90 protein-coding genes and 6 pseudogenes (2 of these 96 only partly in view) are annotated in these 113,493 nt (G+C 74.0%); 46 read left to right on the top strand and 50 right to left on the bottom strand.

Annotated elements, in window-relative coordinates:
- On the bottom strand, positions 1–489 hold the 5' portion of the coding sequence (locus tag AC6CKD_RS06325; RefSeq protein WP_498325731.1) for a hypothetical protein. Its footprint begins 399 nt before the window's first position; only the first 489 of its 888 coding nucleotides appear in the window; its start codon is at positions 487–489; its stop codon lies beyond the left edge, outside the window.
- Positions 490–645: 156 nt separating this feature from the next.
- On the opposite strand from AC6CKD_RS06325, the pseudogene AC6CKD_RS06330 reads away from it, so the two are divergent.
- Positions 646–900: pseudogene (locus AC6CKD_RS06330) on the top strand (cupin domain-containing protein); the annotation flags it as partial.
- Positions 901–982: 82 nt separating this feature from the next.
- Here the strand turns inward: AC6CKD_RS06330 and AC6CKD_RS06335 are convergent.
- Complete coding sequence (locus AC6CKD_RS06335) at positions 983–2,173, bottom strand: AI-2E family transporter (RefSeq protein ID WP_498325732.1); 1,191 nt, start codon at positions 2,171–2,173, stop codon at positions 983–985.
- A 271-nt stretch (positions 2,174–2,444) separates the two neighbouring features.
- On the opposite strand from AC6CKD_RS06335, the gene AC6CKD_RS06340 reads away from it, so the two are divergent.
- The 7 genes from AC6CKD_RS06340 (at position 2,445) to AC6CKD_RS06370 (ending at position 11,369) form a co-directional block, all read left to right on the top strand.
- Complete coding sequence (locus AC6CKD_RS06340; RefSeq protein WP_498325733.1) at positions 2,445–2,816, top strand: hypothetical protein; 372 nt, start codon at positions 2,445–2,447, stop codon at positions 2,814–2,816.
- Positions 2,817–2,990: 174 nt separating this feature from the next.
- Complete coding sequence (locus AC6CKD_RS06345) at positions 2,991–6,914, top strand: nSTAND1 domain-containing NTPase (protein WP_498325735.1); 3,924 nt, start codon at positions 2,991–2,993, stop codon at positions 6,912–6,914.
- Positions 6,915–7,102: 188 nt separating this feature from the next.
- Positions 7,103–7,951, top strand: coding sequence for a C40 family peptidase (locus tag AC6CKD_RS06350; protein ID WP_498325736.1), 849 nt, complete (start codon positions 7,103–7,105; stop codon positions 7,949–7,951).
- A 75-nt stretch (positions 7,952–8,026) separates the two neighbouring features.
- Positions 8,027–9,325 (top strand): serine hydrolase domain-containing protein, encoded by a 1,299-nt coding sequence (locus tag AC6CKD_RS06355; protein WP_498326270.1) that lies wholly within the window; start codon positions 8,027–8,029, stop codon positions 9,323–9,325.
- A gap of 176 nt (positions 9,326–9,501) precedes the next feature.
- A complete protein-coding gene (locus AC6CKD_RS06360) occupies positions 9,502–10,242 on the top strand; it encodes an NPP1 family protein (protein WP_498326272.1) in 741 nt (246 codons plus the stop codon).
- 261 nt (positions 10,243–10,503) lie between these two features.
- Positions 10,504–11,085 (top strand): HPP family protein, encoded by a 582-nt coding sequence (locus AC6CKD_RS06365; RefSeq protein ID WP_498325738.1) that lies wholly within the window; start codon positions 10,504–10,506, stop codon positions 11,083–11,085.
- A gap of 98 nt (positions 11,086–11,183) precedes the next feature.
- Positions 11,184–11,369, top strand: coding sequence for a DUF6381 family protein (locus AC6CKD_RS06370; RefSeq protein WP_284717145.1), 186 nt, complete (start codon positions 11,184–11,186; stop codon positions 11,367–11,369).
- A gap of 79 nt (positions 11,370–11,448) precedes the next feature.
- On the opposite strand, the gene AC6CKD_RS06375 is transcribed toward AC6CKD_RS06370, so the two are convergent.
- On the bottom strand, positions 11,449–11,799 hold the full coding sequence (locus AC6CKD_RS06375; protein ID WP_498325739.1) for a hypothetical protein: 351 nt from the start codon (positions 11,797–11,799) through the stop codon (positions 11,449–11,451).
- 119 nt (positions 11,800–11,918) lie between these two features.
- Here AC6CKD_RS06375 and AC6CKD_RS06380 point away from each other — a divergent pair, with 119 nt between their 5' ends.
- Entirely contained in the window at positions 11,919–12,494 is a 576-nt protein-coding gene (locus AC6CKD_RS06380; protein WP_498325741.1) for a YdeI/OmpD-associated family protein, read from the top strand.
- Between the two features lie 33 nt (positions 12,495–12,527).
- Here AC6CKD_RS06380 and AC6CKD_RS06385 read toward each other — a convergent pair whose 3' ends face one another.
- Complete coding sequence (locus AC6CKD_RS06385; RefSeq protein ID WP_498325742.1) at positions 12,528–13,718, bottom strand: cytochrome P450 family protein; 1,191 nt, start codon at positions 13,716–13,718, stop codon at positions 12,528–12,530.
- Between the two features lie 115 nt (positions 13,719–13,833).
- On the opposite strand from AC6CKD_RS06385, the gene AC6CKD_RS06390 reads away from it, so the two are divergent.
- Both AC6CKD_RS06390 and alc read left to right on the top strand, forming a co-directional pair.
- A complete protein-coding gene (locus AC6CKD_RS06390) occupies positions 13,834–14,598 on the top strand; it encodes a dienelactone hydrolase family protein (protein WP_498325743.1) in 765 nt (254 codons plus the stop codon).
- A gap of 246 nt (positions 14,599–14,844) precedes the next feature.
- Positions 14,845–15,966, top strand: coding sequence for an allantoicase (gene alc / locus AC6CKD_RS06395; protein ID WP_498325744.1), 1,122 nt, complete (start codon positions 14,845–14,847; stop codon positions 15,964–15,966).
- A gap of 52 nt (positions 15,967–16,018) precedes the next feature.
- Here alc and AC6CKD_RS06400 read toward each other — a convergent pair whose 3' ends face one another.
- A complete protein-coding gene (locus AC6CKD_RS06400; RefSeq protein ID WP_498325746.1) occupies positions 16,019–16,429 on the bottom strand; it encodes an organic hydroperoxide resistance protein in 411 nt (136 codons plus the stop codon).
- A 125-nt stretch (positions 16,430–16,554) separates the two neighbouring features.
- Between AC6CKD_RS06400 and AC6CKD_RS06405 the strand changes: the two genes are divergently transcribed.
- Positions 16,555–17,028, top strand: a complete 474-nt coding sequence (locus AC6CKD_RS06405; protein WP_498325747.1) for a MarR family winged helix-turn-helix transcriptional regulator — start codon at positions 16,555–16,557, stop codon at positions 17,026–17,028.
- A 76-nt stretch (positions 17,029–17,104) separates the two neighbouring features.
- Here AC6CKD_RS06405 and AC6CKD_RS06410 read toward each other — a convergent pair whose 3' ends face one another.
- Entirely contained in the window at positions 17,105–18,466 is a 1,362-nt protein-coding gene (locus AC6CKD_RS06410; RefSeq protein ID WP_498325748.1) for an FAD-dependent oxidoreductase, read from the bottom strand.
- A gap of 182 nt (positions 18,467–18,648) precedes the next feature.
- Between AC6CKD_RS06410 and AC6CKD_RS06415 the strand changes: the two genes are divergently transcribed.
- Together AC6CKD_RS06415 and AC6CKD_RS06420 are read left to right on the top strand one after the other, a co-directional pair.
- Positions 18,649–19,191 (top strand): HAD domain-containing protein, encoded by a 543-nt coding sequence (locus AC6CKD_RS06415; protein WP_498325749.1) that lies wholly within the window; start codon positions 18,649–18,651, stop codon positions 19,189–19,191.
- Positions 19,192–19,301: 110 nt separating this feature from the next.
- Positions 19,302–20,042 carry a GmrSD restriction endonuclease domain-containing protein gene (locus AC6CKD_RS06420; RefSeq protein WP_498325751.1) on the top strand — a complete coding sequence of 247 codons (741 nt, stop codon included), beginning with the start codon at positions 19,302–19,304 and terminating at the stop codon, positions 20,040–20,042.
- A gap of 6 nt (positions 20,043–20,048) precedes the next feature.
- On the opposite strand, the gene AC6CKD_RS06425 is transcribed toward AC6CKD_RS06420, so the two are convergent.
- The 4 genes and pseudogenes from AC6CKD_RS06425 to AC6CKD_RS06440 all read right to left on the bottom strand — a co-directional run bounded on the left by AC6CKD_RS06425 (position 20,049) and on the right by AC6CKD_RS06440 (position 24,155).
- On the bottom strand, positions 20,049–21,233 hold the full coding sequence (locus AC6CKD_RS06425) for a hypothetical protein (RefSeq protein ID WP_498325752.1): 1,185 nt from the start codon (positions 21,231–21,233) through the stop codon (positions 20,049–20,051).
- A 162-nt stretch (positions 21,234–21,395) separates the two neighbouring features.
- Positions 21,396–21,929, bottom strand: coding sequence for a GNAT family N-acetyltransferase (locus AC6CKD_RS06430; protein WP_243332038.1), 534 nt, complete (start codon positions 21,927–21,929; stop codon positions 21,396–21,398).
- Positions 21,930–22,034: 105 nt separating this feature from the next.
- A pseudogene (locus AC6CKD_RS06435) lies at positions 22,035–23,007 on the bottom strand (isopenicillin N synthase family dioxygenase).
- A gap of 65 nt (positions 23,008–23,072) precedes the next feature.
- A complete protein-coding gene (locus AC6CKD_RS06440) occupies positions 23,073–24,155 on the bottom strand; it encodes a GNAT family N-acetyltransferase (RefSeq protein WP_498325753.1) in 1,083 nt (360 codons plus the stop codon).
- A gap of 201 nt (positions 24,156–24,356) precedes the next feature.
- On the opposite strand from AC6CKD_RS06440, the gene AC6CKD_RS06445 reads away from it, so the two are divergent.
- Entirely contained in the window at positions 24,357–25,151 is a 795-nt protein-coding gene (locus tag AC6CKD_RS06445; RefSeq protein WP_498326274.1) for a VOC family protein, read from the top strand.
- Here the strand turns inward: AC6CKD_RS06445 and AC6CKD_RS06450 are convergent.
- Entirely contained in the window at positions 25,072–26,151 is a 1,080-nt protein-coding gene (locus AC6CKD_RS06450) for a PHP domain-containing protein (RefSeq protein WP_498325755.1), read from the bottom strand. The two genes, AC6CKD_RS06445 and AC6CKD_RS06450, sit on opposite strands and share 80 nt — an antisense overlap.
- Before the next feature lie 73 nt (positions 26,152–26,224).
- Complete coding sequence (locus AC6CKD_RS06455; protein ID WP_498325756.1) at positions 26,225–27,424, bottom strand: hypothetical protein; 1,200 nt, start codon at positions 27,422–27,424, stop codon at positions 26,225–26,227.
- A gap of 184 nt (positions 27,425–27,608) precedes the next feature.
- On the opposite strand from AC6CKD_RS06455, the gene AC6CKD_RS06460 reads away from it, so the two are divergent.
- The 3 genes from AC6CKD_RS06460 to AC6CKD_RS06470 are packed head-to-tail and all read left to right on the top strand — an operon-like array spanning position 27,609 to position 30,957.
- Positions 27,609–28,121 (top strand): mycothiol transferase, encoded by a 513-nt coding sequence (locus tag AC6CKD_RS06460; protein ID WP_498325757.1) that lies wholly within the window; start codon positions 27,609–27,611, stop codon positions 28,119–28,121.
- Entirely contained in the window at positions 28,121–29,815 is a 1,695-nt protein-coding gene (locus AC6CKD_RS06465) for a carboxylesterase/lipase family protein (protein WP_498325759.1), read from the top strand. The genes AC6CKD_RS06460 and AC6CKD_RS06465 overlap by 1 nt, the downstream gene beginning before the upstream one ends.
- Positions 29,812–30,957, top strand: coding sequence for a serine hydrolase domain-containing protein (locus AC6CKD_RS06470; RefSeq protein ID WP_498325760.1), 1,146 nt, complete (start codon positions 29,812–29,814; stop codon positions 30,955–30,957). Before AC6CKD_RS06465 ends, AC6CKD_RS06470 begins: the two co-directional genes overlap by 4 nt.
- 27 nt (positions 30,958–30,984) lie before the next feature.
- On the opposite strand, the gene AC6CKD_RS06475 is transcribed toward AC6CKD_RS06470, so the two are convergent.
- Together AC6CKD_RS06475 and AC6CKD_RS06480 are read right to left on the bottom strand one after the other, a co-directional pair.
- Positions 30,985–32,508: an MFS transporter gene (locus AC6CKD_RS06475; protein ID WP_498325761.1), complete on the bottom strand. Its 1,524-nt coding sequence runs from the start codon at positions 32,506–32,508 to the stop codon at positions 30,985–30,987.
- A 74-nt stretch (positions 32,509–32,582) separates the two neighbouring features.
- The gene (locus AC6CKD_RS06480; protein ID WP_498325762.1) at positions 32,583–33,143 is read right to left on the bottom strand and encodes a TetR/AcrR family transcriptional regulator; all 561 of its coding nucleotides are present in this window, start codon (positions 33,141–33,143) and stop codon (positions 32,583–32,585) included.
- Between the two features lie 105 nt (positions 33,144–33,248).
- Here AC6CKD_RS06480 and AC6CKD_RS06485 point away from each other — a divergent pair, with 105 nt between their 5' ends.
- Positions 33,249–33,428 carry a DUF6126 family protein gene (locus tag AC6CKD_RS06485; RefSeq protein ID WP_498326276.1) on the top strand — a complete coding sequence of 60 codons (180 nt, stop codon included), beginning with the start codon at positions 33,249–33,251 and terminating at the stop codon, positions 33,426–33,428.
- 3 nt (positions 33,429–33,431) lie between these two features.
- Here the strand turns inward: AC6CKD_RS06485 and AC6CKD_RS06490 are convergent, their stop codons facing one another.
- From AC6CKD_RS06490 to AC6CKD_RS06510, 5 genes are all read right to left on the bottom strand, one after another.
- Positions 33,432–33,692, bottom strand: coding sequence for a DUF6158 family protein (locus tag AC6CKD_RS06490; RefSeq protein ID WP_498325763.1), 261 nt, complete (start codon positions 33,690–33,692; stop codon positions 33,432–33,434).
- A gap of 131 nt (positions 33,693–33,823) precedes the next feature.
- Complete coding sequence (locus tag AC6CKD_RS06495) at positions 33,824–34,738, bottom strand: LysR family transcriptional regulator (RefSeq protein ID WP_498325765.1); 915 nt, start codon at positions 34,736–34,738, stop codon at positions 33,824–33,826.
- 150 nt (positions 34,739–34,888) lie between these two features.
- The gene (locus AC6CKD_RS06500) at positions 34,889–35,293 is read right to left on the bottom strand and encodes a YunG family protein (protein ID WP_498325766.1); all 405 of its coding nucleotides are present in this window, start codon (positions 35,291–35,293) and stop codon (positions 34,889–34,891) included.
- A gap of 107 nt (positions 35,294–35,400) precedes the next feature.
- Positions 35,401–36,306: an aminoglycoside phosphotransferase family protein gene (locus AC6CKD_RS06505; protein ID WP_498325767.1), complete on the bottom strand. Its 906-nt coding sequence runs from the start codon at positions 36,304–36,306 to the stop codon at positions 35,401–35,403.
- A 160-nt stretch (positions 36,307–36,466) separates the two neighbouring features.
- Positions 36,467–39,664: a TIM-barrel domain-containing protein gene (locus AC6CKD_RS06510; protein ID WP_498325768.1), complete on the bottom strand. Its 3,198-nt coding sequence runs from the start codon at positions 39,662–39,664 to the stop codon at positions 36,467–36,469.
- A 235-nt stretch (positions 39,665–39,899) separates the two neighbouring features.
- Between AC6CKD_RS06510 and AC6CKD_RS06515 the strand changes: the two genes are divergently transcribed.
- On the top strand, positions 39,900–41,234 hold the full coding sequence (locus AC6CKD_RS06515) for a chloride channel protein (protein WP_498325769.1): 1,335 nt from the start codon (positions 39,900–39,902) through the stop codon (positions 41,232–41,234).
- 125 nt (positions 41,235–41,359) lie between these two features.
- On the opposite strand, the gene AC6CKD_RS06520 is transcribed toward AC6CKD_RS06515, so the two are convergent.
- From AC6CKD_RS06520 to AC6CKD_RS06530, 3 genes are all read right to left on the bottom strand, one after another.
- Positions 41,360–41,644: a hypothetical protein gene (locus AC6CKD_RS06520; RefSeq protein ID WP_498325770.1), complete on the bottom strand. Its 285-nt coding sequence runs from the start codon at positions 41,642–41,644 to the stop codon at positions 41,360–41,362.
- A 152-nt stretch (positions 41,645–41,796) separates the two neighbouring features.
- A complete protein-coding gene (locus AC6CKD_RS06525; RefSeq protein ID WP_498325771.1) occupies positions 41,797–42,465 on the bottom strand; it encodes a response regulator in 669 nt (222 codons plus the stop codon).
- Complete coding sequence (locus AC6CKD_RS06530; RefSeq protein ID WP_498325772.1) at positions 42,462–43,775, bottom strand: sensor histidine kinase; 1,314 nt, start codon at positions 43,773–43,775, stop codon at positions 42,462–42,464. The genes AC6CKD_RS06525 and AC6CKD_RS06530 overlap by 4 nt, the downstream gene beginning before the upstream one ends.
- Before the next feature lie 213 nt (positions 43,776–43,988).
- Here AC6CKD_RS06530 and AC6CKD_RS06535 point away from each other — a divergent pair, with 213 nt between their 5' ends.
- Positions 43,989–46,202 carry an MMPL family transporter gene (locus tag AC6CKD_RS06535; RefSeq protein WP_498325773.1) on the top strand — a complete coding sequence of 738 codons (2,214 nt, stop codon included), beginning with the start codon at positions 43,989–43,991 and terminating at the stop codon, positions 46,200–46,202.
- 75 nt (positions 46,203–46,277) lie between these two features.
- Here the strand turns inward: AC6CKD_RS06535 and AC6CKD_RS06540 are convergent, their stop codons facing one another.
- From AC6CKD_RS06540 to AC6CKD_RS06555, 4 genes and pseudogenes are all read right to left on the bottom strand, one after another.
- A complete protein-coding gene (locus tag AC6CKD_RS06540) occupies positions 46,278–48,083 on the bottom strand; it encodes an ABC transporter permease/substrate binding protein (RefSeq protein ID WP_498325774.1) in 1,806 nt (601 codons plus the stop codon).
- Complete coding sequence (locus AC6CKD_RS06545) at positions 48,083–49,156, bottom strand: quaternary amine ABC transporter ATP-binding protein (RefSeq protein WP_498325775.1); 1,074 nt, start codon at positions 49,154–49,156, stop codon at positions 48,083–48,085. The genes AC6CKD_RS06540 and AC6CKD_RS06545 overlap by 1 nt, the downstream gene beginning before the upstream one ends.
- A gap of 172 nt (positions 49,157–49,328) precedes the next feature.
- On the bottom strand, positions 49,329–50,237 hold the full coding sequence (locus AC6CKD_RS06550) for a SigB/SigF/SigG family RNA polymerase sigma factor (RefSeq protein WP_498325776.1): 909 nt from the start codon (positions 50,235–50,237) through the stop codon (positions 49,329–49,331).
- A gap of 361 nt (positions 50,238–50,598) precedes the next feature.
- A pseudogene (locus tag AC6CKD_RS06555) lies at positions 50,599–50,964 on the bottom strand (aminotransferase class I/II-fold pyridoxal phosphate-dependent enzyme); the annotation flags it as partial.
- 285 nt (positions 50,965–51,249) lie between these two features.
- On the opposite strand from AC6CKD_RS06555, the gene AC6CKD_RS06560 reads away from it, so the two are divergent.
- Positions 51,250–52,812 (top strand): S8 family serine peptidase, encoded by a 1,563-nt coding sequence (locus tag AC6CKD_RS06560; protein WP_498325777.1) that lies wholly within the window; start codon positions 51,250–51,252, stop codon positions 52,810–52,812.
- 66 nt (positions 52,813–52,878) lie between these two features.
- Here the strand turns inward: AC6CKD_RS06560 and AC6CKD_RS06565 are convergent, their stop codons facing one another.
- Together AC6CKD_RS06565 and AC6CKD_RS06570 are read right to left on the bottom strand one after the other, a co-directional pair.
- Complete coding sequence (locus tag AC6CKD_RS06565; RefSeq protein WP_498325778.1) at positions 52,879–54,351, bottom strand: cellulose binding domain-containing protein; 1,473 nt, start codon at positions 54,349–54,351, stop codon at positions 52,879–52,881.
- Positions 54,291–55,970, bottom strand: coding sequence for a beta-N-acetylhexosaminidase (locus tag AC6CKD_RS06570; RefSeq protein WP_498325779.1), 1,680 nt, complete (start codon positions 55,968–55,970; stop codon positions 54,291–54,293). The genes AC6CKD_RS06565 and AC6CKD_RS06570 overlap by 61 nt, the downstream gene beginning before the upstream one ends.
- Before the next feature lie 231 nt (positions 55,971–56,201).
- Here AC6CKD_RS06570 and AC6CKD_RS06575 point away from each other — a divergent pair, with 231 nt between their 5' ends.
- Positions 56,202–57,047, top strand: coding sequence for a GntR family transcriptional regulator (locus AC6CKD_RS06575; protein WP_407835562.1), 846 nt, complete (start codon positions 56,202–56,204; stop codon positions 57,045–57,047).
- Positions 57,048–57,156: 109 nt separating this feature from the next.
- Here the strand turns inward: AC6CKD_RS06575 and AC6CKD_RS06580 are convergent, their stop codons facing one another.
- From AC6CKD_RS06580 to AC6CKD_RS06590, 3 genes are all read right to left on the bottom strand, one after another.
- On the bottom strand, positions 57,157–58,734 hold the full coding sequence (locus AC6CKD_RS06580; protein WP_498325780.1) for a M12 family metallo-peptidase: 1,578 nt from the start codon (positions 58,732–58,734) through the stop codon (positions 57,157–57,159).
- Positions 58,735–58,902: 168 nt separating this feature from the next.
- The gene (locus AC6CKD_RS06585; protein WP_498325781.1) at positions 58,903–59,787 is read right to left on the bottom strand and encodes a winged helix-turn-helix domain-containing protein; all 885 of its coding nucleotides are present in this window, start codon (positions 59,785–59,787) and stop codon (positions 58,903–58,905) included.
- A 125-nt stretch (positions 59,788–59,912) separates the two neighbouring features.
- Positions 59,913–61,553, bottom strand: coding sequence for an IucA/IucC family protein (locus tag AC6CKD_RS06590; RefSeq protein WP_498326278.1), 1,641 nt, complete (start codon positions 61,551–61,553; stop codon positions 59,913–59,915).
- Between the two features lie 118 nt (positions 61,554–61,671).
- Between AC6CKD_RS06590 and AC6CKD_RS06595 the strand changes: the two genes are divergently transcribed.
- The 4 genes from AC6CKD_RS06595 (at position 61,672) to AC6CKD_RS06610 (ending at position 66,694) form a co-directional block, all read left to right on the top strand.
- Complete coding sequence (locus AC6CKD_RS06595) at positions 61,672–63,339, top strand: IucA/IucC family protein (protein WP_498325782.1); 1,668 nt, start codon at positions 61,672–61,674, stop codon at positions 63,337–63,339.
- A gap of 32 nt (positions 63,340–63,371) precedes the next feature.
- The gene (locus AC6CKD_RS06600; RefSeq protein ID WP_498325783.1) at positions 63,372–64,028 is read left to right on the top strand and encodes a class I SAM-dependent DNA methyltransferase; all 657 of its coding nucleotides are present in this window, start codon (positions 63,372–63,374) and stop codon (positions 64,026–64,028) included.
- Between the two features lie 138 nt (positions 64,029–64,166).
- A complete protein-coding gene (locus tag AC6CKD_RS06605; protein ID WP_498325785.1) occupies positions 64,167–65,687 on the top strand; it encodes an FAD-binding oxidoreductase in 1,521 nt (506 codons plus the stop codon).
- A gap of 80 nt (positions 65,688–65,767) precedes the next feature.
- The gene (locus AC6CKD_RS06610; RefSeq protein WP_498325786.1) at positions 65,768–66,694 is read left to right on the top strand and encodes a S1 family serine peptidase; all 927 of its coding nucleotides are present in this window, start codon (positions 65,768–65,770) and stop codon (positions 66,692–66,694) included.
- Here the strand turns inward: AC6CKD_RS06610 and AC6CKD_RS06615 are convergent.
- Positions 66,648–67,040: a hypothetical protein gene (locus tag AC6CKD_RS06615; RefSeq protein ID WP_498325788.1), complete on the bottom strand. Its 393-nt coding sequence runs from the start codon at positions 67,038–67,040 to the stop codon at positions 66,648–66,650. The two genes, AC6CKD_RS06610 and AC6CKD_RS06615, sit on opposite strands and share 47 nt — an antisense overlap.
- Positions 67,041–67,088: 48 nt before the next feature.
- Positions 67,089–68,039, bottom strand: coding sequence for an AEC family transporter (locus AC6CKD_RS06620; protein WP_498325789.1), 951 nt, complete (start codon positions 68,037–68,039; stop codon positions 67,089–67,091).
- Positions 68,040–68,219: 180 nt separating this feature from the next.
- On the opposite strand from AC6CKD_RS06620, the gene AC6CKD_RS06625 reads away from it, so the two are divergent.
- The 4 genes from AC6CKD_RS06625 to AC6CKD_RS06640 all read left to right on the top strand — a co-directional run bounded on the left by AC6CKD_RS06625 (position 68,220) and on the right by AC6CKD_RS06640 (position 72,717).
- The gene (locus AC6CKD_RS06625; protein ID WP_498325790.1) at positions 68,220–69,584 is read left to right on the top strand and encodes a sensor histidine kinase; all 1,365 of its coding nucleotides are present in this window, start codon (positions 68,220–68,222) and stop codon (positions 69,582–69,584) included.
- On the top strand, positions 69,581–70,261 hold the full coding sequence (locus AC6CKD_RS06630; RefSeq protein WP_498325792.1) for a response regulator: 681 nt from the start codon (positions 69,581–69,583) through the stop codon (positions 70,259–70,261). Before AC6CKD_RS06625 ends, AC6CKD_RS06630 begins: the two co-directional genes overlap by 4 nt.
- A 156-nt stretch (positions 70,262–70,417) precedes the next feature.
- A complete protein-coding gene (locus AC6CKD_RS06635) occupies positions 70,418–71,461 on the top strand; it encodes an alpha/beta hydrolase (protein WP_498325793.1) in 1,044 nt (347 codons plus the stop codon).
- Positions 71,458–72,717, top strand: a complete 1,260-nt coding sequence (locus AC6CKD_RS06640) for an acyltransferase family protein (protein WP_498325794.1) — start codon at positions 71,458–71,460, stop codon at positions 72,715–72,717. Before AC6CKD_RS06635 ends, AC6CKD_RS06640 begins: the two co-directional genes overlap by 4 nt.
- 139 nt (positions 72,718–72,856) lie before the next feature.
- Here AC6CKD_RS06640 and AC6CKD_RS06645 read toward each other — a convergent pair whose 3' ends face one another.
- Positions 72,857–73,279, bottom strand: a complete 423-nt coding sequence (locus AC6CKD_RS06645; RefSeq protein ID WP_498325795.1) for a DUF350 domain-containing protein — start codon at positions 73,277–73,279, stop codon at positions 72,857–72,859.
- A 105-nt stretch (positions 73,280–73,384) separates the two neighbouring features.
- On the opposite strand from AC6CKD_RS06645, the gene AC6CKD_RS06650 reads away from it, so the two are divergent.
- Entirely contained in the window at positions 73,385–75,397 is a 2,013-nt protein-coding gene (locus AC6CKD_RS06650) for a GNAT family N-acetyltransferase (RefSeq protein WP_498325797.1), read from the top strand.
- On the opposite strand, the gene AC6CKD_RS06655 is transcribed toward AC6CKD_RS06650, so the two are convergent.
- Positions 75,286–77,409, bottom strand: a complete 2,124-nt coding sequence (locus AC6CKD_RS06655) for an AMP-binding protein (protein ID WP_498325798.1) — start codon at positions 77,407–77,409, stop codon at positions 75,286–75,288. The genes AC6CKD_RS06650 and AC6CKD_RS06655 overlap by 112 nt on opposite strands.
- Positions 77,410–77,546: 137 nt before the next feature.
- On the opposite strand from AC6CKD_RS06655, the gene AC6CKD_RS06660 reads away from it, so the two are divergent.
- The 5 genes from AC6CKD_RS06660 to AC6CKD_RS06680 all read left to right on the top strand — a co-directional run bounded on the left by AC6CKD_RS06660 (position 77,547) and on the right by AC6CKD_RS06680 (position 82,539).
- Positions 77,547–77,933 (top strand): VOC family protein, encoded by a 387-nt coding sequence (locus tag AC6CKD_RS06660; RefSeq protein WP_498325800.1) that lies wholly within the window; start codon positions 77,547–77,549, stop codon positions 77,931–77,933.
- Between the two features lie 80 nt (positions 77,934–78,013).
- Positions 78,014–79,942 (top strand): ABC transporter ATP-binding protein, encoded by a 1,929-nt coding sequence (locus AC6CKD_RS06665; RefSeq protein ID WP_498325801.1) that lies wholly within the window; start codon positions 78,014–78,016, stop codon positions 79,940–79,942.
- Positions 79,943–80,006: 64 nt separating this feature from the next.
- Positions 80,007–80,405, top strand: coding sequence for a VOC family protein (locus tag AC6CKD_RS06670; protein WP_498325803.1), 399 nt, complete (start codon positions 80,007–80,009; stop codon positions 80,403–80,405).
- A 127-nt stretch (positions 80,406–80,532) separates the two neighbouring features.
- Positions 80,533–81,393, top strand: coding sequence for an NAD(P)-dependent oxidoreductase (locus AC6CKD_RS06675; RefSeq protein WP_498325804.1), 861 nt, complete (start codon positions 80,533–80,535; stop codon positions 81,391–81,393).
- Between the two features lie 600 nt (positions 81,394–81,993).
- Positions 81,994–82,539 (top strand): gluconokinase, encoded by a 546-nt coding sequence (locus AC6CKD_RS06680; RefSeq protein ID WP_498325805.1) that lies wholly within the window; start codon positions 81,994–81,996, stop codon positions 82,537–82,539.
- Positions 82,540–82,689: 150 nt separating this feature from the next.
- Here the strand turns inward: AC6CKD_RS06680 and AC6CKD_RS06685 are convergent, their stop codons facing one another.
- The 7 genes and pseudogenes from AC6CKD_RS06685 to AC6CKD_RS06715 all read right to left on the bottom strand — a co-directional run bounded on the left by AC6CKD_RS06685 (position 82,690) and on the right by AC6CKD_RS06715 (position 89,656).
- Entirely contained in the window at positions 82,690–82,968 is a 279-nt protein-coding gene (locus tag AC6CKD_RS06685) for a hypothetical protein (RefSeq protein ID WP_498325806.1), read from the bottom strand.
- Positions 82,965–84,122: a hypothetical protein gene (locus tag AC6CKD_RS06690; protein ID WP_498325807.1), complete on the bottom strand. Its 1,158-nt coding sequence runs from the start codon at positions 84,120–84,122 to the stop codon at positions 82,965–82,967. Before AC6CKD_RS06690 ends, AC6CKD_RS06685 begins: the two co-directional genes overlap by 4 nt.
- 150 nt (positions 84,123–84,272) lie before the next feature.
- Positions 84,273–85,583 (bottom strand): cytochrome P450, encoded by a 1,311-nt coding sequence (locus AC6CKD_RS06695; RefSeq protein WP_498325809.1) that lies wholly within the window; start codon positions 85,581–85,583, stop codon positions 84,273–84,275.
- Positions 85,584–85,770: 187 nt separating this feature from the next.
- Positions 85,771–86,345, bottom strand: a pseudogene (locus AC6CKD_RS06700) (protein phosphatase).
- 290 nt (positions 86,346–86,635) lie between these two features.
- Positions 86,636–86,932: a hypothetical protein gene (locus tag AC6CKD_RS06705; protein ID WP_498325811.1), complete on the bottom strand. Its 297-nt coding sequence runs from the start codon at positions 86,930–86,932 to the stop codon at positions 86,636–86,638.
- 667 nt (positions 86,933–87,599) lie between these two features.
- Positions 87,600–88,496, bottom strand: coding sequence for a DUF4436 family protein (locus AC6CKD_RS06710; RefSeq protein WP_498325813.1), 897 nt, complete (start codon positions 88,494–88,496; stop codon positions 87,600–87,602).
- On the bottom strand, positions 88,493–89,656 hold the full coding sequence (locus AC6CKD_RS06715) for an agmatine deiminase family protein (RefSeq protein WP_498325815.1): 1,164 nt from the start codon (positions 89,654–89,656) through the stop codon (positions 88,493–88,495). Before AC6CKD_RS06715 ends, AC6CKD_RS06710 begins: the two co-directional genes overlap by 4 nt.
- Before the next feature lie 265 nt (positions 89,657–89,921).
- On the opposite strand from AC6CKD_RS06715, the gene AC6CKD_RS06720 reads away from it, so the two are divergent.
- Positions 89,922–91,568 (top strand): serine/threonine-protein kinase, encoded by a 1,647-nt coding sequence (locus AC6CKD_RS06720; RefSeq protein ID WP_498325816.1) that lies wholly within the window; start codon positions 89,922–89,924, stop codon positions 91,566–91,568.
- Between the two features lie 60 nt (positions 91,569–91,628).
- Positions 91,629–92,360, top strand: a complete 732-nt coding sequence (locus tag AC6CKD_RS06725; RefSeq protein WP_498325817.1) for an ATP-grasp domain-containing protein — start codon at positions 91,629–91,631, stop codon at positions 92,358–92,360.
- Positions 92,361–92,428: 68 nt separating this feature from the next.
- Here the strand turns inward: AC6CKD_RS06725 and AC6CKD_RS06730 are convergent, their stop codons facing one another.
- On the bottom strand, positions 92,429–96,013 hold the full coding sequence (locus AC6CKD_RS06730) for a S8 family serine peptidase (RefSeq protein ID WP_498325818.1): 3,585 nt from the start codon (positions 96,011–96,013) through the stop codon (positions 92,429–92,431).
- Between the two features lie 221 nt (positions 96,014–96,234).
- Here AC6CKD_RS06730 and AC6CKD_RS06735 point away from each other — a divergent pair, with 221 nt between their 5' ends.
- On the top strand, positions 96,235–97,719 hold the full coding sequence (locus tag AC6CKD_RS06735) for an MFS transporter (RefSeq protein ID WP_498325820.1): 1,485 nt from the start codon (positions 96,235–96,237) through the stop codon (positions 97,717–97,719).
- A 20-nt stretch (positions 97,720–97,739) separates the two neighbouring features.
- Here AC6CKD_RS06735 and AC6CKD_RS06740 read toward each other — a convergent pair.
- Positions 97,740–99,796: pseudogene (locus tag AC6CKD_RS06740) on the bottom strand (glycosyl hydrolase family 28-related protein).
- 136 nt (positions 99,797–99,932) lie between these two features.
- Here AC6CKD_RS06740 and AC6CKD_RS06745 point away from each other — a divergent pair.
- Positions 99,933–100,531: pseudogene (locus tag AC6CKD_RS06745) on the top strand (DUF6629 family protein).
- A gap of 449 nt (positions 100,532–100,980) precedes the next feature.
- Entirely contained in the window at positions 100,981–102,636 is a 1,656-nt protein-coding gene (locus AC6CKD_RS06750; protein ID WP_498325822.1) for a GMC oxidoreductase, read from the top strand.
- Between the two features lie 92 nt (positions 102,637–102,728).
- Here the strand turns inward: AC6CKD_RS06750 and AC6CKD_RS06755 are convergent, their stop codons facing one another.
- The 5 genes from AC6CKD_RS06755 to AC6CKD_RS06775 all read right to left on the bottom strand — a co-directional run bounded on the left by AC6CKD_RS06755 (position 102,729) and on the right by AC6CKD_RS06775 (position 106,840).
- A complete protein-coding gene (locus AC6CKD_RS06755; protein WP_498325823.1) occupies positions 102,729–103,208 on the bottom strand; it encodes a carboxymuconolactone decarboxylase family protein in 480 nt (159 codons plus the stop codon).
- Positions 103,205–104,287, bottom strand: a complete 1,083-nt coding sequence (locus AC6CKD_RS06760) for an NAD(P)H-dependent amine dehydrogenase family protein (RefSeq protein ID WP_498325825.1) — start codon at positions 104,285–104,287, stop codon at positions 103,205–103,207. Before AC6CKD_RS06760 ends, AC6CKD_RS06755 begins: the two co-directional genes overlap by 4 nt.
- A gap of 64 nt (positions 104,288–104,351) precedes the next feature.
- The gene (locus AC6CKD_RS06765) at positions 104,352–104,528 is read right to left on the bottom strand and encodes a DUF6126 family protein (protein WP_498325827.1); all 177 of its coding nucleotides are present in this window, start codon (positions 104,526–104,528) and stop codon (positions 104,352–104,354) included.
- A 17-nt stretch (positions 104,529–104,545) separates the two neighbouring features.
- Positions 104,546–105,226: a helix-turn-helix domain-containing protein gene (locus AC6CKD_RS06770; protein ID WP_498325828.1), complete on the bottom strand. Its 681-nt coding sequence runs from the start codon at positions 105,224–105,226 to the stop codon at positions 104,546–104,548.
- 63 nt (positions 105,227–105,289) lie between these two features.
- Positions 105,290–106,840, bottom strand: a complete 1,551-nt coding sequence (locus AC6CKD_RS06775) for an ATP-dependent DNA ligase (RefSeq protein WP_498325830.1) — start codon at positions 106,838–106,840, stop codon at positions 105,290–105,292.
- Positions 106,841–107,135: 295 nt separating this feature from the next.
- Here AC6CKD_RS06775 and AC6CKD_RS06780 point away from each other — a divergent pair, with 295 nt between their 5' ends.
- The 3 genes from AC6CKD_RS06780 to AC6CKD_RS06790 all read left to right on the top strand — a co-directional run bounded on the left by AC6CKD_RS06780 (position 107,136) and on the right by AC6CKD_RS06790 (position 111,619).
- On the top strand, positions 107,136–109,856 hold the full coding sequence (locus AC6CKD_RS06780) for an alpha/beta fold hydrolase (protein ID WP_498325832.1): 2,721 nt from the start codon (positions 107,136–107,138) through the stop codon (positions 109,854–109,856).
- Positions 109,853–110,776 (top strand): ABC transporter permease, encoded by a 924-nt coding sequence (locus AC6CKD_RS06785; RefSeq protein ID WP_498325833.1) that lies wholly within the window; start codon positions 109,853–109,855, stop codon positions 110,774–110,776. Before AC6CKD_RS06780 ends, AC6CKD_RS06785 begins: the two co-directional genes overlap by 4 nt.
- A 96-nt stretch (positions 110,777–110,872) precedes the next feature.
- Positions 110,873–111,619, top strand: a complete 747-nt coding sequence (locus AC6CKD_RS06790) for a carbonic anhydrase (RefSeq protein WP_498325834.1) — start codon at positions 110,873–110,875, stop codon at positions 111,617–111,619.
- 14 nt (positions 111,620–111,633) lie between these two features.
- Here the strand turns inward: AC6CKD_RS06790 and AC6CKD_RS06795 are convergent, their stop codons facing one another.
- Positions 111,634–112,581: an aldo/keto reductase gene (locus AC6CKD_RS06795; RefSeq protein ID WP_498325835.1), complete on the bottom strand. Its 948-nt coding sequence runs from the start codon at positions 112,579–112,581 to the stop codon at positions 111,634–111,636.
- A 430-nt stretch (positions 112,582–113,011) separates the two neighbouring features.
- Here AC6CKD_RS06795 and AC6CKD_RS06800 point away from each other — a divergent pair, with 430 nt between their 5' ends.
- Positions 113,012–113,493 carry the 5' end (the start) of a hydroxyacid dehydrogenase gene (locus tag AC6CKD_RS06800; protein ID WP_498326280.1) on the top strand. The gene runs 511 nt beyond the window's last position, so only the first 482 of its 993 coding nucleotides appear in the window; the start codon lies at positions 113,012–113,014; its stop codon lies beyond the right edge, outside the window.

Genomic DNA, 113,493 nt, shown 5'->3' on the forward strand with positions numbered 1-113,493 from the left:
GACCGCGCCCATCGCGCCGCCCGCGAAGCACACCAGGGCTCCCGCCAGGGCCAGTCGCGAGGCGCAGCCGACTTCCACTCCGAAGATGCCGGGGACCCACGCCCCCACCGCGAAGACCACGACCAGGATCACCGGGCTGACCACGATCCCGCACGTCAGGCCCGTGTTCAGGCCCCGGGCCGCCGCGGTGGCCGTATCGGCTTCGAGCCGTGTTCCGGCCTGAGCGACCGCCGTCTCCAGCCGGGCCACGTCCGCCCCCCGGGCCACGGCGCGCAGGGCGCGGAGCAGTTCCCCGGTGGCCGCCACCCTCGTACGCCGTTCGAAGGCCCGCTGCGCGGCCGTGTGCAGGTGGTCGAGGCGGAGCATGAGCTCCGGTTCGGCACACCACAGTTCCCGCAGCCGCTCCGGATCGATGTCGGGCACCTCTTCCAGTGCCCGTATCTCCTCGTCGGCCGCGCCGTCGAACCACTCGCGCACATCGCGCAGCATCGGGTCCCCCTCTTCGCACAGCAGTTGTACCCGCCTTCGACGCGCGAGGATAGCCACCGGCCGGCGGACCGCCGCCGTCAGTCCTCGGGGCCGGCCTTCCGCGTGGGCGTCCCGCCCGGCGGCTCGGCGCTGCCGAACGCGCGGAAGAGGGCGTGGATGCACGCGCTGGAGTTCACCGGGGACCACGGCGCCGACCGCGCGTTCCGGCACCGCAACGACGAGTTGATGTACGTCGCCGACGGCTCCGCCGAGGTCGAGGCCGACGGGCGGACCCACCGCCTGGGCCGCGGCGACACGCTGTACCTCACCGGCGGGGTGGAACACCGCTGGCGGGCGCTGGAAGCGGGCACGCGCGTGCTGCTCGTCGCCGTCGCCGACCACGTCGAGGCCGTCGTCGACCCCCGCGGCTGAGACGGGACCCGCAGGGGGCCCGCCCCGCGGGTGGCCTCCCGCAGGTGGCCTCCCCCGGGGGCGGCTCCGGGACGGCTCCGGGTCAGACCCTCGTCGGCTCCGCGTCAGTCGTACGGGCCTTGCGCAGGGACTGGTGGACGGACCAGGCCACCGAGACCAGGGGCACCGCCACCACGGCCCCCACGATTCCGGCGGCGATGGCTCCCGCGACCACCGACAGGGCCACCACCATCGGGTGCAGGCGCACCGCCCAGCTCATCACCAGGGGATGCAGCAGGTGCCCCTCGATCTGGCCGATGACCACGATGAGCGCGACCACCAGGGCCGCCACGAGCGGTCCCTTGGTGGCGAGGGCGACGACGGCGGCGACGCCGAGGGCCACCGGGGAGCCGATGAGGGGGACGAACGCGGCGACGAACTCCAGCAGGGCGAGCGGGACGGCCAGTGGAACGCCCAGGAGGTAGAGCGCGACGCCCACCAGGACGGCGTTGGTCGCGGCCACGAGCACGATGCCGTGGGTGTAGCCCGTGAAGGTCCGCCACGCGGCGCGGCCCGCCCCGGCCACCCGTTCCCGTACGCCTTCGGGCAGTTGTCCGCAGAACCAGTTCCACTGCCGGTCCCCCGAGTGGATGAAGAAGACCGAGCAGAACAGCGCCAGGGCCACCACGGTGAGTACCGCCACGACCTGTCCCGCCCCGCTCAGCGCCGTGCTCAGCAGGGTGGAGCGGTGACTGGAGAGGTAGCTGCCGATCTTCGACTGGACATCGCTCAGGGCGTGCGAGTCGAGCCGGAACGGCGGACCCTGGAGCCAGCTCTGGATCCTGCCCAGCCCGTCCCGGAACTCGCGCACCAGCGCGGGCCATTCCCCCGCGACGGCCTCGCCGACCAGCGCGAGTGCGCCGAGCACCAGGATCAGGCTGCCGATCAGCGCGCAGGCCACGGAGAGCCCGCGGGGCATCACCCGGCCCAGCAGCGCGGCCGGCGGGCGCAGCATGGCCGCCGCGACCAGGCCGAGGAAGAGGGCCAGGGCGATCTCGTGGAACCTTCCCAGGACGGCGAAGACCGCGTACGCCGCCGCGCCGACGACCAGCAGCCGCCAGGCGTACCCGGCGGCCGTCCGCAGGGCCGGAGCCACCGGCGCCGCGGCGGCGGCCGCCCGTGCGGCCGGGGAAACCGCCCGCCCAGGGGTACGGGCCCGGCCGGTCCGGCCTTCGGCGCGGGGGCCGCCGGGTGGGAGCCGCCGGGCGGACCGCGTCACGAGTCGCCTGGTCATGTGCGGCCGCACCTCCGGGGTGTGTTGGTCCCCTCGGGCTATCACCCCGGCGGCGGCCGCCCCGTGCGCCGCGCAGCACGTTCGCCCGAAGGCCTCATCCGCGCTGGGCCGAAGGAGCAGGCACGGGCGTTGCCCCTGCGTCGGCGAGTTCGCTGGTCACGGGTGGTTTCCCGGACCGGGCGGCCGACGGGCGACGGGAAACCCGTCGACCCCGGTGCCCGCCGGGGACAGGCTCGAGGTGTCAGTACGGAGCAAGACCCGAGGGGACACCATGCGCAAGATGATCCGCGGCGCCGCCGCGTTCGCCACCGCCGCGGCCGCCGTCGTCGCACTGAGCGGAGCCGCCGGAGCGTCCGGCGCGCAGCCGGCCGACACCTGGGCCGGCTGCCCGTACGGGGCGGTCTGCATCTACCCGCAGAACCAGAACCCGGCCGTCAGCCCGAGCCACGTCTTCCACAGCTACGGGGCCCACAACCTCACCAACCAGTTCGGCAACCACTGGGTCCTCAACAACCAGTACGGCGGCGCCACCGCACGCCTGTGCACCGGCTCCAACGGGGCCAACTGCGGCAACCCCATCGCCGAGGGCACCGGGGTCTACGCCGACCTCGGGCCGATCAACTCGATCACCCTCAACCGCTAGCGGTCCACGGGCCGGTACGCCCGTTCGCCACCCGCAAGGACGTTCCGGAGCCCGGCCCGCGGCCGGGCTCCGGAACGCCGCCGTTTCGCGCCACACCGCACGAATGGCCGGTCGGGCCTCCGACCCCCGCGCTAGCCTGGGCACCTGCCTCTCACAGCCTGGGCGCACATTGCCATGGGGGACGTCTTGGGGGATCCGGACCGCGCGAGCGGGACCGCGGCGGCCTTTCCCGCCCAATTGCGAAGGCTGCGCGTGCGGCGCGGCCTGTCGCTCAACGACCTGGCCCGCCGTACGCACTACAGCAAGGGCTACCTCAGCAAGATCGAGACCGGTGCGAAGCCGGTCACCCTCGATGTCGCCCGCAGCTGCGACCGGGCCCTCGGGGCCGAGGGCGAACTCCTGCGGCTGGTACCGGAGAGCGAGGTGTCCGGCCCCCCGGCCGGATCCCGCGCCGAGCAAGCCGGTCCTCTCCGTACCCCCGGTCCGCCCGGACCGCCCCACCAGCGCGGTCCGCAGTCGGACGGCGCCTGCCCCTACCTCGGCCTCTCCGCGTTCACCCCGCAGGACGCACAGTGGTTCTTCGGCCGGGAGCGGGCCACCGCCGCCCTCGTCGAGCGCGTCCACGACCGGCTCGGGCACGGCCCGCTGCTCCTCGTCGCCCGGTCGGGCGCGGGCAAGTCCTCCCTGCTCAGCGCGGGTCTGGTACCGGCCCTGCGGCGCGGCGGATTCCCGGTGGCGGGTGCCGACGGCTGGCCGGTCGTCAGGTTCACGCCCACCGCGCACCCCCTGAGGGAACTGCTCGAAGCCACCGTCAAGGCGGTGGGGGGTGATCTCGGCGTCACTCCGGGACAGTTGGGCGCCCACCCGGAACTGCTGCTCGAATCCGTCCACCGGCTGACGTGCGGCACCGGCCCCCTGCCGCTGCCCCAGGCGGACGGACGGCACCTCCCGACCGTGCGGCCGGTGTTGCTGGTCGACCAGTTCGAGGAGCTGTTCACCCTCTGCTCCGACGAGGAGGAGCGCCGCGCCTTCGTACGGGTGCTCATCGCCCTGGCCGCCTCCCCCGCCGCGCCGGCCGGTGCCGGATACGAACCGGCCGTCGTCGTGCTCGGCGTCCGGGCCGACTTCTCCGGCGAGTGCCTGGACCTGCCGGAGCTGGCCGCCGTTTTCAGCGACGGGCTGTTCGTCCTGCCGCCGATGTCCGTGGCGGAGCTGCGGGAATCGATCACGCGCCCGGCGGAGCTCGCCGGGCTCGTACTCGAGCCGGGACTGGTCCCGCTGCTGCTGCGCGACGCCGGTGTACGGGACCCCGCGGCACGCGCCGGCTCCGGTCCGGACGCCTGGCCGGGGGAGGCTCCTTCCAGCGCCCTGCCCTTGATGTCGCACGCCCTGATGGCCACCTGGCAGCGGCGCGAGGGGTCCACGCTGACCGTCGCGGGATACGAGTACGCCGGCGGCATCCAGGGCGCCGTCGCGCGCAGCGCCGAACGGGTGTTCGCCCGCCTCTACCCGGCGGAGCAGCGGATGGTCCGGCGGCTCCTCGTCCGGCTGGTGCACATCGCCGATGGCACCGGTCCGACCCGGCGCCGGATGAGCCGCACCGCCCTCCTGGAGGGGCAGGCCGACACCGCGCGGGCCGCGGCCGCCCTCGACGCCTTCGTCCGCGCCCGGCTGATCAGCGCGGACAGCGAGACCGTCGAGATCACCCACGAGGCCCTGCTGCACGCCTGGCCCCGGCTGCGCGGCTGGATCCACGCCGACCGGGCCGGGCTGCTCGTCCACCAGCAACTGGCCCAGGCCGCCGACGAATGGGTGCGCGAGGCCCGCGACCCGTCCGTGCTCTACCGCGGGAGCCGGCTCGCCACCGCCCGCGCCTGGGCCGACGAGCTGGACGGCCGCAGCCGGCTGGGCGCCCGGGAGGCGGCCTTCCTCGACGCGAGCCGGGCCGCGGAGGAGGCGCGCAGCCGACAGGACCGGCTCCGGGTCCGGCTGCACCAGCGGATGCTGGCCACGCTCGTCGTCCTGCTCCTGCTGGCCCTGACCGCCGGCGGGGTGGCGTACCAGCAGCGCGCGGGGGCGCTGGGCCAGGAGCGGACCGCCCGTTCCCAGGCGCTGGCCGCCCGGTCGCTGTCCCTGTCCGCCGGACAGCCCGAGGCCTCCATGCTGCTCGCCGAGGAGGCCTACCGGGCCGAAGCGACGCCCGAGGCGCGCGGCGCCCTGCTCAGCACCCAGTCGCAGCCCTTCCTGGCGCGGCTCGGCGGGCACGGCGGGCCGGTCAACGCGGTGGCCTTCGCCCCGGGCGGGCGGCTGCTGGCGACCGCCGGCTCCGACGGGCAGGTGCTGGTGCGGCGGGTGGCCGACCGCAGCACGCTCGCCGCCTTCACCGCGCCCGGCCGGGTGCGTACGGTCGCCTTCAGCCCCGACGGGCGGACCCTGGCGGCCGGTTCCACCGACGGCCCGGTCCGGCTCTGGTCCGTCGGCAGCGGCGGCGGCCCCGTGTCGGTGCTGCCCCCGAGCACGGCGGGCGCCCGGGCGGTGGCCTTCGCCCCCGACGGCGGCACCCTCGCCATCGCCTCCGCCGACGGGACCATCCAGTTGCGGGACCCGGCCGGGGATCACCGCGAGCACGCCGTCCTGACCGGGCACACCGCACGGGTCAACACCCTGGCGTACGCCCCGGACGGCCGGAGCCTCGTATCGGCCGGGGCCGACGGGACCGTACGGCTGTGGGACACCCGGCGGGCGGAGCCGGCCGCCGTTCTGGAGGGGCACACCGGCGAGGTGCTGGGCGCCGCCTTCGCCCCGGACGGCCGTACGCTCGCCACCGGCGGGGTCGACCGTACGGTGCGGCTGTGGGACGTCGGCGGGCGACGCGCGACCGCGACGCTGGCCGGGCACAGCGACGACGTCAACTCCGTGGCGTACACGCCGGACGGCACGACCGTCGTCAGCGGGGGCGGCGACGGCACCACCCGGCTGTGGGACGTCCGGGGCGGCCGGCTCACGGCCACCCTCGCCGGGCACACCGACTACGTGCTCGCCGTCTCCGTCGATCCGGCGGGATCGGTGCTCGCCACCGCCGCGTTCGACCAGTCCGTCGTGCTCTGGGACCTGCGGGGGCCGGTGCTGACGGCGCGCCCGTTCACCGAGGTGTGGCACGCCGCGTACAGCCCCGACGGGAAACTGCTGGCGACGGCCGACGCGGACCACACCGTGCTGGTGTGGGACGTCGCCCGACGGCGGGTTCTGGCCACTTTCGCGGGGCACGCCGAGACGGTGTTCTCGGTCGCCTTCGCACCCGACGGCCGCACCCTCGCCTCGGCCGGAGCCGACGGCACCGTACGCCTCTGGGACACCGCCGAGCGCGCGCCCCTCGCCACCCTCGCGGGACACACCGGGACCGTGTTCTCGGTCGCCTTCGCACCCGACGGCCGCACCCTCGCCTCCGCCGGAGCCGACGGCACCGTACGCCTCTGGGACCCCGGCACGCGCGGTCTGCTCGCCGCCCTCACCGGGCACACCGACTTCGCCAACGACGTGGTCTTCAGCCCCGACGGGAAGACCCTGGCCAGTGCCGGGGACGATCTGACGGTCCGGCTGTGGGACGTGGCCGGGCGCCGACCGCTCGCCGCGCTCAGCGGGCACGCCGGGGCGGTACGGGCCGTCGCGTTCGGCCCGGACGGGCGGACCCTGGCGAGCAGCGGCAACGACGGCACCGTACGGCTGTGGGACGCGGAGCAGCGGCGCGTCACCGCGGTGCTGACCGGGCACACCGGCTCGGCGCGGGGCATCGCCTTCTCCCCCGACGGGCGGACCCTCGCCAGCAGCGGCAACGACCGTACGGTGCGCCTGTGGGACGTGCCCGGACACCGGCTCCGGGCCGCGCTGTGGGGCCACACCAACGCGGTGTGGGGAGTCGTCTTCTCCCCCGACGGGCGGACCCTGGCGAGCAGCAGCAACGACGGCACCGTACGGCTGTGGAACCCGGATCCCGGCGCCCGGCTGGCCGCCATCTGCCGGACGGTGGGCCGCCTCGGACCGCGCGAGCGGCACGCGCTGGTGCCCGGTCTGCCCGCGCGGGCTCCGCGCGGCTGCTAGGCCGTCTAAGCCGTACGGGGTTTCCCCGGGGGTTTCCCGTTGCCCGTTCGGGTGGTGCCGCGTCCGGGTCTCGACGGGGCGCGGAGGCGGCCGACAGGCTGGTCCCCGAATCCGGCGCCGGCGGCCAAGTGTCGTTCCGGCGGCCGTGCTTCTCCCTTGCCGTGCCGCGTGAAACGAGGTCTCCCACCGTGCTGCGCCGAACAGGTCTCATCGGAACGCTCCTCGCGCTCCTGGCCGTACTCCTCTGCTCCTCCGCCACCCCGGCGGCCGCCGACAGCGGTTGCCGGGTCCTGGCCCCCGGGGCCTCGGCGGCGGCCGAGCGCGCCGTCGCCGCCGCCTGCGAGCAGGTGGGAAAGGGGGTCTGGTACACCTGGGGCGGTGGCCACGGCCCGGCGCCCGGTGCCACGTACGGGCAGGTGGACCCGACCGATCCGGCGAGCGAACACGATCCCGAACGGCTCGGCTTCGACTGCTCGGGGTTCGTCCGCCACGCCTACGCGCAGGCCACCGGATCGGACCCGCTCGACGGGGTGGCCAGTGCGCAGTACTACACGCACCGCGCGGCCGCCCGCTTCACGGCCGCCCAGGGGCTCGCTCCCCTGCTCCCGGGCGACTTGCTGGTGTGGGGCACCTCCCGGGACCTGCACCACATCGCCCTGTACCTCGGCGCGGGCAAGATGGCGGAGGCCCGGCAGTCGGGCACCAAGCTGATGGTCAGCGAGGTCAGCGACGCGCGGCTGTCGAACGGCTATTACGGGGCGGTCCGCGTGGACACCGGGCCGGTCACCGGACACGTGTTCCAGACGTGGGGCACCGGCGTCTGGACCAAGGAGCGGCCGGCCACGGCGGCCGCGCGCGTCTACGCCTTCCCGGGCCCGACGACGATCCGCGTCGAATGCCAGAAGCACGCGGAGTCGGTGACCTCGGACGGCTACACCAACGACGTCTGGTCGTATCTTCCGGACTACCGGGCGTGGATGACGAACATTTACATCCGCGGGTCGGCTTGGCTGGAAAACGTTCCCGCCTGTCGTTGATCATCCGTAAGGTCGGAAACGATCTGCAAACCCCCCACGCCGGCCCGGCCGGCCCATTCGAGGAGCAACGTGCGCCTGTCCGCTTTCCCGTCGTCCCCGTCGTCCCCGTCCACCCCGTCGCCGCTCTCCCGCTCACGGCGCGTGGCCGTCGGCGCCGCCCTGCTCGCCGTCGTGGCCGGCGGTACGCTGCCCGCCACCGCCGCCCACGCGGCGCCCGCGCCCGGCACCGCCTTCGGGACCACCGCCCAGTCGGCCGTGGCGCCCGATCTGGACGCGCTGACGCAGGCGTTGCGCAACACGACGGCGGCCGGGGCCCCCGGGGCGTTGGCCCGCTTCACCGGTCCGAACGGGGTCCGGACCCGGGTGGAGGGCGTACGGGACCGGACCACGGGCGCGGCGATGGACGCGCGGGCCCGCTTCCGCATCGGCAGCGTCACCAAGACGTTCTCCTCGGTCGTCCTCCTCCAGTTGGTCGACGAGGGACGGATCGAGCTGGACCGGCCGGTCAACGCCTACCTTCCGGGCCTGCTGCCCGACGACCGGATCACGGTGCGCCACCTGCTCACCCACCGGAGCGGCCTGGCGGACTACACGAACGCGATGTTCGAGCACACCGTGCCCGGCTTCGAGGCCGTCCGGAACAAGGTGTTCACCTACGAGGAACTCGTGGGCCTCTCGCTCGCCGAGCCGAGGACCACCGAGCCCGGGGTGGCGTACAAGTACTCCAACACCAACTTCGTCGTGGTGGGGATGCTGATCGAGAAGGCCACCGGAAAGCCGGTGGCCAAGGAGTACGAGCGGCGCATCATCAAGCCGCTCAAGCTGAAGAACACCTCCTACGTCCACCCCGGCACGGCCATCAAGGGCCTGCACGCCAACGGCTACCTGCACCCGGACGAGGCCGGCGCCCCGCTGGTCGACTCCACCGAACAGACCGTCTCCTGGGCACAGTCCGCGGGCGCGATGATCTCCAGCGCGGCCGACCTCAGCACCTTCGTGTCCTCCCTGCTCGGCGGGAAGCTGCTGCGTCCGGGAACGCTGGACGCCATGCTCACCGTGACCCCGACGGACGCCACGAACACCCGGTTCTACGGGCTGGGCCTGCGCCGCTACGACCTCTCGTGCGGTGTGCAGGTCTACGGGCACACGGGCACGGTGCAGGGCTTCTACACCTACGCGTTCACCACCCGGGACGGCAAGCGCTCGCTCTCCGCCATGGCGAACACCTCCAACCGGGGCCAGGCCAACACCGCTCTCGGCGGCACGCTGGAGGCCGCCTTCTGCGGTAAGGCACCGGCGGCCGGCCCGGCCACCGCGCGCGGCTTCGCCTTCGCCCCGGCCACGGCGGAGGCGGACCTTCCGGAGAACCGCTGACGGTGATTCCCGGACACCGGGAGGCTCCCGCCCCTTGGCCTGGGGGCGGGAGCCGGGAAAGCTGAACTCCGCATTCCCACACGGGCGTTGTCCGTGTGACCGATGAGGAGGACACGATGGCCGACGCACCGCCCGTGAAGCTTTCCCGCAGGGGGCCGGGCCGGCGGGCCCGCAGGATGCTCGCGGTCACGGCGGGGGCCGCCGCACTGGTTCTCGCCGCCCCGGGGATCGCGTACGCGGCTCCGCCCCCGGCCCTGCCCGCCAACGCCGACGGGCTGGAGCAGACCTTCCAGCCGGCCTACGACTACGACCGCGACGGCTGCTACTCCAGCCCCGCCATCGGCCCGGACGGCACCATCAACGGGGGCCTGAAGATGGGCGGCGACGTCAACGGCAACTGTCGCGACCTCTCCGACCTGAACAACACCAACGGCTACTCCCGCGCGAAGTGCAACAACGGCTGGTGCGCGGTCATGTACGCGCTCTACTTCGAGAAGGACCAGGTCTCGCTCGGGCCCGGCAGCGCCGGGCACCGGCACGACTGGGAGCACGTCGTGGTGTGGATCCAGAACGACCAGGTCGCCCACGTCTCAACTTCGGAGCACGGGAACTTCAAGGTGCACGCCGCTTCGCAGATCCGTTTCGACGGCACCCACCCGAAGATCGTCTATCACAAGGACGGCTGGAGCACGCACTGCTTCCGTGCCGCGAACTCCAACGACGAGCCGCCGGAGAACCACAAGGGGACCTGGCAGTACCCCCCGCTGGTCGGCTGGAACGGCTACCCCGCCGGGCTGCGCGACAAGCTGAGCCAGGCCGATTTCGGCAGCGCCCTGCTCGGGATCAAGGACGGCCAGTTCAACGGCCACCTGGCCAAGGCCAAGCCGGCCGGGATCCCCTTCGACCCCTACGCGTGACGGCGGCCGGAGCCGGGCGGGCACCGCCGGGCGGGCCCGCGGGCGGGTGCCGGTGGGGCTCCGGATAGGGTCATGTCGGGAATGCGCCGCCCCCGCCACCCGGGGGAGGCGCGAGGTCGGTCGGCCGTCGATCACGGCAGGCCCGCACCGCGCGGCCCAGCTCGGGCATGCCGCGCGCACCGGGCCACCGTGACGCAGCCTCGCCCACCCCCGTACCGCCCCTGCCCGGCCGACGGCCGCCCTGCCCGGAAACCTGCCTCCATGAGTACCGCGCTCCACCCCGCTCCGTCCCCCGACGTCTCCGGCTCCTCCGGCTCTTCCGGGGCCGAAGCCTCCGGGGCACGCCGCCGCCGGATGATCGGCGGCCGGGCCCCGGCCCGGCCGACGGCCGCCGCCGCGATCCACAGCATCAGCGCCGCCACGGCGGCCCTGCTGTGGCTCGTGGCGATCGGAGCCCTGATCCGCGAACCGATCCTGATACCTCCGCTGGCCGCCAGCGCCGCCCTGGTGCACAGCGCGCCCGCGCTGCCGCTGGCACAGCCGCGCGGTGTGGTCATCGGCCACCTGCTGGGGGCCGCCGTCGGCTACGGCGTGCTGGCCGCGGCCGGCAGCAGCGCCTGGGGGGCCGCCGTGGCCGCCGGTGTCACGCTGGCGGTGGTCATGGCCGCGCGCACCCCGCATTCACCCGCCTGCGCCACGGCCGTGGTGGTCGTGCTCCAGGCCCCGGTGCCGGCCCGCTTCGTCCCGCTGCTGTTCGGATCGACCGTCCTGATCGTCCTGACCGGGTACGCGGCCTCCCGCGTGCGCCGCAAGGCGCCGAAGTATCCCGCGTACTGGTGGTGACCGTGCGTCCCCGCGGTGGTGGTTCGAGATGCGCTCCGGGTGTACTGCTGGTTCGCTGAAGTCCGCCCGGCGTCCCCCCACAGCGCCCAGGAGTGATCATGAGTGCAGGCGAATCCCATGGCCGGTCCCGGCAGCTGCGCGACAAGGCGCAGGAACTCGACGAGGCCGCCACCCGCTCGACCGACCCCGACGAGAGCCGCCGGCTGCGGGACAAGGCGCGCCGCCTGCGCGAGCAGAGCGAGCAGGAGCGCGTCATCGACGACCCGGGCATGGACCTGCGGTAGGACCCGCCCGGCCGGGTCCCGGCTGCGGGTTCGCGATCGCGCGCCGGGCTCGCGGAACAGCGGGCCTACGGAAGCGGACCTACGGAGCCACGGCCTCCGCGGGGGCCTCGTCGAGCTCCCACGCGTGGCGCTTGAACTCGCGGACGAAGTCGGCGTGGTCCTCCCACTGGCGGGCGATGCCGCGCAGCACGTCCCAGTGGTGCTCCACCGCCTGGTCGATGACCCGGCGGACCGCCGGCTCGGCCGTCTCCCGCTGCTCGATGAGGCCCTTGGCCACCGAGGCCTCCAGCGCCGCGTTGCGCAGGGCGCGCAGGGCGCGGGAGGTGTCGTCCATCCCGAAGCCGTTCTCGCTGCCCGTCTCCTCGGCGAAGAGCGGCGTGAGCCGCGCCTCGATGAAGGCGGTGATCCGCTCGAAGTGGCGTACGTCCATCGGGGGCTCCATCTCGGGTCGCTGCGCTGACCGGCGCGGACCGGGCCCGCACCGGCGATCATTATCCCGCAGCCGGAGGGCCGCTCCGCTCCGGGGGCGCGGGCACTAATCTGACCCGTATGGACGAGTTGGACGGCGTGGAGGTCATCGCGTTCGCCGATGCCGGGGCCTTCGAGGACTGGCTGGCCGGGCACCACACCCGGCACGAGGGCGTGTGGGTCAAGCTGGCGAAGAAGGCGTCCGGGATCGCTTCGGTCTCCGCGGACGAGCTGGTCGACATCGGGCTGTGCTACGGGTGGATCTCCGGGCAGCGCCGGTCCCTGGACGAGCGGTACTACTTGCAGAAGTACGTGCCCCGCAGGCCCCGGAGCCTGTGGTCGCAGGTCAACGTCGACAAGGTGACCGAGCTGACGGCGCTGGGGCGCATGCGCGAACCGGGCCTCGCCGAGGTGCGCAAGGCGCAGGAGGACGGCCGCTGGGCGGGGGCCTACGCCTCCCAGCGGACGGCGGTCGTGCCGCCCGACGTCACGGCGGCCCTGGCGGAGAATCCGGCGGCCCGGGCGGCCTTCGAGACCCTGGACCGGACCGGGCGCTACCTCGTGGTCCTCCCCCTCCTCCAGGCCCTCACCCCGGAGGCCCGGCAGGCCCGCCTGGAGCAGGCCGTACGCCTCCTGGAGCGGGGCGCCGCCGGCTGACCCGGGCCGTCGGCCGACCCGGGGCCGCCCGCGCTACCAGCGGAGCGGGAGGCGGCTCACGCCGTGCATCAGGCTGCCCGGCAGCCAGGCCGGCGGGCCGGCCGCCGGGTCCTCGGCCAGGCCGGGGAAGCGTTCGAGCAGGGAGCGGATCGCGATGCGGCCCTCCATGCGTGCCAGCGGGGCGCCGATGCAGAAGTGGAGCCCGTGGCCGAAGGCCAGGTGGCCCTGCGGGGCGCGGCCGATGTCGAACGCCCCGGGGTCCGCGAAGCGGGCGGGGTCGCGGTCGGCGCCCGCCAGGGAGACGAGCACGGTCGCCCCGGCCGGGATGGTGGTGCCGCCCAGGTCCAGGGACTCGCGGGCGTAGCGGTACGTGGCGTGCTGCACGGGGCCGTCGTAGCGGAGCATCTCCTCGACCGCCCCGTCGAGCCCGTCGAAGTCGCCGTGCAGCGCGGTTAGTTGTCCGGGGTGGGCGAGCAGGGCCCGTACGCCGTTGGAGATGAGGCTGACGGTGGTCTCGTGGCCCGCGACCAGTAGCAGAAAGGCCATCCCGATGACCTCGTCGGAGGACAGGGAGTCGCCGTCCTCGTCGCTGGTCCGGATCAGCGCGCTGAGCAGGTCCTCGCCGGGCTCCTTGGCCTTGGCCTCGATGAGCTCCGCGAGGTAGATCCCCAGCTCCCGGTGCGCGTCGCCGTTCGAGGCGTTCGAGGTGGGGGCGACGATCTCGTTGGACCAGGACCGGAACCGGGCCCGGTCCAGGTCGGGGACGCCGAGCAGCTCGCAGATCACGGTCATCGGGAGCGGGAACGCCAGCGTCTCGATCAGGTCGCCGCCGCGCTCCGGCCCGGCGGCCATCGCGTCGAGCAGCTCGTCGGTGATCTGCTGGACGCGCACCCGCATGCTCTCCATGCGGCGTGCGGTGAACTCCCGTGCGACCAGGCGCCGCAGCCGGGTGTGGTGCGGCGGGTCGGATTCCAGCATGTTGGAGTTCACGGCGTTGGCCTGGGCGTCCGGGAACGCGCCCGAGGTGCGCCAGTCCTTGGACAGGGACGGGTGGTTGAGCGCGCGGCGCGCCTCCTCGTGCCCGACGACCATCCAGCTCGGCTCGATCTCGTCGGCGGCGAGGATGATCCGGTGCACGGGTCCCGCCGCACGCATCCTCTCGTAGAACGCGTACGGGTCGGCATCGAACTCTTCCGCACTGGCACTGATGTCCACTACTGGCATCGGACCACGGTACGCGCCCAGTTGGGAACCGGTAGGGGCGGTTTCCGGACACTCCGGGGCAAGAGCCCGATCACGGTAGTCTGCGGCCTTCGCCATACGAAAGAGGGGGACGGCCATGACGACCGCATGCGAGGTAGTCAGGACGACGATTGGCGTCGGCACTCGGGACGGCACCGCCGACGCCTATCTGGCCCGGCCCGACGGCGAAGGCCCGTACCCCGGGGTGCTGCTGTACGTGAACGCCTTCGGGATCCGTCCGCACATCAAGTCGGTGGCGGACCGGATCGCGGCGGCCGGCTACGTCGTCCTGATGCCCAACCTCTTCTACCGCCACGGGCGCGCACCGGTGTTCGAGCTTCCGGAGTTCGTGGACCTCGGCCGGCAGCCGGAGCTCTTCGACCGGGTCGGCCCGGCCCTCGACTCGCTGACCGCCGAGCTGGCGATGCGTGACGCCGAGGCCTATCTGGAGCGGCTCGCGGGCCTCCCGGACGTCGCCGCCGGGCCGGTGGCGATCACGGGGTACTGCCTGGGCGCCCGGCTGGCCCTGCTCACGGCGGGCACGTATCCGGAGCGGGTGGCGGCCGCGGCCGGCTTCCACGGCGGGTCCCTGGCCACGGACGCGGCGGACAGTCCGCACCTCGTGGCCCATCGGGTCACCGCCGAGCTGTACTTCGGCCACGCGGACCAGGATCCGTCGCTGCCGGCCGAGGAGATCGAGCGGCTCGGGAAGGCCCTCGCGGCTGCGGAGGTCCGCCACCGGGCCGAGGTGTACGAGGGCGCGGCGCACGGCTACACCCTGGCCGACACGAGCTCCTACGACGCGGCCTCGGACGAGCGGCACTGGACCGCGCTGTTCGCGCTGCTGGACCGGACGTTCTGACACGCGCGGGCCCGGCATCCTGCCGGGCGCGCGGCGCTACGGGGCCACGGAGCGGAGCGGTCGGGCCACGGAGCGGGGCGGTCGGGGTCTGGGTACCGCCGCCGGCGCGGATGGCCGCACGTTTCAGCTCTCCTGAAAGGAATGATCGAAAACATTCGATGGACCCGGGCAATCCCTGGGGGCGAGAGTCGAGGCATCAACCAAGCCCCAACTCCCTCGGCCTCAGCGGAAAGCAGGACTTCGCGCATGCCCTTCCCGACCGACGACTTCGCCGCCGCACCCTACGTCTCGGGCGACCCCTACGCCGACTACCGGGGCGCCACCTTCGACTTCTCCCACCTGACGGACCTCGCCGACCGCCGGCTCGGCGCGGGGGTCGTCGCGGCCAACGACGAGTTCTTCGCCGAGCGGGAGAACCTCCTGCTGCGCGCTGCGGCCGTCTTCGACGTGCACGACTACGGCAACAAGGGGAAGGTGATGGACGGTTGGGAGACCCGGCGGCGGCGCGGGGCGGGCTCGGACGAGTCGTTCCCGACGGAGTCCGATCACGACTGGGCGCTCATCCGCCTCGGCTCCCCCGGCGTCATCCGCGGGATCGTCGTCGACACCGCACACTTCCGCGGCAACCACCCGCAGCAGGTCAGCGTGTGGGCAGCCGCCTTCGAAGGGACGCCGTCGACGACCGAACTGCTCGAACGGGCGGACGCCTGGGAGGAGATCGTGCCGCGCACTCCCGTGCGCGGCCACGCCGCGAACGGCTTCGCGGTCGGGTCCGGGCGCCGCTGGACGCACCTGCGGATCAACCAGCACCCCGACGGCGGCATCGCGCGGCTGCGCGTCCACGGCGAGGTGCTGCCCGATCCCGAGTGGCTGGCCCTGCTCGGCACGGCGGACATGGCCTGCGTGGCCAACGGCGGGGTCGTGGAGGAGGCCTCGGACGGCTTCTACTCCTCCCCCGCGAACACGATCATGCCGGGGCTGTCGCAGAAGCAGGACGACGGCTGGGAGACGCGCCGGCGCCGCGACCGGGGGAACGACTGGATCGCCTACCGGCTGGCCGGTCAGTGCGAGATCCGTGTGGTGGAGGTGGACACCGCGAACCTGAAGGGGAACGCGGCCGGCTGGGTGTCGCTGTCCGTGAAGGACGGTGCGGACGGCGCCTGGACGCGGGTCCTCCCGCGCACCCGGCTGGAGCCCGACAGCCCGCACCGGCTGCCGCTCGCCGCACCGGTCCTGGCCACGCACGCCCGGATCGACGTGTACCCCGACGGCGGGTTCGCCCGCCTGCGCCTGCACGGCCGGCTCACCGACGCCGGAGCCGCCGCCCTCACCGCCCGCGCGCTGCGTGCGGCGGGCACGGCGCACTGACGGGAAGACGGCGGCTCGGGCGGCCCGCTCGTCCGGGCCGCGCCCGGGACTCCTACTCGACGACGAGCTCGACGGGGATGTTGCCGCGCGTGGCGCGGGAGTAGGGGCAGACCTCGTGCGCCTGCTTGACCAGCAGGGTGCCGGTCTCGCCCATCAGGGACTCCGGAAGCTCCACGCGCAGGACGACGGCCAGCCCGAAGCCCGCGCCGTCCTTGCCGATGGAGACCTCCGAGGTCACCGAGACCTCACTGGTGTCGACCTTGGCCTGGCGGCCGACCAGCCCGAGGGCGCTGGCGAAGCAGGCGGCGTACCCGGCCGCGAAGAGCTGCTCGGGGTTGGTGCCCAGACCGCTGCCACCGAGGGCCGGCGGCATGGCCAGCGCAAGGTCGATCTGGCCGTCGGAGCTGACGGCGCGGCCTTCGCGGCCGTTGGCGGTGGCGACAGCGGTGTAGATCGCGTCCATCTCGGGGGTTCCTCTCAAGGGGCGGAGGCGGGGCCGTCGACCGACGACCTCGCCCCATCAATATGGCACACAATTAAGTTGTGCACAATTCAGTTGCCGACACGACCCCCCGGTACACTTGCCCCATGACCGAGCAACCGACCGACGCCCTCCTCGACCAGGACTTCCTGCGCCTCGACGGCCAGATCTGCTTCGCCCTCGGCGCCGCGAACCGCGCCTTCGGTGGGCTCTACCGGGTCGTCCTGAAGGACCTCGGCCTGACCTACCCCCAGTACCTGGTGATGCTGGTGCTGTGGGAGCACGGAGAGATGCCGGTCAAACAGCTCGGGCAGCACCTGCGGCTCGACTCGGGCACGCTCTCGCCCCTCCTCAAGCGGCTGGAAGCGGCCGGTCTGCTCGTGCGCGAGCGCAGCGCCGCGGACGAGCGGTCCGTACACGTACGGCCCACCGAGGCCGGTACCGCCTTGCGCGCCCAGGCCGTCGAGGTGCCCCGGCGCATCGCGGCCGCGACCGGCTTCGAGCTCGGCGAGATCAAGGAGCTCCAGGACCGCCTGCGGCGGCTCACCGCCGCCCTGGACGCGGCGGTTCCGCCGGAGTAGCCCGGGCAGCGCGGAGCGGGCGTACGACGACGGGCCCGCCCGTACCGCGACGGGCCCGCACGCCGACCGGGTCCGACTACGCCCCGCTCGCCTTGAGCATGTCCTCGCGCTCGACGAGCTTCACGCGCTCGCGGCCCTGCGGCTCGCCCAGCGCCTTCTCGGCGGCGTCGAGCTTGTACCAGCCCTCCCACGTCGTGACGCGGACCTCCTTCTGCACGAGGAAGGCCTCGACCGCCTCCGGCTCGGGAGCGGCCGGCGTCAGCAGGCGGCCGTCCGCGTGGTCGGCGAGCAGGTTCGCGACCGTCTCGTTCGCGTCGCCCTTGGTGTGGCCGATCAGGCCGACGGGACCGCGGCGGATCCAGCCGGTGACGTACGTGGACGCCAGGTGCGCGCCGGCTTCGATGACGCGGCCGCCCTCGTCCGGAACCGTGCCGGAGTCGACGTCCCACGGCAGCTTGGGCAGCTCGTCGGAGAGGTAGCCGACGGCGCGGTAGACGGACTGGACGTCCCAGTCGGTGAAGGCGCCGGTGCCCTTGACGTTGCCCGTGCCGTCGAGCTCGGTGCGCTCGGTGCGCAGCCCGACGACCTTGCCGTCCTCGCCGAGGATCTCGGTGGGCGACTCGAAGAAGTGCAGGAAGAGCTTGTGCGGGCGCTCGCCTATGTCGCGGATCGCCCAGTTCTCCAGGGTCTTGGCGACCATGTCCGCCTGCTTGTTGGAGCGGCGGGTGGTGATCGAACCCTCGTCGTAGTCGATGTCCTCGGGGTTGACGATGACCTCGATGTTCGGCGAGTGGTCCAGCTCGCGCAGCTCCATCGGGCTGAACTTCGCCTGCGCGGGGCCGCGACGGCCGAAGACGTGGACTTCGAGGGCCTTGTTGGCCTTGAGGCCGTCGAAGACGTTCGCCGGGATCTCGGTCGGCAGCAGCTCGTCGGCGGTCTTGGCGAGGATCCGGGCCACGTCGAGGGCCACGTTGCCGACGCCCAGGACGGCGACCTTCTCGGCCTCCAGCGGCCAGGTGCGCGGCACGTCGGGGTGGCCGTCGTACCAGGAGACGAAGTCGGCGGCGCCGTAGGAGCCGTCGAGGTCGACGCCCGGGATGGTGAGCGCGCGGTCCGCGGTGGCGCCGGTGGAGAAGACCACGGCGTCGTAGAAGGAGTGCAGCTCGTCGAGGCTGATGTCGTTCGGGTAGTCGACGTTGCCGAAGAGGCGGACCTGCGGCTTGTCGAGCACCTGGTGCAGGGCGGTGATGATGCCCTTGATGCGGGGGTGGTCGGGAGCGACGCCGTAGCGGATCAGACCGAAGGGGGCCGGCATCCGCTCGAAGATGTCGATGGACACACCCGGCTCGGCGGCCGCCTCGGACTTCAGCAGGGCGTCGGCGGCGTAGATGCCGGCGGGGCCGGCACCGACGATTGCTACCCGCAGGGGGCGAGGCATGGCTGGGTTCCCTTCGAACGGCGAAAGACTCGATCAAGGGGAACCCTAAGCTAAGGGCAGCCTAACCCGGCACCCGCCCCTAGGTTATGACCCTATAGCCCGCACTTATGGCACCTCCAAGCAATACTTGGGGCTTCCGGCCCCCTCGGGGAGGCCGCCGCCCCCGTGATCCCATGGGCCGCATGGACACCGACCCCGGCCCCGACTACCCCGAGACCCCGCGCGCCCGCCGCCCGCTCCTCTTCCTCGATGTCGACGGCCCCCTCATCCCTTTCGGCTCCCCGCACGGGCACCCGGTCTACGAGGCTCCGGGCGCGGCCGATGCGTCCGGGGGCCACCCCCTGCTGCCCCGCGTCGATCCGGCACTCGGACCCCGGCTCGCCGCGCTGCCGTGCGAGCTGGTGTGGGCCACGACCTGGGGTGAGGACGCGAACCAGTGCCTCTCCCCGCGACTGGGACTGCCGGCCCTGCCGGTGGTGGAGTGGCCCGAGCCCTGCGACGCGGACGGCCCGGGCACGGTGCACTGGAAGACCGCCGGCCTCGTCGCCCGGGCGGCGGGCCGGGCGTTCGCCTGGGTCGACGACGAGATCGGCGACGCGGACCGCCGGTGGGTCCGCGGCCACCACCCCGGCCCGGCCCTGCTCCACCGCGTCGATGCCCGGGCCGGGCTCGGGAACGCCGACTTCACCGTCCTGGAGGCGTGGCTGCGCGCCCACGGAGCCTGAGTCCGGGGAGGGTTCGCCGCCCGCCGGGCCAACGGGCCCGGCTTCGGGTCCCGTCCGGCGTGGGTAGGCTTCCCTCGACACAGTGTGCGGGCGGGGTTCGGGGTGGGGTCATGGGGCGTCAGATACGTGTGCCCGGTGCGGTACTGGCGGCCGTGCTGCTGGCCGCCGCCGGCTGTTCCGGCGCGGGGAGCGGGACCGGGGCAGATCCCGGCGACGATGCGCAGCCGGGCGGAGCCGCCCGCTCCTCCCCCGCCGCCACCCCGGCTCCCGCCGACGGGAAGCCGCCTTCCGGCGACGTCCTCCCCGGCATGGTCGGCGCCGCCGTGGCCCGTACCCAGCTGGCCGCACTCAAGGTGGCGCCGCCGGGAACCATGTCCGGATACAGCCGGGACAAGTTCACGCACTGGGCGGAGCAGGGCGAGAAGTGCGACACCCGCGAGGTCATCCTCCAGCGGGACGGCGCGAACGTCACCCGCGACTCCCAGTGCAAGGCCGTGTCCGGGACGTGGAAGAGCCTGTACGACGAGGCGGTCGTCACCGAGGCTTCGAAGATCGACATCGACCACATGGTGCCCCTCGCCGAAGGCTGGCGCTCCGGCGCGGCCGGCTGGGACGCCGCGAAGCGCAAGGCCTTCGCGAACGATCTGACCCGCCCTCAACTGCTGGCGGTGACGGCCTCCTCGAACCGTTCGAAGGGCGACCAGAGTCCCGACCAGTGGCAGCCGCCGTCCAAGGCTTCCTGGTGCCAGTACGGGCGGGCCTGGACCACGGTCAAGTCCGTGTACGGCCTGACCGTCACCGAGCCCGAGAAGAAGACGCTCTCCACCATGCTCGACACCTGCCAAGCCTGACGCCGCTCACCCCAGGACCGCGATGCCCAGGGGGCGCGATCCCGCCGCGAGCCGCCGGGCGTCCCCGCTGTCGAGGTCCACGACCGTGATGCCGTTCCAGTAGCCGTCGCGGGTGTAGCCCCCGGTGACGTAGGCCGTCCGCCCGTCCCGGGACACGGCCACGCCCTCGTGGGGCCCGTCCAGCGGGTACACCCGCTCCGATCCGTCCGGGGAACGGACGGTGAGGGAGGGCCCCTTGCCCTTGCCCGGTTCCACCGCCCCCGTGCCGACGACCAGCAGCCGGCCGTCCGCCGTGACCGCGGCGCCGTGCTGGTGGGTGTCGGCGGTCAGTTCCTCCACCGTGGTGCGGCCCGTCCGCGGATCCACCACCGAGAGGCGCTCGCCCTCGAAGGGGAGCAGCAGCATCCCGTCCGAAGGGCGGACGACGGCGTAGTGCGGTTTCAGCCAGGAGGCGAGGCCGCCCTCGGTCCCGTACGGGGCGACCTCGATGCGGCGCGGACGCATCGAGCCTCCCGTTTCGCCCGTTTCCCCCGTGCCGCCGGCTCCGTCGATTCCGACGGGCACGACGGTGACGTCGAAGGAGTCGTGGCCGGTGACGTACACCTCCGAGCCGTCGCGCGCGACGTCCACGTCGAAGGGCCGCCGGCCCACCGGGACCACCGCGGTCGTCTCGCTCTTCGCCGTGTCGATGACCTCGAGGACGCCGGTGGTGCCGGGCACGTTGACCCCGACGTACGCGTGCGCGCCGTCGGGCGAGAGCGCGATGCCCATGCCGCCGCCCCGGTACTCGCCGCCCGTCACGGGCCCGGTGCCGGTGGTCCGGTACGGGATCCGGGCCAGCCGGGTCCGCGTCCGCGTGTCCACGACGGCGACACCCTCGGCGGTGGCCACCCAGGCCCGGCCGTCCGCGCCGACCACCAGGCCGTACGGTGCCCTGCCGACCGGCACCGAACCGACCGCGCCGCGCTCCGGGTCCACGAACGTGACGGTGTCGGCGCCGAAGTCGGCGACCAGGAGGGTGCCGCCCGGGGTGGTCGCCGCCGTGGGGAGCGGGGAGGCCGCGGGGGCGGCGGCCGGCGGCGCGTCGGGGGTGGAGCAGGCCCCCAGCAGCAGTGCTCCGGCGAGGGCCGCGACGGCGGTACGGGTTCCCCGGACGCGGCGGCGCGGGTGCGGGCGGTCGTGCTGCGGCATGGGCGTGGCCCCTCTCGGTTCCGGGGGCGGGGCCGGTGGTGCGCCCGCTCCCCCGCACCCATCCTCACCTCACCGGGCCGCCCGGCCGCTCGGCCCGGCGGCCGACAGCGGGGTCGGCCGATCGGTCGATGCGGGGACGCGCCGGGGCGGGCAGGGGGCGGCTCAGCCCTCGTACTCCGTGAGGTCGATGCCGTGGAGGTTGAGGAGCGCGCCGGTCTGCGGGTGGTTGATGTCCTTCTCGGCGGTCATGCCCAGCTTGCGGATCACGTTCTCGGACTCGTCGTTGCCCGCCCGGTTGATGGCGACGACCCGGTCGAGCCCGCGGTCCTGGAGGGCGAACTCCAGGGTGGCGTGCGCGGCCTCGGAGCCGTAGCCCTGGCCCCAGTAGGAGCGGCCGAGCCGCCAGGTGATCTCGGCCGCCGGCAGGACCTCGGGGAGCCACCACGGCATGGAGAGCCCCACGGCTCCGATCAGCTCGCCGGAGGCCAGCAGCTCCACGGCGAAGATCCCGAAGCCCTCCTCGTCCCACTCGTCCTCCCACCGCTCGATGGTCTCGGCGGTCTCCTCCAGGTCGAGGGTCTCGCCGTCGCCGATCCAGCGCATCACCTCGGGGTCGGCGTTGATCTCCGACAGGGGGACGAGGTCGTCCTCGGACCAGCGGCGGAGGAGGAGGCGGGGGGTACGGATCTCGGTCATGGCTCCCATCCTGCCGAACGTGCCGGACATCGGGTAATCGGGTCCGCCACGGGCCCGCCCGCGGCCTCTCCGCGCCGCTGCCCTCTCCTTTCCCCCGCACCTCCGCTACCCCTCCGGGACGGTGATCGCGTCGAGCTGCGCCCTCAGGTGGACGTGCGAGTCGACGGGCTCGTGCGCGATCCGGCCCAGCGGCGGGGGGAGCGGTTCCACGCGGGTGTGCGGGTCACACTCGTAGAAGTAGACGAGCGAGATCAGCTCCTCGGCGGGCACGTCGGCGGGCGGCGGCAGGACCCGGTGGCGGCCCGCCCGCCAGCGGTCGCCCGTCCAGCGCGCCATCAGGTCTCCGATGTTCACGGTGAGCGCCGCCGGATCGTACGGGGGCGTCCTGCCAGCCCTCGGCGTCGGTGTGGATCTGGAGTCCGCCCGCGCCCCGCTGCCGGTCGAGGACGGTGACGGTGCCGAAGTCGGTGTGCGCGCCGATGCGGAACTGGCCGGGCAGCGGCGGGCCGAGGAGTTCGGTGCCGGGGTACCAGTTGAGGTTGAACCCCCAGGTGGGGTGGCGGGTGTGCCGGGTGAAATGGTCCGTGTCCAGGCCGAGCGCGGCCGCCAGCAGCTCCAGCAGTTCGTCGGAGAGGGCCCGCATGGCGGCCAGGTACTCCGTCACCGGCCCGCGCAGCGCGGGCACTTCGGCCGGCCACGCGTTGGGCCTGAACCACTCGGCGTCCACCGGGGCGATCCCGGTCGGCTCCTCCGCCGCGAAGGACCAGGACTCCTTGAGGTCGGGCGGGGAGGCCGCGCCCTCCGCGTAGCTGTTGGCCTCGGCGCCCGGGCCGAGCCAGCCGCGGCCGCCGACCGGCACGGCGTACGGGGCCTTGGCGGCGGCCGGGAGCCGGAAGAAGGTCCGCGCCTCCTCCCGGATCCGCGCCGGCAGCTCCGGGTCGACTCCGTGCCCGGTCACCAGCAGGAACCCGGCCGCCCGGAGCGCCTCGTCGACGCGGGAGGCGACCTGTCGGCGCGCCTCGGGCCCGCCGGAGCGCCACGGGCCGAGATCGATCACGGGGACCTGCGAACTCACCACGGAGACCTGCTTTCCGGATCGGGAGGGCTGCCCGAGACGGCCGGGGCCGTCGCCTACGGTTCGGCCTAGGCGGGCCGACTCAGGGTGTACCGGACCGTGCCTTCCCCGGAGCCCGACTCCGTGAAACCGGCCCGTCGCAGTACCCCGTGCGAGGGCGCGTTGCCGTCGTCCGCCTCGGCCTCCAGCACGGTGCAGCCCGGCTGGCCGAGGGCCCAGCCGGAGAGGGCCTTCGCCGCCTCGGTGGCGTAGCCGCTGCCGCGCGCCGACGGGAGCAGGTCGTAGCCCATCTCGGCACGGCCCTCGGCGTCCGGGGTCGCGTGGAAGCCCATGCCGCCGATCGCCCGCCGGTCGCTCGCACGGATGATGGCGTACGGGCCCCAGCCCGGCCGGTACGTCCCTTCCTCGCGCGCCCGGGCCGTCCTGCCGGCCGCGTACCGCGTGCCCTCGGCGGGTCCGTCTCCGGCCCAGACGAAGCCTCCGGTGCCGCCCGCGTGCAGGTCGGCCGCCACGAGCGGGGTGATCTCGCAGAGCAGCACGCGCTCGGCCCGGACGGGGTCGGCGTACCAGCGCCAGGCCGTCTGCCGGGCCAGGCCGGGCAGCTCGCCCCGGCCGGTCGCCCACAGCAGCGTCCGCCAGGAGTCGTGGGCCTCCCCGTGCGGGACGTGCGGGAAGAGGCGGTCCAGGACCAGGGCGGGCAGCTCGGGGCCGGGCTCCCAGTCGTGCACGCCGAGGCCGCCGAGCACGTCGTGGGTGTGCAGCAGCGTCTCGATGACGCCCATCGCCGCGAAGCCGTCCGGGCCCGCCGTCCCTGCCGGATGCCACGCGCGGACGTCCGGCCCGGCGAGGGACACGGCGGCGGACAGGAAGCTGCCGGCGGCCGTGATCATGTCGAGCACCCCGGCCGGCGTGGCCGCCTCGTGCGCCCGGACCTCCAGGGGGACGTAGGCGTCGGTGGCGCGCACCGCGAGCTGTGCGGCGTAGGCGACCAGGTCATCGGCCATGTGCACGGCGGTGTCGTGGCAGCTCCAGGCCAGCCCGGCGGCCGGGGTGCTCCAGTCGCGGTGCGCCACCGCACGCAGTGCTTCGGTGGAGAGCGATACCGCCCGGTCGAGGTCGGTGGCCGTCGCGAGGGTACCCGTGTGCGTCATCCGGCGAACCTTAAGGGGGGTTCCCGCGGGCCGCCAAGGGGATATCCGTGCCCCGGTGGCGCGCCTGCGCGCCCGCGCCGTGGCCGGGGCGCTACTGCTTGTGCCGGGACGGCGCGCTGACCGCGCCCCGGTGAAGGGCGGAGCCAAACAGTGGAGATTTCGACGAGGGACGTCTTCGGGGCGCCGTGCTGGGTGAGCCTGATGGCCCGGGATCTCGGTGCGGCGCAGCGGTTCTACGGTGAGGTCGCGGGCTGGCGGTTCCGGCCCGCGCGGCTCGGGGAGGCCTTCTCGGTGGCCGAGCTGGACGGGATGCCGGTGGCCGGGATCGGCGCGCTGGCCGGGGATCTCGCCGTGGCCGTGGCCTGGACCCCGTACTTCGCGGTCGACGACGCCGATGTGGCGGTGGACCGGATCCGGGAACGCAGCGGCACGATCGCGGTCGGCCCGGTCTCCTTCGAGTCGGGCGGCCGCGGAGCGCTGGTGGCGGACCGGGACGGGGCGGTGTTCGGGATCTGGGAGGGCCAGGTCTCCTCGGGCTGGCGGGTCGGTTCGGGACAGGCTCCGGCCTGGCTGGAGCTGCGCACCCGGGACGCCTTCGAGTCGGCGATCTTCTACGGGGAGGTGCTGGAGTGGGCCACCGGCCGCCCCGGGTGCTGCGAGGTCGCGTACGAGGAGGAGCGCGTCGTACTGCGCCAGGAGGGGGAGCCGGTGGCACGCCTGGACAGCGGTCCCGTCGAGCCGGGTTCCTACAGTCCGTACACCCGGCCGCGCTGGCACGTGCACTTCCGGGTGCCCGCGCTCGAGCCGGCGGTGGAGGCAGCCGTCGCGCTGGGCGGCCGCACGGTCTCCGAGCCGGGGTCGAGCGGGACCGAACGGTGGGTGTCTCTGCGTGATCCGGACGGGGCGCTCTTCACCCTCACCTCGTCCCGGACGGACGACGGGGCTGACGGGGCCGACGGGTCCGCGGCGTCCGGCGGGTCCGGGTCCATTCGATGAGATCGGCCTCGGACCAGGTGTTGACGACCCGGTCGGCCGTCACCCCGCATTCCAGGGCGCGTTCGCAGCCGAGGGTCTGCCAGTCGAGCTGACCCGGCGCGTGCGCGTCGGTGTCGATCGCGAAGAGGGTCCCCGCCGCCACGGCGAGCCGCAGCAGCCGGCGCGGCGGGTCGAGCCGCTCGGGCCGGCTGTTGATCTCCACGGCGGCGCCCGACTCGGCGCAGGCCGCGAAGACGGCCTCGGCGTCGAACGCCGACTCCGGCCGGGTCTTGCCCGTCACCAGCCGCCCGGTGCAGTGCCCGAGGACGTCGAGGTGCGGGTTGCGCACGGCGGCCACCATCCGCCGGGTCATGGCGGCGGCGTCCATCCGGAGCTTGGAGTGGACGGAGCCGACCACCAGGTCCACCTCGGCCAGGAGATCCGGCTCCTGGTCCAGCGAGCCGTCGTCGAGGATGTCGCACTCGATGCCGGTGAGCAGCCGGAACGGGGCCCAGGTCGCGTTGAGTTCGGCCACGGTGCGCAATTGTTCCCGCAGCCGCTCCGGGGAGAGTCCGCGGGCCACGGTCAGGCGCGGCGAGTGGTCGGTGAGCACCGCCCAGTCGTGCCCGAGGGCGGCCGCGGCCCGGGCCATCGCCTCGATGGGGCTGCCGCCGTCCGACCAGTCGGAGTGCATGTGGCAGTCGCCGCGCAGGGCGGCGCGCAGGGCGAGGGCCTCGGGGCTGGGCGGCGGGCCTTCGGGGTGGGCCGCGGCCTTCTCCTCCAGCCCCTGCAAGTACGCGGGGATCGCTCCGCCGAGGGCTTCGCGGACGACCTGGGCGGTTTTCGGGCCGATGCCCTTGACCGCTTCGAGGGTGCCCGCGCCGACCCTTTCGGCCAGCTCGCCCTCGCCCATCGTGCCGATGACGGCGGCCGCCGTGCGGAAGGCCTGGACCCGGTAGGTCGGTTCCTGGGCCCGTTCCAGTAGGAAGGCGATCCTGTCCAGCGCGGCCACCGGGTCCATCGCGTGTCTCCCTCCGCGAAACCGCGGAGAGGGGGCCCGGGCCTCTCGGACCCGCGCCCCCTCTCCGCCCGGGTCAGGCTCCGTCGGCCGGGTCGGCCGCCGGACGGTACTGCAGGGCCAGGCCGGCGAGTACCGCGCCGGCCGCCGCGCTCAGCACGGCGGTGATGCCGGCCCACTCCAGGGAGCCGCCGACCGCGCCGCCGAGCGGGTCGAACCCGGCGACGCCGCCGACCACGTGGAGCCCGGCCACGCCGAGCGCGACCACCGCGCCGGCCCGCCACGCGCCGGCCGTGTCCCGTACCGCCAGCAGGGCGCCGGCGGTGAGGCAGAGCAGGGTGACGGCCAGGGCGAGCAGCCCGCCGCGGTCACCGGAGGCCAGGGCCGCCAGATCGCCGGGCACGTGCAGGGCACCGCAGAGGAGCAGTGCGAGCGCCACCGGCCAGCGCAGTATGTGGCGCAGTGCGCCCGTGCCCGGCCGGGCCGCTGTCCGGGACGGGGTCCGGGTCGGGGTCCGGGACGGGACGCCCCTGCCCGTGGCCTGGGCCTGAGCTTGGGCCTGGGCCTGGGGCGCGGGCGGGTGGACGGGGGTCCGTACCCGGTCCGCCGGCTCGGGGCGGTGCTGCGGGGGCTGTTCACCGGTGCCGAGGATGCTGACCAGCAGGGCCACGTCCTCGATGGGCCGGCCGAGGGCGGCGGCCCGCAGCGCGATGTCGGTTTCGACCAGCTCGTGCGGGGGCTCGCCCAGCAGGGTCACCATCTCGCGGACCTCGTGGACCGGCCGGGCCACGGCGGCCGCGCGCAGCGCGGCGTGTCCGGGGTTGGGGACCTGTCCGGAGTCCTTGAGGAGGTTCACCAGGTCCGTGACCTCCCGGACGGGGCGGCCGGTGGCGGCGGTCTCCAGGACGGTGCGGGCGGGCGCTCCGACGGGCCGGTCTGCGGGGCCCGGGCCGGGTGCCGGCTCTGTGCCGGGACCTGCGCCCGGACCTGCCTCGGGACCGGTGTGGGGACCGGTGTGGGGGCTGGCCGGGGGACCGGCCAGGGGACCAGCCTGGTGACCGCCCTGGGGACCAGCCTGGGGGCCGGTGTGGGGACCGGTGTGGGGACCGGCCTGGTGTCCGGGAGCGGTCCCGGATTCGGACTCGGACTCGGACTCCGGCTCGGGGCCGGAGTCGAGGTCGTCCGTGTCGGGGGCCGGCGGCCAGACGTCCGTGGTGTCGGGGAGCCGGCGCGGTTCTTCGTACTCCGTCGCGGCGAGCGTGATCGGGTCATTCATGGAAAGCTCCGTTCGCCGACGCGCGGGTCTACACATCGCGCGCCGGTCATCGTGCGTCACGGGAAGCGCACGCTTTGTTACATTCAGCGGCACCCGGCCGCGCTGCGCCATTCGGGGCGGGCAAACGGGGGTCCCCCGCGGTGCCGCGGGCCCGGTCGGCCCCGGTCGTGGGCATGGTGGGGGCATGAAGGGTACGGAGGTACTGGCCGACGCGTTCGGCCGGATCCAGGGCGTGGTGCACGAGGCCGTCGAGGGGCTGGAGCCCGGGCAGCTCCATGAGCGGATCGATCCCGGTGCGAACTCGATCACCTGGCTCGTCTGGCACCTCACCCGGATCCAGGACGACCACGTGGCGGACGCGGCCGGCTGGGAACAGGTCTGGCACGCGCAGGGCTGGGACGAGCGGTTCGGTCTGGCGCTGCCCCCCGGTTCGACCGGCTACGGGCACACCTCCCGCCAGGCCGGCGCCGTCCGGGTCGAGTCGGGGGAACTCCTGCTGGAGTACTTCGACGCCGTCCACGCGCAGACGGAGCGCTTCCTGCGGGGGCTGTCCGCCGCCGACCTGGACCGGGTGGTCGACGAACGGTGGGACCCGCCTGTGACCCTCGGGATCCGGCTGGTCAGTGTGATCGGCGACGACCTCCAGCACGCGGGACAGGCGGCCTTCGTCCGGGGCGTGCTGACGAGGAGCCGCTGATGGCGTCGCGCCGCGCACTCCTGACGGCCCTGCTCCTCCTCCTGACCGGCGGCCCGGCGGCGGCGACGGCTCCGGCGGCCACGGCAGCCACGGCGGCTCCGGCAGCCATCGCCGCCCCGCTCGCCGGGGCCGGGGCCTCGGCCGGAGCCGACCCGCGGCCCGTGGTGGAGACCGATCGCGGAGCGGTGCGCGGGCGGGAGGCAGCCGGGTACCGCACCTTCGAGGGCATCCCGTACGCCGCTCCGCCGACCGGTCCGCTGCGCTGGCGGCTTCCTGAGCCCGCCGCGCCCTGGCCGGGCGTACGGGACGCCGGTGCGCCCGGGGCCCGTTGCGTGCAGCTGCCCGCGGTGGGACCGGGTGGCCCGAGCGGCTCGGAGGACTGCCTGTTCCTCAACGTCACGGCTCCGGCGGCCGCGCACGCCTCCGGCCGGCCCGTCATGGTCTGGTTCCACGGCGGCGGGTTCATGAACGGTGCCGGGGACCTGTACCGGCCGGGCCGGCTGGCTTCGGCGGGCGGGGCCGTGGTCGTCACGGTCAACTACCGGCTCGGGATCTTCGGGCTCTTCGGTCATCCCGCGCTCCACGGCGCCCCCGACTTCGCGCTCGCCGACCAGCAGGCGGCCCTGCGCTGGGTGCGGGCGAACGCCGCTCGTTTCGGCGGGGATCCCGGCAACGTCACCGTGTTCGGCGAGTCCGCCGGCGCGCTGAGCGTCTGCCTGCACCTCACCTCCCCCGCCTCGGCCGGCCTGTTCCACCGTGCGATCGTGCAGAGCGGATCCTGTTCGCTCACCGTCCCCGCGCACTCGCTGCTCCCCGCACTGCCCGCCTACGAGCCGTTCGTGCCGGAGCGCCGCACGGTGGCCGAGGGGTCCGCCGCGGCGGCCCGGCTCGGCTGCGGCCGCTCCCCGGACGGCCCGGCGGCGGACGCGGAGGTCCTGCGGTGCCTGCGCGGCCTGCCGCCCCGCACCCTGGCGACACCCGAGCTCATGACGCTGTTCTCCCCGGTGTCCTACGGCACCCCGCTGCTCCCCACCGAGCCCCGACGGGCCCTGGAACGCGGGGAGTTCCACCGGGTCCCGGTGGTGCAGGGCTCGACCCGCGACGAGATGCGGATCTTCCTCGGGCAGACGCTGACCGCCCACCCGGTCGCCGACCCGCGGGCCTACCGCTCCCGGCTGCGTGCCGCGTTCGGGGCGCGGGCCGGACTCGTCGAGGCCGCCTACCCGGTGACGGCCCATCCGACGCCCGCGCTGGCCTTCGCCGCCGTGCTGACGGACGCCTCCTTCGTCTGCCCGCAGCTCCGGGACAGCCGCGCGCTGGCTCGGCACGTGCCCACGTACGACTACGGGTTCGACGACCGGCGCGCACCCGACTTCACCGGGCTGCCGCCGGTGCCGGGCTTTCCCTACGGGGCCTCGCACGGGTCCGAGCTGCCCTACCTCTTCGACACCGCGCTCCCGTTGAGCGCCGCGCAGCGGGTGCTCGCGGAGCGGATGACCGGCTACTGGACCCGGTTCGCGGCGACCGGCGATCCGAACTCCCCCGGCACGGGGCCGTGGTGGCCGCGCTCCCCCGCCGTACTGTCCCTGGCACCGGGTCCCTCGGGCGGCATCCGCCCGGTGGACGCGGCGGCCCGGCACCACTGCGGGCTGTGGGACTCCGTAGGACAGTCTCTCGAAAGGGCGGGCTCGTGACCGGTTTGGCCGACATCCTCCAGTCGTACGTGGACGACGGAACCCTGCCGGGGGCGGTGGCCCTGGTGGACCGGGGCGACGGCAGGGAGCCCGAAGTGGCCGCCGTGGGCGGCGCGGACGCCGCGGGCGGGGCCCCGATGGTCCGCGACTCGATCTTCCGGATCGCCTCGCTCACCAAGCCGGTCACGGCGGCGGCGGTCATGATGCTGGTGGAGGACGGCCGGTTCGCGCTCACCGACGCCGTCGCGCCCTGGCTGCCGGAGATCGCCGGACCGGTGGTCGTACGGACTCCCGGGAGCCCGGTGGACGACGTGGTCCCGGCGAAGCGGCCGGTGACGGTGGCCGACCTGATGACCTTCCGCGCGGGGTGGGGCTTCTCCTCCGACTTCTCCCTCCCGGCGGTCGCACCGCTCGTCGGCGAGCTGCGGCAGGGCCCGCCGCGGCCGCAGGAGGTCGCGGGGCCGGACGCGTGGATGGCAGCGCTGGGCCGGATCCCGATGCTGTACCAGCCGGGCGAGGCCTGGCTCTACAACACTTGCTCGGACGTGCTGGGGGTGCTGATCGCCCGGGTGGCGGGGTGCTCACTGCCGGAGTTCCTGGCCGAGCGGATCTTCGAGCCGCTGGACATGCCCGACACCGGTTTCGCCGTGCCGGCGGGGCAGTCGGGCCGGTTCACGCACTTCTACCGGGCCGGCGCGGACGGGGGCCTCGACCTCGTGGACGCCCCCGACGGGCAGTGGAGCGCCGCACCCGCCTTTCCGTCCGGCGCGGGCGGTCTGGTCTCCACGGCGGACGACTACCACCGTTTCGCCCGGATGCTGGTCGACGGGGGCGGCCCGCTGCTCTCGGCCGATTCCGTGCGCAGGATGACCACCGACTGGCTGACGCCGGCCCAGCGGGCCGGGGCCGAACTGTTCCTGGAGGGTCAGGGCTGGGGGTTCGGCGGGTCGGTCGACGTGACGCCGGCCGAGCCGTGGAACGTACCGGGCCGCTACGGCTGGATCGGCGGCACCGGCACCGCCGCCCACATCGTCCCCTCGACGGGGGCCGTCACCGTCCTGCTGACCCAGCGGGAGCTGACGGGCCCCTCGCCGCTGCCGGCGACGATGCGCGCGGTGTGGGCGTACGCGGCCGCCGGGTAGGCCGGTACGCCCCTGCGCCTACTCCGCTCAGTGGTTCTCGGTCGGCCGCAGGTCGCGCGGGATCAGCGTCCAGGTGGTCGCCGCGGCGGCGATCGCGAGGACTCCGGCCAACAGGAACGCCGGGGTGATGGCGAGGGTGTAGGCCTGCGAGGCGGCGTCGAGCAGGGTCCGGCCGACGCCGCCGCCGAGCTGTTCGGCGGTGTGGGCGGCTTCGCCCACGGAGTCCCGTACGGCGGCCAGCGTGGTGGAGTCCAGGTCCAGGGCCGGGAGGTTGCCCCGGTAGAGCGCGGCCGCGGTGGAGCCGAGGATGGCGACGCCCATGGCCGAGCCGAGTTCGTAGCAGGTCTCCTCGATGGCGGCGGCGCTGGAGACCTCGTCGGCCGGGGCCGTGGAGATGAGCGTCACCGAGGCGACGGTGGTGGCGATGCCCGCGCCGAGGCCCATGATGGTCAGCGCCACGGCGAAGGCGGGATAGCCGAGGCCGGTGAACTGCTGGAGCGTCCAGGGCAGCGCCATGCCCGCGGCGAGGACCACCAGGCCGCCGCCGAGCACGTGGCGGATCGCGAAGCGCTGCATGAGGGTCGGGGCGACCATCGAGGCGCAGATCAGCGCGAGCGGGGCGGGGAGCAGGCGCAGGCCCGCCTCCAGCGGGGTGTAGCCCTGGCCGTACTGGAACCACTGGGTGACCAGGAACAGGATCGCGCCCATGCCCACCATGGGAAGGAAGATCGCGGTGGCGGCCACGCTGAAGGCGGGCTTGGTGAACAGCCGGACCTGGAGCAGCGGGTTGTCCACGCGGAGCTGGCGGCGGACGAACAGGGTCAGCGCGACGGCGGCGAGGATCAGCAGGGCCCAGGGCAGCGGGTCGGCGACACCGCTCTTGCCGAGCTGCTTGATGCCGCCCGCGAGGGCGAGCATGCCGACGATCGACTGGCCGACGCCGGTCCAGTCCCACTTTCCGGTGGAGCGCGGGGAGCGGGATTCGGGGAGGTAGCGCAGGCCGGCCGCGACGATCACGGCGGTGACGGGCAGGTTGAGGAGGAAGGCGGAGTGCCAGCCGTAGTCCTGGACGAGCAGGCCGCCGACGACGGGGCCGAAGGCCATGCCGCCGCCGAACACGGCGGCCCATACGGCGAGGGCGAAGGCGCGTTCCTTGGCGTCGGTGAAGACGCTGCGCAGGATCGACAGGGTGGAGGGCATGATCGCGGCGCCGCCGACGCCGAGGAGGGCGCGGGCCGCGATGACGTGCCAGGCCTCGGTGGAGAACACGGCGATGAGCGAGGCCAGGGCGAAGATGCCGAAGCCCGCCATGAGCAGCCGCTTGCGGCCCCAGCGGTCGCCGAGGGCGCCCGCGGTGACCAGCAGCCCGGAGAGGGCGAGGGCGTAGATGTCGATGATCCACAGCTGCTGTACGGCGCCCGGCTGGAGGTCGCCGACGAGCGAGGGGAAGGCCACGTTGAGGATCGTGGTGTCCATCGAGATGAGCAGGAGACTGCCGGAGAGGATCGTGAGCACGATCCAGCGGCGCGGGTCCTGCGTGGGGGTGTGCATTTCGGTTCCGTTCACGGTTGTTTCACGGTTCTTTCCCGGCCGCGTCTCACGGTCGTACGCGGGAGGGTGCGGGGTCAGGCCGTCGGGGACGGCCGGGTTCCGCTGAGGAAGGAGGCGAGGACGAGCCGGCCGATGTCCCGGCGGGCGAGGTGGCCGTCGCGGACGCCCTCGGCGGCGGCGTCGAGCAGTCCCCACAGCGAGTACCAGATCCAGTACGCGGGCAGGTCGACGCGGAGCCGGCCGAGGCGCTGGCCGAGGGCGAGGAAGGCGAGGGCCCGCTCGTCCTGGCGCTGGATCCCGGCCCGGAACTCGGGGTCGGCGAGCACGGTGGCATCGCGCGAGGTGAACCCGTACAGGTGCGCGGCGGGCAGCAGCCCGGTGACGAGCCGCTCCAGCGCGGCGTCGAACTCCGCGCCGTCGGCGGTGCCGGGCAGATCGGCGGGGGCGAGGCACCCGTCGACCACGTCGATGGCCCGGACGGCCACGGCTTTGAGGAGTGCCTCGCGGGTGGCGTAGCGGCGGCTGAGCGTGGCGCGGCTGGTCCCGATGCCTGCGGCGATGTGCGCCATAGAGGCACTGTGATCGCCGGCGAGCACGCGTGCGGCGCCGTCCAGCAGCTCTTCTTCGTTCATCATGCGATCCTCCTTCGTATCAAACGATACAAATTTGTCTCACATGAAGCAAATCTGATGCGCGAGCACGCCGTGGGTGGACGCACGCGCCCGTACGCTGTCCGGGTGATGACGGACCGGGACGAGAACTCCGAGCGGGCGCGCTCCGCCGCGGCTGCCGCGGCGAAGTACGAGAAGTGGAAGGAGAACGGCGTACTGCTGCGCGCGTTCTTCTACATCGCCGGCACGCACCTCTTCGCCGGGTTCGTCTGGCTGCTGTTCATGCTGGGCGAGCACGCCGAGAAGTAGCGTTCAGCCCTGTTCTTCCGTCCCCGTGCGGGCGCGGGCGCCCGAGCGGGTGCGGCCCGAGGTCTGGGCGCGTTCCGGGTGCCGGCGTACGTACTCGCGCTCCAGCTCGTCCATCCGCCGGGTGTGCGTGACCAGCGCTTCGTCCGATCCGTGCAGCAGGGTCTCGTGACGCGTGCGGTGGATGGCTTCGAGCTCCTTCATCAGGCGGCCCTCTTCGAGCCCGTCCGCCGACGGCCCGGCCTCGTGTGCCTCGCGCTCCGCCATGGCAGGTCACCTCTCCCTCGGCCGGGCCGGGCACCTCGCCCGGCCGCGCTCATCCCATCATCGCCGAGTGAGCGGGATAGAGGCGGTCGAGCGGCTGATCGGCGTAGGCCGCCCTGGTGCCGCCGCTCTCGTCACACCTGCCCGGGGGCCGCCGCGCGGGCCACGCACCCGCGGGCCACCTCGTCGGCGAAGGCGCGGGCGAGCGGGGCCAGGGCGGACCAGCGCCGGACGGCCCAGCCGACGGCGAGCGGCGGCAGGGCGGGGACCGGCACCAGGCGCAGCGGCCCTTCCGATCCGGGGACCTGCCAGCCGGGCAGTGCGGGTACGACGGCGTGGCCGAGGCCCAGTTCGGCGAGGAGGAGGGCGGTGTCCCAGTCGGCGGCGCTGGTGTCGGAGCTGATCCGGATGCCCGCTTCGGCGAGGGCGGCGTCGAGGTGGCCGCGGGAGGTGGAATTCTCCGGCAGCCGGATGTGGCGGATGGCGCCGAGGTCGGTCGGCTCCAGGCGGGAGCGGGCGGCGAGGGGGTCGTCGGCGCCGACCGCCAGGACCCAGGGCAGCCGCATGACGGGGCGCTGCTCGATGCCCCGTACGGGGGCGCCGATGGTGACCCAGGCGAGGTCGAGGTCGTCGGCCGCGAGGGCTTCGAAGCAGCTCCGGCTGGAGTTCTCGGTCTGGAACTCCAGGCTGACCCGGGGGTGGCTGCGCCGGAAGGCGACGATCGCCTCGGCCATGAAGTGGCGCACGGTGGTGGCCCCGGTGGTGACGCGGACCGAGCCGCCGTCGCCCCGTACGAGGGCGTCGAGCCGGCGCAGGGCTCCGTCGAGCCCGGCGAGGCCGTCGGCGGCGGCGGCCTGGAGGATCAGGCCGGCCCCGGTGGGCGAGACTCCGCGCGGATGGCGCTCCAGGAGTGCGGCACCGGTCTCCTTCTCCAGGCGGCGGATGTGCTGGCTGATGGCGGACTGGGTGCGGCCGACGTCGCGGGCGACGGCGCTGAGGCTCCCGGCCCGGCAGACGGCGACGAACACGCGGAGGTCATCGAGGGTCACAACCCCAAGGTATCCCTGGGGGGTTATGAGAAATAGGGAGGATTGACTTGGATGTCGGGCTGCCCGACGATCAATTCACGGCCCAGGGCGGCAACCCGGTCCCGCCATCGCGAGGGTGGGACCGGGTGCCGACCCGCTGCCGCTAGGCCGTCACACGCCCGGGGCCGGTGCACCGGTGAGCTTGACCATCACCTCGTCGCGCAGGAGTTCGTACTCCGTGCGCAGGCGGCGCAGTTCGCTGTCCGGGGGGCGGGGGATGACGATCCCCTCGGTGATCTTCTCCTCCGGTGCGAACTGCTCGCGGGTGAGGTCGATCTCTATGCCGAGGCCCAGGCGGTTCCACCAGTGGTAGTCCACGCGCTCTCCGTCGACGAGTACCTCCCCGCGGATCAGCTCGCCGCCCAGCAGGTCGTTGAGGACCAGGGCGGTCACGCCGCACTGGTCACGGGCCGGGTTCTCCCTGGTCCATCGATCACGGTACTCGGGGGTACACGTCATCGCGCTCCAACTGCTGCGGACGGCACGGTCGATGTCGGTCAGAAGGAAAGGTGTCATGTCGACCATCCTCGCAACCGGCACTGACACCGATCCATACCCCGGCCGACCGTCCGGTCGATCATGCGCGTTCCTGTCATTGGCGCGCGGTCCCGTGCGCGTTCCGGTCATTCGCTCCGGGGGGCGGTGGCGAGGAGTTCGCCGATGACGTGCCGGGCGATGGCCGCCATGACGGGGTTCGTCTCCTTGTAGTAGTTCAGCTCCATGAGGGCGATCGACAGGGCCCAGCCGCGGGCGCGGGTCCACATCGCGTCGTCGGCGTCCAGGGCGGCCCGGAAGGCGGGGCGGGCGGCGGCCGGGAGGAGGTACCAGGCCGGGATCAGGTCGACGGCGGGTTCGCCGAGGCCGGCGCAGCCGAAGTCGATGACGGCGGCGAGCCTTCCGTCCGCGAGGAGCAGGTTGCCGGGCTGCAGGTCGGCGTGGATCCAGACCGGCGGCCCGGACCAGGGCTCGGCCCGCAGGGCCTCCTCCCACACGGCGGTCGCCGCCCCGGTCTCCGCGTCGGCGCTCGCGCCCAGCTCCGCGATCGCGGCACGGGTGGCGGCGTCCCGGTCCGCGAGGGACTCGCTGCGGTAGGAGGCGGGGGCGTCTGCCGGATCGGCCCGGTGGAGTGCGGAGACGAACTCCGCCAGGTCCTCGGCCAGCAGGTCCGGCTCCGCGATCCGGCCGGGCACGGGGTTCTCACCGGGGACCCAGCCGAAGACGGACCAGGACCAGGGGTAGCCCTCCGCGGGCCGCCCCATGCCGAGGGGGACGGGTATGGCGGTCGGCAGGCCCGGAGCGAGCCGCGGCAGCCAGACGTGCTCCATGCCCACGTCGCCGGCCGCGCCGGGCGTGCGCGGAAGGCGTACGACCAGGTCCGCGCCCAGCCGGTACATGGCGTTCGACGTCCCGGCGGAGTCGACCCGCTGGGCGGGAAGCTCCGCCCACTGCGGGAACTGCCCGGCGATCAGCCTGCGCACGAGGGCGGTGTCGATGTCGGGTTCGTCGGCGTGCATTTTCCCGGCGGGCATGAGCACCTTCCTGAAGCGTCCGAAGATCGTTGCCCCCACGGTAACCGCCGTGCCCCGGCACGCCGGAGCCCGGCCCGACTGGGTGCCGGGCCGGGCTCGGTGGGGGCGTCAGGCGGCTCTCATCAGGATGCCGGGAACCTGGCGGGGCGCCCGTGCGGGATCACGGAGTGAAGGTCCAGCGCTGGGCGGCGGTCGTGGCGCACGCGGCCCGGGTGAGCCTGGTGCCGTTGGCCGTGGCGGAGCCGGCCGGGGTCAGGCACTGGCCGGAGTTGCGCAGGCTGCCGTCCGGGCCGGTCTGCCAGCTCTGGCCCGGGCTGCCGTCGCAGGTCTGGATCGCGACGGCGTTGGCGGTGGCGGCGTCCAGGCAGACTCCGCCGAGGCCCGTCAGCCGGCCGTCGCCCTGCAGGGTCCAGCGCTGGTTGGGGCCGCCGTGGCAGCTGTAGAGGGTGGGTTGCGTTCCGGGGGTGGTGGCGCTGCCGGGGAGGTCGAGGCAACTGGCCGACGCCCCGTTGACCAGGGTGGCTGCAGCGGGCAGCGGGGTCGGGCGGCCGGTGAGGGTGATCTCGGCGGCGCTGGTCCAGGGGCCGCGGGCGCCCGCTTCGGTCAGTGCCTTCAGCCGGAGGTAGCGGCCCGCCTTCGCGGAGAGCGAGACCTGTTTGAGGGCCGCCGTGTCGGCGAAGGTGCCGGTGGCCACCGGGGATCCCCAGTCGGTGGTGGTGTCCGAGACGTACACCTCGTAGCCGCCGATCCGGCCGTTGACCCCGCCGTCCTGGCGGGGCAGGTAGCCGAGGCCGTCGGCCGTGTAGCGGGCGCCGAGGTCGATCTGGATCTCGTGCGGGAGGGGCGCGGCGGTGGAACCGGACCAGGCGGTGTGCCAGATGGTCCCGGTGTTCCCGTCGAAGGCGTTGCGTGCGGCGCCGTTCTCGCCGCTGGTCTCCTGGCTGTCGGCGGAGACCAGGGTCCAGGCCGCCTGCGGGACGGGGCTGGAGGTGACCGGGATGGGGTCGGCGGCCGGGACGGAGGTGCCGGTGGCCGAGACGCTGAACGCGCCCGACTTCGTACCCGTCTTGGTCCACAGGATGCCGCCGCGGTCGGCGGCGTCGAAGAACCAGCCCGTCGCCGCCGCGTCGTAGGCGGCCTTGCCGCTCAGCCGGGTGAGTGCCGCGCCGTCCACGGTGAGAGCGGTGGGGGCGGTGGCCACGTGGAGGCTGAACTCGTAGCCGCGCGAGGCCGGTTTGCCGGTGTAGCTGCCGGCCGGGGCGGAGACGGACACGTTGACCGTGCCCGATCCGGAGGCGGGGGCCGTGACGTCGACCTGCTGGCGGGCGAAGGCTCCCGTCTGGTGGGCGCGGGTGATCCCGTCGTCCTCGTAGAGGCTGAAGGAGGTGGCGCCGCGCGGGTGGATGTCGTAGGTGAGGGTGGAGACGGGCTTCTCGCCCGTGTAGTTCATCTGCGGCCACATCGGGACGATGGCGCCGCCCTTGACGAAGAGGGGCAGGGTGTCGAGCGGCGCCTGGTAGCCGTTGAGCCAGCCGGGCCCGGCATAGGTCTTGCCCGTCCAGTAGTCCGTCCACGTGCCGGCCGGCAGGTAGATGCCGTCCCGTACGGAGGTGTCGGAGACGACGGGCGCGACGAGGAAGGAGTCGCCGGCCATGAACTGGCCGCTGGTCAGGTTTCCGCGCGCCACCGGGTCCCCCGGGTACTCCAGGACCATCGCGCGGGTGCTCGGCACGCCGGTCTCGTGCGCGGTCCGGCTCATCGTGTACAGGTACGGCATCAGCCGCATCTTCAGCTGGAGGTACTTGCGGTTGATCGAGAGGTACGGCTCCGCGAACCGCCAGGGCTGCTTGTCCTGGTAGCCGGCGGTCGGACCGGTCGCGCCCCAGCCGGACATGGTCATGAAGGCCGGGGTGAAGGCCTTCCACTGGAGGTCCCGGGCGTACGTCTTGGGGCTGCCGGCGAAGATCCCGTCGACGTCGCCGGCGGCGTAGTTGAGGGCGGAGAGGCCGGCGCCGGTGATGGCGGGGACGTGCCAGCGCATGTCGTCCCAGGTGCCGTTGGTGTCACCGGTCCAGACGACGGCGTTGCGCTGGGTGCCGGCCCAGCCGTCGACGGTCCAGACGTAGCGTCGGGCGTCGGAGTTCTTCTCTATGCCGTCGACGGCCTGCTGGACTCCGGCGAAGGCGGTCTTGTAACCGCCCCCGATCCAGGCGACGTCGGTCTTCACGCCCCGCGAACCGGCCACCCCCACCTCTTCGTTGATGTTGCCTAGACCGGTCGAGGTCCACAGTCCGGTCTGGAAGCCCTTGGACTTCAGGGCGTCGACCGTGGACTTCAGGGGCGTGGTGTAGCCGCAGCCGTAGCCGTCGTTGGGCAGGAACCAGCCCGAGGGCATGTCGGCGGCGCGGGCGTCCGCGGCGTAGCCGACGACGTCCGGGGTGGTCTGGTGGCGGAGCCGGTTGTGATCGCCCTGGTAGGTCGGGTTGGAGGCGTTGAAACAGTCGGCGTTGCCGAGCTCGAAGCCCCACGCCGGAGCCATGAAGGGCTTTCCGCTGACGTCGGTGTAGGCATCCAGGACGGTCTTGAGGGAGTCACCCGTGAAGTACCAGGCGTCGAAGCGCTTCTCGTCGTGGGTGAGGGTGGTGGGGGCGTTGAAACCGTACGAGCCCGGGGCCCAGGTGTTGCGCATCACGCCGTAGTTGTTGGTCGAGACGTAGAAGGGCGCGGGGCTGGCGTTGTTGTTCTCGCGCCACTTGTTGTCGACCGCGATGGGGACGGTCTTGCCGCGCAGCGCCCATTCGCCCAGGCGCAGGCCCGTTCCGTAGAACTGCTCGTCCGTTCCGCGCGCGAGGTACTGGGTGGTCTGGCCGCCGGTCCAGGAGGTGGGCTGCGTCTCCTGCCAGACGAGGGTGGAGTTGTCGGCCCGGTAGACGGAGAACTGCAGCGGGGTCTTGTTGACCCGGATGGACAGCGAACCGGTGGTGATCTTGTAGTACGTGCCCGCGTCGGTCCAGGCGGCGCTCACGGGGCCGAAGTCGGTGGTGGGGGCGAGGTCGGTGCCGGCGGGGTCGTTGGTGAAGGCGCCGTCGGGTGAGAGCCAGAGCCGGAAGACGTCGGCGCGGGCGACGACCACCCGGGCCTTGGCACCGCCGGCGGTTGCGATGGTGAAGGTGTTTCCGGACTGTGTGATGCCCGTGGCGTTGCCCGCCGTGGCCGGGGCGGGCGCGGAGGCGGCCGCCGAGGCCGAGGAGATGGGGCCGGCGGTGGCCAGACCGGCCACGGCGAGGACCGCGGCGAGCAGCGCGGCCACCGGGGCGCGCCGCCGCCGTGGGCTTCTGCGGATGCTGATGAGTCTCATGGGCGGCTCCTCGTGCGGTCCGGATCGCGGGCACACCTTTTGGCATGCACCGGGCAACATAGCGGTCCGGGGGCCTCATTTGAAGGAAGATGCTCGGAATGGCTGGTCAACGAGCACCTTTGAGCATTTTCGAGCCCGTCGATCCCTCACCCGTATGGCCCACCCGCCCTGCGCGACCTGCCCGGCACCCCGACCCTGGGACGAACCACGGACTTTTCTGGAGGGCCCGGCACTCATGACACAGGCGCAAACGCCCGCATCACTCCGCCAGCTCCTCCTCGGCCCCGGGACCCTCAAACTGCTCGTCCTCTCGGCGCTCATCGGCATACCGGTCTCGCTGTTCGCCTTCGCCTTCGTCAGCCTCGAACACGCGCTCCAGCACTGGGTCTGGCACACCGCACCCGACCTGCTCGGCCATTCCCGCCCTCCGTGGTGGTGGGGCCTGCCCACGCTCACCCTCGCCGGACTGCTGGCCGCGCCGATCATCACGCGGATGGCCGGCGGCGGCGGACACGTCCCCGCCCAGGGCTTCGGCGGCCCGGCGACCATGCCCCGCGAGACCCTGAGCGTGGTCCTGGCCGCGCTGGCCTGCCTGCCCCTCGGCGTGATGCTCGGACCCGAGGCACCCCTGATGGCGATCGGCAGCGGACTCGCCCTGCTCAGCATCCGCGCCGCCCAGCGCACCGCCCAGCCCGAGCTGGCCACGGTCCTGGGCATGGCCGGATCCACCGCCGCCATCAGCACGATCTTCGGCAGTCCGCTGATCCCGGTGGTGCTGGTGCTGGAGGGAGCCGCCCTCGTGGCCGGGGGCGCCCGCCTGCTCGTACTGATCCTGCCCGCCCTGGTCGCCAGCGGAGTCGGGGCCCTGGTCTTCACCGGCTTCGGGCACTGGACCGGCCTCGGCATCGGCTCGCTGGCCCTCCCCCAGGAACCCGCCGCCGGCCTGCCCGACGCGGGCGACTTCCTGTGGGGCATCCCCATGGCCGCCCTGATCGGCGTCCTCGTCGCCCTGGGCAAGTCCGCGGGTCTGCGCGTGCACGGTTGGACGGGCACCTCCGCGAAGCGGATCGTCCTGTGCGCGGCGGCCGTCGGCGTCTGCGTCACCGGCTACGCGCTGATCACCGGTCGCTCTCCCGAGGAGGTGGCCCTGTCCGGACAGACCACCCTCGGCATGCTGGCCGCCGAGCCCTCGTCCTGGGGGGTGGGCGCGCTGGTGGCCCTCGCGGTCTTCAAGCTGATCGGCTGGAGCATCGCCCTGGGCAGCCTCCGGGGCGGACCCATCTTCCCGGCCATCATGATCGGGGCCGCGGTCGGCGTCGCCTTCGGCGGCCTCCCCGGCTTCGGCATGGGCCCCGCCCTGGCGGCCGGCGTCTGCGCGGCCGGCGTATCGGTCTCCCGGCTCCCGGTCACCGGCGTGGTCCTGGCCGCCGCCCTGCTGGGCAAGGAGGCATCCGTGCTGATGCCGCTGCTGGTGCTCTCGGCGGTGACCGCCCTGCTGGCCTCGGCCCTGATCGACCGCCAGCGTCCGGCCGACCCGGCGCACCTCCAGCCGGCCGCCGCCGACGCCTGAGCCCGCCGTCGACTCGGCCCCCGGGCGACCGGTCCTCCCGACCACCGGGCCTTCCGGCGGCCACGACGCCTACACCTACGCTCCGGGCATGTACGACGGCGGGCTCATCCAGTGGGTCAGCGAGCTCATGCGAGGGCCCGTCCCCAGACCGTGACGGGCGGCGGGCTCACGGCCAGGACCGGCGCCGCCGGCGAGCCGTGCCGGTGCCCGCAGGGATCGAAGACCAGGACCACCGGCTGTCCCGGACGCTGACGCCAGGAGATGCGTTCCGTGGCTTCGTCGCACACCGGACAGCACGGCAGCGGACCCGGCCGACCCGTCGGACCCGAGCTGCCCGCCAGGCTCGGCGGGTGCGGCTCCGGCCGGTACTCGGGGGCGGCCGCGAGCTGCGTGGAGTGCGGATCGCTCATGGAGTCTCCCTGGTCGTGCGGTTGGGCTGATCGCACTGTGCCATGGACGTGCCCCTTTGCGCACGGGTGAATCCTCCAGTGTTCCGGGGATGTTCCGGCAGGTCAGAGGTGTGCGCCCCGGCTCCCGGCGCCCCTCCCCGCGGACCCGGCGCTCAGCGCGAGCCCTCGGCGACCTCCACCACGCCCGATTCGTACGCGGCGATGACCGCCTGGGCCCGGTCGCGGACGCCCAGCTTGCCGAAGATGCCGGTGATGTGGTTCTTGACCGTGGAGACGCTGATGTCCAGGTCCGCGGCGATCTCCGCGTTGTCGAGTCCGGTGGCCAGCAGCCGCCAGATCTCCCGCTCCCGCGGTGTGAGTCCGGCCGGGACTCCGGCCGTCTGCCGGGCGGGCCTCACGGGGGCCCGTACGTACGTGGAGATCAGCCGGGTCAGCAGGCGCGGCGCCACCGCGGCCTCACCGGTGTGGACGGTGCGGATCGCCGCGGTCAGCTCCTCCGGGGAGACGTCCTTCGGCAGGAACCCGTACGCTCCGGCGCGCAGGGCCGCGACCACGTACTCGTCCATGTCGAAGGTGCTCAGCGCCAGGACCCGGCACTCCGGCAGCAGCCCGGACAGCTTCCCGGTGGCCTCGACCCCGTCCAGGACCGGCATCCGGATGTCCATGACGACCACGTCGGGCCGCAGCCGCTCCGCGAGGGCGACCGCCTCGGCGCCGTCCCCCGCCTCCCCGACGACCTCGAACTCCGGTTCGGGGGCCAGGATCAGGGCCAGGCCCCGCCGGACGAGCGGCTGGTCGTCGGCGATGAGCACACGGATCATCCGCGTTCTTCCTCTCCCTCTCCCCCGGGCGCGTCCGGACCGGGCGGCACCGGCAGGCGCGCCGCCACCCGGAATCCGCCGCCGTCGAGGGCGGCCGCCTCCAGGGTGCCGCCCTGCAGGGCGACCCGTTCGCGCATTCCGATCAGACCGTAGCCGGAAACCGGCGCCGGCCGCGAAGGCGCCGACCGGTTCCCCGCACCGTCGTCGCGGACCTCCACGGCCACCTCGGACGGACGGTACGTCAGGCGTACGCGGACCCGGGCCTGCCGCCCTGCGTGCTTGCGGGCGTTGGTCAGCGACTCCTGCACGATGCGGAACACCGTCAGGCCGAGGGCCGGCGGCAGCGGGCGGACCGGCCCGTCCACGGTGAACCCGGTCTCCAGGCCGCCGAGCCTGGCTTCGGCGACGATCCGGTCCAGGTCGCCGGGGCCGGGCTGCGGGGCCGGCGGGGTGTGTTCCGGTTCCTCCCCCGCCCGCAGGACGTCGAGCAGCTGGCGCATCTCGCGCAGCGCCATCCGCCCGGAGCCCTCCAGGGTGACCAGGGCCTCGCGGGCCGTCTCCGGGTCGTGCGCGAGGTTGGCCCGCGCCCCGCCGGCCATCAGCTGCATGGTGGTGATGTGGTGGGCCACGATGTCGTGCAGTTCGCGGGCGATGCGGCGGCGTTCGTCGGCCACCGCGCGTTCGGCCAGCAGGACGCGCTTGGCCTCGGTCTCGTGCTGCCAGCGGCGCGTCAGCAGCGCGGCGGCGACGACCAGGAGGACGGCGACCGTGTTGCCGAGCAGGCCCATGAGCCCGGTCGTCCCGCCGTAGCCGCTGCCGACCACGGTCAGCGGCACGGCCGCCAGGGCGGCCGCCGCCGTGACCGCCGGGCCGCGCATACGGGCCACGGAGTAGAGCGCGACGGTCGCTCCCGCGGAGAAGTGCGGGCCCTGTGACGTGATCAGGTTCAGCGCCACGCCGAGGGCGAGGACGGCGGCGAGCACGGCGACCGGTCTGACCCGCCGGGCCAGCAGGCAGGGCGCGGTCAGGACCACCAGGACGAGGGCGGAGACCGTGAGGGGCCGGCCGTCCCCGGCCGCGCCGAACGCATAGCCGAGCATGTCCACGACGACGGCGGCGATGGCCACGAGCGCGTCGTTGCGGGTCCAGTTCAGGGACCGGATCCCGTTCGAGATCCGGGTCCCGCTCGAGGCCCGGACACCCTTCGGGCCCGGGTCCCGGTTCGTGAACCGGACCCGGTTCACGGTCCGGGTCCCGTCCGCGCCGTGAACCGGCGCGCTCCCGCCCGCCCCGTCGTCCGTTCTGATCATCGGCATGCTCCATCTTCCCATCGGGCGGCCCGCGGGCCGCGGGCCCCGAGGAGGAGAGCGGACCAGGACCCGGGTCCTGGTCGGGGGCGCGCACCGGTCCCTGGTCCCGGAGGAGAGCTCCTCCCGGGACCTGACGTTTCGGAAGGCGGCCGGTGATGAGCTGGTGAGCAGCCCGGGGACCCCCGGCCTGCCGCCCACGTTACGGAGGACTCCTTGATCCGCGCCCTGACCGCCTTCGCCACCCGAAGTCCGTGGAAGGTCATAGCCCTCTGGGCGGTACTGGGCATCGCCCTGACGATCCTCGGCCAGGCCCTGGTCTTCCGCGCCACGCAGACGAGCACCGGCGCGTTCCTTCCGGCCTCCTACGATTCGGCGGCCGCGCTCGAGGTCGCCGAGGAACACTTCGGGGTCGAGCCCGACGCCAACCCCCTGACCATGCTGGCGGCCCGCGCCGACGGTGCGCCGCTGACCGCCGCCGACGAGCGGCGGATCGACGCCGAGGCGGCGAAGCTGACCCGGCAGCGGATCGTCATGCCGCGGCCCGAGGACACCCCGTCCTTCCTGGTGCAGGACCGTTCCCAGCTGCCCCGGATCAGCCCGGCGATGACGGCCCCGGACCGCAGCTTCCGGCTGCTGTCGGTCGAGTTGACCGGCAATCCCATGGATCCCGGCATGCAGGACCTGTACCGGGCGTTCCGGGACCACGCCCGGGCCGAGTTCGCGGAGACGGGCCTGCGGACCGGGTTCACCGCCGGGCTCGCGGACACCGTCGACACCGTCGACGCGGACGAGACCCGGTCGAAGATCGTCGGCGCCGTGATGCTCGCGGTGATCGTACTGCTGCACGTGCTGGTGTTCCGCAGCGTTCTGGCGGCGCTGCTGCCGCTGATCGCCGTCAGCATCATCGGCGGAGCGGCGGCCGGGGTCGTGGTCGGCACCGCGATGCTGACCGGCATCGAACTCGACGCGTCCACACCCCAGCTGATCAGCGTGGTGCTGGTGGGCATCGGCATCGACTACTTCCTCTTCCTGCTCTTCCGCTTCCGCGAGCACCTGCGCAAGCACCCGGAGCAGTCGGGCCGGACCGCGGCGGCCGAGGTCGCCGGCCGGGTCGGTACGGCGATCACCTGTGCGGCGCTGACCATCGTCGCCGCGTTCTCCACCCTCGCGGTGGCCACCTTCGGCCAGTTCCGGGTGCTGGGCCCGGCCATCGCCGTGTCCGTCCTGGTCATGCTGCTCGGCAGCCTGACGCTGATGCCGGCCATCCTCGCGGTCACCGGCCGCGGGATGTTCTGGCCCTCGCGGGCGCTGAAGCGGGAGCCCCGCGAGGGCGTGGCCGCGCGGACGGGCCGCCTGGCGGCACGGCGGCCGCTGACCCTGGTGCTCGCCTCGGTGGCCCTGCTGGGGGCGCTGGCCGCGGGGACGGCCGGGATGCGGATGGACTACGGGCAGAGCGGCGCGGGCGGGGAGCGTACGGCTTCGGCGGCCACGGCGGCCGAGATCGCCCGCGCGCTGCCCGCCGGGGTGTCCGATCCGGCCGGCGTGTTCGTGACCGCCTCCGACGGGGGCACGCTGACGGCCGAGCGCCTCGGCGGACTCTCCCGCGCGCTGGCTTCGGTCGACGGAGTGGGCCGGGTGGCACCGACGGTGCTGAGCGAGGACCGCCGGGCGGCCCGCATCGACCTGTTCCCGACCGCCGACCCGCACGGCCAGGAGGCCCGCGACCTGGTCTCCGGACCGGTCCGGGACGCGGTGGCGGCCCACCGCCCCGACGGTACCGAGGCCCATGTCGGCGGTACGGCGGCGATCTTCTCCGACATCGCGTCCGCCGTGGACAAGGACCTGAAGGTGGTCTTCCCGGTGGCGGCGGCGCTGATCGCGCTGATCCTGTTCCTGCTGCTGCGCAGCCTGCTCGCGCCGGTGGTCCTGATGCTCTCGGTGGGTCTGGGCTTCGTGGCCACGCTGGGTGCCTCGACGCTGGTGTTCCAGCACGCGGCGGGCCGGCCGGGCGTGGACTTCTCGCTGCCGCTGGTGCTGTTCCTGTTCGTGGTCGCGCTGGGCACCGACTACAACATCCTGATCACCGACCGGATCAGGGAGGAGATGGAGCGGCCCGGTCCGGCCCGTGCGGCCGTGGCCCGGGCGGTGCGCCACACGGCGCCCGCCATCGCGACCGCGGGCCTGGTGCTCGCGTTCTCCTTCGGGAGCCTGGCCGCGAGCCCGGGCTCCGCGACGCAGCAGATCGGCTTCGCCACGGGCCTCGGGATCCTGCTCTCCGCGTTCGTGCTGTCGATCGTGCTGGTGCCGGCCCTGGCCTCGCTGCTGGGCCGCTCCCTGTGGTGGCCGGTCGGGCCCGGCCGCGATGTGCGGGAGCCGGCGCCGGAGCCCGTGCCGGAGCCGGCGCCCGAACCGGCCACGGCCGGCTGAACCACCGCCCGCCCGTGGCGGGGCCGGTGCGCGCGGCCCCGCAGGGCCGTCTTCGCCGCACCGGCCCCGGCTCGGTCAGGCCAGTTTGTCGACCTCGGGGTGATCGGCCAGCCAGGCGCGGACGGCCTGCTGCTCCTTGCCCTTGCCGGATTCCTGGATCCCGGCCTCCAGACCGGTGAGCTGGGCCTCCGTCAGCTTGAAGGAGCTCAGCCACTGGGCGACCTTCGGCTCGTCGGCCGCGAAGTCCTTGCGGGCGACGTTGTGGATGCCGTCGCCCTTGCCCCAGGCGCCCTGGGGATCCGCGAGCTTCGTCAGCTCGTAGGAGGCGTACGCCCAGTGCGGGGACCAGAGCACGACCGCGACGGGCTCCTTCTTCTCGTAGGCCCGCTTGAGCTCGGCCAGCATGCCCGGGGTCGATCCGTCGACGACCTTGTACTCCCCGTCGAGCCCGTACTGGGGCAGCACCTTGTCCTTGAGGAGGCCCATCGCGCCGGCGCTGGGCTCGATGCCGATGATCCGGCCCTTGAAGTCCCCGGCCTTGCCCTTCAGGTCGGCGAGGGTCTTCACGTCCTTCATGTAGGAGGGGACGGCCAGCTCGATCGAGGTCGGCCCGTACCAGGAGCCGAGGTCGTCGAGCTTGTTGCCGTACTTCTTCCAGTACTCGGACTGCGTGGCCGGCAGCCAGGCATCGGTCTGGAAGTCGATCTGCCCCCCGGCGAGCCCGGTGAAGAGCGCGCCGAGTTCCAGCTGCTTGGCCTCGACCTGGTACCCGCGGCGCTCCAGGAGCTCCTTCCACAGGAAGGTGGAGGCGATGCCCTCGTCCCACGGGATGTAGCCGATGCTGAGCTTGCGGCCCTTGCCGATGTTCTCGACCCCGGCCCCGCCGACCGCGTTGACGTGCGATTTCCCGGAGTCGCCGAAGACTCCGAGGCCGCCCGCCACCAGGGACAGCACCACGGCCGAGGCCACGGCGAAGACCGGCTGCGGGCGGTGGCTCCACACCTTGGCGCTGCCGGTGGCGGCGGCGCGCGCCTTGGCGAGGGCGCGGCGGCCGAGCGGGGAGACCTGACGGCCCAGCGCCCCGGTCATCCGGTCCAGGTACATGGCGAGGATGACGATGGAGACGCCGGCCTCGAAGCCGAGGCCGATGTCCACGCTGCCGATGGCCCGGTAGACGGCGCCGCCGAGGCCGCCGCCGCCGACCATGCCGGCGATGACCACCATGGACAGGCCGAGCATGATGACCTGGTTGATGCCCGCCATGATCGTGGGGAGCGCCAGCGGGAGCTGGACCCGTACGAGGGTGTCGCGCGGGGTGGTGCCGAAGGCCTCGGCGGCTTCGACCAGCTCGGGGTCGACCTGGCGGATGCCGAGCTCGGTCATCCGGACGCCGGGCGCCAGCGAGAAGATGATGGTGGCGATGATGCCGGGCACCACGCCCACCCCGAAGAAGATGATGCCGGGGATGAGGTAGACCATGGCCGGCATGGTCTGCATGAAGTCCAGGACGGGCTTCAGGGTGGCGCTGACCTTGTCGGAGCGCGAGGCCCAGATGCCCAGCGGGATCGCGAAGACCAGCGTGACCAGGGTGGCCACCAGCACCAGCGCGAGCGTGGACATGGCCTCGGGCCACAGGCCGACGGAGTCGACGAGGGCGAAACCGGCGAAGGCGAGCAGGGCGGCGAGCAGGCCGCGCAGCCACCAGGCGGCGACGGCGAGGACGCCGGCCAGCAGCAGGGGGTTCGGCGCGGACAGGACGGCTTCGATGCCGTCGTAGAGGCCGGTGACGAGCGCGGCGATGGCGTCGAACAGCCAGGACAGGTGGCTCTGGAGGAAGTCGACACCGCTGTCGACCCAGGCGCCGAGGTTCAGGCGGGGCATCACGCGGCCACCTCCGCGCAGTCCAGCGGGGCACGCCGCTCGTCGCCGATGAAGGCGACGAGGCGGCCCTGCGGGACGGAGCCGACGACGGTGCCGTCCTCGGCGGTGACGGCGACGGGGTGCGGGACGCGGGCGCTGACGGCGCACACGTCGGCGAGCGGGGTTCCGGCGGAGACCGTGGGGCAGCCGCAGTCGGGCCGGCCGCCGGCGTCCCCGGTCATGACGGCGTCGGCCGTCAGCACCCGCGAGCGGTCCACGTCCTGGATGAACGAGGCCACGTAGTCGTCGGCGGGGCGGGTGAGGATGTCCTCGGCCGTGCCCTGCTGGACGATCCGGCCGTCGCGCATGACGGCGATGGAGTCGCCGAGCCGCATGGCCTCGTTGAGGTCGTGGGTGATGAACACGATGGTCTTGCCCAGGCTCCGCTGGAGTTCGAGCAGCTGGTCCTGCATGTCGCGGCGGATCAGCGGGTCGAGCGCGCTGAAGGACTCGTCCATCAGCAGCAGGTCGGCGTCGGTGGCCAGGGCGCGGGCGAGGCCGACGCGCTGCTGCATGCCGCCGGAGAGCTCGTCGGGCCAGGACTTCTCCCAGCCGCCGAGCCCGCAGAGGGCCAGCGCTTCGGCGGCCCGCCGTTCGCGCTCGGCCCGGGGGACGCCCTGGACCTCCAGGCCGTAGCCGGCGTTCTCCAGCACGTCGCGGTGCGGGAACAGGGCGAAGTGCTGGAAGACCATGCTGATCTTGGTGGAGCGCACGCGGCGCAGTTCGGCCGGCGAGAGGGCGGTGAGCTCCTCGCCGTCGACGAGGATCCGGCCCGCGGTGGGCTCCAGGAGGCCGTTGAGCATGCGCAGCAAGGTGGACTTGCCCGAGCCCGACAGACCCATGACGACGAAGATCTGGCCGGGCTCGACGCGGAACGAGGCGTCGATCACCGCCGCCGTCGTTCCCTCGGCGCGCAGCTCGTCGCGGTCGGTCGCACCGCTTTCGAGTGCGCGGACCGCTTTCGCGACGGCCGCGCCATTGTCGGGTCCTTTACCGAACACCTTGTACACATGCTCGGCTATGAGCGTGGACACATACACCTCAAGGGTCGTACCGGCACGGCCCACCGGCGTGCGTGCGGTCGGCGGGCCGTGGAGCGCGACGGGATCCGCCCGTCACCCGCGCCCCGGCCGCTGTCGGCCGGCGGACGGGTCCGCTCCAGCAGCGCTCTTGCCCGGGCTTAACCTCTGCAAACGGTGAAGTGAGTCATGTCACTTGCGCTGCGTCGCCGCCCGCGCTCGTGGCTGCGCCCGTGCAACCGGATTCCGCTTGCTGCGGGGTCCCGGCTCCGGAATGCTCCGGGTCGGCGAGCATCGAGGCACGCAGGTGCGCGAGGACCCGGGTCAGGAGGCGTGAGACCTGCATCTGCGAGATGCCGAGGGCGGCGCCGATCTGGGCCTGGGTGAGCTCCTCGCCGAAGCGCATCGACAGCATGCGGCGCTCGCGGTCGCTGAGGCGTTCCAGCAGCGGCGCCAGGGTCTGGATGTCCTCGACGCGCTCCAGCGCGGGCTCCTCGGCCCCCATGGTCTCGGCGAGGCTGTGGCCGTCGGTGCGGCCGTCGGTGTACTCGGAGCCCGGGGCGTCGAGGGAGCCGCTGGTGTGGCCGTTGGCGGCGACGAGCCCCTCGATGACCTCTTCCTCGGTGAGCGAGAGGTGTACCGCGAGGTCCGCGACCGTCGGCGGCCGGTCGAGGAGAGCGGTCAGCTGCTCCTTCGCCTTGGCCAGGTCGATGCGCAGTTCCTGGAGCCTCCGCGGGACGCGGACCGCCCAACTGGTGTCACGGAAGTGTCGTTTGATCTCTCCGGTGATGTACGGCATGGCGAGGGAGGCGAACTCCACCTCGCGGGCCGGGTCGAACCGGTCGATGGCCTTGATCAGGCCTATGGTGCCGACCTGGAGGAGGTCTTCGAGGTCGCCTCCGTCTCCGCGGCCGCGGAAGGGGCGCATGGCGAACCGGACGAGCGAGATGTTCATCTCGATGAGGGTCTCGCGGACGTACCGGTATTCGTGGGTGCCCTCGTCGAGCTCGTGGAGCCGGCGGAAGAAGAGCCGCGTCAGCTCGCGCGCGTCCGCGGGGGCCACCTCGCGGGGCTCCGCGATCCGGGGCGGGAGCACGGTGGCCGCCGGCTCTCTGCCGGCGCCGGGGCTCGGGGCTCTTTCGGCGCCGGGGCTCGGGACGGGGCCGGCCGGCCGGCCGGCGCAGGGGCCGGGGCGGGGACCGGGAAGGGGTCCGGACCGGGGGCCGGGAAGGGGGCCGGCGGTATGGGAGAACGGGGTGGGCATCGGCACGGGGTCGCTCCTTGGGCTGGTCGGCTTGCGGCGCATGACCTTGATGGGCGTACACCCTAGCGGGTTCCGGATCCGTTCCCCAGTTCCCTCCTCCTAGATCAACCAGCCGGAACCCGGCCGCATTTGCGGCAGGGTTCCGTTCCGGTCGCACATCGGCCGGACGGCCGCGGTTCCCTCGGCCGTCCGGTCAATTCCCTTCGGCGGCGGGCCCGGTGGCGGTGCCGGGAGCGGCTGCGCGGGCGGCTCCGGCCGGGGTGCCCGAGGTGGTGCGGAGCACCCGGATCAAGGCCTCGACGCCGGCCTCGGCCTTGGGGCGCGGGCAGCCCGCGTTGAGGCGTACGAAGCCCGCGCCTTCGGGCCCGTAGGCGGTTCCGGGCATGATCGCCACCTTCTCGGTATGAATCAGCTCACGTTGGAGCACCTCGTCGGGAACCGCGAGGGGCCGGAGATCGATCCAGGCGAGGCAGCCGGCCTCGGGCGGATGCCAGTCGAGCCCGGGGAAGGCTTCGGTCAGGCGGTCGCCGGCCATGCGCAGGATGTCCCGGACGTAGGCGTCTTGTCCCGGACGTAGGCGTTGAGCGGCGGGCCAACTCCCGCTCCAGGGCGTCCCCGTCGTGGAGCGGCACCCCGTGCTGCTCCCGGCCCCGGGCCGCGAGCAGGAAGATTCCGTTCTGTGCACGAGTGGCGCCAAGAGGAGAAGGGCCCCCAGTCGGCAAGGCCTGCTTCCTCCCGCGCGGGGCCCTCGTACGAGCGCGTCCACGGGGTTCCCCCGCGGCGCCCTTGTGCGGGACCTCCGGACGCAGCACTCTGAGCGGACGACTCAGGGGGGTCCTCTTTCATGATCATGCGATCGCACTTATTCCGGCGGTACGGAGCCGCGCTCGCGCTCGCCTCGGCCCTCGTGCTCGGGGTGGACACCGGGGCCTCGGCCACGGCCGCGCCGGAGGGGGTGGTCCTGTACGCCGGAGCGCCCGGAGCCGTCGGCGACAGCTACCTCGTCCTGCTGGACCCGGCGCGCGCGGGTTCCCGTACGGACCGGGGCCGGGCCGTGGTCGAACGGTTCGGCGGCACGGTCGACCAGACCTACGACTCGGCGGTCAACGGATTCGCCGTCCGGATGACGGAGCGCCAGGCCCGGCGGCTCGCGGCCGATCCGGCCGTGACCACGGTCGCGCAGAACCGGAAGCTGCGCCTCGACACCACCCAGCCGACCCCGCCGTCCTGGGGCCTGGACCGGCTGGACCAGCGCAGGCGGCCGCTGAACAGCGCCTACGCGTACGCCACGTCGGCCGGTGTGGGGGTGACCGCGTACGTCATCGACACCGGGATCAACATCAGCCACCAGGACTTCGGCGGGCGTGCCCGGTACGGCTACGACGCGATCGACAAGGATTCCGTGGCCGAGGACGTGCACGGGCACGGAACCCACGTGGCCGGAACCCTCGTGGGCACCACCTTCGGGGTGGCCAAGCGGGCGAAGGTGGTGGCCGTCCGGGTCCTCGACTGGAACGGGGAGGGCACGACCGCGCAGGTGGTCGCCGGCATCGACTGGGTGACCCGCAACGCGGTGAAGCCCGCCGTGGCGAACATGAGCCTGGGCGGTGACCCGGACAGCGTCCTGGACGCGGCCGTGCGGCGTTCCATCGCCTCCGGCATCACCTACGCGGTGTCCGCGGGCAATCAGGACAAGGACGCTTCCGGGCACTCGCCGGCCCGGGTCTCCGAGGCGCTGACGGTCGGGGCGCTGGGCGTCCGCGACGCCCGCTCCTCGTACTCCAACTTCGGTCCGCTGGTGGACCTGTTCGCCCCCGGCGACTCCATCACCTCGGCGGTCTACTGGGGTGACGACTGGAGCACCGTGATGTCGGGCACCTCGATGGCCGCCCCGCACGTCGCGGGCGCGGCGGCGGTCTACCTGTCCATCAACCGCACCGCCACCCCGGCCCAGGTGGCGGGCTACCTGAAGACCAAGGCCACCACCGGGGCGGTGCTCGACCGCGGTCCGGGCTCCCCGGACCGCTCCCTCTACATGGGCAGCGCACCGAACCGGGTGCTCGGCAAACGCTTCTCCAACCCCACGAACTACGCGGTCGGGGACCTGAAGACCATCACATCCCCGATCACGGTCAGCGGAGTCGCGGGCCCAGCCCCCGCCAAGCTGGACGTCGAGGTGTACGTCAAGCACCCGGACTCGGGAACCCTGCGGATCGACCTGATCGCACCCGACGGGTCGGTGTACCCGATCAAGGACGAGTACACGGACTGGGGCGAGAGCGACCTCGTCGGCCTGTACACGGTCAACGCCTCCGCGGAGACGGCGGCCGGCGTGTGGAGACTGCGCGTGTTCGACGCCTTCGCCGGGCACACCGGGTACCTGGACGGGTGGGCGCTGCGGTTCTGAACGGCCGAATCGGGGGTGTGCTCCGGGGCAGCGGGCCCCGGAGCACACCCCCGTCCGCCGGCCGGGTCAGCCGTTGGGGACGTTGTCCACGAAGGCCGTGCCCGCGGTGCGGAAGCCGCCGACCTTGGCCGCGACCTGGGCCGGGGTGAGGACCTGGTCCTTGACGTGCAGGACGTAGTCCACCTTCTGGTCGTAGGCGCGGGGGGTCGAGCCGGGCTGCCCGTTCAGGTCGATCAGCCACTGGTTGAAGTTGATCGACATGGGCCGCTCGGGCAGGTACCGGGCGTCGTGCGTGCCGAAGACCTGGCCGTCGACGTAGTAGGTGATGGCGTTGTTGTCGATGGTGAGCACCAGGTCGTGCCAGCCCGCGTAGCTCGTCCGGGACTCGGTGTGCTGGTTGACGGCCTCCCACGGGTCGGGCCGGTACGTCTCCCAGGACGTGGCGTAGAGGATGTTCGCGGGCTCGCCCCAGCCGCCGTTGGGGAGGTACTCGAAGTCGTACTCGGCGTAGTCGTCGGCCATCGGGGCCTTGAGGTCGTTGATGGGGAAGAAGGTCTGCACGAGGTGGTCCCCGTCCGGGCCGTACTTCGGGGCGTCGGAGAACTTCACCCGCGCCGCGTAGGTGCCGTTCTTGAACTTCATGGCCCGGGTGAGGATTTCGGTGTGCTTGGTGCTCTCGCCGGTCCCGGCCGTGGAGGTCTCCAGGTTCATGACGGTGTTGCCGCCCTCGGCCGCGAAGGTGACGTTCTCCGGCGCCCAGGTGGCGCCCGGGACGCCGGGCCCGCCCGCGTTGGAGCGCACGCTCCAGCCGTGGGCCGCTATCGCCGGGTCCGTGGAGGAGGTGTACGTGAAGTCGTCGAAGAGGGTGGCTCCGGCCGGTCCCGGGTCTGTCGGGGTGGGGGTCGGCTCCGTCGGGGTCGGGGTCGGCGTGGGGTCCGGGACGTTGCCTCCGGGCGCGGTGCCCCAGACGGTGCCGGTGCCCAGCCGGGCGGTCACCTTGTCCCAGTCCCCGTACCCGGTGCGGGACGCGTCGAAGGAGTAGTCGTCGGACTGGCGCAGCGTCTGCCAGTCGGCGCGGTGGAAGCGCAGCTGCATGTCTCCGGTGTCGGCGCCCGGGGCGAGGGTGCCCGCGCCGGCGGTGAAGGCGATCTCCAGGTAGCGGTCGCCGGTGGCCGTCGGGGTGGCCAGGGTGTGGAAGGTGCCGGTGATGTTGGCGCAGCCCTTGACCGCCCAGGAACAGGCGTACCGGTACTGCGTGTCCGCGGCGTCCGCCTTGAAGTAGTAGCGGAAGGTGACCTGGCTCAGGGAGACGGTGCCGGAGCCGTTGTTGACCACCTTGAACCAGGGCTCCGCCTGGTCGGCGGTGGCCCCGGTCGCGCTGGTGCGGTACTGGACCTTGACGGAGTCGGCCGCGGCGGTCGCGGGCAGGGCCGTCAGCGCGGCCGAGCCGAGACCGGCGGTCAGGGCGATGGCCAGGGCTACGGCCGTACGGCGCTTGCGGACCGGGGGGCGGCTCGGGGCGTGGGTCGGGGTGCGCATGCTGCGTTCCTCTCGGGGTGGGGGGAGGGAAGGGATCGGCCGCGCACGCCGAGGGCGGCGAGCCGGGTCTGGTGGTGGCCTTGGCGGCGGAGGAAGTCCGGCCAGTCGCGGTGCGCCGACCAGGCGGTGTCCGCCAGGGCGCACAGCCGGGGGAAGGCCAGGTATTCGAGCTCGGCCGGGCTCCGCGCGTACTCGGTCCACAGCTGCGCCTGGGTGCCGAGTACGCGGCGTGCGGCCTCGGGCTCCCAGTGCGCGGGAGCGGGCTCGTTGTCGTAGACGCCCCGCAGGTCGAGCACGGCGCCCTCCTGGCCGCGCGGTTCGCCGGGGTCGGCGGACTGCGGGTAGTCGAGGTAGGTGGACCGGTACGGGGTCATGATCACGTCGTGGCCGCGCAGTGCGGCGGCCCGCCCGTGGTCCGCGTCGAGCCAGGCCAGGGCCGTGAAGGAGGCGGGCAGTTCCGTGCCGGTCCCGGTCCAGCCGAGCGGGCGGCGGCCGAGCCGGGCCAGGTGCGCCGCGACCTCGCCGAGGAACCAGCCGTGGAGCGCGCCCGGGCCGGCCAGCCCCTCGGCGGCGATCCGGGCGCGGGCCGCCGGGGAGCGTTCCCATTCCACGCGCGGGCATTCGTCGCCGCCGAGGTGGACGTAGGGCCCGGGGAACACGTCCGCGACCTCGTCCAGCACGCCCCGGCAGAAGTCGAGCACGGCGTCGTGGACCCCGAACACGTTCTCGCAGACGCCCCAGCGGGTCCAGGTGTCCAGCCGGACGCCGGGCCGGTTGCCGAGTTCGGGGTAGGCGGCGAGGGCGGCGCGCGCGTGGCCGGGCATCTCGATCTCGGGTACGACGCGGACCCCGCGCCGGGCCGCGTACGCGACGAGCCCGGCCAGTTCGGCGCGGGTGTAGGCGCCCTCGTGCGGGATCCCGTCACCCGCGCTCTCGGCGCGCCGGCCGCCGATCTCCGTGAGCCGGGGAAAGGCCGCGACCGGCATCCGCCAGCCCTGGTCGTCGGTGAGGTGGAGGTGCAGGACGTTGAGCTTGTGCAGCGCGAGCAGGTCCACGAAGCGGCGTACGTAGGCCACGGGCTGGAAGTGGCGGGCCACGTCCAGCAGGGCGCCGCGCCAGGCGAACCGCGGCCGGTCGGTGATCCGTACGCAGGGCAGCGACCAGCCGGCCGCGGGCGTACGGGCCCGCGCGCCCCCGGCGGCCAGCGCCTCGGGCGGCAGGAGCTGGCGCAGGGTCTGCACCCCGTGGAGCAGCCCCTCGGGGCGGGCCGCACGCAGCAGGACGGAGTCGGGGCGGACGGTGAGGACGTACCCCTCGGCTCCGAGCGGCTCCTCCCCCCGGGCGGGGGCGGCGGTGTCCCCGGGGGTCAGGAGGAAGACGATCCGCCCGTCGGGGTCCGGGGCCAGCGGCAACCCGGTGGCGGGGGTGACCAGTTCGCGCAGCAGGCCGGCCGCCGCCTCGGCGCCGGGACCGGCGCGCAGTCCGGTGCGGTGGTCCAGGGTGAAGCGGCCGGGCAGGGCGGTGACCGAGTCGGGGCGCGGGACGAGCGCGAGGTCGGGGCGGAGGGAAACGGCGGCGGCATCGGCGACGGCATCGGTCACGGTGTCGGGCTCGGTCACGGTCTCGGAGATTCCTCACCTGGCTGTTCCGTCAACTCATCCGCGAAGGAATGGAGTTGACCAACTGACCAATTGGTTAGCTGAGTGGCTAGAAGGTGACACGGCCCGCGTGCGCCGTCAACCCTGTACGGGCTGAAAAATCTCGACGGACGTCTCCCGCCCCCGCCTCCCCGAGTGGTTAGATGCACATGACCAGTTGGACAGGTGAGCAGAGAGAAGTGGGGGCGGGCCATGACGAAGGACGCAACCGACCCGTCAGGATCCGTACTCAAGCGCGAACGGGTCCGCGAGCACCTGCTGGGGCTCATCGACATCAGGCGGCCCGGCGACGCGATCCCTTCCGAGCGCACCCTGTGCGCCACGCTGGAGGTCTCCCGTCCGACCCTGCGCGCGGCGGTGGACGAGCTCGTGGCCACGGGCCTGCTCGTACGCGAGCACGGGCGCGGGATGTTCGTTGCCCCCGCCAAGATCACCCAGGAACTGGCCGCCGACGAGGCGGCCTTCGCGATGCGGCAGGCGGCCGGCCACTGGTCCAGCCGGATCCTGGAGCACTCCACCGTCCAGGCGGGCGCCCGGATCGGCCGCCGGCTGCGCATCTCCCCCGGTGCGAGCCTGCTCTACATCGCCCGGCTGCGGCTGGTGGACGGCGCCCCGATGGCCATCGAGCACCTGCACATCCCGGCCGATCTGGTGCCGGCCCTGACCCCGGCGGAGCTGGAGGCCGGGGACCTCTACGAGCACCTGCGCGACCACCACGGCGTGTACGTGCACGAGGCGCAGCAGTCCATCGAGCCGACGGTGGTGAACGAGGGGGAGGCGGGCCTGCTGGACGTCCCGCTGCTCTCCCCCGCGCTGCTCATCGAGCGGCTCACCACCGACTCCACCGGCCGGCCGGTGGAGTACGTGCACTCCGTGTACCGGGGCGACCGCTACCGGATCGTCTCGCGGCTGGCCCTGGGGGTGTCCCCGGGAGCCGGGCGGCCCGGGGGCCACCACCCGGGGATCCCGCCGGGCGACCTCGGCCGCCGGGCGGTCATCACTTCCACGACGACCGGGGACGTCCACACGAGCACGTGAGCGTGCCCCGCGGTTCCGCCGGAGGCGGGCCCGTCATCCACCGGCCCCCATCCACCGGCCCGCATCCCCCGCCCCCGTCCGCCGTCCGCCGTCCGCCGTCCGCCGTCCGTCAGGTGCGGACGAAGACCGCCTTGAGGTCGTGGGCCCTGTCCATCGTGACGTTGACCTGGGAAGCGGTGATCGAGTAGCGCTGCCCGTCCAGCTCCCACGCGGCGATCCGGTACCCACGCGGCGGGGCGGCGGTCACCTTGATCGAGGTCCCCGCCCGGTACGGGCCCCAGGTGTCGGGGCGCAGCCCCTCGCCCAGGGTCAGGGCGTAGCGCTGGCGGGGCTGCGCGGGGGCGCGGTAGCCGGCCACGAGCGGGGTGGTGATCCGGGCGACGGCCGCGTTGTTGTTGTAGGCGTCGCCCAGCGGCTGGCCGTCCCAGGTGTTCTCGGTGTTCGAGTACTGGTTGACGGCCGTGCAGGGCCCGCCGCAGGCCGAGGAGTATGCCATCAGCGTGTGGTACCGGCGGTCGGGAGTCACGTAGCCGGTGCTGTAGGGGGTCGTCAGGTAAGGGCGGTAGTCGGCGCCGCCCCCCTGCACGTCCAGGGTGGTCCGGTCGTGCCACAGCCCGAGGTTGTGGCCCACCTCGTGGCCGAAGTTGTACCAGAGCGCCACGGTCCGGTAGTCGACGACCGAGTACGCCTGGTCGTCGGTCTTCTCGCTCGGCGGCTGCGGGAGGCTGCCCTGCCCGCTGCTCGTTCCGTTCGGGACCTCGATCATCAGGGAGACCAGGTCGGCGCCGTACTTCTCGCGCAGCGCGGCGGCCGGGGCGCCCAGCCGCGGCTCCCTCGGGTTGGAGACCAGGCCGTGGACGACCGGGGCGGTCTCCTGGTCCGCCGGGACGTAGTAGTTCGCCTTGTAGGTGGCCACGATGTCGACGCTCGCCTTGATGTTGCTGTCGGCGAAGGCGTGGTTGATGCTCGTCTCCGCGAAGGCGATCCGGGCGAGCATCGCCTCCTCCCCGCCCATGCCCCATTCGGCGCGCGGGGTGTAGCCGACCACCATGTCGATGACGACCGGCTCGGCGGACGCGGCGCGGGTCATCAACTGCCTGCGCGCCTCCGCGATGACCGCGGGGTCGGGGTTCTCGTACTGCGGGTCGGCGTCGTCCTGCGGGGGCTTGACGTGGAGGTCGGGGTCCTCCTCGGTGATCAGCAGCCGGCCCGGTTCGTTGCGCGGCTGTGCGATGCGGTACGCCCTCTCGCCCAGGTCGAAGAGGGCGTCCACGCCGACGGTGTCCGGCCTGGCCCCGGCGGCGCAGACTCCGGTGGTCGACAGGACCACCCGGCGGCGCATCCCCGGCTCGACCGGGTTCCCGTCGACCCTGACGACCTCACCGCTCCATTTGACGGCGCCCCCGGCCGGGTCCCGCTCCACGCCGGACTCCACCACCTCGATGGAGGTGTCGGAGAACGGCCTGAAGGTGTGCCGGCGCGGGGTGCCGAAGGGCTGGTCCGCGCACAGCCAGCGGTAGTCGGCCAGGTCGAGGTCGATGGTGCGGCTGCGCAGGACGTGGCCGGGCGGGGCGGGCTCGGCGGTCGGGTGCGCGGGGGCGGCGGCCAGGGCTGGAGGCAGCCCGAGGGCGGTGGCCGAGAGGGCGGCGAGCAGCCCGGTGGCCAGGCCGAGACGAGAGATGATCATGCGCGTACGAACGCACGTCCACACCGGCCCGGTCTACGCCGACACCCGCTCCCGCTCCCGCGTCACCCGGCCACGCCTCCCCGGCTCACCCTGACGGGCCCGGCGCGGCGGGCGTCCGACCAGGGGGCGTCCCATCGCTCCCCGATCCGCGCCGATCGACAAGAGCGCCTAGGTCACCCGGAAGCCGATGGCGGCCGGGGACCGGTCGAACGTCAGCCGGTCCCAGGTGGGGAAGGCGAGATCGGTGACCGCGAGCAGCCGGCCGGCGGCGTCGTGCAGGGTGCGGCGTACGGTGAGACCGCCGGCCGGGGTGGCGGCCCGGGGCGAGTTGGTCCGGGTCATGGTGATGGTCTCGGCGACCCGGCCGGCCCGCGCGGCCCCCTCCAGCCAGTGGTGCAGGGGCCCGAGGTCCTCGCCCCGGACGCCGGCCACCAGGCGGTCCCGGTAGCGGGCGAGTTCGGGGGTCCGCAGGACGGTGCGGGGGCAGAGGTACGTCACCGCGTGCCGCCGGGTCTGGCCCGTCGGGCCGCTTTCTCGGTGGTGGTGGACCAGGGTCTGCTCCCCGCCGCGCATGCCGAGCTGCTCGGCGAGCGCCGGAGCCAGGGTGACCAGGGTGAGCCACGCCTGGGCGGGTCCCCCGGCGGCCGTCGTCGTCGGCGTGGCCGCCGGGGCTGGGGCGGCCTCGACCCCCGGTGCCGGTGCGGAGGCCTGGCCGACGGCTGAGGCCTGGACGGGGGCGGAGGCCTGGCCGGGGGCAGCGGCCGGGGCCTGATGGCCGGCCGGGAACGGCGCCGGGGGCCGGTGCGCCGGCAGCGGGAACGCCGGCCGGGTGCCGCGCCGGCCGGTGACGACGAGGCCGTCCTCCCTCAGGTGCTGGAGGGCGGCCCGGATGGTCTGCCGGTTGACCTCGTAGCGGGCGGCGAGGCTGCGCTCGGAGGGCAGCCGGGCGCCGGGGATGAGTGCGGTGAGGTCGAGCTCGCGCCGCAACGCTGCGGCGATCCGCTGGTACTTGGGCATGGCGGCCGGGCCGCCGCCCCGCGAAGGGGAGGGCATGGCTTCTCCTCTGACGGGAGGTCAAGGACTGCGCGGTCTGCTCGACCAACGTAGCATTGGTCTATACCTGTCGGTGAGAGGGGATCCGGTATCCGGACCCTGTTTGGCCGGAACCGCACGCACGCTCAGGGCCGCAGCGGATTGGGAAGCGGCAGGTAGCGGGCGTCGGCGCCGTCGGCGCGGGTCCAGCGCAGCAGCAGGTTGGTCTTGGCCGGGAGGTTCGGTGCGGCCAGCAGAGCGGCGACCTCGGGCAGGTCGTGCTCGGCGCCGAAGCGCTGGAACTCCGCACGGGCGGCGGGCCACAGGTCCCCGGCCGCCTCCGGGTGGCTCTCCGCGAGCGCGCCCGCCACCTCGGTCAGGTGGTTGACCACCAGGCAGTAGACGAGGCGCTGCCAGGCGGCTTCCCGGTCCAGGTCCGGCAGGAGCTTCACGCCCTCCGCGTCCCGGAAGAGGGCCTGCGCGGGCGTGCCCTGGGCGTCGACGGCGACCAGGGTGTTCTGGAGGTGCGCTTCCAGCACCACCCCGTGCCGGGCGAAGAGGTGCAGGACGGGCGGCACCACCTGGCGCAGGTACGCCCGCCACCACCCGGCCGGGTCGTCCGTTGCCGCCAGCGGGCTGCCGGGATACCCCTCCGCCAGCGCGGCCGCCAGCAGCGGCGTGACCCCGGGCTCCGCGTGCGCCTCCAGCCCGTCACGGACCAGTACGGCGAGCTCCTCGAAGGCGAACTCGGCCGTCCGGTACCCCCGGTCGGGCAGCCAGGCCGCACCCGACCCGGACCGGCGCAGTTCCGCGAAGCCCGCCTCGACCGCCGCGTCCGTGCGCCGCAGTTTCAGCAGGTCGTGGCGCCACAGCCGGCGCACGTCGTTGGTGATCCGCACGTCGAGGCTGAACTTCACGAACAGATCGCCGGCCGCGCCTCCGCCACGGCTGCCGCCGGGAACGTACAGGGTCCGGATCGAGGCGGTCGGCCACACCGGCACCCGCCCGGTTCCCAGCGGCAGCAGCCTCCCGTCCGCGAAGGCCTCGCGAACGGCGGGCCTGCCCGCGACCAGGTCGAGCTGCCAGGGGTGGGCGGGCAGCAGCCGGTAGCCGGCCGGCGCGCGCGGCCCGCCCAGCGCCTCCGCGAGCGAGTCCACCGCGGCGGCCGCGGCCGGCCCGCCCTCCTCCGCCACCTGGTCCTCGCGCACGCCCAGGAAGGCCAGCGGGAAACGGGCGTGGGCCTCGGGGGCGTACGGCAGCCAGCCGTTGGCCGGCCCGCCGCCCCGGGCCTTGGGGGCCGGATGGTGGGGGTGCCCCATGACCAGGGACTGCTCGGACCGGACGTACGGGTCCGCCGGCGGTGGCGTGGCCGCGCGGGCGGCCAGCAGCGCGGCGATGGTCTCGCGGCTGTCGGCGATCTCGACCGGGAGCTCGTCGTTGGACACCCCGGTGTACTGGCGCAGTTCGTCGGAGACGAGTTTCACCAGCTCCGTATGGGTGAGCGGATGCCAGCCGTCCCCCGTCCCCAGCTCGGGCCGCTCGGGCCTGCGCCCGGCGCGCACGCGCAGCAACCGCGCGCTGCCCGACAGCCGGTACGCGCACCAGCCGTCCTCCTCGGGACCTTCGGACCCTTCGGACCCCCCTGAGCCTCCTGTGCCTCCTGACCCGGCCGCCCCGGCGAGCGGGACCGGTTCGGCGGCCTCCCGCAGGAGGCAGTTCAGGAGCGGGGCGGCCGCGTAGGTGTCGGCGGCGTCGTTGTCGGCGGCTTCGGGGTCCACGGATTCCATTCGTACGTCCAGAGCGCCGGAGGTGCGCGGGGGCGCATCACCGGCCGTGATCTTCAGTATCCGCGATGATGAAGTGATCACCACGTCATCCGAGAGGACCGGGGCCCTGGATCCCAGCATGCACCTCCCCGCCACCCCGGCCGAAGAGGCCGTCTCCGCCGAACTGGCCGGGCTGTCCGAAACCGGCCCCGCCGGACCGGCCGCCGCGCCGCCCGGCCCCGGGTCCGCGTACGCCACCGCTCGGCCCGGCCCCGAGTCCGCGTACGCCGCCGCGCTCCCCGGTGCGCGGGCCGCCGTACTCACCCGGCTGTGGCGGGCCTTCGCCTTCGAGCCGCTGCCGTGGATCACCCACCGGGAGCGGGGTTCCGGCTCGCTCGCGCTCCGGCTCGCCTCGGGCTCCCGGCTGGAGGGCCCCCTCCCCGACCCGTACGCGACGACCTTCTCGGCGGCCCGCGCGAGCGCGCCCCCCGTCACCGAGCTGCTGCTCGACGGCCGCCCGTACCGGCGCGCCGCCACGCTGGTGGCGGCGCTCGGGCTGCCGTACGGGGAGGAGTTCGCCGCCGAGCTCGACGGGAGCACGGCCTCCCTCGCCCTGTCCCGCGCCGGCCAGCCGGTCGGCCCGCCGGTCGGCCCGCCGGTCGGCCCGCCGGTCGGGCAGGTCCTTGCGGACCTCGCCGCCTGGGAGTGGGAGCAGCGGGTGGTGGACGGCCATCCGTACCACCCCAACTGCCGCTCCCGTCCCGGTTTCACGGTGGCCGAGCAGCTCGCGTACGGCCCCGAACACCGGCCGGTGGTCACCCTCGGGCTGGTGGCCGTACCGGACGGGGAGTGCCGGGTGACCGGGGAGTGGCCGGACCGGTGGCGGGAGGCCGGGCGGATCCTCGTGCCGGTCCACCCCTGGCAGGCCGAGCACGTGGTGAAGCAGGGCGAGCCGAACGAGAGCGGGCACGGGCACGAGCTGCGGCCCGGGCCCGCCGCGCACCCGTTGATGGCCCTGCGCACCCTCGCCCCCGCGGACGGCGGGCCGCACGTCAAGACCGCGCTCAGCGCCCGCCTCACCTCCTCCGTGCGGGACATCTCCGTGTACTCCATCGAGACGGCGGCCGCGGTCTCCGCCTTCGCGCAGAGCCTGTCCGAGCGGCTCGACGGCCGCCTGCACATCACCCGCACCCTGGGGGCCGTCACGGCCGGCGGCCCGGACCTGGCCGCCGTGCTCCGCGAGCCGCCCGAGGCGTACGCGGGCCGGGGCGCCGGCGAGCGCGTCCTGCCCGTGGCCGCCCTGGCACTGACCCCGTACGCGCGCTCCGACGCCTGGCGGGCCCGTTTCGCCCGCCTCGCGCTGGCGGTGTGCCTACGGGTCCTGGACCTCGGAGTGGCCCTGGAGGCCCACGGCCAGAACCTCCTGGTCGTCCTGTCCGCCGACGGCGACCCGCTGCGGCTCGTGTACCGCGACCTCGCCGACATCCGGATCAGCCCGGCCCGCCTCGCCCGCCACGGCCTGCCGGCGCCACCGCTGTCGGGCCGGCTGATCAGCGACGACGTGACCCTCCTGCGCCGCAAGCTCTTCGGGTCCCTGGTGGCGGGGGCGCTCGGCTCCACGGCCGGTTCGGCCGCCGCGCTCGCCGCGGATCTGGCGGCGGCCGCTCCCGGCCTGCCCGCCACCGAAGACACCCGGGCGCTGCTGACCGGGCCGCTGTCGACGAAGGCGCTGACGCTGATGCGGCTGAGCCCGGGGGTGCCGGGCGATCAGTGGGCCGAGCTGGACAATCCGCTGGCCGGGGGCTGAGTTCGGGGCGCGGGCGGGCTACTGTCCGGGGGATGGAATCGACTTCGCGCACGCACTCCGTCCGGTCGTCCTACGACTCCGTCGCCGCCGACTACGCCGTCCTGCTGACCGGAGAGCTGGAGCGCAAGCCGCTGGACCGGGCCATGCTGGCCGCCTTCGCGGAGTGCGTGCGCGGGGACGGTCCCGGCCCCGGCCGGGCGGTCGCGGACCTCGGATGCGGTCCCGGCCGGGTGACGGCGCACCTCGACGCACTGGGAGTACGGGCCTTCGGCGTCGACCTGTCCCCCGCCATGGTGGCGGTGGCCCGCCGGACGTATCCGGGGCTGCGGTTCGAGGTCGGCTCGATGGCCTCTCTGGACATCGCGGACGGGGTCCTGGGCGGGGTGCTGTCCTGGTACTCCATCGTCCACACGCCGCCCTCCGAGCTGCCCGCGCTGTTCGCCGAGTTCGCCCGGGTGCTGGCCCCGGGCGGGTACCTGCTGATCGCGTTCAAGGCGGGCGACCGCCGGCACCGGCTGGAACACGCGTACGGGCATCCGGTCGACCTCGACGTGTACTGGACCCCGCCCGAGCTGATCAGCGAGCTGCTGGCCGGGGCGGGCCTGGCCGAGACGGCCCGCCTGGTCCGGGAACCGGGCGCCGCGGAGAAGTCCCCGCAGGGCTTCCTGCTGGCCCGCCGGGCGGGCTGACCCCGGCCGGACCGCGACGGGGCGGCCGGCCGGAGCCGCCCCCGGGGGCCGCCCGGGCATCGGCCGTTCGGGGGGCACACCGGGCCCCCGTGGTCCCGCCTTCGCCCCGAACGGGCAAGGCGGTGGCAGGAAGGAGGGATGACCCTCCACCGCCGCCAGGTCCTCGCGGGAGCCGCCACGGGCGTCCTCGCCTCGATCGGCGCGACGGCCCGCCGCGCGGACCCGGACTACGGGGCCTTGGCCCGTACCCTCGACGGCCGGGTGGTGACGGCGGGCGACCGGGACTACGACGAGGCCCGGCAGCTCTTCCAGCCCCGCTACGACACGGTCCGGCCCGGCGCGGTGGCCTACCCCGCGCACCCGGGCGACGTCGCCGCCTGTCTGGACTTCGCCCGGCGCTCGGCCGTCCCCGTGGTGCCGCGCGGCGGCGGCCACGGCTACGCGGGCTGGTCCACCCGGGACGCCGGACTCGTCATCGACACGGGCGCCATGGCGGAGGTGGCCGCGGAGTCCGGGACCGGCGTCCGGATCGGCGCGGGTGCCCGGCTCGGGGAGGTGAACGCCGTCCTCGCCGCGCGCGGTCTGGCCGTCCCGACGGGTCTGTGCCCCTCCGTCGGCATCGCCGGTCTCACCCTCGGCGGCGGGCTGGGCCTCTCCTCCCGCTCCTGGGGCGCCACCTCCGACCGGCTCGCGGGAGCGACCGTCGTGACCCCCGACGGGATGGTCCGCGAGGTCGGCGCCGACCGCGATCCCGACCTGTTCTGGGCCCTGCGCGGCGGCGGGGGCGGCAACTTCGGGGTGGTCACCGGGTTCCGTTTCCGCACCCACCCGGTCTCCGACTGCGCCTTCGCGGAACTGCGGTGGTCCGCCGCCGCCTCCCCCGCCGTCCTGCGCGGCTGGCAGCGCTGGCTGCAGGCTCTGCCCGATCCGTTCTGGAGCCAGGTGGAGTTCACCGTCGACGGCGGCCCGGTGGGCGCCCCGGCCCTGCGGGTGCTCTGCCTGGACGGCGGGCGCGCGGAGCTGGAGCGGCAGCTGACCCGGCTGTCCGACCTGGTCGGGGGGCCGCCCCGGGACTCCTGGACCGTCGTACGCGGCTACGGGGACACCCTCCGTGCCATGGCCGGCTGCCTGGACCGGAGCCCCGCCGCGTGCCGGTTGCCGGGCACCCTGCCGGGACACGATCCCCTGGGCCGGCTCGGCCGCGACTCCTACGCCGCCCGGTCCGACTTCTGGGCCCCGGACGGGCTGACCGAACCGGCGGCCTCGGCGGTACTGGCCGCCCTGCGGCGCTACGCCGCGAGCGTGCCGCGCGGCGGGTTCGGCGTCGTGCAGTTCGACGGGGTCTGCGGCGGAGCCCTCAACCGGATCCCGGCGCGGGACACCGCCTTCGCGCACCGCTCGGCCGGGTTCCTCGCCCAGTACCTCGTCTACTGGCCCGGCCCGGCCCCGGCCGCCGACATCGGCCGGCACCAGGACTGGCTCGACGGGCTCTGGCAGGACCTGCGGCCCTGGGCGGGCGGAGCCGCGTACCAGAACTACGCCGATCCGAAGCTGACCCGCTGGCGCGCGGCCTACTACGGGCCCAACCTGGCCCGCCTCGAAGAGGTCCGGCGCCGCTACGACCCGGACCGGCTGTTCCGCTTCCCCCAAGCCGTCTAGTGCCGGTCACGGCACTAGACCGGGCGCGTCTTCCGGATCCGGCCCGGCCCTCCCTCCCACCCCCGAAGAAGGAGACGGACATGCGACGTACGTTGACGGTGGCCGCGGCCACGGCCGCCCTGCTGCTGCCCGGCGGGCCCCTGCCCGAAGCCGAGGCCGGCACCGCCCCGGCCCCGGTGCCGGCCACCGGCCGGTGGTCGGCCCGGGAGGCGCAGTCGTTCTGGACTCCCGACCGGATGGCGTCCGCGGTCCCGATCAGCCGCGGCGGCGCCCCGGCGGCGGTGGACGGGACCGGACGGGACTTCGACGGCATCCCCGTCGTCGGCCGGATGTTCGTGATGAAGGGCGGCGGCGCGTACTTCTGCACCGCGAGCGTGGTCGCCTCCCCGCGCCGCGATCTGGTGCTCAGCGCGGCGCACTGCCTGCTCGGAACGGACGCCCGCCAGGTGGCCTTCGTACCGCAGTACACGGCCCGCAACCCCCAGCCGTACGGGATGTTCCCGGTCCTGCGCGACGCGGGCGGCCGCTCCAAGGTCTGGATCGACCCGCGTTACCGGAAGCTCGGCCCGGACAAGGGCGCCGCCCTGGACGTGGCCTTCGCCCAGGTCGGCCCGGACGCCGACGGCTTCCCCGTGGAGGACGTGGTGGGCGGCAACCGCCTGGTCACCGGCGCCGCGTACGCGCACAAGAAGGTCTCGCTGATCGGCTATCCCGCCTCCGCCGCCCGGCCCCGGCTGTGCGTGAACCGGACGACCAAGTTCACCAGTACCGATCGGAAGATCCCCGGATCGTTCCTGAGGATCAACTGCACCGGCTATCCGGGCGGTACCAGCGGCGGCCCGTTCCTGACCCGCTTCGACGGGCGGACCGAGACCGGCGACGTGGTCGGGGTGATCGGCGGCTGGAAGACCGGCGGCGACACCGCCGACACCTCCTACAGCTCCTACTTCGGCGCCGACATCAGGAAGTTGTACGAGAAGGCTCTTGCCGGGGCACGGGTGGCGTGAGCACCCGCACCCAGCGGGTGCGCCGCGGGTTGCCCACCGTGCGCGGGGTCGCCGGCAGCCCCTCCGCGGTCAGCGGTTCGGCGGGCGCGAGGCCGAGCTGCCGGCGCAGGTCCGCGAGGGCGGTGTGCACGGGCCCGAGGATGACCTCGGCCCGCGGATGGGCGTGCGCGAGGGCGTGCGCGGCCGTCTCGATGGCCTCGGCGGTGTCCTCGGCGGCGCCCCGGCTCCACCCGCCGGGGGCCGCGTGCCCCCAGGGCGCGAGGGTGTCGTAGAGGTGGCAGGCGGCATCGGCCACGGCGTCGGCCTGTTCACCGACGCCGGGCGCCGCGATCGTCGGGAGCTCCATACCCGCTCAACGAGCGGAGCCCGCCCGGGGAACGAAGGCCGCCGGCGGTCACGCGGACACGGCCTGCAGCCAGAGCGGCAGCAGCAGGAGGGAGACCAGGGAACTCTTGATCACGACGGCGGCGGAGAGGTCCACACCCACGTCGTAGCGCTGGGCGAAGATGAACAGGTTCTGCGGCGTCGGCATCGCGGCGATCAGCACGAGGTACGTGAGCCACTCGCCCCGGACCCCGAACAGCGCCCCGCACACGGCCCACGCCAGCAGCGGGAAGGCCACGCACTTGAAGCCGATGAGCGCCAGCTCCTCCCGTGTGGTCCCCCGGACGTCGAGGCCGATGCCGCCGAGGTGCAGTCCGAGGGCGAAGAGGGCCACCGGGGAGGCACTGTCGCCGATGAAGGCCGCCCCGTCGAGGACCGCCTCCGGGACGTGCACGGAGAGCAGGTTGAGCAGGATCCCCGCGTTGCAGGCGAGGACCAGCGGGGTGACGAGGGAGGCGCTCACGGCGCGGGCCATGCGCCGGGCGGGGCCGCCGCCCGAGCCGGGGCCGGTACGGCCCAGTTCCATGATGGCGATGACGACGAGCGACAGGACGCAGACCTGGAAGAGCAGCACCGGGAAGATCGGGGCCGCCGTGCCGAAGAAGGTGATGAAGACGGGGACGGCGAAGTAGGCGGTGTTGACCTGGACTCCGGCCATCACGCGCAGCGCCACGGCCCGGGGGTCGCGCAGTCCGGCCACCGCCGAGGCGGCGGCGACGGCCGCGACCGCCAGGGCGGCGGCGGCCGCGTAGCCGCCGATGGCCCGCCGGTCGAAGAGGGCGGAGAGGTCCGCGGCGTAGATGTTGCCGAACAGGTAGCACGGGACCGCGAAGAGGAAGGCGTAGTCGGCGAAGGCCTTGGAGGCCTCGGCGGGGACCGCCTTGCGGCGCGCGAGGAACACGCCGGCGCCGAAGGCCAGCGCCACCGGTATCAGTTTCTCCAGCGCGGCCGCCCCGCCCATGCGTACCCGCTCCCGCCGTTCAGTGATCGTCCACGCCCGGCGCAGTCTATTGCCGAGCGACTGCGGCGGCCGGGGTGGGGCGGGGCGGGCCCGGGCGGGCCGGGGTGGGGCGGGACGGGTCCGGGCGGGCCGGGGCGGGACGGGTCCGGGCGGGCCGGGGACGCATACGCTGGACCGATCATGAGCGAGCGAGCCCGATTCCGATTCCTCTTGCGAGCCCGGCCCGGATCTCCGTCCCGATCCGCGCCGCTCGCTCCGGACGTCTCCCCCGCCCCGCGGACTCCGCGCGCACGGGGGCAGTTCGCGGTGGCGCTGCGTACGCCCGCGCGGGCCGCCGAGCCGCTGCTCGCGCAGGCGCCCGAGGCCTGGCAGCGGATGCTGCCGTACGCCGTGACCGCCGTGTGCGTGATGACGCTGCTGCCGGTGACCATCGCGGTGCTGACCAACGACTACCAGGCGGGCGGCGGCTGGGCCGGTGCGCTGGGCGTGGCCCAGACCCTGCCGCTGCTGCTCGCCGTGACCCGGCCGCTGCCCGCGTGGGGCATGGTGCTGCTCGCGGACACGATCGGGGCGATCGTGCTGACCCAGGCCGACCGGGTGGCCGGGCACGCCTGGCCCTGGACCCCGATGGTGATCATCGGCTACCTGGTGCTGATGGCCTGTCTGGGGCTGCGCGAGTCCATCCGGACCCTGGTCGGCGTGTGGCTCGTGACCGGGGTGACCGGCGCGGTGCTGAGCGCCTTCCCGCCGGACGGGGTGACCAACACGGTCGCCCTGCTGTTCGTACTGGCCGGGGTGGTGCTCGCACTGACGGGTGCGCTGCGCGGGCTCGGTGACGCGCGCCAGAAGATCGCCGAGCAGGAGGGCATCAGCGAGGCCGAACGGGCCCGGCGCACCTTGCTGGAGGAACGGGCCCGGATCGCGCGGGAGTTGCACGACGTGGTGGCCCACCACATGTCGGTCATCACCGTGCAGGCGGATTCGGCGCCGTACCGGCTGCCCGGCATGGCGGAGCCGGTGCGCGAGGAGTTCGCGGCGATCGCGTCGAGCGCGCGCGAATCGCTGGGCGAGATGCGGCGGCTGCTGACGGTGCTGCGCGGGGACGAGGCGAACGGCGCCGACCGGACCCCGCAGCCGGGGCTCGGCAGGTTGCAGCAGCTGGTGGAGGCGACCGTACGGGCCGGGCTGCCGGTGGAGTTGGCACTGGCCGCGGGCGCGGCCGGGGCGGCGCCGCCGGCCGTGGACCTGTCGGCGTACCGGATCGTCCAGGAGGCGCTGGCCAACGTCGTGCGGCACGCGCCGGGGGCTTCGACACGGGTCTCGGTGACCTTCGACGAGGAGGAGATCCTCGTGCTGGTGGTCAACGGCCCCGCGCGGGACGCGGTGGTGGAGGTGGAGACCTCGGGCACCGGGCACGGGCTGGTGGGGATGCGGGAGCGCGTACGGTTGACGGGCGGGACGCTGGACACCGGTCCACTGCCCGACGGCGGCTTCCGGGTCGCCGCCCGCATGCCCATCAACAGCGCTCCCGAGGAACCAAGTTGACCATCCGCGTGATCATCGTCGACGACCAGGCCATGGTGCGGGCGGGTTTCGCCGCGCTGTTGTCGGCGCAGGCCGACATCGACGTGGTGGGTGAGGCGCCCGACGGACGCCAGGGGATCCAGGTCTCCCGCACCGTCCATCCCGACGTGGTGCTGATGGACGTCCGGATGCCGGAGATGGACGGGCTCAGCGCCGCCCGCGAGCTCCTCGATCCCCCGCCGGGGGTGGTGCACCGGCCGAAGGTGCTGATGCTGACCACCTTCGACATCGACGACTACGTGTACGAGGCCCTGCGCGCCGGGGCCTCCGGCTTCCTGCTGAAGGACGCCCCGCCGGCGGACCTGATCGCGGCGGTACGGGTGGTCGCCTCGGGCGAGGCGCTGCTGGCCCCGTCGGTGACCCGGCGGCTGATCGCGGACTTCGTCGAGCGGCGGCCCGCGCCCCGCCGGAACCCGGCGCTTCGGCTGAACGGGCTGACCCCGCGGGAGACCGAGGTGCTGGAACTGATCGCGCGCGGGCTGTCGAACCAGGAGATCGCGGGCAACCTGGTGGTCGCCGAGCAGACGGTCAAGACCCACATCGGGCGGGTGCTGGGCAAGCTGGACCTGCGGGACCGGGCCCAGGCCGTGATCTTCGCGTACGAGGCGGGGCTGGTGCGGCCGGGCGACGGCGGCTGATCCCCGCCGCTGATCCCCGCCGCTGATCCACGTCCCACCCGTCGGTCTCCTCCACCCCCTACCCGGGTATGACATCCGACTTGGCTCCACGGTGCGACGCCCTCTTCGCCACCTCCTTCTTACCTTCCTCCTCGTCACGAGGAGAGGAGAAGGGGCATGCGCCGCTTCACAAGGACACTGGCCGCGGCCGCGCTGGCGGGGGCCGTCGTCGCGGGGACCGCGGGGTGGGCCGCCGCGGGAACGCAGTCCGCGGTCACCGGGCCGCCGCCGGGCACCGCCGCCTGGCGGGCCGACGCGGTGTCCGGGCGGCTGCTGCCGGACCCGGCCCGGGCGACGCCGTCCGAGGTCGCCCGGTTCTTCGCCGGGCTGGACGGGTCCCGGGCACGGGACCTCGTACGGGCCCACCCGCTGGTGGTGGGCAATCTGGACGGGGCTCCGCTCCCGCTCCGGTACGAGGCCAACCGGCTGGCCGTGCTGGCGACCGGCGAGCCCCGCTTCGCCTCGCTGGCCGCGCCCGGCCGGCAGCTCCTGGCCTTCGACCCGCGCGGGCGCGGCACCGTCGCCGAGGTGTTCGGGGACCTGGGGCGGGCCCCGCACGTGTCGGTGATCGTGCCGGGCTCCGACAACGACGCCAGCACCTACGACCGCCCGCGGGCCGCGCACACCGGCCCGGGGGGCATGGCCCGCGCCCTGCGGTCCGCGACCGGGGAGACGGCCGCCGTCATCGCGTGGACCGGCTACACCACGCCCGTCGGGGTGGGGCCGGACACGGCCCGCGGGCGGCTCGCGGAGGCGGGCGCGGTCCGGCTCGCCCGGTTCGCCGAGGGGCTCGACGCGGTCGGCGCACCCGCCCCGGTGCTGTTCTGCCACAGCTACGGCTCGGTGGTCTGCGGGCTGGCGGCCCGGCACACGGACGCCACCGACGTCGTCGCCTTCGGCTCCCCCGGGATGCGGGCCGACAGCGTCGAGGGCCTGCGCACCGGCGCCCGCGTATGGGCGGCGCGCGGACCCTCCGACTGGATCGCCGACGTGCCCAACGTGGAGTTCGCCGGGCTCGGCCACGGCGCCGATCCCACCTCGGCCGCCTTCGGCGCCCGCCGGATCGACGCCGTCGACGTGGTGGGCCACACCGGCTACTTCACCCCCGGCACCCGGTCCCTGAACGCCTTCGCCGCGATCGCGACAGGAGCGGCCCGATGAGTACGGACCCGACGAGCACGGTGGGGAGGAGGCCGGCGAGCGCGCCGTCCGTCCTCACCCGGGCACGGGCGGCCGCCGGCCGGATCGACGCGAAGACCCCCGCCCACCGGGACCGGGCGATCGACGGGCTGCGGGCGCTGGCCCTGCTGGCCGTTCCGACCGGGCACTGGCTGCTCGGCGGGTTCACCCTCGACTCCGACGGGGCCCTGCACAACGCCAGCCCGCTCTCCGCCTTCGGCGGCCTGGCCCCGGCCAGTTGGGTGCTGCAGATGCTCGGGGTCTTCTTCCTGGTGGGCGGCTACGCCTCGGCGCTCTCCTTCCGGCGGCACACCGGCTCGGCCGGCGCCTGGCTGAAGGGCCGGATCGTCCGGCTGGGCCGGCCGGTGCTCGGGGTCACGGCGGTGTGGGCGCTGGCCGCGCCCGTGCTGTACGCGGCCGGGGTTCCCGAGGCCACGCTGCGCACCGGGGCGAAGCTGGTGATCCAGCCGCTGTGGTTCGTCGGGGTGTACGTGGTGGTCACCGCGCTGACCCCGTACTGCGTGCGCGCCGCGCACCGGCTCGGCGGCTGGGCGGCGGCCCCGCTGCTCGCCTCGGTCGCGGTGGTGGACTTCCTGCGCTACGGGCCCTTCGCGGACGCGGTGCCGGGGTGGGTGGCGCTGGTGAACGTCCTGCCGGGCTGGCTGTTCGCGTACCAGCTCGGCGTGGACTGGCGCGAGGGCCGGATCGGTCGGCGCGGGGGGTGGCTGCTGCTGGCGGGCGGGGCCGCGCTGTTCGCGGCGCTGCTGGTGGCCTTCCACTACCCGGCGTCGATGGTGGGCGTGCCGGGCGAGGCCCGCACCAACTCGCATCCGCCGTCGCTGCTGGTACTGGCCCTGGCCGCGGCCCAGTCGGGGGCGGCGATCCTGCTTCGTGACCGGCTGGCGCGGCTGCTGGCCCGGCCGCTGCTGTGGGCGCCGGTGGTCGTGATCAACCTGTGCGCGATGACGATCCTGTGCTGGCACCAGACGGCGATGCTGGCGGCCGCGGTACCGGGTTCGTTCGCGGGCGCGCTGGCCGGGCTGACGACGGCTCCGGACAGTGTCGGATGGATCGTGGCGCGGATGGCGTGGATGCCGGTCTTCGCGGCGCTGCTGGTGGGAATCGCCCGGTACGCGCGCCGGTTCGAGCAGCCCTGGACGCGGGCCACGGCGGTGCGCCGGACCGCGGCGGGCCTGCTGGCGGCCGGGTTCGCGGTGTTCGCGCTGGGGCTGGCGTAGGGCGCCGGCCGGAGCACGCGTACGAAACGAGAGCGCCGCTCCCCTCGGGGAGCGGCGCTCTCGTGCGGTGTCGCGTGGGCGTGCACGGTCCCTCGGCAGACCTCAGCACACCTCGGTGGGCCTTCGGCGAGCCGAACCGTCAGGCGATGGAGGCGGCCACGATCGCGGCGACCGCGAGGTTGCAGGAGGCCGTCACCCACACGGCGGGGTGCGGCTGGGGGTCGACCACGATGGCGCCGAGCTTGCCCGGGGTCACCAGGTCCAGCACCAGGAAGGCCACGGCCATCAGGACCAGCCCGAGGATGCCGAACGCCGCCGTGGAGAGCAGGCCCTTGCCGAAGTCCTCGTACGTGGTCCAGATCGAGGTGAAGACGATGCCGCCGATGCCGAGCAGCGCCGAGGAGAGCATCACGGAGGCGTTCCGGTTGCGCTCTTCCCAGATCTGCTTCGGCAGCTTGCCGGGGGTCAGCACGTCCACCAGGACGATGCCGAGGATGAGCAGCACCAGGCCGACGCCGCCGAATGCGGTGGTGCGGCCAAGTCCGTTGATGATGTCGCTCATTGGGAAGCCGTCTCCGGGGTGGGGTAGGAAGTACGTCGCGTGCCTGTCGTCGCGGTGGCCGAATCTATCGCACGGCATCGCACCCGACCATGGGGAGGTCAGGAAATGGCGGAGCTCAGAGCGGCGCGGCCCGAGGAGGCCGGAGCGCTGACGGGGCTGGTGATGCGCTCCAAAGCGCACTGGGGGTACGGGGCGGAGTTCCTGGCCGCGTGCGCGCCGGCGTTGCGGATCGGGGCCGGGGACGCGGTCCGGCGGCGGATCGTGGTCGCCGAGGCCGGGGCTGCCGGGCCCGCGGCCGGGGCTACCGGGGCCCGGTCCGGCGAAGGCCCGGCCGCAGTGCTCGGGCTCGCTTCCCTGGACGGGGAGCCGCCGCTCGGGCGGCTGGGGCTGCTCTTCGTCGAACCGGCCGCCATCGGCGCGGGCGTGGGGCGCCTGCTGTACCGGGACGTGCTGCGGCGCGCCGCCGGGCTCGGCTTCCGCCGGCTGCTGATCGACGCCGATCCGCACGCCGCCGGGTTCTACCGGGCGCTGGGCGCGGTGGCCCCGGGTCCGGTCCCGGACGCTCCCGGCGCGCTGGTGCGGTTCGAGGTGGCGCCCGTGCCCCTGGCCGGCTGGGCCCGGGCCTGGACGGGCGGCCGGGCGGCCGTGCACGTGGGCAATGTCGCCGAGTACAACGCCCAGTTCGCGGACGCCTCCCTGGACCGGGAGCAGCGGGCCGCCCACCACTACGCCTGTCTGGCCGCCTTCTACAGCCCCCGCCCCGCCGCGCTGGTGCTGCCGCGCCCGGTGCCGCCGGGCTGGATCTCCCTGCTCGGGCGCCAACTGGACTGGCCCGCCGGGGTGGAGGTCTACGACGGCCTAGCGGAGCGCGATCCGGTCCTGTCGGACGCCGTACGGGCCCGGCCGGCGCTGGCCGCACGGCTGACCGGGACCGGGACCGGGGTCGGGATCGGGATCGGCGCCCAGGCCGGCACCGGCACCGGCACCGAGCCGGAGGCCGACGCCGACGCCGATCCCGGGGCGCCCCTCGTCCCGTGGGGTCTGACCGCCCCCTTCGCCCGGTTGGCGCGGCGCCCCTGGCGGCCGGACGAGCTCCGGTACGAGTCGAAGTCCGCGGCGCACGGGCTGTTCGGCCGGATCCTCGCGGAGGGCCGGCACCCCGCGATCGTGCTGCCCGCGCAGTGGCGGGCGCGGACCCGGCGGTCGGCGGCCCGGCTGCTGGCGTCCCGGACCAGGGCGGGCGAGAGCACCGTTCTCAAATCGGAGCACGGTGTCGGGGGCTCGGGCACCACGGTGCTGACCCCCGAGCGGGTCCGCGCGGCGGGCGGCGCCCGGGCGGTGGTGCGGGCGCTGCCGCGCGGCCCGCTGCTGGTGGAGGAGTACGTACGCGGTCCGGCGGATCCGGCCGAGCCGCAGGACCTCACGTACGACGGGTTCGTGGACCCGCGGGGCCGGGTGCACGAGGTCGGCGGTGCGGTGATGGACGTGGCGGACGGCGGGTACCGCGGGGCGACGGTGGGTCCGGGGGTGGTCCCCGGGTGGGCGGAGGAACCCCTGCTGGCCTTCGGCCGGGCGGTGGGCCGGGAGCTGTCGGCCGCGGGTTACCGGGGCTGGTTCGACGTGGACTTCGTCGCCGACGGTGCGGGACGGCTCGCCCCGACCGAGACGAACCTGCGACTGACCGGGCCGTCCGTCGCCTTCGTGGTGGCGGCCCGGCTCGACGAACTGCGGGGCGCGGGACACTTCGTACGGATCGCCGACCGGGTGGAGCTGGGTGCCCGGCTGCCGGAGGCGGCCTTCGACGAACTGTGCGAGCGGCTGGCCCGCCGGTGCGCCGGGATCGGCGCGGTGTTCCTCCCCTCCATCCCCACCGGCGCCTTCGAACCGGCGCCCTGGATGGGCGCCCTGGTGGCCGCGACCGGCAGGGAGCTGCTGGACGCGGCCGAGCGGCTGGTGCGGGCGGAGGCGCTGTCCGCCGGGGCGATGTTCGAGCAGCCGGGCGGGCCTCAGCCGGCCGCTTCCCGAGCCGGTGCGGAGGCGGATGCCGCTGCTGGGGCCGCTGCCCGGTCCGCGCCCGGGTCCTCGTCGAAGGCACTGAGCGGCGGGCGGGAGGCGTAGACCGCCACGATCCCGGCGGCGATCATCAAGGGGATGTTGAAGGCGTAGACGAGGGCCGCCTGTTGGGGCCAGTCCTGCTTGGCCGCGAGCCGGTAGAAGTTGTCCTGCGGCCACCAGGCCACCAGCAGGTAGACGATGGCCAGGTGGGCCGCCGCGGTGATGCCGGGGCTCCGGCGTCCGTGGCGGTGCATCCGGGAGCGGCCGACGAACAGGAACAGCACCCCGGCCGCGAACGCCCAGCACTCGAAGAGGTAGAGGAGGAAGAAGAGCGTCGCGTACGGGTTCGGGACGCCGGAGAGGTCCGTGGACCCGGGCCAGAAGACCGAGGTCAGGATCATGAGCACGCCGGCCACCATGGCCAGCCCGATCGCGCCGAAGAAGGCGAGCCCGGCCCAACCGGCGACATTGGGCTCCGAGGACCCCCTCGCGTACGCGGCCCCGTACTTGCTCCCGCCGCCGGTCCCGCCGCCGGTCCCGCCGCCCGCGGCCCGTCCCGGCGGCATCGGGAGCGCGGTCCGCTGCTCGCGGCCGGCCTTGTCCCGGGGGATCCTGGCCAGCCGGAACACCGCGCTCGGCATCATGGCCCCCGGGAGCCTGCCCGCCAGGTGGCGGCGGAGCTCCCCTCCGTCGGGGAGGTCGGAGCCCGGGGGCCAGGTGTCGTCCTCCGCGGCCGGGGCGAGGAAGGCGACGAGCCTGGGCCGCGCGTTCACCCCCCTGCCGGCGCCCTTGACCTCGGCCAGGAGTACGCCTCCCACCGCCTCGTGGCTGCGGATCGCCGACTCGACGGGATGCGGGTCGAAGACCTGGCCGTCCACGGTGAGCCGGTCGCGGATCCGGCCGCGGAACTCCAGGAGCCCGTCGGGGCGCAGCACCCCGAGGTCACCGGTCGGTACCGGTTCGCCGCCGCCGGGCACGGTGAGGTGGATCTCCCCGTCGCGCACGTCCAGTGCGCAGCCGGGGAAGGCGGTTCCGATCAGCGAGATCTGCTCGGCGCCGTCCAAGGGGCCCGCGAGCTGGGGGAGTTCGAACCGGGCGCCGATGCCCGCCGCTTCGGTGGGCCCGTAGACGTTGAGCAGCCGGGCACCGGGCCGCAGCCGGGCGAGCAGGGCGGCCTGCTCGTCGAGGTAGAGGCGGTCACCGGTGACCGTGACCATGCGCAGGGACCGCAGCCCCTCGTCGGGGCGGCGCAGGGTCCGCGACAGGGACGCCTCCCGGTCGCGCACGAGGAGCTGGGTGGCGGTGCCCGGGTCGGTGTGCAGGACGGTGACCCGCTCGGCGTCGACGGCGCGGCGCAGCGACTCGGGGGTCCAGCGGGCGCCGTCGGGCAGGACGAGGGCGCCGCCCTCGCACAGGGCGCGCGTCCATCCGGCGGCGAAGCCGGTGAGGTCGGGGGCGGCGGTGATCAGGTGCCGGTCCTCGGGCACCGGTCCCACCACCCGGGCCCACCCCTCGTGGGCCGCGAGGAGCCGGTCGTGGGAGAGGGGGACGGCCCGCCGGTCGGCACCCCCGGTGAACAGGACGGCGGCCGTGTCCCCGTACGGAGCGCGGTCCGGCGTATCGGTGGACAGCCCGCCCGTGGCGATCGCCTGTTGCCCGCCGAGGCTGATCACCCGCAGGTCGCCGCCGTCGTCGAGGCGGGCCCGCTCCGCGGCGGCGGCGAGCAGCGCGAAGGGCCGGGCGGCGGCGAGCTGGCGCTGCCCCGTGCGCGGGTTCTCGACGTCGAGGAGGGTGTAGGCGGCGCCGGCCTTGAGGATGCCGAGGAGGGCGACGACGAGCTCGGCCGGCGCGGCGGAGCCCACGGCGACGACGGCGCGCTCGGGAAGGCCGGAATCGAGCAGGTGATGGGCCAACTGGTTGGCGCGTGCGTCCAGTTGCCTGTAGGTGAGGCTGCCGGTGCCCGCGGCGAGGGCCTGGGCTCCCGGGGTGTCGCGGACCCAGCGTTCGAAGCGGGAGAGAATGGTGTCGTCGGCGCGCCGGCTGCAGTGCGTGAAGGACTCTGATCCCTGCGTCATGGACCGATTCTGACACCGGGCACCGACAGCCACGAGGGTCCGAAAGTACCTCGCACGAGCGGCCGTTCATTCACAATGGTCCTGCGCCGACAACCGGCCGACGCCGGTGGACGGGCGTTCGAGTAGCTGGAGGCGGCATGGCTCAGGAATTCCAGGTGACGTACGACTGCGCCGATCCGGGCGCGCAGGCGGTGTTCTGGGCGCAGGTACTGGGCTACCGCGTCCAGCTGCCGCAGGAGGGCTCCGCCGACTGGGCGGCCATCTCGGATCCGGACGGCAAGGGGCCGCGGCTCTACTTCCAGAAGGTCCCGGAGGCGAACACGGCGGCGAAGAACCGCCTGCACCTGGACGTGCGTTCGGCGCCCGGACTGCACGGAGACGAGCGGATGGCCGCGCTGGAGGTGGCGGCCGCCAAGCTGGAGGCGCTGGGTGCGAAGCGGCTGTACCGCCTGGAGTCCGATGAGGAGAACGAAGGGATCATCGTGATGGCCGATCCCGAGGAGAACATCTTCTGCCTCGACTGACCTGTCGAACAGGGTTCCTGGTCACCCCGGGCCATCTGCCCCTTGACCTCAAGTTTGGTCGAGGTCCTACCGTTCGACTCATGGATATGGAAGTCACCGCCTGGACCTCGCTCCACAGCGCGATCAACGCCCAGCAGGACCGGCGCCCGCTCTCGCGCGCCGGGCTGCGCCGGATCGCCGCCTTCGCCCGCCCGCACCGGCGCGGGCTCACGTTCTTCCTCCTCCTCAGTGTGGTGACCGCGCTGCTCGCGGTGGCCACCCCGGTCCTCGCGAGCCGCGTGGTCACGACGATCGTCGAGGACCGCGAAGGCGGTACGGTCACCCGCCTCGCCCTCCTGATCGCGGTGATCGCGGTCGCGGAGGCGGGGCTGGGACTGGTCCTGCGCCGGCTCTCGTCCACCCTCGGCGAGGGGCTGATCCTGGATCTGCGCACGGCGGTCTTCGACCACGTGCAGCGGATGCCGGTGGCGTTCTTCACCCGGACCCGTACCGGGGCCCTGGTCAGCCGGCTCAACAACGATGTGATCGGCGCGCAGCGGGCCTTCAGCAACACCCTGTCGGGGGTGGTGTCCAATACCGTGACGCTGCTGCTGACCCTGACCGTGATGCTGGGCATCTCCTGGCAGATCACGCTGCTGGCCCTCGTGCTCCTGCCGGTGTTCGTGCTGCCGGCCCGCCGGATGGGGGTGCGGATGGCGGCCTTGCAGCGGGAGGCTTCGGCGCTCAACGCGTCGATGGGCACGCAGATGACCGAGCGCTTCTCGGCACCGGGCGCCACCCTCGTCAAGCTGTTCGGACGGCCCGACGAGGAGTCGGCGGAGTTCGCGGCGCGCGCCGCCCGGGTGCGTGACATCGGGATCCGTACGGCGATGGCCCAGTCGGCCTTCATCACCGCCCTCACGCTGGTCTCCGCGCTGGCCCTGGCCCTCGTGTACGGGCTCGGCGGCCACTACGCGCTCGCCGGCACGCTGGACGCGGGCTCCGTGGTCGCCCTCGCCCTCCTCCTGACCCGGCTGTACGCGCCGCTGACCGCGCTCGCCGGGGCGCGGGTCGAGGTGATGAGCGCGATGGTCAGTTTCGAGCGGGTCTTCGAGATCCTCGACCTGAAGCCGCTGATCGCCGAGAAGCCGGACGCCCGCCGGGTGCCGGAGGGGCCGGTGGCGGTGGAGTTCGACAAGGTCTCCTTCGGCTACCCCTCCCCCGACAAGGTGTCCCTCGCCTCCCTGGAGGAGGTCGCGACCCTCGACGCGCGCGGCGGCACCGAGGTGCTGCACGAGGTGTCCTTCCGTGCCGAGCCCGGGCAGATGATCGCCCTGGTCGGTTCCTCGGGCGCCGGGAAGTCGACCATCGCGCAGTTGCTGCCCCGGCTGTACGACACGGACACGGGTGCGGTCCGCCTCGGCGGCGTCGACGTACGGGACCTCACCGCGGACTCGATCCGCGAGACGCTGGGCATGGTCACGCAGGACGGCCACCTCTTCCACGAGTCGGTACGGGCCAACCTGCTGCTGGCCCGCCCGGAGGCGGGGGAGGACGAGATCTGGGAGGCCCTGCGCCGCTCCCGGCTCGACGGACTCGTGGCCTCGCTCCCGGACGGGCTGGACACGGTCGTCGGCGAGCGCGGCTACCGGCTCTCGGGCGGGGAGCGCCAGCGGCTGACCATCGCCCGGCTGCTGCTGGCCGGCCAGCGGGTGGTGATCCTGGACGAGGCCACGGCCCACCTGGACTCCACCTCGGAGGCGGCCGTCCAGGAGGCCCTGGCCGAGGCCCTGGCGGGCCGGACCGCCGTGGTGATCGCGCACCGGCTGTCGACGGTGCAGGCGGCCGACCTGATCCTGGTGGTGGAGGACGGCCGGATCGTGGAACGCGGAACCCACGCCGAGCTGCTGGCCGTGGGCGGACGGTACGAGGAGCTGTACCGGACCCAGTTCGCGGCGGCCGGCCCGGACGGGGACACGACGGCCGGGGATGCCGTTCCGGGCGGCGCGGCGGCGCTCTCCGGCGGATGATGGCCAACGGGGCGGCCGGCACCGGCCCCCCGGAACCGCTGGACACCGGAGTCAGGAGCAGCCGATGGACATCAAACTGGAACTGGTCGCCGTACCGGTCACGGACGTCGACCGGGCCAAGGCCTTCTACGAACGCCTCGGTTTCCACGCCGACCACGACATCACGGTCAGCGAGGAGATCCGCTTCGTCCAGCTGACCCCGCCGGGCTCCGCCTGTTCGATCGCCATCGGCAAGGGCCTGACCCGGATGACCCCGGGTTCGCTGGACAACATGCAGGTCGTGGTCGCGGACATCGAGGAGGCCTTCGCCGATCTCAAGGGCCGGGGCGTCGAGGTGACGGAGATCGAGGACATGCCCTGGGGCTCATTCGTCTACTTCTCCGACCCTGACGGAAACGGCTGGGCCGTCCAGCAGACCACCCCGCGCACGGCCTCGGCGGGCTCGGCGGGCTCGGCGGGCTAGCCCGGCGCGGCCTCTCGGCGACTCCCCCGGTGAGCACGTGGAGCCCCGAATGGCGGGATCGGGTCCCGCACCGGTGGAGACTGGCCCCGGGGCACATCTGAGGGACCGTCGGAGAGGGAGTAACGCCATGAGCACCGTCGCGCTGCTGGGGACCGGAATCATGGGGACGGGAATGGCCAGGAACCTGCTGCGGTCCGGGCAGGAGGTCCGGGTCTGGAACCGGACCCGGGAGAAGGCGGCCGCGCTGGCGGCCGACGGTGCGGTGGTCGCCGACAGCCCGGCCGAGGCGGTGGCCGGTGCGGACGTGGTGATCACCATGCTGGCCGACGGTGCGGCGGTGGCCCGGGCCATGGCCGCCGCCGTGGACGGACTGAGTGCCGGGCAGGTGTGGGCGCAGATGGGCACGGTGGGCCTTGCCTCCCTCGAAGAACTGGCCGCCCTCGCGGCGGAACACGGGCTGGTCTTCGTGGACGCCCCGGTGCAGGGCACCCGGCAGCCCGCCGAGGACGGCACGCTGGTGGTGCTGGTCGGCGGCCCGGCCGACCCCCGGCTGGACCCGGTCTTCGCCGCCGTCGGGAGCAGCGTGCTGCGGGTCGGGGAGGAGCCGGGGGCCGCGACGCGGCTGAAGCTGGCCACCGTCGGGTACGCGATCACGGTGACGGCCGCGGTCGGCGAGGCCCTGGCGCTGGCCGAGGGGCTGGGGGTCGACCCGGACCTGTTCGCGCGGGTCGTGACCGGCGGGCCGATGGACAGCCCGTACCTCCAGACCAAGATGCGGGCCGTACTGGACCGGGACTTCACGCCGAGCTTCACGGTGCGCGGCGCCGAGAAGGACACCGGTCTGATCGCCGAGGCGGCGGAGTCGGCCGGGGTGTCGGTGGACCTGGCCGTCGCCGCCCGGGCCCGTTTCCACCGCGCCGACGCGCTGGGCCACGGCGACGAGGACATGGCCGCCGGCTACTTCGCGGGCTTTCCCGACCAGCCCTGAGGGACGGCCGGGCGGGACCCCGGCCCGGTGAGCGGGCCTCAGCCCTCGTACGGGTGGCGGCGGGTGCGCAGGGTGTGGCCGTGCCGCACGCCCTCGCGGAAGGCCGCCTCGTACGCCTGGTCGCCGAGGGCGCCGCGCGCCGTACGCTCGAACTCCTCCCGTACGGAGGCGAGTTCGGGCGTGCCGCGCTGCGGGCAGCAGCGCCACCCCGAGGGCCCACAGGGCGCGCACCCGGATCCGCGGGGGCACCGCCTCGGGCCGGGCGGCGGCCAGCGCCCGCTCCAGGTAGCCGCGGGCGGCGTGCGGGTGGCCGCAGCAGGCCCAGTTGCCCGGAGCTCCCCGCCGTCCGGGCGGCCCCGCGAAGCCCTGGGGATCCGCGGTTCCGGGAAGGCCGGGCGTTCCCTGCGTGCCTGCCGGCCCGGCCGGACCGGCGGGCGCGCAGGGAACGCCCGGGGGCCCGGCCGGACCGGCGGGCGCCCGGGAACGCCCGGGTGCGCGGCTGCCGGGCGGCCCGCTCGCCCTATCGCCCGGCCGAGTGTGTTTGAGTGGTGCCAGGTCCCACGGGGCGAGGCGGACGAGGACAGCGGAACGAGGTGCACGATGGCGCGCGTCATGGTGGTGATGGGCGTGGCCGGGACGGGAAAGACGACCGTGGTCCGGCTGCTCGCCGACGCGCTGGCCCTCCCGTACGCGGAGGGCGACGACTTCCACCCGGCGGCCAACGTCGCCAAGATGTCCGCCGGCATCCCCCTGGACGACCCGGACCGGCTGCCCTGGCTGGACACGATCGCCGACTGGATGCGCCACCGGGCCGGTACCGGCGGCGGGGTCGTCGCCGCCTCCTCCCTCAAGCGGGCCTACCGCGACCGGCTGCGGGCCGGCGCACCGGACGCCGTCTTCGTCCACCTCACCGGCGACCGGCCGCTGATCGAGGAGCGGATGGCCGCCCGTAAGGGGCATTTCATGCCCACCACGCTGCTCGACTCGCAGTTCGCCGCGCTGGAGCCGCTCCAGCCGGACGAACTCGGCGTCCTCGTCGACGTGTCCGGAGCCCCGGAGGAGATCACCGCACGCGCCCTGTCCGCCCTGCGCCGCCTCCAGGCACCGGTCGCGCAACCGCCCGGGCACACGGTCGGAGGACCATGAGCTCGACGCCCTCGTCCACGCAGGAACGCGGGACGACAGACGCCTGTCGGGCGTCCTGAGATGTGCTGCTGGAGGATCGGATCACCGGTCCCTCCAGCCGTGGGCCGATGATCGGGTTCCCACGCGGCCCGCTCCCCCGCCCGGTTCCGGTCAGCCGGTCCGTCGGTGTCTGCCGCGGGTCTTCTCGCGGGAGGCGGGGCAGGCGAGTTGGGCTGCCGCCAGGTCGAAGCCGCCTGCCGCGGTGGCGCAGCGGTCGGCCAGGGACGTGACCTCGGCGCGGAAGGCGTCGGCCCCCGGTCCCTGCCAGCTCAGGTCTCCGGCGGCGCGGCGGAGCCGTTCGGCGTGCGAACGCAGGGCGGCCGAGTGGGCGCGCAGGCCCTCGGCGGGGGCGGCCCCTTCCCGGGGCGCGGGTCCGGCGGTGTCCGTCACGGGGTCCGCCCCGGGACGAAGACGTCGGGGTGGCCGGGCAGCCGCACGAGGTGGCTTCCGGTGACCCGCCCCCCGAAGGCGGCGAGGGCCGCCGCCGGACCCGGCTCGGGGCCGGAGCCCACCCAGGTGACCCTGTAGGCGGAGGTGAACTCCCGGCTCGCGGCCAGCCGTCCGGCCGTACGCGCGCCCGGACCGTGGCCGAGCAGGGCGAGTTCGGTCCCGGAGGGCACGAGGCGGCGTACGGTCGCTGCGACGTCCCGGACGTGCGCGGCCGGCTCCTCGTACGGGACGTCGGCCCGGCCGGACTGCGTTGGTGGTCCCGCGAGTTGGAGAACGCACCGCTCGGTCCCGTCCGGGCCGGCTACCTGCTGGAGCAGGACCGCCCCAGGGGCTCCGGCGATCCGGTCGGCATTGCCCCGGTATCCGGCCGGGGTCCCGGTGGTGTCCAGTTCGGCGAGGAGGCCGTTCCCCGGCTCGGAGCAGGCGGGTCCCCGGTCGAAGAAGGCCCGCAGGGCGGCGCCGATCCCGAGGAGCGGCTCGGCGGTCACGGCCCTGCCCGTGGCGACCTGCCAGCCGGCGTGGTCGTTGAACGGATTGTCGTCGGTCAGCGCGTTCCAGGCCAGGAGGTCGGCGAAGGAGGGGTTCAGCAGGGCGAAGGCGAGCCCCTCGCCGCGTCGGCGCACGAGGTCGCGGAACGCCCGGACGGCGTCCGCCTGCCGGTCCTCCTCCACCGCGAGGAACACCTCGGCGGCGGCCGGGTCCGCCGACCTCGCCGGGTTACGGGTGCTCTCGACCCGGATCCGGCCCTTGAGGCCGCACACCGCGAGGCTGACGGCGAGGCTCTCCCGGCCGGTGACGACCCCGGCCAGCCACCCGGCTCGCGCCACGCCCCGGCCCCTGGCCGCCCAGCCGAGTCCGTCCGGGTCGGTGAGGGCGCGCAGCAGCGTGCGCCAGGCCGCTCTGCGGCGGCTGCCGAGGCCGAGCGCGGCGACCGGCAGCCGGCCGCCGAGGGCCAGCCGGGATGCGTAGCGGGCGGCTTCGCCGACGGCGTCGGCCGCCTCGGCCAGTTCCCGGCACAGGGCGCCCAGTTGGTCGGCGTCCGGGTCGGTGGGTGCGGAGGTCGCGGAGGTCCCGGGGGTCGCGGCGTCGGACATGGATTCCTCGTCGGGTCGGATGAACGGCTGGCTGGACAGGTGGAGACGGACGGGGCGGGGGCGGCGAACGGCAGGCTGCCGGGCAGGGCGGGTGGGCCGGATGCCGTGGCGCCGCCGGGTGCCGGGGTGCGGGGGCGGCCGGTGGCGGTGTCAGCGGCGGGTCAGGCGCAGCCGGATGCCCTGCGGGTCCAGGGCCCCGGGGAGCGGGCCGAGGGGGTCGAGCAGGGGCCGACCGGCCCGGACCCGGTGGCCGCGCAGCACTTCCGCGCAGAGCGCCGCCGTGACCAGCAGCCCCAACTGCTCGCCGGGGCACCGGCCGCCGGCATGGCTGAACGGGGCCATGCGTACGTCCCGGTCCGCTTCGCGGGAAGCCCACCGGCCCGGTACGAAGACGTGCGCGGCGGGCACGTGCTCGGGGTCGCGCTGGTGGAACAGCACGGGCAGCACCACACAGGTGCCGGCGGGATGCCGCACGCCCCGCCATTCGGTCTCGGCCCGGGTGATCCGTATCAGGTCGGGCACGGCCGGATACAGCCGCAGCGATTCCCGGACGCAGGCCCGCAGCCGGGGCAGCGCGCCCTGGGCGGAGCCCTGCGCCCATCCGGCGGCCCGGGCCTCGGCGGCGACGGCGTCCTGTTCGGCCGGGTGTGCGCCGAGGAGCAGCAGGGTGCGCAACAGGACACCTGGCACGAGGTCGAAGGCCGCCAGCCACTGGCGGACCTGCCCGACCGGATCCGGCCCGGCCCGGTCAGGCGCGGCACGGTCAGGCGCGGCACGGCCCAGTTCCGCATGGCCTGGTCCCGCATGGTCCGGGCTGCCGAGGGGGTCCGCGTGGCGGCGGGCCCGCCCGATGAGGGTGTGCGGCTCCGCGAGGTCGGCGTACGCGGCGATCCGCGCGTCGGCTCCGGCGTGGAATCGTCCGAGCAGGCGGCCGAGTTCCGCGTCCTCGGCGGCCGCGTCGCCGAGGACGATGCGGCGGGCGGCGCGGGCCACGGAGTGCCGGACGCGGGCGAGTTCGAGGGAGCCGCCCGCCGTCAGGCGCCGGGCCTCATCGGTGAGGGCCGAGAGGAACGCCCCGCACGAGGGATGCACGGTCAGCCCCGCGGCGAGCACGGAGTCGTCGACCGCCCGCCGCCCGGTGCGGAGCCCTGCGTGGGCGCAGCCGTCCGCAGCTCCGGCGGGCCGGCCCGGGGAGCCGACGGGTTCGGCGTAGAACTGCTCGATGTCCTGCGGATCGAGGATGAGCAGGAAGGTTCCGGTCAGCCCCCGTACGAGCACGGGCGCCCCGCCGTGCCGGTCGCGCAGGGCCCGCAGGGTGGCGGCGGACCAGCGGGGCCGGCCGGGCCCCGCGTGCCCGCGCACCGCGGGGGGCCGGGCGCTCACGAAGCCCCGCACCAGGGCGGGGAGGGTGTGTGCAACGGCGATCCGGGCGCGCTCGCCGCGCCCCGCTCGGGCCGTCATGCGCGGGCCTCCGCGGCCGGGGCCGGCGGCGTGCACGCACCGCGGGCGGTCTCGTGGGCCGTACGCATCCGTGTACCTCCGCGCAGCCTGGACTCGACGGTCGGTGATCTCGCGCTCACCGTACGTCGACCGTCCCGGGTCCGCGCTCCGAGGACCACGAGGGGGGTACGGGTGGGCCACATGCGGGCTATGGGCGGGACGGCGCTCCCGATTCGGGCTCGCGTCCGGGATCGGGCCCCGGCTCGGGTCCGGGACCGAGGTCGAGATCGACGAGCAGCGCGGCGACCTCCGGACCGGCGGCGAGGTAGTCCGTGAAGGTCACGTTGTGCAGGGCCCAGGGGGACCGCCCGCGGCGGACCAGGCCGATGGCGGCGGCCGGCGGGAGGCCGCCGTCGACGAGGCACTGGGCGACGACGAGACCGGAGCGGTTGTAACCGGAATGGCAGCGCACCAGGATCCGCCGTCCGGAGTCGAGGGCCGCGCGGGCGGCGGCGGCGAGCCGGAGGACGGTACGCAGCTGCGCGCCCGTGAGCGGGCGTCCGGCAGGTGGCCGATCAGGTGTTCCACGCGCGGGTCGGGGCCGTGCCCCGGGCGGGTGAAGAGGCTGATCACGAGGTCGAACTCGGCTCCGACGACGACCGGCCGCAGCTCCCCGGCCGGATCCGTCCAGTAGTGGCCGCCCATCCAGAGGCCGGGGGTGATCTCGTCCCAGGGACTCTGCGGACCGGGCACGTCACGGTCCTTCTGTCGGGTCTTCGTCATCGACTCCGAAGATACGACAGCCGCGCGCTGCGGGGGAGTTCAGCCGAAGACCGCCGCACGGAAGGCGGTACGGAGCGGCGCAGACGGGGTGGTCGGGAGGAGCACCGCCCAGCGCTGCCCGCGCGGGAAGATCCACAGGGCCGGGCCTTCGCCGTGGAACCAGCATCCGTGCGCGGCGGGATGCCAGAGGAGGCCCCGCGCGGGCAGGAGCTCGCCGGTGCGGATGCGGAGCGACTGCGCGGTCCAGGCCCGGCTGACGGGGCCGCCCGCGGCAGGGGCGAGCAGGTGGCTCAGGAACCGGCCGAGGTCGGCGGCGGGCGCACGCAGGGTCCCGTCGCGGCGAAGCCCGTCCGGGTCATGCCCAGCGGCCCCCAGATCCGCTCGGAGGCGACCCCCGCGAGGGGGCTGCCGCACAGCCGCTCGGCGAGCCCGGAGAGCTCGGGCGACACCCCGGAGCCGTGGGTGAGCAGATGGTGCGCGGTGGTTCCGGCGGGCAGGCCTTCGCCCGCTCCGTAGGCGGCGAGCGGGGTGTGCAGGGCCAGCTCCCCCGCGTCCACGAGCATCCCGATGACGGGCCAGACGGCCAACACACCCACCAACCCGCCGACATCGGGGACAAGCCCCCACTCCCCGGCCCCGACCAAACCGCCGGCCCCGGCCCCGGCCCCGGCTTTGGCCCCGGCCCCGGCTTTGGCTCCGGCTCCGGCTCCGGTTCCAGCCCCGGCTTTGGCTCCGGCCCCAGCCCCCGCCCCGGCTCCGCCTCTGACTCTGACTCCAGCCCCGGCCTCAGCTCCGGCCTCGGCCTCGCTTGCGCCTCCTGTCGGCAGCTCCCAGAAGCCGGTCCCGGCCTCCACCACCGCGTCCGGCCCGTCCACACCACCGACGGCCCATCCGGCCCCCGGGTCCACGTCCCGTAGGAGAGCCGCGATCCGGTCGACGTCCCAGGCCGACCCGGGCGGCATGACCGGCCCGGTCCGCCCGACCTCCTCAGCCTGCCCGACCCGTCCGGCCTGCCCGACCCGTCCGGCCTGCCCGGCCTGCCCGGCACGGTCGCTCTGGAGCGTCATGGTCAGCCACGGTACGGCGTCCGCCGCGCCTGCCCGGCGCGTCGCGCGGTCCGGCTTCGTACGGGCCACCCGAATGCCCCCGCGGCCGGACCGGTACCGCGGCCGGGGAGCGGAGGCGGCGGGCCGTACGGGACGGCCGCGCTCGGCCGTGCCGGCCCGGCCCGCCGCCGCCGACCCGTACTCCGGTTCAGGCCCCCGCCGCCCCGCGCGCCGCGTCCGCCCCCTCCGCCGGAGGCTCCGCGCGGATGCCCATGACGACCACGGTGATCAGGCAGAACGCGATGAGGATCTCCGCCCAGAGGAAGGCGAGGTAGTCGAGGAGGCAGCCGATCGGCGGTGTGCCGGGAGCGGTGTTGCGGAAGGCGGCCAGGGCGAAGAGCGTGGCGGCCATCCAGCCGAGGGCGGGCCAGGTGAGGCCCTTGCGGCGGGTGACGAGGAACCACCCGCCGATCAGGACGGACACGGCGAGCGCCCACATCGCGATCATCATGAACACCGCGAACACGAGCACGCTGTTGGAGCGGGCCAGCCCGATGTCGAGGACGGCCTCGCCGCCGCTCGCCGTCGAGTACTCCACCGTGGACGAGAAGAGCACGTCGTTGGTGGAGAACAGCACCCGCACCGGCACCTTCTCCTGGCCCAGGAAGGCCGCGAATCCGACGTCCGCCTCGTAGGCGTCGAACGGATAGTCCGTCACGGAGCCGCCCGACAGGGACACCGGCACGTCCACGCTGGAGATGCGCTGGTGCGCCTTGAAGGTCAGGTCGCCCCGGGTGGCCGCCGAGGTCTGGAGGGTGAGGTCGTCGACGGGTGCGACCCCGCCCTCCTCGGCCAGCGCACCCTTGGGGGCGACCAGCACCCGCAGCACCAGCTCGCGTCCGGCGGCGTCGACGCGCTGGATCGTCGCCTCGATGTCCACCCGGTCGGAATCGGACCGGCCGGCCGTGTGGACGGTGTCCTGGGCCTGGCGTTCACCGAACTGCAACCAGGCCCCCACGCCGACCGCCGCCACGATCACGAGCAGGAGCAGGCCCGGCAGCAGCGGGAAGCGCCGCCCGGCCGGGCGGCGCCGCAGTGCGCTCACGCGGCGGGCTTGCCGGGCTGGTCGTGGGTCGAGCAGTGGATGCCGCCGCCGCCCGAGGCGATCGTGTCGATCACCACGGGTACGACCTCCCGCTTGGGGAAGTGCTCCTGGAGGATGCCCCGGGCCCGGTCGTCCGCCTGGCGGTCCCCGAACTTCGGCATGAAGACGGAGTCGTTGGCCACGTAGAAGTTGGCGTAGGTCGACACGAAGTCGTCGCCCTCCCCCGTGATCTTGTCCAGGTCGGGCTGGGGCAGGTCGATGACCTCGAACTTCCGGCCGCGGGCGTCCGTGGCCTTCGACAGGACCGATTTCGCCTGGTCGGCGGAGCGGGACCAGGAGTCCGGCGGGGTGCTCGGGTGCGCCCGGTCCAGCAGGACCACACCGGGCGCGGTGAACCGTACGAGGCTGTCCACGTGGGCGTCGGTGATGTCTTCGCCGCGTACGCCGGCCAGCCAGACCACCGTCTCGACGCCCAGGGTCCGCTTGAGCTCGGCCTCGATCTGGTCGCGGCTCTTGCCGCGGTTGCGGTTGTCGTTGACGATCGAGCTCTCGGTGATCAGCAGGGTGCCCTCTCCGTCGGTCTCGAAGGAGCCGCCCTCCGCCACCAGCGGGGCCTGCACGCGGGGGATCCCGTACTTCTGGAGCAGGAGGCGGCCGACCCGGCCGTCGTTCTCGTGCTCCTGCTTGTCGCCCCAGCCGTTGAAGTTGAAGTCGACGCCGACGGCCTTGCCCCCCTCCTCGACGAAGACGGGGACGGTGTCGCGGGCCCACAGGTCGTCCACGGCCAGCGGGATCACCTCGACGCCGGAGCCGCAGGCCTTCTGCGCCGCGGCCACCTGCTCGGGGCGGGCCATCATGACGACCGCCTCGTACTCCCCGACGGCCCGGGCGATCCGTGCGATGTCCTCGCGTACGTCGCGCAGGTCTTCCATCCAGACCGCGTCCAGGGCGGGCCAGGCCATGAAGGTGCGGGTGTGGCTCTCCCACTCGGCGCCGAGCCGGCGCGCGGGCCCGGCCGGGGAGGGCCGGGCGGTGCCGGCGGGAGCGTTGGAACGAGGGGCGCTCTGCGAGGGGCCGCAGGCGGCGGCCCCGAAGGCGAGGGCGCCGAGCCCCGCGAAGGTGCGGAGGGCGGTCCGGCGCGTGGGGGGCAGGTGGGGCACGGGGGGGGAACTCCGTTCGAGGACTGGCGGGACGACTGCGTCCGGCCAGGACGGGCGCGGGAGGCACGGCACGGGCCGACGGTCCCGGACCCCTGGGACAAGGGTGCGCCCTCCATCCGCGAAGGGCCGTCACGCGGGTCGGGTGTGGCGGGCACGTGTCGCCCACTGTGACACTGACTGAAAATTCAGTCAATCCATGGAACGATGCGCGCAGGCCCCTGCCGCATCGCGGCGCTTCGCATCGCATCGTTGAAAGAGCCACCGCATGTCCGAGCAGCACTCCGGCGCACAGCCGGCCCGTACGGCACTGTCCGCGGACGATCCCCACGGGATCGGCGGCTACCGGCTGCACGCCCGGCTCGGCTCCGGCGGCATGGGCGTGGTCTACCTGGCCCACACGCCGGGCGGCCGCCCCATCGCGCTGAAGGCCGTCCGCCGGGAGTTCGCCTCCGATCCCGACTTCCGCCGGCGGTTCGCCCAGGAGGTGGCCGGCGCCCGCCGGATCCACGGCCTGTTCACGGCCCAGGTGATCGACTCCGGGGTCGAGGACCCCACGCCGTGGCTCGCCACCACGTACGTGTCCGGTCCCTCGCTGCACGAGGTCGTACGCAGGCACGGGCCGCTGCCGGTAGGCACGGTCCTGCTGCTCCTCGCCGGCATCGCCGAGGCGCTCCAGGCCATCCACGGGGCGGGCGTCGTCCACCGCGACCTGAAGCCGGCCAACGTGCTGCTCGCCGGGGACGGCCCCCGGGTGATCGACTTCGGGATCGCGCGCGCGGCCGACGCCGCCGCACTCACCGGTACGGGGCTGCGTATCGGCACGGCGGCGTTCATGGCGCCCGAGCAGGCGCTCGGCCGTCCGGTGACACCGGCGACGGACGTCTTCGCGCTCGGGACGCTGGCCGCCTATGTGGCGGGCGGGATCGCGCCCTTCGGCAACGGACCGGAGTCCGGCGCCCTGTACCGGGTCGTCCACGAGCACGCCGACCTCACCCGGGTGCCGCCCGAGCTGCACGGTCTGGTCGCGTGGTGCCTCGCGAAGCGTCCCGAGGACCGTCCGCGGCCCGCCGAACTGATCGCCTCCGTACGGACGCACCCGCTGGTGGGCGGGCGGCCCGAGTTCACCGACGGGTGGCTGCCCGGGCCGGTCCGGGAGGAGGTCGGAGGCCGGGGGGACATCGCGTGGCCCGCCCCGCCGCCGTTCCAGGCCACGAGGACGGCCACCGCACGCCCCGGCCCGGCGGGCACCGCTGCGGCCTCCCCCGGATCGGGCACGGAGGCCGGAGCCCGGCCCGACGGGCGGGTACCGGGACCCGCGGGGCAGGGCCGCGGACGGCGGCTTCCGGTGCTGCCGGCCCTGCTGGTCGCCGGCACCCTGCTGGCCGCCGCCGGAGCCGTGTACTACCTGGACGGTCCCGCGGGCGAAGCCCGGGGCGACGGGGCCGGCCCCGTCACCAGCCCCACGGCTTCCACCCCACCATCCCCCTCCCCCTCACCCTCCTCATCCGCCTCCCCGACCGCCCCGCCGCCCGACCCGGCCGCGGCGTACGTGCCGGGCTACCCGAGAACCGAGCTCACCGCCCCCGACTCCGGTTACGAGTTCGACCTGCGGGCCGGAAAGGTGGTGCCCGCGGAGACGGCCTCCTGGTACCTGGCGCGCGAAGGCCAGGCCTTGGTCCCCTCCGAGGAGTCGGACTCCTTCGTGTCCGACTCCGGGGAGCTGACGGTGGCCGCCTGCCTCCACGGCATCGAGACCCGCCCGGCGGCCTCCCTGCCCCTCGCCGCGCTCGCGAAGGCCCGGCCGTTCTGCGTGCGCAGCCCCGACCGGAGCGAGATCGCGATCGCGATACTGATCGAGGCCCCCGCCGGCGAATCCGCCACGATCCTGGTGGACCAGTACCGCAGGAGCTGACGCCCCGTGCGGCCCCGAAACCCGGATGACGCCGGCCCGCCCCTTCGGCAGGATCTCCGCATGACCCTCCTGCTCCCGCCCCGTGTCACCGCGTCCGCCGCCCGGCTCCGGGACGCGGCGCACGCGCGCGGGCTGGCCGCCGTACGACTGGACGGCTTCGCCGTGCCCGAAGGCCTGCGGGCCGACCATGTGCACGCCGGGCCGCGGTTCGCCGACGCGGTGGCTCCCGGGCTCGGGATCGGCCTGCTGGAGGCCCCGCCCGACTGGCTGGCGCGGCTGCCCCGGGAGTTCACCGGGCGGGAGGTCCGGCTGATGCCGATCCGCGAGGCGTACGGGCTGCGCCGGCCCGTCTTCGTGAAGTCGCCGAACGACAAGGACATCCCGGCCCTCGTCTACGCCGACGGCTCCCGCCTGCCGGGGCCGGACGCGGTGGATCCGGGGACGGAGGTGCTGGTCAGCGACGTGGTCCGGTTCACGGCGGAGCACCGGGTGTTCCTGCTCGACGGGGCCGTGCACACCGCGAGCCGCTACGCCGAGGACGGCCGTCTCAGTCCGGGCCCGGCCCCGGCCGACGCCCTCGCCTTCGCGGCCGGTCTGCCCTTCTCCACCCTCCCGTCCGCGATCGTCGTCGACGTGGGTCTGGCCGACGGCCGTTGGTCGGTGATCGAGGCCAATGCCGCGTGGGCCTGCGGTACCTACGCCTGCGACCCCGGGCACGCCCTGGACGTGGTCCTCCGCGCCGCGGCTCCGCTGTCCTCCTTCACCGAACGCGACCGGAGGTTCCTCCGATGACCGCCGGGGCCTGAGGGCAGGGGGCGGGGCGCCCGGGGGCGCCCCGCCCGTCGCGCCGTCGCCCGCGGTCAGCTCTTGTCGGGGCGGTCCGTCACGCGCAGGGAGTTCAGCAGCGGTTTGCCGAAGCCGGTGTGGGTGACGAAGCGGATGTTCAGGGTGCCGTCCGTGACCGTGACCGTGTAGGTGCGGGTCAGGGCCGTGTACGTGCCCGCCTCCAGGGAGATGTCCAGGGAGGGCAGTACCTCCGCGCCCTCCGCCAGGACGTCGAAGACGCGCTTGTCCGGCTTCGTCGAGGAGAGTTCCGCGAAGCCCAGTTCGACGGTGTAGGTGCCGTTGGGGACGGCGTCGAAGCGGTATTCGTACATGCCCTCACGGGCGTTGCGGAAGAGCTTCTGGTCGGCCGTGCCCGCGATCGTGCGGCTGGTGGACTGGGCCGAGCCGTTGCCCTGGTAGCCGTACGAGCCCGTCGTGTACTTGCGGTCCGGGGACCAGCCGTCGCCCAGCGAGTCCGTGCTCGCACCCGTGGAGCCGGCGTCCAGGGCGACCTGGTAGCGCGGGACGACGAGCTTGACGGGGACGGTGAGCACCGGGGTCCGGCCGCTGGCCGAGGTGATCTTCAGGTCGGCCGTGAGGACGGTGCCCGGGGTCAGGCCCGTCGTGTCCACCGCCAGGGTGAGCGGGGCCTTCCCGCCCGTCGGGAGGTCCCCCGAGCCCGGGGTCACCGTCAGCCAGGCGGCGTCCTCGGCCGCCGTGAAGGCCGTGCCGAGACCGGGGTTGGTGAGGTCGAGGGTCCGCGTCCGCCGCTGACCGGGCGGCAGGACGATCTCCACCGCCGGCTTCGACGGGGTGGCCCTGCCGGTGCGCAGGGACCGGGTGACCGACGTGACGTCGGCCGGTTTGACGTCCACGGTGGCCGACGCCGGCTCGTACTGGGCGGCCGTCAGGGCGAGTTCCCGGGCGCCGGACGGGCTCTGGACCACGTAGCCGCCGTCGGCCGCCGTGGTGGCGGAGACCGCGGTGGCGCCCGTGCCGACGGTCACGGTGGCTCCGGCGACGCCGTTGCCGTCGTTCGCGTCGAGCACCCGGCCCGCCACCACTCCGCTCTTGGTGGTGCGGAAGGAGACGGACAGGCCGTCCGTGATCACGGGCGTGTTGAACGAGTAGCGGTAGGCGTCGGTGCCGGTCGCGTTCTCCACGCCGACCGTGGCGGTGGAGCCGCCCTTGATGCCGGTGCCGCCGGTGCCCCGGTAGGAGTACCGGACGGTGCCGTCCTCTCCGATCGCCGCCGAGAAGGAGAACCTGTCGGACTGTGCCGACCAGTGCGACACCTCGCGCCACTCGATGACGTAACTGCGGTGCGGCGCGGTGCCGGTGACCGCCGTGAAGACTCCGGAGCCGCTGCCGGCGGCGCCGACGACCAGGTCGTCCCAGAACGGGTACAGCGCCGCGTTGGGCGTGGCCGCGCTCGGGACGTCCCCGTTGACGTCCCCGGTGTGGTTCCCGCCGAAGCTGACCGTGCCGTTCGTCCCGATCCAGGCCTGCCCGTACGTCGTGCCGTAGAGCGGCAGCGGGAAGGGCAGGTCGACCCGCTCGGTGGTGTTGTCGCCGGTCAGCGCGAGCCGCCGGTCGCCCGGCTGGTACGGTCCGCCAGCCGTGGCGGCGCAGGCGTAGCCGTAGCCGTCGGTGCGTTCGGGCAGGTTCACCGCGACGGTGGTGTCCCCGGCCACGGTGACCGCGGCCGCGCCGGCGGTGAGGCAGCGCGAGGAGTGGGTGGCGTTCACGGTGTAGGTGCCGTGCGGCAGGGTGACCTCGAAGCGGCCCTGGGCGTCGGTGGTCGCGGTCACCGGGGTGTCGGCGACGGTCACCGCGGCGCCGGCGACCGGGCCCGCGGCCGAGGCGACGGTGCCGGTGAGCTTCCCGGAGTCCGCCTGGACGAGGTCGAGGTCGCCGGTGGCGGTGGCGTTCTCGGTCACCGCCACGGTCGCGCCCTGCTGCCCGTAGCCGAACTTCGACGCGGTGAGCGCGTACGAGCCCACGGACAGGGTGGCGAAGCGGTACGTGCCGTCGGCGGCGGTGGTCGTCGTACGGTCGATGGGGCCGTCGGCGAGGACCTTCACTCCGGCGAGGGGCTGCCCGCCGGAGCGGACGGTGCCGGCGAGCGCGCCGAGGGCTCCGCGCGGTGCGGAGGTGACGGCGGCGAGTGCGTCGAGCTTGCCCTCGCCGAAGACGTTGTTGTCCGCGGCGCTCCCGCCGCACTGGCCGCTGTCGGTGTCCTGCGCGGTGCCGTCGAGCAGGGCTTCGGTCTGTGCGACGTCGCCTTCGAGTGCGGGTGCGGCCGACCAGAGCAGGGCCACGGCGGCGGCGGTGTGCGGCGATGCCATGGAGGTGCCGGAGAAGGAGGCGTATCCGCCGCCGGGGACGGAGGAGCGCACGTTCACCCCGGGGGCCGCGATGTCCGGCTTGACGACCCCGCCGGGGGCGGCGCCGCGCGAGGAGAAGGAGGCGATGGCGCCGTTGATGTCGAAGGCGCCGGAGCTGTAGGAGCTCGCGTAGTCGCCGGGCGATCCGCTGGTGGCGCAGCCGGGTCCGGAGTTGCCGTTGGAGAAGGCCGGGAAGATGCCGGCGGCCCGCCAGGTGTCGACGATCTCCTGGTACCAGGTGTCTCCGCCGGTGCCGCCCCAGGAGTTGTTGACGATGTGCGGGGCCAGGTCGGGTCGCGGGTTCCGGCCGTTGAGGTCGGTCGGGGCGACCATCCACTGGCCCGCGGCGAGCAGTGAGGCCTCGGAGCAGGAGGTGGTCTCGCAGCCCTTGGCGGCGATCCACTTGGCTCCGGGAGCGACGCCGGTCTTGTTGGTGCCGCCGTCGTCGCCGACCATCGTGCCCATGGTGTGGGTGCCGTGGTCGTTGTTGTCGCAGGGAGCCGCGGTGGGGCAGACGCCCGCCGGGTCGAACCAGTTGTAGTCGTGGCCGTAGGACCCGTCCGCGCGCCTGCCGCGGTACTGGTCGGCGACGGCCGGGTGGGTGTGGTCCACGCCGCTGTCGATGTTGGCGACGACGATGCCCTCACCGCGGACGCCGAGCTGGTCCCAGACCTGCGGCGCCTTGACGCGGTCGACGTTCCATTCGACGGCGTCGGCCACGGCCTTCTCCCGGCTGCCTTCCGCGGGCTTGGGGAGGGTGACCTGGTCGTCCGCGTCGATCCGGGACACCTCGGGGCGCTGGGCCAGGGCTCCGGCGAGCTTGTCGGTGCCGACGACGCGGACGGCGTTGACGATCCAGTACGAGGTGTACTCGGCCCGCACTCCGTCCAGGGCCTTGATCACTTCGGCCTGGCTCCGCGCGGCGTGCTCCTTCTTCAGGCGCAGAACCGTTTCCGCTTTCGCGGTGCGGGTCTGCTGCCCGCGCGCGGCGGTGAGGTCTGCCGCGCTGTCGAGATAGACCCAGAAGACCGCTTTGGCGGAGCCGTCGAGCCGGGCCCGGAGACTCGGCTCGATCTTGCGCTCGGCCGCACCCGGGGCGGGGGCCGGATCGGGGGCGGCCGCGGCCGCGCCCGCGCCCAGGGGCAGCAGCAGGGCCGCGGTGAGGGCGGCGAACCCCGTGCGCAGGGGTCGTAATCGCGAGCGGGGGGTTCGTCGGGTGTCGCTTCGTGCCACGTGGGTCTCCTCGTACGCCGTGTGCAGGTCGTGCGGAAAAGGTGTGCGTGACGTGCGCGGGCCATGGTGTGGGAGATGTCATGACCCGTACAAGGGTGCCTAATGAGCCGTACCGCCGGCGGGGCGACCGCCGTACCGCCGTCCGGGCCGCCCTCCGGGCCGTGACCGCCTCCACGACCGGCCGGGTGGCCGTTCCGGGCCGCGCGGGCCAGCCTGGGGGGATGACCGACCCCGTCCGGTCGCCCTCCCCCGGGGTGCGGCTCAGTACCGCGCAGGGCCGGTGGATCGTGCTGACCACCGTGCTCGGGTCCGCCATGGCGCTGCTCGACTCGACCGTGGTCAATGTGGCCCTGCCCGCCATCGGGCGGGATCTCGACGCCGATCTGGCGGTGCTCCAGTGGACGGTCAACGCCTACCTGCTGACCCTCGCGGGCCTGATCCTGGTCGGCGGGGCGCTCGGGGACCGGTTCGGGCGGCGCCGGATCTTCGTGCTCGGGGTGGTGTGGTTCGCGGTCGGCTCACTGCTGTGCGGGCTCGCGCCGAACGCGGGGGTGCTCATCGCCGCCCGCGCCCTGCAGGGCATCGGCGGGGCGCTGCTGACGCCCGGTTCCCTCGCGCTGATCCAGGGATCGATCCATCCCGACGACCGGGCCCGCGCGGTGGGCCTGTGGTCGGGGTTCGGCGGGGTGGGCGCCGCGGTGGGGCCGTTCCTGGGCGGCTGGCTGGTGGACGGGCCGGGCTGGCGCTGGGTGTTCCTGCTGAACGTGCCGGTGGCCGCGCTCTGTGTCCCGGTCGCGCTGCGACACGTACCCGAATCGAAGGATCCGGTGGCGCACGGGCGGTTCGACGTGGCCGGGGCGGTCCTCGGCGCCGCCTCTCTCGCGCTGCTGACCTACGCGCTCATCGAGGCCCGGTCGGGCGCCGCGCTCGTGGTGGGAGCCGCCGTGGGCGGCGTGCTGCTGGCCGGGGTCTTCGTGGTGGTCGAGCGGCGGCGGGCCGATCCGATGGTGCCCCCGGACATCTTCTCCTCGCGCCTGTTCACCGCCGTCAACCTGGTCACCCTGTGCGTGTACGCGGCCTTCGGCGGCTTCTTCTTCCTCGTCGTGCTCCAGCTGCAGGTGGTGTCCGGGTACTCCGCCCTGGCCGCCGGGGCCGCCCTGCTGCCCACCACGGCCCTGATGCTGCTGCTGTCGGCCCGGTCGGCTCAGCTCGGGGAGCGGATCGGCCCGCGCCTCCCGCTGACCGTGGGACCGCTCCTGTGCGCGGCGGGGATGCTGCTGATGCTGCGGGTCGGCCCGGGGGCCCCGTACGTACGGGACGTGCTGCCGGCGCTGCTCGTGATGGGCCTGGGCATGGCGGCCCTGGTGGCTCCGCTGACGGCGACCGTCCTGTCCTCGGTGGACCCCGGCCGGGCGGGCCTGGCCAGCGGCATCAACAACGCGGCCGCGCGCGCCGCCGGACTCCTCGCGGTGGCCGCGCTGCCGCTGCTGGCCGGGATGGGGCCGGACGCGTACCTCTCGCCCGGGGCCTTCGACGCGGCCTTCGGGCGGGCGATGTTCTGGTGCGCGGGGGTGCTGGTGGCCGGAGCCGCCGTGGCCTGGGCGACCGTACGCTCCCCCGCGCCCGGGGCCTGTCACCCGCAGTGCCGTACCAACTGCGCGGTGACCGCTCCGCCGCTCGAACCTCCGGGAGCGGCGGAGCGGTGACGCCGCCGGCGAGCGGTCCGCTACCAGGGGCTCGGCGCCGGCGGGGCGACGACCGGCGGGCGGTCGTCGCAGGTGAGGGTGTTGGGCAGTTGCCAGCCGGCCAGCCAGGGTCCCGTCGTGCCGCCGCCGTCGTTGCCGCCCCGGTCGACGAGGGTGAACTCCGAGCCGGTGGCGGGGAAGTTGAAGGAGCCGCAGTTGTTGACGCCGACGGCCCCGACGTTCCGGGCGTCGACGTTCTCGAAGCTCGCCGATCCGGCCACTCGCGCGCTGACCACGGAGGTACCGGTGCCGTCGACCCGGACGTCCTTGAAGTGGACGTTCTCGATGCGCACCTTGTCCTTCACCGGCCAGTCGCCGACCAGCATGATCGCGTTGTACGTGCTGTCGAGGAAGAAGTTTCCGGTGACCCGGATGTCGGCCTGGTCGATGCTGCGGTCCAGGGCGTAGAACCAGATCGCACCGAGCCCGATGTTCCAGTTCAGTTCGTACGTGCCGGCGCGCACGGTGGTGTTGCGGTCGATCCGCAGGCCGCCGGTGAAGGGTTCGGCTCCGAAGCGGGAGCCGACGTGCAGGGCGCTGCCCTCGCGGACCGGGTCCGCGAGGAGGTTGGCGGTGACGGTGGTGTCGGCGCCGCCGTAGATCGCGATGCCGTTGGCCAGCGTGGGGCTCTGCACGGTGTTGTGGTCGAAGGTGTTGCGGGCGTTCGTGGTCTTCTCCGCCCACATGGCGAGGCCGTCGTCGCCCGTGTTGCGGACGAAGTTGTCCTGTACGAGGGAGTCGGTGACTCCCGTGTGGAAGTTCAGGCCGTCGGCGATCTGGTCGGTGATGACGTTGCGGGTGACCTTCACGTTGCTCATCGGGCCGTCGAACCAGAGGCCGACCTTGGTGTGGTGGATGTAGAGGGAGTCGATGGTGGAGTCGCTCATCGCGCCGCCGACTCCGTTCACCTGGTCGGTGTCCACGCGTTCGCGGACGTCGCCCTCGATGGCGAAGCGCGAGAGGTGGACGCCCCGGCTGCCGCCGTCCGCGGCCCCCTTGCCGTAGAAGCCGACGCCCTTGCCCTTGACGGTGGTGTACCAGCTGCCGGCGCCGGTGATCGTGACCTCGTCCACGATGATGTGGCGGTTGACCTGGTAGGTGCCCGGCGGCAGGTACACCGGGAGCCGGTGGCGCTTGGCGGAGGCGATGGCCCGGTCGATGGCGTCGGCGGAGTCCCGGCGGCCCGTCGGGTCGGCGCCGAAGAGGAGGACGTTGGCGGCGGCCGCCTCCACGTGCGGGGGGCCGACGCGCTGCGAGTCGAGCAGGTCGATCACCGTCCAGGCGGCGGGGCTGCCGGCCGGGACGGTGAGCCGGACCGTGTCGCCCGCCCGGTGGGTGCGGCCCAGGAGGAGTCGCTGCTCGTCGTACATGTGGGTGGGGCGGAACGGCTTGGCGATGACCGGGGCCGGGGTGGTGGCCGCCGGGACGCAGCCGCACTCGGTGATCCACCAGTCGGGGTGCAGGAGGTCTGCCCGCGGGTCGTTGCTGAAGGGGTACTGGTTGTACAGCCAGGAGTACTGCGAGGTCAGCGTCATGGAGCGGCGGTTCTTGCCGTTCACGGTGACCTCGAGCGGGGCGGTGATGCCACCGCCGGCCGGGGCGTCGGGGAGGCTGTAGCGGACGGTGATCGCGTCGGCCGCCGCGGGCAGGGTGAACTCCACGTACTGGCCCGGGACCAGCCGTACCGCCTCGCGGCCGGAGGCCTCGGCGGGCAGCGCGTACGCGGTGCGGTCGGGGCCGATGAGCGTGCCGGTGGTGACCGCGTTCTCCGCCTCCTGCTCGGCGAAGTCCACGCGGGCACCGCGGCCCTCGGCCAGTGCGGGGTCGAGGGCCGCCCTGGTGACGGCCGTGGCTGCCACCGACTCCGCGGTGGCGGTGCGGCCCTAGCCGCGCCCGCGCCCAGCGCGCCGAGGGCGAGGGCGGCCACGGTGCACGCCGCCAGAACGGCGGCCGGGACGGCCCTTCTGCTCGCGGCGCCGGCCCGGGCTCGACCGGCGGCTGCTGTCGTGGCGGGGCTTGCGGCTCTTCTTGGGGGCATGGCCGGGACAGTAGGACCACGCACGCAAACACGGCAAGAGTCGTGCAAGATTCTTCTTCATTCTGTCGAGTTCTTCCAGCGATCCGTGGTGGGGTAGACGGCGGCACCCCGGCCTACCGTGGGATCGGGAGGGCCCATGCGCGACGGCCGATCTGACGGCGGGCACGATCAGCGCCGCCGTGGGCACCGTGCCCGCCTGGCCCGGACCCGGGCCGCCCGGGACCTGCCCGTCGCCGCCCTCCCGCCGATCCTGGGCGGGCACCAGCTGATCGAAGCCGCCGTCTCGAGCTCCGGCGCCGGCTGCGGACCGGCCACCACCGCCTGGGCGGTGATCGCCCTCCCGCTGCTGCCCGCACGGGTGCCGCTCGCGGTGCTGCCGACCGCCGGGCTCGCGCTCAGGGGCCCGCTGCGCCGGCCCGCCGCCGGGCTCGCCACCGGCGCACACGCGGCCACACCCTCGAATACGGAGCGAACGCCCCGTGGATGCCGCTGGCCCTCACGGGATACCTGTTCGCCACGCTCGGCGCCCTGCTCCTCTCCGGGGACCGCCGGCTGCGCCTCCTCGGCCTCCCTATGGGCCGGGGCCGTCGTCTGCGCGGCGCTGTGGAGGCTGGTATTCGCTTCTGGTGCGTCTTCGCCGCGGTCGCCTCCACGCTGATCCTGGCCTGGACCGGCGGTCGCGCGCGTTCCCCTTCTGTACGCGATGCCGCCGGCCGGGGCGCGCCGAACCTGTAACACCGGCCCGGACGGGGAACAGGGCTGCCCGCCGAAGGTAAAAAGATTCGGCCGTCGCCTACGGGCCCACCTTGCGCTTTGTCGCTTTTCGGCCTCACGGCCCGCCGGATGCAGCCATGACGGAGTGGCTGGGTGCGCCGAGGGGCCCGGTGCCCGGTGGCGGCGCCGCGGCCCCGCACGCGTTCGACTTCTGACGTGGTGGATTCGAGCGGACACCCCTCACCCGCGGGCCCCTCACCCGGGACGCTTCCGTCACTCCGGGGCCACCGGTCCTTCACGGGGGGTCGTCGTTCCCAGCGTCCGATGGGACCTTCAACGCCCTTCCGCGAGCCCCGAACCGGCACCGCCCGCCGCCGCCACCGACGAAAGACGCCTTGACGTATCTAGTGACTTCGCAAGCACTCGGCAGTAGAACTCGTTCTCATTCCGCCTAGAGTGAGGAAGCTCACATGAGCGACAAAGGCCTGCACAAAACGAACCAGAACGGCGTCTCGCGTCGAGGGTTTCTCGGTAGAACGGGTTCCATCCTGGGCGCGATGGCCCTCGCGGGTCAGATCGCCCCGTCCCAGGCACAGGCCGCCACGGCCGGCGCGGCCGCCGCCGGCCCCATCGACAACGGGGCGCACGTACCGGCCCTCGTGATCGGTACCGGGTACGGCGGCTCCGTCGCCGCCCTGCGGCTCGCCCAGGCCGGCGTCGACGTCCACATGATCGAAATGGGCATGGCCTGGGACACCCCCGGCTCGGACGGCAAGATCTTCTGCAACACGACCACCCCGGACTACCGCGCCTACTGGCTCCGCACCAAGACCAAGGCGCCGCTGAGCAACTTCCTCGGCTTCCCCATCGACAAGGCGGTCCCCCGCTACACCGGCATCCTCGACGCCGAGGAGATGGGCGGGATCATCGTCTACCAGGGCCGCGGCGTCGGCGGCGGCTCGCTGGTCAACGGCGGCATGGCGGTCACCCCGAAGCGTGCGAACTTCGGCGCCGTCCTGCCGACCGTCAACGCGGACGAGATGTACGACACCTACTACCCGCGGGCCAACGCCGGGCTCGGCGTCAGCATGATCGACCCGGCCTGGTTCGAGAGCGTCGACTGCTACCAGTTCTCCCGCGTCGGCCGCAAGCACGCCCAGCGCGCCGGGTTCCCCTTCGTCTTCGTCCCCGACGTGTACGACTGGGACTACATGGAGCAGGAGGCGGCCGGGACCGTCCCCAAGTCCGCCGTCGCCGGCGAGATCCTCTACGGCAACAACGCCGGCAAGAAGTCCCTCCAGCAGACCTACCTCGCCAAGGCCAAGGCCACCGGCAAGGTCACCATCTCGCCCCTGCACAAGGTGACTTCCGTCTCCCCGGCCTCCGGGGGCGGGTACACGGTCGTCATCGACCAGATCAACACCACGGGCGACACCGTCGGCACGAAGACCGTCGTCGCGGACAAGGTGTTCTTCGCGGCCGGCAGCGTCGGCACCAGCAAGCTGCTCGTCCGGCTCAAGGCCACCGGCGCCCTGCCCCACCTGAACAGCGAGATCGGCAAGGGCTGGGGAGACAACGGCAACGTGATGTGCGGCCGGGCCAACCACATGTGGGACCCGACCGGCAAGGTGCAGGCCTCCATACCCTGCGGCGGCATCGACAACTGGGACGCGGGCGGCGCGTTCGCCGAGGTGGCGCCGCTGCCGACCGGCATCGAGACGTACGCCTCGTTCTACCTGTCCATCACGAAGAACCCGAACCGCGCGCAGTTCACGTACAACGCCTCGACGGGCGGGGTCGAGCTGAACTGGCAGACGGCCTGGAAGGCGCCGTCCATCACCATGGCCAAGACCATCTTCGACAAGATCAACTCGAAGGAGGGGACGATCTACCGGACCGATCTCTTCGGCACCAACAAGATCTGGGGCGACCACCTCACCTACCACCCCCTCGGCGGCGCGGTCCTGGACAAGGCCACCGACAACTACGGCCGCCTGCACGGCTACACCGGCCTGTACGTCATCGACGGCGCGCTGATCCCCGGCAACACCAGCGTCAACCCGTTCGTCACCATCACGGCGCTCGCCGAGCGCAACATCGAGAAGATCATCGCCACCGACCTGTAGGTCCGCGCCGCAGCGGCGGACAGCACGAAGACCGGGGCCGTCGGATTCTCCGACGGCCCCGGACCCGTGTGCGCACCGCACGCGCTCCGCCCTCAGTGGCCCGGCAGCACGCAGACGCTGTCGAGGCCGAGCACGTGGTTGAGCCGGCCGAAGGCCAGCCAGGAGCCGATGCTCATGGTCAGCTCCACGATCTCCACCTGGCTGTAGCGTGCCGCCATCCGCTCCCAGAACTCCTCGTCCAGGCCGTGGTGGTCCAGGCAGTACCGCTCCGCGTACTCCGCCGCGAGCCGGGTGCGCTCGTCGAAGCGGTCCGTGGTGGCCCACTCGGTGACGGCCTCCGGGAACTCGTCCTCGACCTTCTCCCCGTCCCGGTCGGTGCGCCAGTCCAGGCAGAAGACGCAGCCGTTGATCTGCGCGACGCGCAGCCGTGCCGCCTCGAACTCCCGCAGTCCCAGGGTGGTGTGGGCGTACACGGAGAGCGAGAAGTTGGCGGCGGCCATCCCGATGCCGGGGACCAGGTCTCCCCACACGTACTCGATGGGGTGCTGGCCTTCGGGTATGTCGATCCTCATGGCAGTTTCCTTCCGAGTTTGCCGACGGCGGGGCGCAGCGGGACGTCCAGGGCGTCGTAGAGCCCCGGTTCGGCCTCCACCAGCCAGTCGATGGCCCCGACGAGGCGTCCGACGGCGGTGGCGTTGCCGCCGGCGGAGCGGTTCTCGCCCTCGTCGGTGGCCTCGATGGTGACCTCGATGTGCGGGCGGCCCTCGATGACCACCCGGTGGGCGCCGTCACCGCCGCCGGGCGGGGTCGGCCAGTCGGGGGCGCAGGAGGCATGGATGCGGGTGACGTGCTCGATGACGATGCGGGGTTCGCCCTCGACGATCCCCTGGACCTCGAAGCGGATGGCGCCCTGGGTGCCTCCCTCGAACTCCCCCATCGTGCGCGTGGTGACGGTGGTGTCGAGGGCGCGGCGCTCCACGGTCTCGCGGATGTCGTCGAGTTCGACGCCCAGCGCCCGGGCCATCATCCGGATCTGCCCGCCCCACACCATGGTCGGGATGGACGGCATGAGCATCATCGGCTCGTAGTCCATGGGCTGGCCCATGCCGATGAGGAAGCGGACGGAGTCCGGCTGGTCGTAGGTGGAGTAGTCGAAGATCTCCTGGCAGCGGATGACGTCGATCCGGGTGCCGAGACCGCTGAGCAGCAGCGGGAGCACGTCGTTGCCCCAGCCGGGGTCGACGCCGGAGGCGAAGAGCGAACCGCCGCCCTCGGCGACCGCGGCCGTCACCGGATCGAGGAACTCCGGTGGGGCGCTGCGGTAGTCGTAGAGCGGATAGAGGGCGGGGCTCACGACGACGGCCCCGGCCCGGATCGCCCGGGTGATGTCGGCGAGCGCGTCGTCGGGGCGGACGTCGCCGGACGCCGCGTAGACGACCGCCCGCGGCCGGACCGCGAGGACCGCCTCGATGTCGTCGGTGGCCGCGACGCCCGTCTCGTAGTCGAGCTCGCCGAGTTCACCGGCGTCGCGGCCGACCTTTTCCGGATCGTGGACGATGACGGCGGCCAACTTCAGCGCCGGATGGGCCTCTACGGCACGGATGGCCAAACGGCCGACGTTGCCGGTACCCCAGACAACCGTGGAAATCATGCGCGGAGGGTAGCTTCAGGACCTGTAGGTTCCTAGAGCCGTGTACGGAAATTCCGGCCCGCTGTCACTGGTTTTGCGCGCCCAGCACGAAGAGCAGGTAGACGAAGAACGCGAACAGATGACCTACGAACAAGTAGGCGATGAGTCGGATGATGAGACCGCGCGGGAACTTGGACTGCTGTGCTTGCTGGGGCTGTGCTCGCTGTGGCTGTGCTCGCTGCGTGTCCTGCGTATCGGGCATGGCGTACGGCTCCTCGCCTATCGGTGGTGTGTGGTCGCGCCGGTGCCGCCGCCGAGGCACAGGCCGGCGAGGCTGCTCTGCAACAGGGTGTGCACGAACAGCAGCTCCGCCCCGGCGGCCGAGGCGGCGCCGATCCGGTGCGCGGTGAGCGAGTCGAAGTGGGCGCTGTCCCCGGGCTCCAGAAGGTGCTCGGCCTCCCCCAGGTGCAGCCGCAGCCGCCCCTGCAGCACGTACAGCCATTCCTCCCCGGGATGTACGCGGACCAGCTCGCCCTGGCTGCGCCCGCAGGGGACGTGCACGCGCAGCGCCTGCATCCCGCGACCGGAGCCGCCGGCCTGCCAGTACGTCCAGCCGTCCGCCTCGCGGGCGCCCGGACCACCGGCCCGTACGATGGGATCGGCGACGGCCGGGGTCTCCCCGAGCAGCTCCGAGACCGTCGTACCGTACGTGCGGGCGAGTCCGAGCAGCAGCGGCAGCGAGGGCTGGCGGCGGCCGGTCTCCAGCCGCGACAGGTGCGCCGGCGAGAGCCGGGCCCGGGCGGCCGCGGCCTCCAGGGTGAGCCCGGCCCGGCGGCGCAGATCCCGCAGCTGCGGGGCCACGGTGGGCAGCTCGGCTTCCGGGGCCGCATCGTCGCGGACGGGGGCGCCGGGGTCTGGGTCGGCCGCTTCGCCGGGGCCGGGGGCAGGACCGGTTGTCATGCCCCGATTGAGCCAGATCCTTACCTGCCTGGCAATCCGCCTTGCCTCTGAGGCAAAGCCGCGTTACGACGCGCCGTCGGCTCCGGGCGGGCCGCCGAGCACCGTCTCCACCGTGTCCGCGTCCTGCGCCCGCTTGTCGGGGCGGTGGCGCAGGACGCGCGCGAAGCGGAGGGCCACGCCGGCCGGGTAGCGCGGGGAGCGCTGCAGCCCGTCGTAGGCGATCTCCACCACCAGTTCGGGCCGCACCCGCACCGTGTAGCCGTCGTCCTCGACCGCGAGCTCCCCGAGCCGCTCGGTCTGCCAGCGCAGCATCTCGTCGGTGAGCCCCTTGAAGGTCTTGCCGAGCATCGCGTAGCCGCCGTCGGCGGTCCGGGCGCCCAGGTGCAGATTGGACAGGAGGCCGGTGCGCCGGCCGTGGCCCCGCTCCACGGCGAGGACCACCAGGTCCAGGGTGTGCACCGGTTTCACCTTGAGCCAGTATTTGCCGCGCCGGCCGGCCGCGTAGGTGGAGTCGAGGGCCTTGAGCATCACGCCCTCGTGTCCCCGGCGCAGGGTCCGCGCCCAGAACTCCTCCGCCTCTGCCGACTGCGCCGCCGGGTCCTCGACCACCAGCCGGCCGACCCGGGACTCCTCCGGAACCAGGGCCGTGAGCGCCGCGTACCGTTCGCGCACCGGCAGGTCGAGGAGCACGCGGTCGCCCGCCACCAGCACGTCGAAGAAATAGGGGACGACCGGGAGCGTCCGCCGGGCGGCCTCGACGTCGGCACGGGAGCCGACCCGGCTCGCCACCTCCTGGAACGGCACCGGCCGCCCGTCCGCCACGGACCGTCCGATGACCTCCCCGTCGAGGATGAACCGGTCCCCGGGAAAGGACCGGGCCAGCTCGGCCACTTCCGGCAGCCGGTCGGTGATCTCGTCGAGGGAGCGCGTGTACACCCGTACCTCGTCCCCCTCGCGGTGGACCTGCACCCGGATCCCGTCGAGCTTCTCCTCCACCGCGCACGGCCCGAGCGCGGCCAGCGCCTCCCCCACCGACTTGGCGGTGTTCGCCAGCATCGGCTGTACGGGCTGCCCCACGCGCAGGGTGACCTCGCGCAGGGCCGCCGCCCCGTCGGCGAGCACGGCCGCCGCCACCCGGGGCAGGGAGCCGTCGAGCATCGCGGCCCGGCGCAGGTCGGCGGCGGGCACCCCGGCCGCGGCGGCCACCCCCTCCAGGGCCACGGCGTCGAGGGCGCCCTGGCGCACCTCCCCGGAGAGCAGGCTGCGCAGGAACCGCTGCTCGGCCGCGGTCGCGGCGCCGAGCAGCGCGTCCAGGATCCGGCGGCGCTCGGCCTGTGCGCCGGTCCCGGCCACGGCGGCGAGCCGGGTGACCGCCTCGTCGACGGCGGTCACGGTCAGCGTGGGCTCGGGGGCCGGCTCGGTCTCCCCGGCGAGCGCGCGCCAGCCGATCCCCGGGCGGCCCTGCGGGAGCCGCCCGGCCAGGTAGGAGACCACCAGGGCCGCCTCCTCGGCGGGAGCGGCGGCGAACAGCTCCGCGAGCAGGGCGGTCTTCCTCGACCGGGCGGAGGTTTCGGAGACCTCCCGGGACACGCGCGCGACCTCGGCGAGCAGCATGCGGCCATCCTCCCGCCGGGCGCCCACCCGCGCAGCCCGACACCTCCGGTCTCGCCGGCGTTCGCGGCGCGGGATCCGGGGCGGAGCCCCCTACGCGGCGGAGCCGCAGGATGCCGCACAGCCGGGAAGGGGCGGGCCGGGGCGGGGGCCGGGGGCGGGGGGAACCGCGCCCGGCCCGCAGTGCCCCGCGTACCGCAGGCGCGGTACGCCGACCGGCCGGCGTAGTCCTTGAGAACGTCCGGAGTTCAGCCTGCGGGAGCGCGGCCACCGGCTGCCTGGCGCTTAGGGTTCCCGTATGAAGCTCCGACTGCCCCGGCGCCGCCGAAGCCGCCTGCTCGCGGGCGCCGCCGCGCTCGCCGTCGTCGCGGGGGCGGGCACCCTCACGGCCGCCGCCGCGACCGGCGACGCCCCGTCCGTGCGCCGCGAGGACAAGGTCCTCGACATGCCCGGCGCCGGGATCGACATCTCGTACTTCACGGCCGGAGAGGACGGCGGGCGCGGCCGGCCCGCCGTGCTCCTCGCCCACGGTTTCGGCGGCAGCAAGGAGGACGTGCGGCCGCAGGCCGAGCGCCTCGCCCGCGACGGCTACGCCGTGCTGACCTGGTCGGCGCGCGGCTTCGGCCGTTCCGGCGGGAAGATCGGGCTGAACGACCCCGAGTACGAGGTCAAGGACGTCTCCCGGCTGATCGACTGGATCGCCGCCAGGCCCGGGGTGCGGCTCGACGCGGCGGGCGACCCGCGCGTGGGCGTCGCGGGCGGCTCCTACGGCGGGGCGGTCTCGCTGCTCGCGGCCGGCAGCGACCCCCGCGTGGACGCCATCGCCCCCTCGATCACCTACTGGAACCTCGCGGACTCCCTCTTCCCCGGCGGCGTCTTCAAGAAGCTGTGGGCGGGCCTCTTCTTCACCACCGGTTCCGCGGGCGGGCTGCAGCCGGGCGCCTCCGCCCAGGGCGCCGCCCCGCGGGCGGCGGCCCCGGCCGCTCCCGGCTGCGGACGGTTCCAGCCGGAGCTGTGCGCCATGTACGAACGGGTCGCGGTGGCCGGGCAGCCCGACCCCGAGGCCCGCGCGCTGCTGGAGCGGCGCAGTCCCTCCGCGGTCGGCGGCGCGATCAAGGTGCCGACCCTGATCACGCAGGGCCAGGACGACTCCCTCTTCCCGCTGGACCAGGCCGATGCCATGGCCCGGGCGATCGCCGCCAACGGCGCGCCCGTCTCCGTGGACTGGGCGGCCGGCGGTCACGACGGGGGCATGCGCGAGGCGGACCGCGTCGAGGACCGGGTGAAGACCTGGTTCGACCGCCACCTCAAGGACGACACGGCCGTGGACACCGGCCCCGCCTTCCGCGTCTCGCGCTCCGGCGGCATCGACTCCACCGACGGCCAGGTGACCCTGCGCGGTGCGAGCGGCTCCGCGTATCCCGGGCTGCTGTCCGGTCCGCGCGAGTTCGCCCTGACCGGCCGGGAGCAGACCTTCGCCAACCCGGCGGGCGGAGCCCCGCCGGCGCTGTCCGCGCTGCCGGGCATCGGCGGCCAGCTCGCCGCCCTCGGAGGCGGCCTCTCGCTGGACTTCCCCGGGCAGAACGCCCGGTTCGACTCGGAGCCGCTGACCGGGGAAACCCGGATCACCGGGACCCCGACCATCACCCTAAAGGTGAGGTCTACAGCTGAGGACGGTTCGGCCGTCCTGTTCGGCAAGGTGTACGACGTCAGCCCCGACGGCCGCCGGCAGGTGCTGCCGAGCCAGTTGGTGGCCCCGGTGCGGGTGGAGGGCGCCCAGCAGGACAAGACCGTCGAGCTGCGGCTGCCCGCCATCGACCACGCGGTCGAGGCCGGGCACCGGCTGCGGCTCGTCGTCGCCGCCACGGACCTCGGCTACGCCTCTCCCGCCGTGCCGGCGGCCTACACCGTCTCGGCACAGGGCCCGCTGGCCGTGCCCGTCGCGGGCGGGGTGCGCACGGCGTCCTCCGGACTGCCCGCCTGGACCTGGTGGATGCCGCTCGGGGCCGCGCTGCTGGCCGCGGCACTCGTGGGGATCCGCAGGACCGGCCGGGGGCCGGGCGGGGGACGGGCCCGCGCGGCGCAGCCCGACCCGGCGCTGGCCGACGTACCGCTGGAGATCACGGGGCTGACCAAGCGCTATGCCAAGGCGCAGGACCGCTACGCCGTACGGGACCTGTCCTTCCGGGTGGAGAAGGGCCAGGTGCTCGGCCTGCTCGGGCCCAACGGCGCGGGCAAGACCACGACCCTGCGGATGCTGATGGGCCTGATCACTCCGGACGCCGGGGAGATCCGGGTCTTCGGGCACCAGGTACGGGCCGGCGCGCCCGTGCTCTCGCGGGTCGGGGCCTTCGTGGAGGGTGCCGGCTTCCTGCCGCACCTGACGGGGCGTGCCAACCTGGAGCTGTACTGGCAGGCCACGGGCCGCCCCGCCGGGGACTCCCACATGGAGGAGGCCCTGGAGATCGCCGGGCTCGGCGACGCCCTGGAGCGGGCGGTCCGCACGTACTCGCAGGGCATGCGCCAGCGCCTCGCGATCGCACAGGCCATGCTCGGCATGCCGGACCTGCTGATCCTCGACGAGCCGACCAACGGCCTGGACCCGCCGCAGATCCGCGAGATGCGCGACGTGATGATCCGGTACGCGGCCGGCGGGCGGACGGTCATCGTCTCCAGCCACCTGCTGTCGGAGGTCGAGCAGTCCTGCACGCACCTGGTGGTCATGGACCGCGGGCGGCTCGTCCAGGCGGGCGAGGTGTCCGAGATCACCGGCGGCGGGGACGTCCTGCTGGTGTCGCTCGCCGAGCCGGTGGACGAGGCGGTCGTCGGGAAGATCGTCGCGCTGGAGGGAGTGGAGTCCGTGGCGAGCGCCGAGGACGGTCTGCTCGTACGGCTGGACGGCGCGAGCGCCGCCGAGCTGATCGCCGAACTCGTACGGCTGGAGGTGCCGGTGTCCGGAGTGGGGCCGCACCGGCGGCTGGAAGACGCGTTCCTCACCCTGATCGGAGGCGCGGCATGAACACCGTGACGGATGTGAACGCGGACTCGCCCGCGAACGCGAAGGACGACGTGGCGCCGGGCGGCATCGGCCGCGAGGTCGCGCACGGCTACCGGGCGAACCGGACGCTGCCGCTGCGCGTGGAGGCGCTGCGGCAGTGGCGCCGGCGGCGGACGCTGGTGATGGGCGGGATCCTGGCCGCGCTGCCCTTCATCCTGATGATCGCCTTCGCGGTGGGCGGCGGCCCGGGCAGCCGCGGCGGCGACGGCCGGATCACCCTCATCGACACGGCAACGGCCTCCGGCGCGAACTTCGCGGCCACCTGCCTGTTCGTGTCGGCCGGGTTCCTGCTGGTGGTGCCGGTGGCGCTGTTCTGCGGGGACACGGTGGCCTCGGAGGCCAGTTGGTCCTCGCTGCGCTACCTGCTGGCCTCCCCCGTGCCCAGGGCCCGGCTGCTGTGGAGCAAGCTGGTGGTGGCGCTCGGGTTCAGCCTGGCCGCGATGGTGCTGCTGCCTCTGGTGGCGCTCGCAGCGGGTACGGCGGCCTACGGATGGGGGCCGCTGGAGCTCCCCGCGGGCGGCTCGCTGCCCGCCGGGGACACGGTCGGGCGGCTCGCGATCGCCGTGGGGTTCGTCTTCGTCTCGCAGCTGGTCACGGCCGGGCTGGCGTTCTGGCTGTCGACTCGGACCGACGCGCCGCTGGGCGCGGTGGGCGGGGCGGTCGGCCTGACGATCGTCGGCAACGTGCTGGACGCGGTGACGGCGCTGGGGTCCTGGCGGGAGTTCCTGCCGGCCCACTGGCAGTTCGCATGGGCCGACGCCTTGCAGCCGCAGCTCGAATGGGGTGGGATGATCAAGGGAACGGTGGTGTCGGTGTCGTACGCGGTGGTGCTGTTCGCGCTCGCGTTCCGCGGATTCGCGCGCAAGGACATCGTGTCCTGAGGTTCGGCCGTCGGTGGCCAACCCCGGCGGGCCCTCGTGTGCCTGCCGCCGCGGCGGCCCGTACTCCCCAAAGAATCGCCCCGGTCAGGACGCTGGGTGAGCGGCGGCCTCAACCACCCCGACCGGGGTCCGGACCGCCGTGCGCTGGTGGCGCAGGCGCAGGATCCGTACGGCGTGATCCTGGCGTGCATCGACTCCAGGGTGCCGCCGGAACTGCTCTTCGACACCGGGCTCGGCGACCTGTTCGTGCTGCGCACGGGCGGGCAGGCGGTGGGCCCGGTGGTGACCGGGTCGGTGGAGTTCGGGCCGGTGACGGCGGGCACCCCGCTGATCCTGGTCCTCGGGCACCAGCGCTGCGGGGCCATCGACGCCTCGTACAAGGCGCTGCGGGACGGCGACCCGCTGCCTGGCAACCTGCGGGCGATCGAGAAGGCGCTGGTGCCGGCGTACGAGCTGACGGTCAAGGACCCCGGCGCCGACCCGGTCGACACGATGATCCGCAATCAGATCAGGGTGACGGCGGACGAGCTGCGGGACAACGCGGACCTGGCGCCCCTGGTGCGGAAGGGCTCGCTGGCCGTGGTCGGCGCCTACTACTCGCTGGACACCGGTCAGGTGGAGGTGCTGACGGGGACGCCGACACCGACGGGGACCGCTTCCGCCAGCCCGTCGGCCAGTGCGTCGGCCAGCGCCTCCGGGAGCGCCTCGCCGAGCCCGTCGGGGTCGCCGTCGGCGTCGCCGTTGGCATCGGCATCGGAGTCGGCATCGGAGTCGGCATCGGAGTCCGCATCCGCATCCCCGTCGGAGGCCGCGTCCGTCGGTCCTTCGCCCGACGCCTCCTGAAGGCCGGGCTCAGGTCATGCGGCGGCCACCGCGACGGCGTCGACCTCCGCGAGGAGCTCGGCGTCGAGCGGCCGGTCGGCCACGGCGGCGTTGGCCCGCACCTGCTCGGCGGAGGTGGCTCCCGCGATGACGGAGGCGCAGCCGGGCTGAGCGGAGAGCCAGCCGATGGCGAGTTCCAGGACGGTGCGCCCGTGCTTGTCGGCGAGCGCCGCCAGGGCTTCCACGATGTCGAGGCGCTCGTCGGTCAGGTAGGCGTCGCGGCCTTCGAGGCGGGACCCGGCGGGGACGGGGGCGCCCCGGCGGACCTTTCCGGTCAACAGCCCGTTGGCCAGCGGGAAGTACGGCAGCACGCCGACCCCGTAGTGGAGGGCGGCCGGGACGAGCTCGCGCTCCGCCGACCGCTCGAGCAGCGACCATTCGTTCTGGGCCGATACGAAGGGTGCCGCGCCGGTCTCGCGGGCCACGTGGGCGGCTTCGGCGAGCTGCCAGCCGCTGAAGTTGGAGTGGCCGATGTAGCGGATCTTGCCCTCGGCGACGAGTTCGGTGAGCGCGGCGAGGGTCTCCGCCACGGGCACGGCCGGGTCGGGGCTGTGGAGTTGGCAGAGGTCGATGTGGTCGGTCTGCAGGCGGGTCAGGGAGGCCTCGACGGCGCGCCGGATGTAGGCGCGGCCGGCGCGGGAGCCGGCGGCGGGTCCGTAGCCCATGTCCACGCCGTCGTAGCCGAACTTGGTGGCGAGGACGACCTGGTCCCGGCGGCCCTTGAGGGCCTCGCCGAGGTGGGTTTCGGAGCCGCCGCGGCCCCCGTAGATGTCGGCGGTGTCGAGGAGGGTGATGCCCGCGTCGAGGGCCGCGTCGACGACGGCGCGGGTCGCCCGGGCGTCGAGGCGGCCGCCGAAGTTGTTGCAGCCGAGCCCGATCGCCGAGACCTGCAGACCGGAACTGCCCAGGGGGAGATGGCGCATGGATTCTATTCCTCCGCACTCGTCCGCACATGATCGACTGGACGGCAGTCTAGGGCGCGTCCTTCGGGTCGGGGGCGGTGTGCTCGGTAGTCGACGTCCACGGGGGTCAGTTCGACGGTCGAGCCGGTCGGGCGCGTCGTAGTCGTAACGGGTGACGGTGGGCTTCAGCCCGGGTCGCCGAAGTGAGGATGCGCTCTTGACGACATGATCGTCCGCACAAAAGGATGAGGCACTCGAACAGCTCCCGGGCCCCTTCACCCCGTGGGGACCGGCTCGCTCCCGCGCACGTGTCGTTTCCGGCGTCGCGGCCGGGGTTTGTGACCATCGGGACTTCGGATCTCACCGCAGGAGCCGTCAAGTGACCCACCCCGCCTCCGACTCCGCCTCCTTCCCTCCCGCCGTGCCCCGCCGACCCGTCACCGTGCTCGCCATGAGCCCCGGGACCCGGGCCGCCGTCCTCGGTGAGCGGGTCCTTCCGGAACTGGTCCGGGTCGCCGATGTGGACCCCGGGCTGCTCGTCACCGACTTCGGCGCCGCGTGCTCCGAGGACGCCCTGCGCCGGCGGCCGGCCGTGGCCGAGGTCCTGTTCACCGGGTGGGGATGCCCGCCGCTGGACGCGCGGGCGCTGGAACTGATGCCGGAGCTCCGAGCCGTCGTGCACGCCGCGGGCAGCGTCAAGGGCCACGTGACCCAGGCCTGTTGGGACCGCGGGCTGCTGGTCTCCAGCTCCGCCGCCGTGAACGCCCTGCCCGTCGCGGAGTACGCGCTCGCCGCCATCCTGTTCTCCAACAAGCGGGTACTGGACTCCGCGCACGCCTACCGGGCGGCCCGCGGCTACGTGGACCCGCTGCGCCACTACCCCGCCGCCGGCAACTACCGCCGTACCGTCGGCCTGGTCGGCGCCTCCCTCAT

This window comes from Streptomyces sp. GQ60, from assembly GCF_059758875.1.

Coding starts and splice junctions, on each gene's coding strand:
- AC6CKD_RS06695 (WP_498325809.1), bottom strand. CDS start 85,583: ATGACGGCCCGAGCGGGGCGCGGCGAGCGCGCCCGGATCGCCGTTGCA.
- AC6CKD_RS06540 (WP_498325774.1), bottom strand. CDS start 48,083: ATGCCCCGCCTGAACCTCGGCGCCTGGGTCGACAGCGGTGTCGACTTC.
- AC6CKD_RS06505 (WP_498325767.1), bottom strand. CDS start 36,306: ATGCCCGCCGGGAAAATGCACGCCGACGAACCCGACATCGACACCGCC.
- AC6CKD_RS06585 (WP_498325781.1), bottom strand. CDS start 59,787: ATGCCCTCCCCTTCGCGGGGCGGCGGCCCGGCCGCCATGCCCAAGTAC.
- AC6CKD_RS06610 (WP_498325786.1), top strand. CDS start 65,768: ATGCGACGTACGTTGACGGTGGCCGCGGCCACGGCCGCCCTGCTGCTG.
- AC6CKD_RS06520 (WP_498325770.1), bottom strand. CDS start 41,644: ATGAGCGATCCGCACTCCACGCAGCTCGCGGCCGCCCCCGAGTACCGG.
- AC6CKD_RS06450 (WP_498325755.1), bottom strand. CDS start 26,151: ATGGACCCGGTGGCCGCGCTGGACAGGATCGCCTTCCTACTGGAACGG.
- AC6CKD_RS06460 (WP_498325757.1), top strand. CDS start 27,609: ATGAAGGGTACGGAGGTACTGGCCGACGCGTTCGGCCGGATCCAGGGC.
- AC6CKD_RS06370 (WP_284717145.1), top strand. CDS start 11,184: ATGAGTGCAGGCGAATCCCATGGCCGGTCCCGGCAGCTGCGCGACAAG.
- AC6CKD_RS06760 (WP_498325825.1), bottom strand. CDS start 104,287: ATGATTTCCACGGTTGTCTGGGGTACCGGCAACGTCGGCCGTTTGGCC.
- AC6CKD_RS06575 (WP_407835562.1), top strand. CDS start 56,202: ATGACGAAGGACGCAACCGACCCGTCAGGATCCGTACTCAAGCGCGAA.
- AC6CKD_RS06440 (WP_498325753.1), bottom strand. CDS start 24,155: ATGACGCACACGGGTACCCTCGCGACGGCCACCGACCTCGACCGGGCG.
- AC6CKD_RS06600 (WP_498325783.1), top strand. CDS start 63,372: ATGGAATCGACTTCGCGCACGCACTCCGTCCGGTCGTCCTACGACTCC.
- AC6CKD_RS06465 (WP_498325759.1), top strand. CDS start 28,121: ATGGCGTCGCGCCGCGCACTCCTGACGGCCCTGCTCCTCCTCCTGACC.
- AC6CKD_RS06770 (WP_498325828.1), bottom strand. CDS start 105,226: ATGACAACCGGTCCTGCCCCCGGCCCCGGCGAAGCGGCCGACCCAGAC.
- AC6CKD_RS06525 (WP_498325771.1), bottom strand. CDS start 42,465: ATGATCCGTGTGCTCATCGCCGACGACCAGCCGCTCGTCCGGCGGGGC.
- AC6CKD_RS06750 (WP_498325822.1), top strand. CDS start 100,981: ATGAGCGACAAAGGCCTGCACAAAACGAACCAGAACGGCGTCTCGCGT.
- AC6CKD_RS06365 (WP_498325738.1), top strand. CDS start 10,504: ATGAGTACCGCGCTCCACCCCGCTCCGTCCCCCGACGTCTCCGGCTCC.
- alc (WP_498325744.1), top strand. CDS start 14,845: ATGCCCTTCCCGACCGACGACTTCGCCGCCGCACCCTACGTCTCGGGC.
- AC6CKD_RS06625 (WP_498325790.1), top strand. CDS start 68,220: ATGAGCGAGCGAGCCCGATTCCGATTCCTCTTGCGAGCCCGGCCCGGA.
- AC6CKD_RS06415 (WP_498325749.1), top strand. CDS start 18,649: ATGGACACCGACCCCGGCCCCGACTACCCCGAGACCCCGCGCGCCCGC.
- AC6CKD_RS06595 (WP_498325782.1), top strand. CDS start 61,672: ATGCACCTCCCCGCCACCCCGGCCGAAGAGGCCGTCTCCGCCGAACTG.
- AC6CKD_RS06500 (WP_498325766.1), bottom strand. CDS start 35,293: ATGACACCTTTCCTTCTGACCGACATCGACCGTGCCGTCCGCAGCAGT.
- AC6CKD_RS06620 (WP_498325789.1), bottom strand. CDS start 68,039: ATGGGCGGGGCGGCCGCGCTGGAGAAACTGATACCGGTGGCGCTGGCC.
- AC6CKD_RS06775 (WP_498325830.1), bottom strand. CDS start 106,840: ATGCTGCTCGCCGAGGTCGCGCGCGTGTCCCGGGAGGTCTCCGAAACC.
- AC6CKD_RS06380 (WP_498325741.1), top strand. CDS start 11,919: ATGGACGAGTTGGACGGCGTGGAGGTCATCGCGTTCGCCGATGCCGGG.
- AC6CKD_RS06645 (WP_498325795.1), bottom strand. CDS start 73,279: ATGAGCGACATCATCAACGGACTTGGCCGCACCACCGCATTCGGCGGC.
- AC6CKD_RS06725 (WP_498325817.1), top strand. CDS start 91,629: ATGACCCTCCTGCTCCCGCCCCGTGTCACCGCGTCCGCCGCCCGGCTC.
- AC6CKD_RS06515 (WP_498325769.1), top strand. CDS start 39,900: ATGACACAGGCGCAAACGCCCGCATCACTCCGCCAGCTCCTCCTCGGC.
- AC6CKD_RS06445 (WP_498326274.1), top strand. CDS start 24,357: ATGGCCCGGGATCTCGGTGCGGCGCAGCGGTTCTACGGTGAGGTCGCG.
- AC6CKD_RS06615 (WP_498325788.1), bottom strand. CDS start 67,040: ATGGAGCTCCCGACGATCGCGGCGCCCGGCGTCGGTGAACAGGCCGAC.
- AC6CKD_RS06430 (WP_243332038.1), bottom strand. CDS start 21,929: ATGACCGAGATCCGTACCCCCCGCCTCCTCCTCCGCCGCTGGTCCGAG.
- AC6CKD_RS06400 (WP_498325746.1), bottom strand. CDS start 16,429: ATGGACGCGATCTACACCGCTGTCGCCACCGCCAACGGCCGCGAAGGC.
- AC6CKD_RS06510 (WP_498325768.1), bottom strand. CDS start 39,664: ATGAGACTCATCAGCATCCGCAGAAGCCCACGGCGGCGGCGCGCCCCG.
- AC6CKD_RS06795 (WP_498325835.1), bottom strand. CDS start 112,581: ATGCGCCATCTCCCCCTGGGCAGTTCCGGTCTGCAGGTCTCGGCGATC.
- AC6CKD_RS06360 (WP_498326272.1), top strand. CDS start 9,502: ATGCTCGCGGTCACGGCGGGGGCCGCCGCACTGGTTCTCGCCGCCCCG.
- AC6CKD_RS06405 (WP_498325747.1), top strand. CDS start 16,555: ATGACCGAGCAACCGACCGACGCCCTCCTCGACCAGGACTTCCTGCGC.
- AC6CKD_RS06635 (WP_498325793.1), top strand. CDS start 70,418: ATGCGCCGCTTCACAAGGACACTGGCCGCGGCCGCGCTGGCGGGGGCC.
- AC6CKD_RS06485 (WP_498326276.1), top strand. CDS start 33,249: ATGACGGACCGGGACGAGAACTCCGAGCGGGCGCGCTCCGCCGCGGCT.
- AC6CKD_RS06335 (WP_498325732.1), bottom strand. CDS start 2,173: ATGACCAGGCGACTCGTGACGCGGTCCGCCCGGCGGCTCCCACCCGGC.
- AC6CKD_RS06455 (WP_498325756.1), bottom strand. CDS start 27,424: ATGAATGACCCGATCACGCTCGCCGCGACGGAGTACGAAGAACCGCGC.
- AC6CKD_RS06345 (WP_498325735.1), top strand. CDS start 2,991: ATGGGGGACGTCTTGGGGGATCCGGACCGCGCGAGCGGGACCGCGGCG.
- AC6CKD_RS06655 (WP_498325798.1), bottom strand. CDS start 77,409: ATGACGCAGGGATCAGAGTCCTTCACGCACTGCAGCCGGCGCGCCGAC.
- AC6CKD_RS06755 (WP_498325823.1), bottom strand. CDS start 103,208: ATGAGGATCGACATACCCGAAGGCCAGCACCCCATCGAGTACGTGTGG.
- AC6CKD_RS06410 (WP_498325748.1), bottom strand. CDS start 18,466: ATGCCTCGCCCCCTGCGGGTAGCAATCGTCGGTGCCGGCCCCGCCGGC.
- AC6CKD_RS06385 (WP_498325742.1), bottom strand. CDS start 13,718: ATGCCAGTAGTGGACATCAGTGCCAGTGCGGAAGAGTTCGATGCCGAC.
- AC6CKD_RS06680 (WP_498325805.1), top strand. CDS start 81,994: ATGGCGCGCGTCATGGTGGTGATGGGCGTGGCCGGGACGGGAAAGACG.
- AC6CKD_RS06605 (WP_498325785.1), top strand. CDS start 64,167: ATGACCCTCCACCGCCGCCAGGTCCTCGCGGGAGCCGCCACGGGCGTC.
- AC6CKD_RS06480 (WP_498325762.1), bottom strand. CDS start 33,143: ATGATGAACGAAGAAGAGCTGCTGGACGGCGCCGCACGCGTGCTCGCC.
- AC6CKD_RS06670 (WP_498325803.1), top strand. CDS start 80,007: ATGGACATCAAACTGGAACTGGTCGCCGTACCGGTCACGGACGTCGAC.
- AC6CKD_RS06565 (WP_498325778.1), bottom strand. CDS start 54,351: ATGCGCACCCCGACCCACGCCCCGAGCCGCCCCCCGGTCCGCAAGCGC.
- AC6CKD_RS06690 (WP_498325807.1), bottom strand. CDS start 84,122: ATGTCCGACGCCGCGACCCCCGGGACCTCCGCGACCTCCGCACCCACC.
- AC6CKD_RS06390 (WP_498325743.1), top strand. CDS start 13,834: ATGACGACCGCATGCGAGGTAGTCAGGACGACGATTGGCGTCGGCACT.
- AC6CKD_RS06675 (WP_498325804.1), top strand. CDS start 80,533: ATGAGCACCGTCGCGCTGCTGGGGACCGGAATCATGGGGACGGGAATG.
- AC6CKD_RS06665 (WP_498325801.1), top strand. CDS start 78,014: ATGGATATGGAAGTCACCGCCTGGACCTCGCTCCACAGCGCGATCAAC.
- AC6CKD_RS06720 (WP_498325816.1), top strand. CDS start 89,922: ATGTCCGAGCAGCACTCCGGCGCACAGCCGGCCCGTACGGCACTGTCC.
- AC6CKD_RS06560 (WP_498325777.1), top strand. CDS start 51,250: ATGATCATGCGATCGCACTTATTCCGGCGGTACGGAGCCGCGCTCGCG.
- AC6CKD_RS06580 (WP_498325780.1), bottom strand. CDS start 58,734: ATGATCATCTCTCGTCTCGGCCTGGCCACCGGGCTGCTCGCCGCCCTC.
- AC6CKD_RS06780 (WP_498325832.1), top strand. CDS start 107,136: ATGAAGCTCCGACTGCCCCGGCGCCGCCGAAGCCGCCTGCTCGCGGGC.
- AC6CKD_RS06490 (WP_498325763.1), bottom strand. CDS start 33,692: ATGGCGGAGCGCGAGGCACACGAGGCCGGGCCGTCGGCGGACGGGCTC.
- AC6CKD_RS06735 (WP_498325820.1), top strand. CDS start 96,235: ATGACCGACCCCGTCCGGTCGCCCTCCCCCGGGGTGCGGCTCAGTACC.
- AC6CKD_RS06475 (WP_498325761.1), bottom strand. CDS start 32,508: ATGCACACCCCCACGCAGGACCCGCGCCGCTGGATCGTGCTCACGATC.
- AC6CKD_RS06785 (WP_498325833.1), top strand. CDS start 109,853: ATGAACACCGTGACGGATGTGAACGCGGACTCGCCCGCGAACGCGAAG.
- AC6CKD_RS06660 (WP_498325800.1), top strand. CDS start 77,547: ATGGCTCAGGAATTCCAGGTGACGTACGACTGCGCCGATCCGGGCGCG.
- AC6CKD_RS06375 (WP_498325739.1), bottom strand. CDS start 11,799: ATGGACGTACGCCACTTCGAGCGGATCACCGCCTTCATCGAGGCGCGG.
- AC6CKD_RS06530 (WP_498325772.1), bottom strand. CDS start 43,775: ATGATCAGAACGGACGACGGGGCGGGCGGGAGCGCGCCGGTTCACGGC.
- AC6CKD_RS06425 (WP_498325752.1), bottom strand. CDS start 21,233: ATGCCGCAGCACGACCGCCCGCACCCGCGCCGCCGCGTCCGGGGAACC.
- AC6CKD_RS06340 (WP_498325733.1), top strand. CDS start 2,445: ATGCGCAAGATGATCCGCGGCGCCGCCGCGTTCGCCACCGCCGCGGCC.
- AC6CKD_RS06650 (WP_498325797.1), top strand. CDS start 73,385: ATGGCGGAGCTCAGAGCGGCGCGGCCCGAGGAGGCCGGAGCGCTGACG.
- AC6CKD_RS06640 (WP_498325794.1), top strand. CDS start 71,458: ATGAGTACGGACCCGACGAGCACGGTGGGGAGGAGGCCGGCGAGCGCG.
- AC6CKD_RS06765 (WP_498325827.1), bottom strand. CDS start 104,528: ATGCCCGATACGCAGGACACGCAGCGAGCACAGCCACAGCGAGCACAG.
- AC6CKD_RS06590 (WP_498326278.1), bottom strand. CDS start 61,553: ATGGAATCCGTGGACCCCGAAGCCGCCGACAACGACGCCGCCGACACC.
- AC6CKD_RS06420 (WP_498325751.1), top strand. CDS start 19,302: ATGGGGCGTCAGATACGTGTGCCCGGTGCGGTACTGGCGGCCGTGCTG.